The organism is Pseudomonas sp. Leaf434 (assembly GCF_001425545.1).
Classification (GTDB): Bacteria; Pseudomonadota; Gammaproteobacteria; order Pseudomonadales; family Pseudomonadaceae; genus Aquipseudomonas; species Aquipseudomonas siliginis.
In genome coordinates, this window is sequence record NZ_LMQZ01000011.1 from 57312 (window position 1) to 170042 (window position 112731).

General features: G+C 60.4%; 106 protein-coding genes (2 of these 106 running past the window's edge). 47 read left to right on the forward strand and 59 right to left on the reverse strand.

Annotated elements, in window-relative coordinates:
- Nucleotides 1-124, reverse strand: partial view of a 23S rRNA pseudouridine(1911/1915/1917) synthase RluD gene (gene rluD, locus ASG55_RS22370; protein ID WP_016773140.1) — the start only. It extends 839 nt beyond the left edge of the window; only the first 124 of its 963 coding nucleotides appear in the window; it begins with the start codon at nt 122-124; its stop codon lies beyond the left edge, outside the window.
- Between the two features lie 151 nt (nt 125-275).
- Here rluD and ASG55_RS22375 point away from each other — a divergent pair, with 151 nt between their 5' ends.
- From ASG55_RS22375 to ASG55_RS22390, 4 genes are all read left to right on the forward strand, one after another.
- Nucleotides 276-1292 carry an outer membrane protein assembly factor BamD gene (locus tag ASG55_RS22375; RefSeq protein WP_056790462.1) on the forward strand — a complete coding sequence of 339 codons (1017 nt, stop codon included), beginning with the start codon at nt 276-278 and terminating at the stop codon, nt 1290-1292.
- Between the two features lie 126 nt (nt 1293-1418).
- Complete coding sequence (locus ASG55_RS22380) at nt 1419-1652, forward strand: PP0621 family protein (RefSeq protein WP_056790465.1); 234 nt, start codon at nt 1419-1421, stop codon at nt 1650-1652.
- Nucleotides 1642-3231 carry a sensor histidine kinase gene (locus tag ASG55_RS22385; RefSeq protein WP_056790468.1) on the forward strand — a complete coding sequence of 530 codons (1590 nt, stop codon included), beginning with the start codon at nt 1642-1644 and terminating at the stop codon, nt 3229-3231. Before ASG55_RS22380 ends, ASG55_RS22385 begins: the two co-directional genes overlap by 11 nt.
- On the forward strand, nt 3228-4574 hold the full coding sequence (locus tag ASG55_RS22390) for a sigma-54-dependent transcriptional regulator (protein WP_056790472.1): 1347 nt from the start codon (nt 3228-3230) through the stop codon (nt 4572-4574). Before ASG55_RS22385 ends, ASG55_RS22390 begins: the two co-directional genes overlap by 4 nt.
- A 92-nt stretch (nt 4575-4666) precedes the next feature.
- Here the strand turns inward: ASG55_RS22390 and thiO are convergent, their stop codons facing one another.
- From thiO to ASG55_RS22425, 7 genes are read right to left on the reverse strand one after another with little or no spacing between them, the layout of a single operon-like run.
- Complete coding sequence (thiO, locus tag ASG55_RS22395) at nt 4667-5767, reverse strand: glycine oxidase ThiO (protein WP_056790475.1); 1101 nt, start codon at nt 5765-5767, stop codon at nt 4667-4669.
- A gap of 57 nt (nt 5768-5824) precedes the next feature.
- Nucleotides 5825-6226, reverse strand: coding sequence for a type IV pilin protein (locus ASG55_RS22400; RefSeq protein WP_041477804.1), 402 nt, complete (start codon nt 6224-6226; stop codon nt 5825-5827).
- Nucleotides 6227-6241: 15 nt separating this feature from the next.
- Nucleotides 6242-9331, reverse strand: coding sequence for a pilus assembly protein (locus ASG55_RS22405; protein ID WP_056790477.1), 3090 nt, complete (start codon nt 9329-9331; stop codon nt 6242-6244).
- Nucleotides 9318-9797, reverse strand: coding sequence for a pilus assembly PilX family protein (locus ASG55_RS22410; protein WP_056790481.1), 480 nt, complete (start codon nt 9795-9797; stop codon nt 9318-9320). Before ASG55_RS22410 ends, ASG55_RS22405 begins: the two co-directional genes overlap by 14 nt.
- A 10-nt stretch (nt 9798-9807) precedes the next feature.
- Nucleotides 9808-10521, reverse strand: coding sequence for a PilW family protein (locus tag ASG55_RS22415; RefSeq protein ID WP_056790483.1), 714 nt, complete (start codon nt 10519-10521; stop codon nt 9808-9810).
- Entirely contained in the window at nt 10518-10967 is a 450-nt protein-coding gene (gene pilV / locus ASG55_RS22420) for a type IV pilus modification protein PilV (RefSeq protein WP_056790487.1), read from the reverse strand. Before pilV ends, ASG55_RS22415 begins: the two co-directional genes overlap by 4 nt.
- Nucleotides 10964-11437, reverse strand: coding sequence for a GspH/FimT family pseudopilin (locus tag ASG55_RS22425; RefSeq protein ID WP_041477800.1), 474 nt, complete (start codon nt 11435-11437; stop codon nt 10964-10966). The genes pilV and ASG55_RS22425 overlap by 4 nt, the downstream gene beginning before the upstream one ends.
- Nucleotides 11438-11567: 130 nt before the next feature.
- Between ASG55_RS22425 and ASG55_RS22430 the strand changes: the two genes are divergently transcribed.
- Entirely contained in the window at nt 11568-12137 is a 570-nt protein-coding gene (locus ASG55_RS22430) for a GspH/FimT family pseudopilin (RefSeq protein ID WP_056790489.1), read from the forward strand.
- Here ASG55_RS22430 and ispH read toward each other — a convergent pair.
- The 6 genes from ispH to murJ all read right to left on the reverse strand — a co-directional run bounded on the left by ispH (nt 12094) and on the right by murJ (nt 19646).
- Nucleotides 12094-13038 (reverse strand): 4-hydroxy-3-methylbut-2-enyl diphosphate reductase, encoded by a 945-nt coding sequence (gene ispH / locus ASG55_RS22435; RefSeq protein ID WP_016773129.1) that lies wholly within the window; start codon nt 13036-13038, stop codon nt 12094-12096. The two genes, ASG55_RS22430 and ispH, sit on opposite strands and share 44 nt — an antisense overlap.
- A gap of 206 nt (nt 13039-13244) precedes the next feature.
- Nucleotides 13245-13697, reverse strand: a complete 453-nt coding sequence (gene fkpB, locus ASG55_RS22440) for an FKBP-type peptidyl-prolyl cis-trans isomerase (RefSeq protein ID WP_056790492.1) — start codon at nt 13695-13697, stop codon at nt 13245-13247.
- Nucleotides 13690-14202: a signal peptidase II gene (lspA, locus tag ASG55_RS22445; RefSeq protein ID WP_056790494.1), complete on the reverse strand. Its 513-nt coding sequence runs from the start codon at nt 14200-14202 to the stop codon at nt 13690-13692. Before lspA ends, fkpB begins: the two co-directional genes overlap by 8 nt.
- Entirely contained in the window at nt 14195-17026 is a 2832-nt protein-coding gene (gene ileS / locus ASG55_RS22450) for an isoleucine--tRNA ligase (protein ID WP_056790497.1), read from the reverse strand. The genes lspA and ileS overlap by 8 nt, the downstream gene beginning before the upstream one ends.
- Before the next feature lie 13 nt (nt 17027-17039).
- The gene (gene ribF, locus ASG55_RS22455) at nt 17040-17978 is read right to left on the reverse strand and encodes a bifunctional riboflavin kinase/FAD synthetase (RefSeq protein ID WP_016773125.1); all 939 of its coding nucleotides are present in this window, start codon (nt 17976-17978) and stop codon (nt 17040-17042) included.
- Nucleotides 17979-18107: 129 nt separating this feature from the next.
- Complete coding sequence (gene murJ / locus ASG55_RS22460) at nt 18108-19646, reverse strand: murein biosynthesis integral membrane protein MurJ (protein WP_016773124.1); 1539 nt, start codon at nt 19644-19646, stop codon at nt 18108-18110.
- Nucleotides 19647-19898: 252 nt separating this feature from the next.
- On the opposite strand from murJ, the gene rpsT reads away from it, so the two are divergent.
- On the forward strand, nt 19899-20171 hold the full coding sequence (gene rpsT, locus ASG55_RS22465) for a 30S ribosomal protein S20 (RefSeq protein WP_003228351.1): 273 nt from the start codon (nt 19899-19901) through the stop codon (nt 20169-20171).
- Nucleotides 20172-20356: 185 nt separating this feature from the next.
- Here the strand turns inward: rpsT and ASG55_RS22470 are convergent, their stop codons facing one another.
- The 5 genes from ASG55_RS22470 to rplU all read right to left on the reverse strand — a co-directional run bounded on the left by ASG55_RS22470 (nt 20357) and on the right by rplU (nt 24112).
- A complete protein-coding gene (locus ASG55_RS22470) occupies nt 20357-20824 on the reverse strand; it encodes a CreA family protein (RefSeq protein ID WP_041477794.1) in 468 nt (155 codons plus the stop codon).
- Between the two features lie 10 nt (nt 20825-20834).
- Complete coding sequence (gene proB / locus ASG55_RS22475) at nt 20835-21953, reverse strand: glutamate 5-kinase (protein ID WP_039761700.1); 1119 nt, start codon at nt 21951-21953, stop codon at nt 20835-20837.
- A gap of 137 nt (nt 21954-22090) precedes the next feature.
- Nucleotides 22091-23314, reverse strand: a complete 1224-nt coding sequence (cgtA, locus tag ASG55_RS22480) for an Obg family GTPase CgtA (RefSeq protein WP_016773122.1) — start codon at nt 23312-23314, stop codon at nt 22091-22093.
- A gap of 193 nt (nt 23315-23507) precedes the next feature.
- Nucleotides 23508-23765 carry a 50S ribosomal protein L27 gene (gene rpmA / locus ASG55_RS22485; protein ID WP_016773121.1) on the reverse strand — a complete coding sequence of 86 codons (258 nt, stop codon included), beginning with the start codon at nt 23763-23765 and terminating at the stop codon, nt 23508-23510.
- Nucleotides 23766-23800: 35 nt separating this feature from the next.
- Nucleotides 23801-24112, reverse strand: coding sequence for a 50S ribosomal protein L21 (gene rplU / locus ASG55_RS22490; RefSeq protein WP_007924746.1), 312 nt, complete (start codon nt 24110-24112; stop codon nt 23801-23803).
- 241 nt (nt 24113-24353) lie between these two features.
- On the opposite strand from rplU, the gene ASG55_RS22495 reads away from it, so the two are divergent.
- From ASG55_RS22495 to ASG55_RS22505, 3 genes are all read left to right on the forward strand, one after another.
- Nucleotides 24354-25322 (forward strand): polyprenyl synthetase family protein, encoded by a 969-nt coding sequence (locus ASG55_RS22495; RefSeq protein ID WP_016773120.1) that lies wholly within the window; start codon nt 24354-24356, stop codon nt 25320-25322.
- Nucleotides 25323-25503: 181 nt separating this feature from the next.
- Entirely contained in the window at nt 25504-25845 is a 342-nt protein-coding gene (locus tag ASG55_RS22500; protein ID WP_016773119.1) for a zinc ribbon domain-containing protein YjdM, read from the forward strand.
- Nucleotides 25846-26049: 204 nt separating this feature from the next.
- Nucleotides 26050-26307, forward strand: coding sequence for a PA4570 family protein (locus tag ASG55_RS22505; protein ID WP_016773118.1), 258 nt, complete (start codon nt 26050-26052; stop codon nt 26305-26307).
- A gap of 139 nt (nt 26308-26446) precedes the next feature.
- Here the strand turns inward: ASG55_RS22505 and ASG55_RS22510 are convergent, their stop codons facing one another.
- From ASG55_RS22510 to ASG55_RS22520, 3 genes are all read right to left on the reverse strand, one after another.
- Nucleotides 26447-27064, reverse strand: a complete 618-nt coding sequence (locus ASG55_RS22510) for an FKBP-type peptidyl-prolyl cis-trans isomerase (protein WP_039761705.1) — start codon at nt 27062-27064, stop codon at nt 26447-26449.
- A gap of 120 nt (nt 27065-27184) precedes the next feature.
- Nucleotides 27185-27490 (reverse strand): DUF6482 family protein, encoded by a 306-nt coding sequence (locus tag ASG55_RS22515; RefSeq protein ID WP_056790499.1) that lies wholly within the window; start codon nt 27488-27490, stop codon nt 27185-27187.
- 130 nt (nt 27491-27620) lie between these two features.
- Complete coding sequence (locus ASG55_RS22520) at nt 27621-28109, reverse strand: TIGR00645 family protein (protein WP_016773116.1); 489 nt, start codon at nt 28107-28109, stop codon at nt 27621-27623.
- Nucleotides 28110-28269: 160 nt separating this feature from the next.
- Here ASG55_RS22520 and ASG55_RS22525 point away from each other — a divergent pair, with 160 nt between their 5' ends.
- Nucleotides 28270-30099, forward strand: a complete 1830-nt coding sequence (locus ASG55_RS22525; RefSeq protein WP_056790501.1) for a hypothetical protein — start codon at nt 28270-28272, stop codon at nt 30097-30099.
- On the opposite strand, the gene ASG55_RS22530 is transcribed toward ASG55_RS22525, so the two are convergent.
- The gene (locus tag ASG55_RS22530) at nt 30096-30416 is read right to left on the reverse strand and encodes a PA4575 family protein (protein ID WP_016773114.1); all 321 of its coding nucleotides are present in this window, start codon (nt 30414-30416) and stop codon (nt 30096-30098) included. The genes ASG55_RS22525 and ASG55_RS22530 overlap by 4 nt on opposite strands.
- Before the next feature lie 324 nt (nt 30417-30740).
- Entirely contained in the window at nt 30741-33179 is a 2439-nt protein-coding gene (locus ASG55_RS22535; protein ID WP_056790505.1) for a Lon protease family protein, read from the reverse strand.
- A gap of 302 nt (nt 33180-33481) precedes the next feature.
- On the opposite strand from ASG55_RS22535, the gene ASG55_RS22540 reads away from it, so the two are divergent.
- From ASG55_RS22540 to ASG55_RS22555, 4 genes are all read left to right on the forward strand, one after another.
- Nucleotides 33482-33970 (forward strand): DUF3015 domain-containing protein, encoded by a 489-nt coding sequence (locus tag ASG55_RS22540; RefSeq protein ID WP_016773112.1) that lies wholly within the window; start codon nt 33482-33484, stop codon nt 33968-33970.
- A 96-nt stretch (nt 33971-34066) separates the two neighbouring features.
- Nucleotides 34067-35920 (forward strand): Lnb N-terminal periplasmic domain-containing protein, encoded by a 1854-nt coding sequence (locus ASG55_RS22545; protein ID WP_056790507.1) that lies wholly within the window; start codon nt 34067-34069, stop codon nt 35918-35920.
- A gap of 217 nt (nt 35921-36137) precedes the next feature.
- The gene (locus tag ASG55_RS22550) at nt 36138-36494 is read left to right on the forward strand and encodes a hypothetical protein (RefSeq protein ID WP_056790510.1); all 357 of its coding nucleotides are present in this window, start codon (nt 36138-36140) and stop codon (nt 36492-36494) included.
- Between the two features lie 70 nt (nt 36495-36564).
- Nucleotides 36565-37059 carry a GreA/GreB family elongation factor gene (locus ASG55_RS22555; RefSeq protein WP_056790514.1) on the forward strand — a complete coding sequence of 165 codons (495 nt, stop codon included), beginning with the start codon at nt 36565-36567 and terminating at the stop codon, nt 37057-37059.
- Here ASG55_RS22555 and gdhA read toward each other — a convergent pair.
- Together gdhA and ettA are read right to left on the reverse strand one after the other, a co-directional pair.
- Nucleotides 37056-38393 carry an NADP-specific glutamate dehydrogenase gene (gene gdhA / locus ASG55_RS22560; protein ID WP_056790516.1) on the reverse strand — a complete coding sequence of 446 codons (1338 nt, stop codon included), beginning with the start codon at nt 38391-38393 and terminating at the stop codon, nt 37056-37058. The genes ASG55_RS22555 and gdhA overlap by 4 nt on opposite strands.
- A gap of 352 nt (nt 38394-38745) precedes the next feature.
- The gene (gene ettA / locus ASG55_RS22565) at nt 38746-40410 is read right to left on the reverse strand and encodes an energy-dependent translational throttle protein EttA (protein ID WP_016773108.1); all 1665 of its coding nucleotides are present in this window, start codon (nt 40408-40410) and stop codon (nt 38746-38748) included.
- 287 nt (nt 40411-40697) lie between these two features.
- On the opposite strand from ettA, the gene morA reads away from it, so the two are divergent.
- The 5 genes from morA to ASG55_RS22590 all read left to right on the forward strand — a co-directional run bounded on the left by morA (nt 40698) and on the right by ASG55_RS22590 (nt 49135).
- On the forward strand, nt 40698-44546 hold the full coding sequence (gene morA / locus ASG55_RS22570) for a cyclic di-GMP receptor MorA (RefSeq protein WP_056790520.1): 3849 nt from the start codon (nt 40698-40700) through the stop codon (nt 44544-44546).
- A 208-nt stretch (nt 44547-44754) separates the two neighbouring features.
- Nucleotides 44755-46008 (forward strand): serine hydroxymethyltransferase, encoded by a 1254-nt coding sequence (gene glyA, locus ASG55_RS22575; RefSeq protein ID WP_016773106.1) that lies wholly within the window; start codon nt 44755-44757, stop codon nt 46006-46008.
- Between the two features lie 336 nt (nt 46009-46344).
- The gene (locus ASG55_RS22580) at nt 46345-47658 is read left to right on the forward strand and encodes a C4-dicarboxylate transporter DctA (protein WP_056790521.1); all 1314 of its coding nucleotides are present in this window, start codon (nt 46345-46347) and stop codon (nt 47656-47658) included.
- A gap of 49 nt (nt 47659-47707) precedes the next feature.
- On the forward strand, nt 47708-48412 hold the full coding sequence (locus tag ASG55_RS22585) for a FadR/GntR family transcriptional regulator (RefSeq protein ID WP_016773102.1): 705 nt from the start codon (nt 47708-47710) through the stop codon (nt 48410-48412).
- 18 nt (nt 48413-48430) lie between these two features.
- Nucleotides 48431-49135 carry a GntR family transcriptional regulator gene (locus tag ASG55_RS22590; protein WP_056790524.1) on the forward strand — a complete coding sequence of 235 codons (705 nt, stop codon included), beginning with the start codon at nt 48431-48433 and terminating at the stop codon, nt 49133-49135.
- A gap of 114 nt (nt 49136-49249) precedes the next feature.
- Here the strand turns inward: ASG55_RS22590 and yjiA are convergent, their stop codons facing one another.
- The 3 genes from yjiA to ASG55_RS22605 form a co-directional block, all read right to left on the reverse strand.
- Entirely contained in the window at nt 49250-50227 is a 978-nt protein-coding gene (gene yjiA / locus ASG55_RS22595) for a GTPase (RefSeq protein ID WP_056790527.1), read from the reverse strand.
- A 152-nt stretch (nt 50228-50379) separates the two neighbouring features.
- Nucleotides 50380-50577: a YbdD/YjiX family protein gene (locus ASG55_RS22600; protein WP_003228401.1), complete on the reverse strand. Its 198-nt coding sequence runs from the start codon at nt 50575-50577 to the stop codon at nt 50380-50382.
- Between the two features lie 15 nt (nt 50578-50592).
- Nucleotides 50593-52659 carry a carbon starvation CstA family protein gene (locus ASG55_RS22605; RefSeq protein ID WP_041477781.1) on the reverse strand — a complete coding sequence of 689 codons (2067 nt, stop codon included), beginning with the start codon at nt 52657-52659 and terminating at the stop codon, nt 50593-50595.
- A 159-nt stretch (nt 52660-52818) separates the two neighbouring features.
- Between ASG55_RS22605 and ASG55_RS22610 the strand changes: the two genes are divergently transcribed.
- A complete protein-coding gene (locus tag ASG55_RS22610; RefSeq protein ID WP_041477779.1) occupies nt 52819-53187 on the forward strand; it encodes a PilZ domain-containing protein in 369 nt (122 codons plus the stop codon).
- A gap of 99 nt (nt 53188-53286) precedes the next feature.
- Here ASG55_RS22610 and radA read toward each other — a convergent pair whose 3' ends face one another.
- Genes radA through ASG55_RS22625 form a run of 3 tightly spaced genes read right to left on the reverse strand, consistent with a single transcriptional unit; the run spans nt 53287 to nt 56849 of the window.
- Nucleotides 53287-54654: a DNA repair protein RadA gene (gene radA / locus ASG55_RS22615; protein WP_056790529.1), complete on the reverse strand. Its 1368-nt coding sequence runs from the start codon at nt 54652-54654 to the stop codon at nt 53287-53289.
- Nucleotides 54655-54701: 47 nt separating this feature from the next.
- Nucleotides 54702-55247, reverse strand: a complete 546-nt coding sequence (locus ASG55_RS22620) for an ankyrin repeat domain-containing protein (RefSeq protein ID WP_056790532.1) — start codon at nt 55245-55247, stop codon at nt 54702-54704.
- Between the two features lie 60 nt (nt 55248-55307).
- Nucleotides 55308-56849 (reverse strand): catalase, encoded by a 1542-nt coding sequence (locus ASG55_RS22625; RefSeq protein ID WP_056790535.1) that lies wholly within the window; start codon nt 56847-56849, stop codon nt 55308-55310.
- A 285-nt stretch (nt 56850-57134) separates the two neighbouring features.
- Here ASG55_RS22625 and mscL point away from each other — a divergent pair, with 285 nt between their 5' ends.
- Nucleotides 57135-57548, forward strand: a complete 414-nt coding sequence (gene mscL / locus ASG55_RS22630) for a large-conductance mechanosensitive channel protein MscL (RefSeq protein ID WP_024014404.1) — start codon at nt 57135-57137, stop codon at nt 57546-57548.
- Nucleotides 57549-57593: 45 nt separating this feature from the next.
- On the opposite strand, the gene ASG55_RS22635 is transcribed toward mscL, so the two are convergent.
- Nucleotides 57594-58370: a ferredoxin--NADP reductase gene (locus tag ASG55_RS22635; protein WP_056790537.1), complete on the reverse strand. Its 777-nt coding sequence runs from the start codon at nt 58368-58370 to the stop codon at nt 57594-57596.
- A 313-nt stretch (nt 58371-58683) separates the two neighbouring features.
- Here ASG55_RS22635 and ASG55_RS22640 point away from each other — a divergent pair, with 313 nt between their 5' ends.
- Together ASG55_RS22640 and ASG55_RS22645 are read left to right on the forward strand one after the other, a co-directional pair.
- Nucleotides 58684-59394 (forward strand): autoinducer binding domain-containing protein, encoded by a 711-nt coding sequence (locus tag ASG55_RS22640; RefSeq protein WP_056790540.1) that lies wholly within the window; start codon nt 58684-58686, stop codon nt 59392-59394.
- Nucleotides 59395-59568: 174 nt separating this feature from the next.
- The gene (locus tag ASG55_RS22645; protein ID WP_056790544.1) at nt 59569-60693 is read left to right on the forward strand and encodes a methyltransferase; all 1125 of its coding nucleotides are present in this window, start codon (nt 59569-59571) and stop codon (nt 60691-60693) included.
- Nucleotides 60694-60765: 72 nt separating this feature from the next.
- Here ASG55_RS22645 and ASG55_RS26575 read toward each other — a convergent pair whose 3' ends face one another.
- The 3 genes from ASG55_RS26575 to ASG55_RS22655 form a co-directional block, all read right to left on the reverse strand.
- Nucleotides 60766-60933, reverse strand: coding sequence for a DUF2474 domain-containing protein (locus tag ASG55_RS26575; protein ID WP_016773090.1), 168 nt, complete (start codon nt 60931-60933; stop codon nt 60766-60768).
- 85 nt (nt 60934-61018) lie between these two features.
- Nucleotides 61019-62026: a cytochrome d ubiquinol oxidase subunit II gene (cydB, locus tag ASG55_RS22650; protein ID WP_016773089.1), complete on the reverse strand. Its 1008-nt coding sequence runs from the start codon at nt 62024-62026 to the stop codon at nt 61019-61021.
- A 3-nt stretch (nt 62027-62029) separates the two neighbouring features.
- Nucleotides 62030-63475 carry a cytochrome ubiquinol oxidase subunit I gene (locus ASG55_RS22655; RefSeq protein WP_024014409.1) on the reverse strand — a complete coding sequence of 482 codons (1446 nt, stop codon included), beginning with the start codon at nt 63473-63475 and terminating at the stop codon, nt 62030-62032.
- Between the two features lie 469 nt (nt 63476-63944).
- Here ASG55_RS22655 and ASG55_RS22660 point away from each other — a divergent pair, with 469 nt between their 5' ends.
- Complete coding sequence (locus ASG55_RS22660; RefSeq protein ID WP_056790545.1) at nt 63945-65180, forward strand: MFS transporter; 1236 nt, start codon at nt 63945-63947, stop codon at nt 65178-65180.
- Nucleotides 65181-65185: 5 nt separating this feature from the next.
- On the opposite strand, the gene ASG55_RS22665 is transcribed toward ASG55_RS22660, so the two are convergent.
- Nucleotides 65186-65737 (reverse strand): DJ-1 family glyoxalase III, encoded by a 552-nt coding sequence (locus ASG55_RS22665; RefSeq protein WP_056790548.1) that lies wholly within the window; start codon nt 65735-65737, stop codon nt 65186-65188.
- 67 nt (nt 65738-65804) lie between these two features.
- Nucleotides 65805-66251 carry a DUF4879 domain-containing protein gene (locus ASG55_RS22670; protein ID WP_056790550.1) on the reverse strand — a complete coding sequence of 149 codons (447 nt, stop codon included), beginning with the start codon at nt 66249-66251 and terminating at the stop codon, nt 65805-65807.
- A gap of 220 nt (nt 66252-66471) precedes the next feature.
- Here ASG55_RS22670 and ASG55_RS22675 point away from each other — a divergent pair, with 220 nt between their 5' ends.
- From ASG55_RS22675 to ASG55_RS22690, 4 genes are all read left to right on the forward strand, one after another.
- Nucleotides 66472-67767, forward strand: a complete 1296-nt coding sequence (locus tag ASG55_RS22675; protein WP_016773083.1) for an NCS2 family permease — start codon at nt 66472-66474, stop codon at nt 67765-67767.
- On the forward strand, nt 67764-68843 hold the full coding sequence (trmA, locus tag ASG55_RS22680; protein ID WP_056790553.1) for a tRNA (uridine(54)-C5)-methyltransferase TrmA: 1080 nt from the start codon (nt 67764-67766) through the stop codon (nt 68841-68843). The genes ASG55_RS22675 and trmA overlap by 4 nt, the downstream gene beginning before the upstream one ends.
- Nucleotides 68844-69113: 270 nt before the next feature.
- The gene (aroQ, locus tag ASG55_RS22685; protein ID WP_056790556.1) at nt 69114-69554 is read left to right on the forward strand and encodes a type II 3-dehydroquinate dehydratase; all 441 of its coding nucleotides are present in this window, start codon (nt 69114-69116) and stop codon (nt 69552-69554) included.
- Nucleotides 69555-69559: 5 nt separating this feature from the next.
- A complete protein-coding gene (locus ASG55_RS22690) occupies nt 69560-70414 on the forward strand; it encodes a shikimate dehydrogenase (RefSeq protein ID WP_056790559.1) in 855 nt (284 codons plus the stop codon).
- 117 nt (nt 70415-70531) lie between these two features.
- Here ASG55_RS22690 and ASG55_RS22695 read toward each other — a convergent pair whose 3' ends face one another.
- On the reverse strand, nt 70532-71209 hold the full coding sequence (locus ASG55_RS22695; RefSeq protein WP_016773079.1) for a TetR/AcrR family transcriptional regulator: 678 nt from the start codon (nt 71207-71209) through the stop codon (nt 70532-70534).
- 102 nt (nt 71210-71311) lie between these two features.
- Entirely contained in the window at nt 71312-73213 is a 1902-nt protein-coding gene (quiC, locus tag ASG55_RS22700) for a 3-dehydroshikimate dehydratase QuiC (protein WP_056790562.1), read from the reverse strand.
- Nucleotides 73214-73574: 361 nt separating this feature from the next.
- Here quiC and ASG55_RS22705 point away from each other — a divergent pair, with 361 nt between their 5' ends.
- On the forward strand, nt 73575-74912 hold the full coding sequence (locus tag ASG55_RS22705) for an MFS transporter (RefSeq protein WP_056790566.1): 1338 nt from the start codon (nt 73575-73577) through the stop codon (nt 74910-74912).
- Between the two features lie 132 nt (nt 74913-75044).
- Here ASG55_RS22705 and ASG55_RS22710 read toward each other — a convergent pair whose 3' ends face one another.
- Nucleotides 75045-75923, reverse strand: a complete 879-nt coding sequence (locus tag ASG55_RS22710; protein ID WP_041477756.1) for a DMT family transporter — start codon at nt 75921-75923, stop codon at nt 75045-75047.
- 391 nt (nt 75924-76314) lie between these two features.
- On the opposite strand from ASG55_RS22710, the gene ypfJ reads away from it, so the two are divergent.
- Together ypfJ and ASG55_RS22720 are read left to right on the forward strand one after the other, a co-directional pair.
- Nucleotides 76315-77199 (forward strand): KPN_02809 family neutral zinc metallopeptidase, encoded by an 885-nt coding sequence (ypfJ, locus tag ASG55_RS22715; protein ID WP_056790569.1) that lies wholly within the window; start codon nt 76315-76317, stop codon nt 77197-77199.
- Complete coding sequence (locus ASG55_RS22720; protein WP_056790572.1) at nt 77200-78153, forward strand: alpha/beta hydrolase family protein; 954 nt, start codon at nt 77200-77202, stop codon at nt 78151-78153.
- A 133-nt stretch (nt 78154-78286) separates the two neighbouring features.
- On the opposite strand, the gene ASG55_RS22725 is transcribed toward ASG55_RS22720, so the two are convergent.
- From ASG55_RS22725 to ASG55_RS22735, 3 genes are all read right to left on the reverse strand, one after another.
- Nucleotides 78287-78880, reverse strand: a complete 594-nt coding sequence (locus tag ASG55_RS22725) for an HAD family hydrolase (protein WP_056790576.1) — start codon at nt 78878-78880, stop codon at nt 78287-78289.
- Complete coding sequence (gene tesB / locus ASG55_RS22730; protein WP_056790579.1) at nt 78877-79746, reverse strand: acyl-CoA thioesterase II; 870 nt, start codon at nt 79744-79746, stop codon at nt 78877-78879. Before tesB ends, ASG55_RS22725 begins: the two co-directional genes overlap by 4 nt.
- Before the next feature lie 111 nt (nt 79747-79857).
- Nucleotides 79858-80427: a GNAT family N-acetyltransferase gene (locus ASG55_RS22735; protein ID WP_024014420.1), complete on the reverse strand. Its 570-nt coding sequence runs from the start codon at nt 80425-80427 to the stop codon at nt 79858-79860.
- A gap of 82 nt (nt 80428-80509) precedes the next feature.
- On the opposite strand from ASG55_RS22735, the gene ASG55_RS22740 reads away from it, so the two are divergent.
- Both ASG55_RS22740 and ASG55_RS22745 read left to right on the forward strand, forming a co-directional pair.
- Nucleotides 80510-81430 (forward strand): histone deacetylase family protein, encoded by a 921-nt coding sequence (locus ASG55_RS22740; RefSeq protein WP_056790583.1) that lies wholly within the window; start codon nt 80510-80512, stop codon nt 81428-81430.
- A gap of 280 nt (nt 81431-81710) precedes the next feature.
- The gene (locus ASG55_RS22745) at nt 81711-82955 is read left to right on the forward strand and encodes a TIGR03862 family flavoprotein (protein WP_056790586.1); all 1245 of its coding nucleotides are present in this window, start codon (nt 81711-81713) and stop codon (nt 82953-82955) included.
- A gap of 150 nt (nt 82956-83105) precedes the next feature.
- Here the strand turns inward: ASG55_RS22745 and ASG55_RS22750 are convergent, their stop codons facing one another.
- The gene (locus ASG55_RS22750; RefSeq protein WP_041477749.1) at nt 83106-84446 is read right to left on the reverse strand and encodes a DEAD/DEAH box helicase; all 1341 of its coding nucleotides are present in this window, start codon (nt 84444-84446) and stop codon (nt 83106-83108) included.
- Between the two features lie 52 nt (nt 84447-84498).
- Nucleotides 84499-85434 (reverse strand): drug/metabolite exporter YedA, encoded by a 936-nt coding sequence (yedA, locus tag ASG55_RS22755; RefSeq protein WP_056790588.1) that lies wholly within the window; start codon nt 85432-85434, stop codon nt 84499-84501.
- 162 nt (nt 85435-85596) lie between these two features.
- Between yedA and ASG55_RS22760 the strand changes: the two genes are divergently transcribed.
- Nucleotides 85597-86049, forward strand: a complete 453-nt coding sequence (locus ASG55_RS22760; RefSeq protein ID WP_056790591.1) for an Lrp/AsnC family transcriptional regulator — start codon at nt 85597-85599, stop codon at nt 86047-86049.
- Between the two features lie 106 nt (nt 86050-86155).
- Here the strand turns inward: ASG55_RS22760 and ASG55_RS22765 are convergent, their stop codons facing one another.
- Nucleotides 86156-86668: a BRO-N domain-containing protein gene (locus ASG55_RS22765; protein WP_056790594.1), complete on the reverse strand. Its 513-nt coding sequence runs from the start codon at nt 86666-86668 to the stop codon at nt 86156-86158.
- A 445-nt stretch (nt 86669-87113) separates the two neighbouring features.
- Here ASG55_RS22765 and ASG55_RS22770 point away from each other — a divergent pair, with 445 nt between their 5' ends.
- Nucleotides 87114-88118, forward strand: coding sequence for a hypothetical protein (locus ASG55_RS22770; RefSeq protein ID WP_056790596.1), 1005 nt, complete (start codon nt 87114-87116; stop codon nt 88116-88118).
- A 116-nt stretch (nt 88119-88234) separates the two neighbouring features.
- Here ASG55_RS22770 and ASG55_RS22775 read toward each other — a convergent pair whose 3' ends face one another.
- From ASG55_RS22775 to ASG55_RS22785, 3 genes are all read right to left on the reverse strand, one after another.
- Nucleotides 88235-88840, reverse strand: a complete 606-nt coding sequence (locus ASG55_RS22775) for a 3'-5' exonuclease (protein WP_024014425.1) — start codon at nt 88838-88840, stop codon at nt 88235-88237.
- A gap of 35 nt (nt 88841-88875) precedes the next feature.
- Nucleotides 88876-89355 carry a LabA-like NYN domain-containing protein gene (locus ASG55_RS22780; RefSeq protein WP_056790604.1) on the reverse strand — a complete coding sequence of 160 codons (480 nt, stop codon included), beginning with the start codon at nt 89353-89355 and terminating at the stop codon, nt 88876-88878.
- Nucleotides 89356-89642: 287 nt separating this feature from the next.
- Complete coding sequence (locus ASG55_RS22785) at nt 89643-90404, reverse strand: DUF2076 domain-containing protein (RefSeq protein ID WP_056790607.1); 762 nt, start codon at nt 90402-90404, stop codon at nt 89643-89645.
- Nucleotides 90405-90581: 177 nt separating this feature from the next.
- On the opposite strand from ASG55_RS22785, the gene ASG55_RS22790 reads away from it, so the two are divergent.
- Together ASG55_RS22790 and ASG55_RS22795 are read left to right on the forward strand one after the other, a co-directional pair.
- Nucleotides 90582-91256: a YciC family protein gene (locus ASG55_RS22790; RefSeq protein WP_016773061.1), complete on the forward strand. Its 675-nt coding sequence runs from the start codon at nt 90582-90584 to the stop codon at nt 91254-91256.
- Between the two features lie 75 nt (nt 91257-91331).
- Nucleotides 91332-92411 carry an endonuclease/exonuclease/phosphatase family protein gene (locus tag ASG55_RS22795; protein ID WP_056790609.1) on the forward strand — a complete coding sequence of 360 codons (1080 nt, stop codon included), beginning with the start codon at nt 91332-91334 and terminating at the stop codon, nt 92409-92411.
- 11 nt (nt 92412-92422) lie between these two features.
- Here the strand turns inward: ASG55_RS22795 and ASG55_RS22800 are convergent, their stop codons facing one another.
- The 3 genes from ASG55_RS22800 to hrpB form a co-directional block, all read right to left on the reverse strand.
- The gene (locus ASG55_RS22800) at nt 92423-92848 is read right to left on the reverse strand and encodes a hypothetical protein (protein ID WP_052392144.1); all 426 of its coding nucleotides are present in this window, start codon (nt 92846-92848) and stop codon (nt 92423-92425) included.
- Between the two features lie 13 nt (nt 92849-92861).
- Nucleotides 92862-93434, reverse strand: coding sequence for a hypothetical protein (locus ASG55_RS22805; RefSeq protein WP_041477744.1), 573 nt, complete (start codon nt 93432-93434; stop codon nt 92862-92864).
- A 130-nt stretch (nt 93435-93564) separates the two neighbouring features.
- Nucleotides 93565-96084, reverse strand: coding sequence for an ATP-dependent helicase HrpB (gene hrpB, locus ASG55_RS22810; RefSeq protein ID WP_056790611.1), 2520 nt, complete (start codon nt 96082-96084; stop codon nt 93565-93567).
- Between the two features lie 110 nt (nt 96085-96194).
- On the opposite strand from hrpB, the gene ASG55_RS22815 reads away from it, so the two are divergent.
- A complete protein-coding gene (locus tag ASG55_RS22815; protein ID WP_042610556.1) occupies nt 96195-96614 on the forward strand; it encodes a hypothetical protein in 420 nt (139 codons plus the stop codon).
- Nucleotides 96615-96627: 13 nt separating this feature from the next.
- The gene (locus ASG55_RS22820) at nt 96628-97524 is read left to right on the forward strand and encodes a cation diffusion facilitator family transporter (protein ID WP_056790613.1); all 897 of its coding nucleotides are present in this window, start codon (nt 96628-96630) and stop codon (nt 97522-97524) included.
- On the opposite strand, the gene ASG55_RS22825 is transcribed toward ASG55_RS22820, so the two are convergent.
- Entirely contained in the window at nt 97518-98456 is a 939-nt protein-coding gene (locus ASG55_RS22825) for a DUF6515 family protein (protein ID WP_056790614.1), read from the reverse strand. The two genes, ASG55_RS22820 and ASG55_RS22825, sit on opposite strands and share 7 nt — an antisense overlap.
- Before the next feature lie 450 nt (nt 98457-98906).
- Here ASG55_RS22825 and ASG55_RS22830 point away from each other — a divergent pair, with 450 nt between their 5' ends.
- Both ASG55_RS22830 and ASG55_RS22835 read left to right on the forward strand, forming a co-directional pair.
- The gene (locus ASG55_RS22830) at nt 98907-99386 is read left to right on the forward strand and encodes an Lrp/AsnC family transcriptional regulator (RefSeq protein WP_007909658.1); all 480 of its coding nucleotides are present in this window, start codon (nt 98907-98909) and stop codon (nt 99384-99386) included.
- Between the two features lie 281 nt (nt 99387-99667).
- On the forward strand, nt 99668-99877 hold the full coding sequence (locus ASG55_RS22835; RefSeq protein WP_016773053.1) for a DUF2788 domain-containing protein: 210 nt from the start codon (nt 99668-99670) through the stop codon (nt 99875-99877).
- Here ASG55_RS22835 and ASG55_RS22840 read toward each other — a convergent pair.
- The 4 genes from ASG55_RS22840 to ASG55_RS22855 form a co-directional block, all read right to left on the reverse strand.
- Nucleotides 99872-100507 (reverse strand): pseudouridine synthase, encoded by a 636-nt coding sequence (locus tag ASG55_RS22840; protein ID WP_056790617.1) that lies wholly within the window; start codon nt 100505-100507, stop codon nt 99872-99874. The two genes, ASG55_RS22835 and ASG55_RS22840, sit on opposite strands and share 6 nt — an antisense overlap.
- A 72-nt stretch (nt 100508-100579) precedes the next feature.
- Nucleotides 100580-102079, reverse strand: coding sequence for an AMP nucleosidase (amn, locus tag ASG55_RS22845; RefSeq protein WP_162245423.1), 1500 nt, complete (start codon nt 102077-102079; stop codon nt 100580-100582).
- Between the two features lie 182 nt (nt 102080-102261).
- Nucleotides 102262-103917 (reverse strand): acyl-CoA dehydrogenase family protein, encoded by a 1656-nt coding sequence (locus ASG55_RS22850; protein WP_056790621.1) that lies wholly within the window; start codon nt 103915-103917, stop codon nt 102262-102264.
- 95 nt (nt 103918-104012) lie between these two features.
- Nucleotides 104013-106364 carry a hybrid sensor histidine kinase/response regulator gene (locus ASG55_RS22855; protein ID WP_056790624.1) on the reverse strand — a complete coding sequence of 784 codons (2352 nt, stop codon included), beginning with the start codon at nt 106362-106364 and terminating at the stop codon, nt 104013-104015.
- A 476-nt stretch (nt 106365-106840) separates the two neighbouring features.
- Here ASG55_RS22855 and ASG55_RS22860 point away from each other — a divergent pair, with 476 nt between their 5' ends.
- The 4 genes from ASG55_RS22860 (at nt 106841) to ASG55_RS22875 (ending at nt 110358) form a co-directional block, all read left to right on the forward strand.
- A complete protein-coding gene (locus ASG55_RS22860; protein WP_007909650.1) occupies nt 106841-107638 on the forward strand; it encodes a hydroxymethylpyrimidine/phosphomethylpyrimidine kinase in 798 nt (265 codons plus the stop codon).
- A gap of 18 nt (nt 107639-107656) precedes the next feature.
- Nucleotides 107657-108280, forward strand: coding sequence for a thiamine phosphate synthase (thiE, locus tag ASG55_RS22865; protein ID WP_056790629.1), 624 nt, complete (start codon nt 107657-107659; stop codon nt 108278-108280).
- A 15-nt stretch (nt 108281-108295) separates the two neighbouring features.
- The gene (gene hemL / locus ASG55_RS22870) at nt 108296-109579 is read left to right on the forward strand and encodes a glutamate-1-semialdehyde 2,1-aminomutase (RefSeq protein WP_056790631.1); all 1284 of its coding nucleotides are present in this window, start codon (nt 108296-108298) and stop codon (nt 109577-109579) included.
- Nucleotides 109580-109803: 224 nt separating this feature from the next.
- Nucleotides 109804-110358, forward strand: a complete 555-nt coding sequence (locus ASG55_RS22875; RefSeq protein WP_056790633.1) for a tetratricopeptide repeat protein — start codon at nt 109804-109806, stop codon at nt 110356-110358.
- A 124-nt stretch (nt 110359-110482) separates the two neighbouring features.
- On the opposite strand, the gene ASG55_RS22880 is transcribed toward ASG55_RS22875, so the two are convergent.
- Nucleotides 110483-110812: a DUF1820 family protein gene (locus ASG55_RS22880; RefSeq protein ID WP_016773045.1), complete on the reverse strand. Its 330-nt coding sequence runs from the start codon at nt 110810-110812 to the stop codon at nt 110483-110485.
- Between the two features lie 132 nt (nt 110813-110944).
- Here ASG55_RS22880 and miaB point away from each other — a divergent pair, with 132 nt between their 5' ends.
- Nucleotides 110945-112273 (forward strand): tRNA (N6-isopentenyl adenosine(37)-C2)-methylthiotransferase MiaB, encoded by a 1329-nt coding sequence (gene miaB, locus ASG55_RS22885; RefSeq protein WP_041477732.1) that lies wholly within the window; start codon nt 110945-110947, stop codon nt 112271-112273.
- Between the two features lie 284 nt (nt 112274-112557).
- Nucleotides 112558-112731: the start of a PhoH family protein gene (locus tag ASG55_RS22890; protein WP_016773043.1), read on the forward strand. The gene runs 819 nt beyond the window's last position; the window shows 174 of its 993 coding nt (coding positions 1-174); it begins with the start codon at nt 112558-112560; its stop codon lies off the right edge, out of view.

Genomic DNA, 112731 nt, shown 5'->3' on the forward strand with positions numbered 1-112731 from the left:
CTTTGATCCAGGCGGAAAGGCGCGAGCGTGAGTGCTCAGCGAAGAGTTGGGCGGCGACTTGATCGAGGCGTTGGCCGCCCAATTCGGACGGCACCTCTGCGCGAAGTTCAATTTTATCGGACATGCTCGGACTGGGCGTCGGCACAGCCTTTGGTTTCGGCTGCGCGCTTGTGGTTAAATACGGCGTCTTTTGCCCCGAGGCTTTTCAACGGGGCGTTCATCATAACAGGACGGCCCCGCCCAAGACAGCGGCCGTCATAGGGACGCAAGCCGCCATGCAAGTGAAACACCTGCTGCTGATCGCCATCCTCGCATTGACCGCTGCTTGCTCATCGAAGGAAGTCGTAGACGAAAACCTCAGCGAAGCCGAGCTGTATCAGCAGGCTCAGACTGACCTGGACAACAACAGCTACACCAGCGCCACAGCCAAGCTGAAGGCTCTGGAGTCGCGTTATCCGTTCGGTCGCTACGCCGATCAGGCTCAGCTGGAGTTGATCTACGCCAACTACAAGAACGCCGAGCCGGAAGCTGCAAAGTCTGCCGCCGAGCGTTTCATTCGTTTGCATCCGCAGCATCCGAACGTGGATTACGCGTACTACCTCAAGGGTCTGACTTCGTTCGACCAGGACGTCGGCCTGCTGGCGCGCTTCCTGCCGCTTGACATGACCAAGCGTGACCCGGGCGCCGCCCGCGACTCGTACAACGAGTTCGCGCAGCTGACCAGCCGCTACCCGAACAGCCGCTACGCGCCGGACGCCAAGCAGCGCATGATCTATCTGCGCAACCTGTTGGCCGCCTACGAAATCCACGTCGCTGACTACTACCTGACCCGTCAGGCTTATGTAGCCGCTGCCAACCGTGGCAAGTACGTCGTGGAGAACTTCCAGGAAACCCCATCGGTCGGCGACGGCCTGGCGGTGATGACTGAAGCCTACCAGCGTCTGCACCTCGACGATCTGGCGGCCACCAGCCTGGAAACCCTGAAGCTCAACTACCCGGACCACCCGAGCCTGGAGGATGGCCAGTTCGTGCCACGCGTAGCCGAAGCTGACAACCGTTCGTTCCTGAGCAAAGCGACTTTGGGCCTGATCGAATCGCGTCCACCGCTGCCGCCGGGCGAAACCCGCGCCAACCAGGACGTGCAGAAGCAGTTCCAGGACGCGAAAGATGCGATCCCGAACGAGCTCAAGCCTAAAGACGAGAACGGCGACGTGATCGAAGAGCCAGAACCGGAATCCAGCGACACCGACCGCTCGTGGTTCAGCTACATGACCTTCGGCGTGTTCGACTGATCACACCGGCTGTACGAAAAAGGGAGATCCGCGGATCTCCCTTTTTTATTGCCGCGCTTTAATAGGCTGTGCGCTGATCGGGTCCTTGGCTAAACTGCCGGATCATCAGTCGAAAAGCCGCTCATCATGCTTCGTTTATTGTTCTGGATTGCCCTGATCTTCGCCGCCATCTGGCTCTGGCGCAAATTCAAGGCCCCCGCCTCGTCCGCCCGATCGCCGCGCGAACAGGACGCGCCGCCGATGGTGCGTTGCGCCCACTGCGGCGTGCACCTGCCGCGCGACCGCGCGCTGGGCAACCAGCAACTGTGGTATTGCAGCCAGGCTCATCTCGAGCAAGGCCCGGGCGCCAGTGGTCGCTGAGGCCGTCAACGCCGACCAGAAACAGGCGCAGCGTCTGCTGCGCCTTTATCACCTCTACCGTTTAAGTGTCGGCATCACTCTGGTGTTGCTGATCTCCAGCAACATGGACAACCGCCTGCTGACGTCGGCCAACGACGATCTGCTGCGCGGTGGCAGCTGGCTGTACCTGATCATCAATATGCTGTTGGTGGTGTTCCTCGAAAACACCCGGCGCCCGGCGCAGTTGTTCACCCTGGCCTTCGTCGACGTGCTGCTGTTGTGCGGCCTGTTCTACGCGGCGGGCGGCGTGGCCAGTGCGCTGGGCAATCTGCTGGTGGTCTCGGTGGCAATCAGCAACACCCTGCTACGCCGACGCATCGGCCTGCTGATTGCCGCCATTGCGGCGATCGGCATTGTCGGCCTGAGCTTTCTGCTGGGGCTCAGCCGCCCCTTGAGCGCAAACGCCTACTTGCAAGCTGGCACCCTCGGTGCGCTGTGCTTTGCCGCCTCGCTGCTGGTGCAAGGGTTGATCCGCCGCCTCGAAGTCAGCGAGACCCTGGCCGAACAGCGCGCCAGCGAAGTGGTCAGCCTGGAGGCGCTGAACGCGTTGATCCTGCAACGCATGCGCACGGGGATTCTGGTGCTCGACGAGCAACGTCGGGTGCAACTGGCCAATCACAGTGCGCAGAGTCTGCTCGGCCATAGTCACCTGCAAGGTCATTTGATCGACGAATATTCGCCAGCACTCGTCGAGCGCCTGCAACTGTGGCGCAACAACCCGACCTTGCGCCCGCAGAGCCTGAAAATCCCCGGCAATGGCCTTGAGCTGCAACCCAGCTTCATCGCTCTCGAGCAGAGTCCGAACCAGCAGACACTGGTGTTTCTCGAAGACCTGGCGCAAATCACCCAACAAGCCCAGCAACTCAAGCTCGCTGCGCTCGGGCGTTTGACCGCCGGCATCTCCCATGAAATTCGCAATCCACTGGGCGCGATCAGTCATGCCGCGCAGCTGTTGGCCGAGTCCGAGGAACTCGATAGCGCAGATCGACGTCTGACGCAGATTATTCAAGACCACTCCCAGCGCATGAACCGAGTCATCGAAAACGTCCTGCAACTGTCCCGCCGCCAGCAAAGCGCGCCGCAACGGCTGGACCTCAAGCCGTGGCTGGAAGACTTCGTCGGCGAAACCCGCGAGCAGGCCAACGAACGCCAGCACATTCATCTGCGAATCAATTCCGGCGATTTCACCACGCTGATGGACCCCAACCAGCTGCGGCAGATTCTCGACAATCTGATCCGCAACGCCTGGCGTCACAGTGCCCAACTGCACGAGCAGGCCGAAGTATGGCTGGCACTGTTCGTCGACCCCGACAGCCAATTGGCAGTGCTCGAAGTGCAGGACAACGGCCCCGGCGTGTCGGCCGATGAACAGGCGCATCTGTTTGAGCCGTTCTTCACTACGAGCAGCCAGGGCACCGGTCTTGGCCTTTATCTGTCCCGTGAGCTGTGCGAAAGCAACCAGGCACGCCTAGACTTCAAATCACGCCAAGGCGGCGGCTGCTTTTGCATCACTTTTGCTCACGGACGGAAACAAAGTTGAATACAAGCCCACGGCAAAAAATTCTAATCGTCGACGACGAACCGGATATCCGCGAGCTCCTGGAAATCACCCTGGGACGGATGAAACTCGAGACCTTCAGCGCACGCAATCTGGGCGAGGCTCAGGCGCTGTTGCAGCGCGAGCACTTTGACCTGTGCCTGACCGACATGCGCCTGCCCGACGGCACCGGTCTGGAGCTGGTGCAACACATTCAGCAACGCGATCCACACCTGCCGGTGGCGATGATCACTGCGTACGGAAGCCTGGAAACGGCCATCAATGCGTTGAAGGCCGGGGCGTTCGATTTCCTCACCAAACCGGTGGAGCTGCCGCGATTGCGCGAACTGGTCAGCTCGGCGCTGCGCCTGCCGACAGCGGGCGGCTTGAGCACGGCAATCGAGCGACGCTTGCTGGGCGATTCGCCGCCGATGGCCAATCTGCGCAAGCAGATCGACAAGCTCGCACGCAGTCAGGCGCCGGTGTACATCAGTGGTGAATCCGGCAGCGGCAAAGAACTGGTCGCGCGTCTGATTCACGAACAAGGCCCGCGCGCCAGCCAGCCGTTTGTGCCGGTGAACTGCGGGGCAATTCCGTCGGAACTGATGGAAAGCGAATTTTTCGGCCACCGCAAAGGCAGCTTCACCGGTGCCGTCGAAGACAAGCCGGGGCTATTCCAGGCGGCCCATGGCGGCACTCTGTTTCTCGATGAAGTCGCCGATCTGCCACTGTCGATGCAAGTGAAACTGCTGCGGGCAATTCAGGAAAAAGCCGTGCGCAGCGTCGGCGGCCAGCAGGAAACGGTGGTCGACGTGCGTATCCTTTGCGCCACGCACAAAGACCTTGAAGCCGAAGTTTCAGCCGAGCGTTTCCGCCAGGATCTGTATTACCGGCTCAACGTCATCGAACTGCGCGTGCCGTCCCTGCGCGAACGCCGCGACGACATCGAGGCGCTTGCCATGCACGTGCTCAAGCGCCTGGCCAAAGACACCGGACAACCCGAAGCGCGCCTGCACCCCCAAGCGCTGGAGGCGCTGAAGAACTATCGCTTTCCCGGCAACGTGCGCGAACTGGAGAATGTTCTGGAACGCGCGCACACCTTGTGTGAAAACCGCACGATCGAAGCGCAGGATCTGCGTTTGAGCGAAGGCAATTGCTCGGCGGACGGGGCGACGGCTGATCTGACCCAGATCGACAATCTTGAGGATTATCTGGAGAGCGTCGAACGCAAACTGATTTTGCAGGCGCTGGAGGAAACCCGCTGGAACCGCACGGCGGCGGCGCAGCGGTTGAGTCTGTCGTTCAGGTCGATGCGTTATCGGCTGAAGAAATTGGGACTGGATTGAAGGCCCCTTCGCGAGCAGGCTCGCTCCCACATTTGGAATGAGTATTCCTGTGGGAGCGAGCCTGCTCGCGAAGGCGGTCTACCAGCCTCTGACTAAATCCGGCCCTCAGGCGCATACGGCGCCGGATCAATAATCGGCGCTCGCCCCAACATCACATCGGCAAACAACTGACACGATGCCGGCGCCAGCACCAGCCCGTTGCGGTAATGCCCGCAGTTCAGCCACAACCCCTCGAACCCCGGCACCCGGCCAATAAAGGGAACCCCTTCCGGCGACCCCGGCCGCAGCCCGGCCCAGTGCCCGACCACCTCGGCATCCGCCAACGCCGGCAGCAATTCGATCGCCGAGGCCTTGAGGCTTTGCAGCGCTACATCGGTCGGGGTCTTGTCGTAACCTTCGTGCTCCAGCGTGCTGCCGATCAGAATGTGACCGTCGCGACGCGGGATCGCATAACGTCCCTTGGCCAGCACCATGCTCGGCAGGAAATCAGCCGCGCACTTGTAGAGAATCATCTGGCCTTTGACCGGTTCGACCGGCAGCGTCAGGTTCAGCGTCTTGAGCAGATCGCCGCTCCACGCCCCCGCCGTCAGCACAAACTCGTCGCCGCTCATCACCCCAGTGGAGGTTTGCACGCCAACCACGCGCTCGTCCTCGCGGACGAAACCACAGACTTCGCATTGCTCGTGAATCGTCACGTTCGGCAGCGCCAGCAGCGCGGCTTTCAGCGATTTGACCAGCCGTGGATTGCGCACGTTGGCGACATCGGCCATGTAGATCGCTCGGCTGAAACCGCTGCCAAGCACCGGCACCGCGTCATGTGCCGCCGAGATATCCACAGCCCGCAGCGGCCGATTTTCCCGCGCGGCCCAGGCCATGGCTGCGGCTTCATCGTCCAGATCCAACCAATACAGACCAGTGGTGTGCACTTCAGGATCAACGCCAGTGTCAGCAAACAAGCGCTCGCCGAGCTGTGGATAAAAATCCTGCGACCAATGCGCCAGCGCGGTGACTGCCGGACTGTAGCGCCACGGGTATAACGGCGAGACGATGCCGCCGCCAGCCCAGGACGATTCCTGGCCGACATTCGAGCGATCCAGCAGCACCACGCTGCGCACTTCGGAGGCGAGATTGTAGGCAGTGAGCAGGCCAATCACCCCGCCGCCGACAATCACTACTTGCTGTTGCCTGGTCATGTTTGATCCAACCGTAAAAAAGACAGTGGGCGCAAAAGGCGCCCGAAAAAGAATGCGTCAGCGGCCCCAGCAATCCTTGGCGGTCACACCGGTAGTCGCGTTGTTCATGCTTCGCACGCCGGTGTTGGTCAGAGTGAAATCCCCGCATTTGTCGGTGGCCATGGCCGAGCCGGTTTTACGCACCGCGGTCAGCACAAAGGTCTGGTCGGTCAGCGTCGGGGTGATGGTGTAGAAATCATTGCCCGGGCTCAGCCCGGTGACGCCGGTGTAGACATTGTTGCGGGTGTAGAAGCGTTCGAGGGTCTGCGCCTGCTCCGAGAGCAGCGAGACCACTTCGGCGCGACGGCCCTTCTTCACGTATTCGTTGTAGCTGGGAATGCTGATGGTGAGGATGATCCCGATAATCGCGATGACGATCATGATCTCGATCAGGGTAAAACCTCGGCTGGATCTGCGCATGCCTCAAATTCTCGCTTACTGGATTTGTCGCCACATGATACGACGGCTGCCGCCGCCACCTTTTTCCACAATGACCGTGACCGCGCCGCTGGTGTCAGTCGTGCCCTTGCGCTCGCCGTTAGCCGAGATGAAGTTCAGGGTCGGAATGCCGCCGGTAAAAATCACGCCACTGGATATCGTATCGTTGCTGTCGACCAAACGGTCACCGGTGGTGTCGATCACGGCGTAGTTGAGCATCTTACCGTTGAACGCATCGAGTTCGACCAGTCGGCCCGTACCAAAACTCGAACAAGGGTCGGTGGTATCGACGCTGGCAGTGGTGAAAACAACTCGTCCCAACACAATACTGGCCTGATTGATCACGCGCTCGCCGGTCAGCACGTTGTTGTACACCAGCGGCAGATACCACCCTTTCTCTGCCGGATACGTCGTTTCATTCTGGCTGGTGGTCAGAAACTGCCCGGAACTGCCGGAGAACGAGCCGGTAATCGCCTGCGCTTGCAAACTGCTAACGGTGATTTGGCCGGCCCCACCCTCTGCATCCCAGATTGAATAGAACGCCTGCAGATCCTTGTTGGTCTTGTCGGCAGTCTCGTTGAACTTGCCGGTGCCAAAGAACACCTGCTTGCCGCCCTGCGGATTATCCGCCAGCAGCGGTTGCGCGGTGATCGGCTGCGTTGCCCCGCCCGGGGCGGTGAACAATGGCTTGCCGGCAAACGCCACGCCCCAGCTTTCTGCCCCGGGTGCGCTCAAGTCGAATTTCCACATACGCCCCTTCAGGTCACCAGCGTAGGCAGCCTGCACTACGTTCGAGGAATTGACCCTGAGTTTTACCGAAGACAGACCGTTAGTGGTTTCCGTGCTGTCGATGACGATTTTCCTGATCAGCGAACCATCCAGCGCATCCAGCACATACAACGCTGCAACCCCCGAATTGCTGCCGTAACCATTGGCGATGAATGTCGCCCAGCGACCATTGGCCAAGCGTGCGACTTCCGGACGGGCGTAGGCGTAACCCAGATCATTGAAAGCATTCGCCGTGTTGGCCGTAGCCGGCGCACTGACTTCCCACAGTGCCTTGATCACGTTGCCTGCCGAGGCATCGAACAGTTGCAGTCCGTAGAAGGTTTTACCACCGGCCCCCGTTCCGCCAATGGCCAGCGTTCTCCAGGTGGTGCCGGCCTGCGCATCGAACACGCCGACCTGACCGTCCACGAGAAACTTGTGGCTGACGCCGTTGACGTAATTGGTATCCGCAATCAGCCGCAACGAAGGCAGCACGCTGGAGGGCATATAGGCATAACGGCGGGTGCCGTTCGCCGAATTGATCACGTTGACGAAACCGTCGTTGGCGTTCACCACCAGACTGGTGTTCATGTTCGCAGCCTTGGTGGTCAGGTAGTTGGTGTAACTGCTGTCACCCGTCAGATCGGATGCGGTCTTGTCTGAAGGCGAGGCGAGCACCAGCGGCGAATTAATGATGTCGCCCAACAGCGCACTGCGAACTTTGAGCCCGGCCCTGTTGGTCCCTTTGCTCCACTCCACCAGATCATTACCGTTGATTCCGGCGGGCAACCCCTGATTCAGCGTAGTCTGCTGCGCCGGGGAAAAGTTGAGGAGTGCCAAGGCAATGGGCGTGTTGCTCAAGGTGTTCCATGACTGGAAAGTCGGCGCTGTGGCAGAGGGCACGATGGTGGTGTCGGTCGACCATTGCGCCGCCGAGGTATTTACCGTGCCGGTCGAGGTAAAGCCGAACGACCTGATCGTGCCGCGCCAATCCTTGGGATCGTAGGTTGTCTGGTAAAAACTGCTGCCACTGGTCAACGTACTGCTGCTGGCAACACCGGCACCACCGGAGCCGGCCTTGGAAGTGATATCGCTCAATGCCGACGATAACGCCGCATTAAGCCCGGAGCTGTCGGTCGCCTGGTAGTACCTGCCCTGCCCGTAACTGGCGGCGTCGGACAACATGTCGTTATCCGCCGCGAAACCCACGGTGTAGGTGTTCATGTTCTGCCGGGGAAAATCCACCGCGTTCCAGCTCTTGCCTGCTGCGTCAGTACCGGTCGAACGCATGTCGATATCGAAGGCGAATTTGGCGATGTCATCCAGATAGAGTGTGTCGCCCTCACCGTCACCGTTGAGGTTGTCGCCATCGTTATTCACGCCATCCCAGTTCGGTAGCCGGCTGCCTCCCAGCGGATCGTTGGTCGGGAAGGTACGGTCATAGGTTGGCAAGCCATCGGTAATCACCACGCCGTAGTTTTTCTGGCAGCGGTATTGAATCGGACTGGTATAGCTCGCTGGCGTGCCGTTGTAGTAAGGCGCCAACCCACGCATGTAGCGCGTGACTTCGTAATAGCTCTCGGCCAATGGCGTGTTGGCCACGGCGTTCAAGCCGTTGATCGATGAGATCAGCGCGTTGTAGTTGGTGTCTGCCTGGGCCTGGGTGACGCTGCCCGCGACGGGTGACAAATCGGTGATCGAGCGAGCGATGAAACCGCCGTTGCCCGGGTTGTTGCTGGTCGCCGGATTGAATGTCGACAGGCCCATGCGCAAAGTGCGGTTGCTGCTCACCAGTGCGGTGGAGACGTTGCGCGCCACGTTCATCCGGTAATCGTTGGGGATCGCCCCCGTGGTGAAGTCGCGGGTGCCGGTGCTGTTGGCGAGGCTGACTATGTAGGAAATGTAATCGGCGGAATACCGAGTGTTCTCGTTGCCTACGGGGTCGGGGAGCTTGAGGCACAACGGCGCCACACTGTTGTTGTAGAACGCATAGGCGCCTCCCGAGCACCCGGAAGTCGGCAGGCTCGATAGAAACACCGTGTCGCCGGTAATCTGCGGCGCATTGAGTGCAGAGCACAAGCCGAGGAAGGCATTGCACTGCCGGGCGGGAGTGCGGTTGACGTTCGGGTCGAATCCGGCGGCGTAGATGATGCTGTTCATACTCCCCGAGTCATCGATCAGCAGCATCACGTTGGGCGCCACCGCAGCCGCGCTCAGCAATGGCGAATCGGAAGGCGTGAAAGCCCAGGCCGGTGCCGCCAGGTAGAAACTCAGGAGCATGCCGATCAGCAACGACAGGCCGCGCTCAATACTTCGCATAGACACTCTCCACCACGCTACGCGAATTGCCGGCGATGCCGACCGCAGTCACTCGATACAACGTCGCCGAAGTGTTACTCGGTACGTTCACCGCAGTCAGGGTCGTGCCGATGTTCTGCACGCCATAAAAGCCATTACCGGCAGCGATCCAGGTCACCCCGGAGGTCGAATTGAAGCCGGCCGAGCTGACCGATGACGATTCGGCCGGCGGCAGACATTGGTTCGTGCCGCTACACACCGCCAACGAGTAACTGTCCAGCTGCACCGCACTTTCGCCGATACGCAACGCCGCTTCCGCAGCCTGAAACGATTGATTGCGCAGGCTTACGCTGCCGGCCATTTTCTCTTGCAGGTTGGCGCTCTGCATCGAGGACAAACCGATCAATGTGAGCAACAGCAGAAACACCAGGCTCACCAACAGGACCATGCCGCGCTGGGCCTGACGTTGTTGCAAGGAAATCCTCATCGCCGCCCCCTCATGGCAAGCGGTTGCGCAATGCCGCAACCACGTTGAAGGTTTGATTGCGCACCCGATTGTTCGGGTCGGTGAGGGTCAGGCTCAGGCGCACGCTGCGGATGCGCGCCGGATCGCCGGGGTTGCTGCTGTACGTTGAAGCTGCGACGTCGGTCGCGGAGCTGGCCAGACCGAATGTGACGTTGAAGGCGCTGACGTTGTTCACCAGCACTTGCTGCGCCGGATTGCCGCTGCCAGTGCCCATGAGGATCTGGTTATTGCTGAAGCTGTAGATCAGGCGCCGGATCGGGAACGCGATCTGCCCCGTGGTCGGGCTGCGCAATCCGCTGTAGGCGACCGCGCTGTTGCGACAATCGGAAATCACCGTCCAGGTCGGCGTTCCCCCGCCGCTGCCGACATCGGCGGTGACCATGGTCAGCTTGAGACTGGCGTTATCCCAGTTGATCGGGATGAGTTGCGCGGTGTTGAAATCCCCTGCAGAACTGGAGTCGACGATGGTGCCGAGGCAGCCGAACATGCCGACCATACGGATTTCCTGAATCATTTTGCTGAGAACGAAGCGCGCATCTTCCTGCATCGCTGCGGCGCTGTTCTGACTGACGTAAGTGTTTTTTGCGGCGATGAAAATCTGTACCACGCCGAGCACGACGATCAGCCCCAAAGCCAGGGCAATCAGCAGCTCAATCAGGCCGAAACCACGGCTGGCGTACTTCATGGTGTGGCCACCGGATCGACCGCCGCCCGGCTGCTCAGCACGAAACTGCGCTGTGCACTGGCAGCGTTCGCCGCGCGCGCATCGCTCCAGGTAATGGTGATGGTGTAGACCCGCTGATTGAGGGTGATGCTGCCCGTCGCGGTCGGGCCGCCGAAGTTGGCGATGTTGGTGGTGAAATCGTAGAGATCCTGATCCCGCGCATTACTGAGATTGCCCGAGGTCGGTGGCGTGACGGTGTAGTTGGCGCCGGAATTGGCGCGGATGCGATCCATCATGTCATAGGCGATGAAACTGGCCTGACTGGTCATCCGCGAACTGTCGGTGTACTTCAACGCATTGAGCTGCACCGCCGCTGCGCCCAACAGCCCGACGGTCAGAATCAGCAACGCGACCAGCACTTCGATCAGCGTCATGCCCTCCTGTGCGTTTGTGCTCCCTGCCCTCATCCGCAATTTCCACCCAGTTGAATGCGTCCGTTCAAACACACGTTCAGCGTCCTGCTTTGCGTGCCCAGCGTGTAACCGATGACCACCGCCGTCGACGGTGCCGCCAGACCGCCGAGGTTGTTGAAATCCAGTGCGGTCACTCCTGAGGGTAGCGTCAGAGTCGCGCCACTGCTCATTGCTGGAACAACCCGCAACACATTGGCCGGATTGCCAGTACTGTCGTAGACCGCCAGTTCACCGGTCCAGACACTGCCGCCAGCGGTCGGACGCAGACGCGTGGTCACGCCGCGATTGATTGCCTCGAGGCGAGCGAAATTGATTGCCCGCTGCAAGTCGCCGACTTCGGTATCCGCCTTGCTGCTCTGGATCGTACGGGTAAAGGCCGGCACCGCCAGCGTGATCAGTATCAGGAACACCGCAATGGCGACCAGCAACTCGACCAGCGTGAAACCTTTTGTACGAAGATCCATCGGTGCCCTCCGTTGCCGTCGGCTATACCTGCTTTTACACGCTAGAACATTCGCTCGGCACGCGCCGACTGATTTGCCCTGCGCGGCGCACGGATTGCGCTGCTCATACCATTCCACGGAGGGATTTTTCATGCCGCAACACGGTTTCAGCCTGATTGAACTGCTTATGGGACTGGCGATTGGCGCAATTGTTCTGCTGCTGGTCAGCCCGGCGTTCGCCGCGCTCAAGCAAGCGACTCAGCGCGACCACGCAGCGCAGTCGCTGCTCGAGGGCATCCGCCACGCTCGCACCCTGGCTATGACCCACAATCAAAGTGTGGTGATCCATGGCATTGACGGCGACTGGAGTCAGGGTTGGCGAATCATTCTGGATCTTAGCGGCAAAGGGCCGGAGGACAGCAGCAATCCGCTGCTGGTTGAACGCGCCAGTGAGGCGAAGGTGGCGATTGTCGGCAATTGGTGGGTGAGCCGCTACGTGCGGTTCAGTCATCTGGGACAGCCGCTGATGCCGGGACGGCGATTTCAGGCGGGGACAATACACATCTGCTCGCCGCGCGAACCGGTCAGCCAGCGGCAGATCGTGCTGGCGGCGACCGGTCGCGTGCGCCTGGGCAGTCAGGAGACCGAACAGGCGCTGTGCGACAAAGGCAGAAGCGTCAGATCGAACGGACGCGCAGCTCTTTCGGCATCGAGAACGTGATGTTCTCCTCACGGCCAGCCAGCTCGTCGGCACCGGTCGCGCCCCAGGCCTGCAATTGCTGGATCACGCCCCGGACCAGCACTTCCGGTGCGGACGCGCCAGCGGTAATGCCAATACGCTCGACGCCGTCGAACCAGCTCTGTTGCAGGTCCTCGGCACCGTCGATCAGGTAGGCCGGAGTCGCCATACGCTCAGCCAGTTCACGCAGACGGTTGGAGTTGGAACTGTTCGGGCTGCCGACCACCAGCACCACGTCGCACTCGTCGGCCAGTTGCTTGACGGCGTCCTGGCGGTTTTGTGTGGCGTAGCAGATGTCATCCTTGCGCGGACCACCGATGGCCGGGAAGCGCGTGCGCAGGGCATCGATAACGCGACTGGTGTCGTCCATCGACAAGGTTGTCTGGGTGACGAAGGCGAGTCTTTCCGGATCGCGTACCTGCAATGCGGCCACGTCCTTTTCGTCTTCGACGAGGTAGATCGCGCCGCCGTTGCTGGCATCGTACTGGCCCATGGTGCCTTCGACTTCCGGGTGACCGGCGTGGCCGATCAGGATGCACTCGCGACCGTCGCGGCTGTATTTGGCGACTTCGATGTGCACCTTGGTCACCAGCGGGCAGGTTGCATCGAAGACTTTCAGGCCACGACCTGCAGCTTCGTTGCGCACGGCTTGGGAAACACCGTGGGCGCTGAAGATGACGATCACGTCATCGGGTACCTGATCGAGCTCTTCGACGAAAATCGCGCCACGGCTGCGCAGGTCTTCGACGACGAACTTGTTGTGCACCACTTCATGACGCACATAGATCGGCGGCCCGAAGACTTCCAGGGCGCGGTTGACGATTTCGATCGCCCGGTCCACACCGGCGCAGAAGCCACGGGGGTTGGCGAGTTTGATTTGCATGCTGTGCCTCGTGTCTTGCGCGCGAAAACAATGGAAAACAGACTGTGGAGACCTGCTTGTTGTGGCGAGGGGAATCATCCCCGCTCGGCTGCGTAGCAGTCGCAGACCTTCAACGGACTTATCTCAGAATCCGTTGACTGGTCTGGGGGCGCTTCGCACCCCAGCGGGGATGAATCCCCTCGCCACAGAAGCTCACTCCTGCATTTTTAGATCGCTTTGACGGAAATGATTTCCACGTCAAAGGTCAGCGTCTTGCCCGCCAGCGGGTGGTTGAAGTCGACGGTCACTTGCGTGTCATCGAATTCCTTCACCACTCCTGGCAATTCAGTATTGGCCGCATCGTTGAAGATCACCAGCAGACCCGGCGACAACTCCATGTCGTTGAACTGCGAACGCGGGATGGTCTGCACGTTCTGCGGGTTTGGCTGTCCGAAAGCGTTTTCCGGCTCAACGGTCACTGTGCGCCTGTCGCCGGCCTTGAAGCCAAACAGTGCGGCTTCGAAACCCGGCAGCAGGTTGCCATCGCCGACCTTGAAGGTCGCCGGGGCCTTGTCGAAGGTACTGTCGACGGTGTCACCGTTTTCCAGGCGCAAGGCAAAGTGCAGGGTGACTTCGGTGTTCTGGCCGATGCGTTGCTCAGTCGATTGCGGTTCAGTCATGAGCAGCCTCTTCGGTTTTCTTCGATTTGAACATGTCCAGTGCCAGCATGATCGCGCCAACGGTGATCGCGCTGTCGGCAATGTTGAACGCCGGGAAATACCAGCGGTTCTGCCAGTGCACCAGAATGAAGTCGATCACATGGCCCAGGGCAATGCGGTCATACAGGTTGCCCAGCGCGCCACCCAGCACCAGTGCCAGGGCGACGGCCAGCCAGGTGTCGTTGCGACCCAAACGCTTGAGCCAGACCACCAGCACCGCACTGACGACAATGGCGATCAGCGCAAACAGCCAGCGCTGCCAGCCCGAGCTGTCGGCGAGGAAGCTGAAAGCAGCGCCAGTGTTGTAGGCCAGCGTCCAGCTGAACAGATCGGGAATGATCACGATCTGCTGGAACATTTCGAGCCTGGCTTCGAAGTAGAACTTGCTGGCCTGGTCAATGACCAGGACCAGCAGGCTCAACCACAGCCAGTTCAGCCGTCCGAAACGGCCAATGGCATCAGGCATAGTGACGAACCTCGCCAGCACCGCTGATGTTGTCGACGCAACGACCGCAGATTTCCGGATGCTCCGGGTTCACGCCGACGTCTTCGCGGCAATGCCAGCACCGCGCGCATTTCGGGAACGCCGATTTGACGATCTTCAGTTTCAGACCGCTGACTTCGGTGGCCACTGCATCGGCCGGAGCCTGAACGAATGGCGCGACGCTGGCAGTCGAGGTGATCAGGACAAAGCGCAGCTCGTTGCTCAGCTTGGCCAGATCGGCGCTCAGCGCCTCTTCGGCAAACAGCGTCACTTCGGCCTGCAGGTTGCCACCGACGGCTTTCGCCGCACGCTGGATTTCCATCTCTTTGTTGACCGCGACTTTCACTTCCATGATGCGATCCCAGTAGGCGCGACCCAGCTCGAAGCCTTCCGGCAGCTCGGTCAGGCCTTCGTACCAGGTGTTGAGCATGACCGACTCGTTACGCTCGCCCGGCAGGTATTGCCACAGCTCGTCGGCAGTGAAGGCGAGGATCGGCGCGATCCAGCGCACCAGCGCCTCGGAGATGTGGAACAGCGCGGTCTGGCACGAGCGACGGGCCTTGCTGTCGGCGCCGGTGGTGTACTGGCGGTCCTTGATGATGTCGAGGTAGAAACCGCCCAGCTCCTGCACGCAGAAGTTGTGGATCTTCGAGTACACGTTCCAGAAACGGTATTCGCCGTAGTGCTCTTGCAACTCGCGTTGCAGCAGCAGCGTGCGATCCACAGCCCAGCGATCCAGCGCCAGCATGTCTTCGGCCGGCAGCAGGTCGGTTGCCGGGTTGAAACCGGTCAGGTTGGAAAGCAGGAAGCGCGCGGTGTTACGGATACGACGATAAGCATCGGCGCTGCGGGTCAGGATCTGATCCGACACAGCGATTTCGCCAGAGTAGTCGGTCGACGCGACCCAAAGACGCATGATGTCGGCGCCCAGCGTATCGTTGATCTTCTTCGGCTCAATCACGTTTTTCAGCGACTTGGACATCTTGCGGCCGGACTCGTCGACGGTGAAGCCGTGCGTCAGCAGTTCGCGGTACGGCGCGTGGTTGTCGATGGCGCAACCGGTCAGCAACGAGGAGTGGAACCAGCCACGGTGCTGGTCGGAACCTTCCAGGTAGAGGTCGGCACGCGGGCCGCTCTCGTGGCCCATCGGGTGCGAACCGCGCAGAACGTGCCAGTGCGTGGTGCCGGAGTCGAACCAGACGTCGAGGGTGTCGCTGATCTTGTCGTATTGCGGCGCTTCATCGCCCAGCAGTTCGGCGGCGTCGAGTTTGAACCAGGCTTCGATGCCTTCGACTTCAACGCGTTTGGCGACTTCTTCCATCAGCTCGACGGTACGCGGGTGCAGCTCGCCGCTTTCCTTGTTGAGGAAGAACGGGATCGGCACGCCCCAGTTGCGCTGACGCGAGATGCACCAGTCCGGACGGTTGGCGATCATCGAATGCAGACGCGCCTGGCCCCAGGCCGGAACGAACTTGGTGTCTTCGATGGCTTTGAGCGAGCGCACGCGCAGGGTGTCGCCGCTGGTTGGCTCCTTATCCATGCCGATGAACCACTGCGCAGTAGCGCGGTAGATCAGCGGGGTCTTGTGGCGCCAGCAGTGCATGTAGCTGTGTTCGATGACGGTGGTGTGCATCAGCGCACCGACTTCGGTCAGTTTTTCGACGATAGCCGGGTTGGCCTTCCAGATGAACTGGCCACCGAAGAATTCCAGCGACGGCACGTACACGCCGTTGCTCTGTACCGGGTTGAGGATGTCGTCGTTGACCATGCCGTATTTCTTGCAGGTCACGAAGTCGTCCACGCCATAGGCCGGGGCGGAGTGAACCACGCCGGTGCCTGCACCCAGTTCGACGTAGTCAGCCAGGTACACCGGCGACAGACGATCGTAGAACGGGTGACGGAAGTTGATCAGCTCCAGCTCTTTACCGGTGGTGGTGGCGATGACCGAACCTTCCACGCCATAGCGCGCCAGGCAGGCTTCGACCAGCTCTTCAGCCAGCACCAGCAGCTTGTCGCCGATATCGACCAGGGCGTAGTTGAATTCAGGGTGCACGTTCAGCGCCTGGTTGGCCGGGATGGTCCACGGGGTGGTGGTCCAGATCACGATCGCAGCAGGTTTGCTCAGCGAGGCCAGACCGAACGCGGCAGCCAGTTTGGCTTCATCAGCGATCGGGAACGCAACGTCGATGGTCGAGGACTTCTTGTTCTCGTACTCGACTTCCGCTTCAGCCAGAGCCGAACCGCAATCGAAGCACCAGTTCACCGGCTTGAGGCCCTTGAAGACGAAACCGCCCTTGACGATTTCGGCGAGGGCGCGGATTTCACCGGCCTCGTTCTTGAAGTCCATGGTCTTGTACGGGTTGGCGAAATCGCCGAGCACGCCGAGACGGATGAACTCGGACTTCTGCCCTTCGATCTGCTCGGTGGCGTAGGCACGGCACAGCTCGCGGGTCTTATCCGCGCCGAGGTTCTTGCCGTGGGTCACTTCAACCTTGTGCTCGATCGGCAGGCCATGGCAATCCCAGCCCGGGACATACGGCGCGTCGAAACCCGACAGGGTTTTCGAGCGGATGATCATGTCCTTGAGAATCTTGTTCAGTGCGTGACCGATGTGGATCGTGCCGTTGGCGTACGGAGGGCCGTCGTGCAGGACGAACTTCGGACGATCCTTGCCAATCTCGCGCAACTTTCCGTACAGGCCAATACTGTCCCAGCGCTGCAGGATCTGCGGTTCGCGCTGTGGCAGGCCGGCCTTCATTGGGAAGGCGGTGTCCGGAAGGTTTAGCGTGGCTTTATAGTCGGTCATTTAAGGCTCTTCATTAGCGATGGGCGCTAGGTGCGGCTAGTGCACGGGCGGTGGCGACATCCGCATTGATCGCCGTTTTCAATGCCTCCAGAGAGGCGAAGCGCTGCTCTTCACGCAGCTTTTGGTGGAAAACCACCGTCAAACGCCGGTCATACAGATCGCCGGCAAAATCTAACAGATGGACCTCGAGGTGGGCTTTGCCATCCCCTTGCACCGTTGGGCGCACGCCGATATTGGCGACGCCGGGCCAGGTCTTGCCGTCGATATCGACATTCACCAGATACACCCCGGTGAACGGCACGCGACGACGCTTGAGTTGAATGTTGGCAGTGGGCGTGCCCAGTTGCCGGGCCAGTTTCTGCCCATGCAGCACGCGACCGGCGATGCGGTACGGACGGCCGAGCAAGCGTTCGGCCAAGGCAAAATCGGCCGCAGCCAAGGCGTTGCGCACCTGCGTGCTGCTGACGCGAATGCCGTCCAGCTCGACGGTTTGCGCCGCTTCGACGGTGAAACCGTGAACCTGCCCGGCCTGCATCAGAAAATCGAAATCGCCGAGGCGGTCGCAACCGAAACGGAAATCGTCACCGACCTCCAGATGCTGCACGCCAAGGCCATCGACCAGAATGGTATCGACGAACTCACTGGCGCTGAGCTTGCTCAGCCGCTGGTTGAAAGCGAGGCACAAGACCCGGTCGACGCCTTCAGCGGCCAGCAATTGCAGCTTGTCGCGCAACCGCGCCAGACGCGCCGGAGCGGTGTCGGGCGCAAAGAACTCCCGTGGCTGCGGCTCGAAAATCACCACGCAGCTGGGTACGCCCAACTCGAGCGCACGCTCACGCAGCCGGGCCAGGATAGCCTGGTGACCACGGTGAACACCGTCAAAGTTGCCAATAGTGGCGACGCAGCCCCGATGCTGGGGGCGCAAGTTGTGGAGGCCTCGAACCAGCTGCATAACGCGCTTCTTGCTCATAAAGTGGTCGATTATAACCACACCCGACGGCCGACGACAGGCAACACCGTAACGCAAAGTGAACGAGCCGACAAAACCGCCGGCCCATGCCTGCTCATAAAGGCTGAAACCTCAGCTCAAGGCCTTGCGATTGAAGTCGCGCAGACGGAAACCCAGCAGCAGCAACATACCGAAATACGCCACCACACCGGCCACCACCAGCGCACCCAGGCGCAAGAAGCGCTCAAGCATATGGCCCTCATCCCAGGCGGGCATGAAATGCATGCCGGCCAGCAACACCGCCGACATCACGGTCACCGCAACGACCAGCTTGAAGCCGAATTTGCCCCAGCCCGGTTGCGGTTGATACATCTTTTGCTTGCGCAGTTGATAGAACAGCAGCCCGGCGTTCAGGCAAGCACCGGCACTGATCGCCAAGGCAAGGCCGGCGTGGGCTAGTGGGCCGATCAACGCCAGGTTGAACAACTGCGTGCAGACCAGCGTGAAAATTGCGATTTTCACCGGGGTGCGAATGTTCTGTTGCGCATAAAAGCCCGGCGCCAGCACTTTGATCACGATAATCCCGAGCAGGCCGACCGAATAGGCAATCAGCGCGCGCTGGGTCATCTCGGCATCAAAGCCACTGAACTGACCGTACTGGAACAACGAAACAGTCAGCGGCTCGGCAAGAATCCCCAGTGCCAGCGCGCACGGCAACACCAGCACAAAGCACAGGCGCAGCCCCCAATCGAGGATCCGCGAGTATTCGTGGCGATCCTTGCTGGCGTAGGTCTTGGCCAGCGTTGGCAGAAGAATCGTGCCGAGCGCCACGCCCAATACGCCCGACGGCAATTCCATCAAGCGGTCGGCGTAATACATCCACGACACCGAACCTGCGACCAGAAACGAGGCGAAGATGGTGTTGATGATCAGCGAAATCTGACTGACCGACACGCCGAGAATCGCCGGCAGCATCTGCTTCATCACCCGCCACACGCCGCTGTCGCGCAGGTTCAGGCGTGGTAGCACGAGCATGCCGATCTTTTTCAGGTGCGGCAGCTGATACAGCAACTGCGCCAGACCACCTACCAGCACCGCCCAGCCAAGAGCCATGACCGGCGGATCGAAATACGGCGTGAGGAACAGCGAAAACACGATCATGCTGACGTTGAGCAGAGTCGGTACGAAGGCCGGCACCGAGAAGCGGTTCCAGGTATTCAGAATCGCGCCGGCCAGCGACGACAGCGAGATCAGCAATATATAAGGAAAGGTCACCCGCAACAGATCGGAGGTGAGCTGGAATTTTTCCGGGGTATCGGTAAAACCGGGCGCCGTGGCCCAGATCACCCAGGGGGCGGCGATCATGCCCAGTGCAGTCACAACCGCCAACACCAGCGTCAACAGGCCCGATACATAGGCAATGAAGGTGCGCGTCGCCTCTTCGCCCTGCTGGCTTTTATATTCGGCCAGGATCGGCACGAACGCCTGGGAGAAAGCCCCTTCGGCAAAGATGCGCCGCAGCAGGTTGGGCAGTTTGAAAGCAATAAAGAAGGCATCCGTGGCCATCCCGGCGCCGAATGTTCGCGCGATCAGCGTGTCACGAACAAAACCCAGAATCCGGGAAAGCATCGTGATAGAGCTGACGGCGGCCAACGATTTGAGCAGATTCATTGAGAGAGTTTGTGCCTGTCGATAAACAGCAGGCGAACAATGCGCCTACTTGTGCGATACTCCGCGCCGCAACAGCACAGAGCCAAAGCTCGCGAGTTTACAGGTCAAGCGCCGGAAATAAATATCCCGCCTCTTTATACCTACCACTTAGCGGAACGATTCAAGTGCCCTTGACAAGACAAGTCTTCATCGGCATGATTCGCGGCCTATTTTGTTTGCTATTTCCTAAAAAGTCTTTCGAGGAGCTCGACGGTGGCCAACTCACCTTCCGCCAAAAAACGTGCAAAACAGGCTGAGAAGCGTCGCAGCCACAACGCCAGCCTGCGTTCCATGGTTCGTACCTACATCAAGAATGTAGTTAAGGCCATCGACGCAAAAGACGCTGAAAAAGCTCAAGCTGCATACGTTCTGGCTGTGCCAGTTATCGACCGTATGGCCGATAAAGGCATCATCCACAAGAACAAGGCTGCTCGTCATAAGAGCCGTCTGAATGGCCACGTCAAAGCGCTGAAAGAAGCCGCTTAATCGACGTAGTCATTAAAAAACCGACCTCAGGGTCGGTTTTTTATTGCCTGTGATTTAACAAGCTACAGGCAAAAAAACTGTGGGAGCGAGCCCGCTTGCGAATGCGATCTGCCAGTTGATATTTCTATCGACCGACATGACCTCTTCGCGAGCAGGCTCGCCCCCACAGTTCGGATTGGTGGCGCTTATTGCTGGACCGGCACCCACGGCAGGATCGGGATCGCCGTCACGGCATTCTGCGGACTACCCTCGATCAAGCGATCGCTGTAGACCAGATACACCAGCGTGTTGCGCTTCTTGTCGAGGAAACGCACCACCTGCATGGTCTTGAACACCAGCGAGGTGCGCTCCTTGAACACCTCGTCGCCGTCCTTCAACTCACCCTTGAACTTGATCGGCCCGACCTGACGACAAGCGATCGAGGCTTCGGCACGATCCTCCGCCAGACCCAGACCACCCTTCACTCCGCCGGTCTTGGCGCGAGACAGGTAGCAGGTCACGCCCTCGACTTTCGGATCGTCGAAGGCCTCGACCACGATCCGGTCATTCGGCCCGACAAACTTGAACACCGTCGACACCTGACCGATTTCCTCGGCCGAGACCAGCAATGGCATGGCCATCAGCAGGCCCAACAATCCTTTCGCTACACGCATCGAATTTTCCTTAGACCAGAATCAGGTTGTCACGGTGAACCAGTTCCGGCTCCGCCATGTAACCGAGCAAACCGACAATCGCATCCGACGACTGACCGATGATTTTTTGCGCTTCCAGAGCGCTGTAATTGGCCAGACCCCGAGCGATCTCCCGACCGTCCGGCGCCACACAGACGACCATCTCACCGCGACGGAAACTGCCCTGAACCAGTTTCACCCCCACCGGCAGCAGACTTTTGTTGCCCTTGGACAACGCCGACACCGCCCCCTCATCCAGCACCAGAGTGCCACGGGTTTGCAGATGACCGGCCAGCCACTGCTTGCGCGCCGCGAGCATGCCACGCTCCGGCGATAGCAGCGTGCCAATGCGCTCGCCCGCCTTCAGGCGATCGAGCACACGCTCAAGCCGCCCGCCGACGATGATGGTGTGCGCACCGGAACGCGCTGCCAGGCGTGCCGCACGCAACTTGGTCTGCATGCCGCCGCGCCCCAGCGCACCACCGGTACCGCCTGCAACCGCATCGAGCGTCGGATCATCGGCGCGCGCTTCATAAATCAGCTGCGCATCGGGATTGTTGCGCGGATCAGCGTCGAACATGCCGTCGCGATCGGTAAGGATCACCAGCAGATCAGCCTCGACCAGATTGGCCACCAGCGCCGCCAGCGTGTCGTTGTCGCCAAAACGGATTTCATCGGTGACCACGGTGTCGTTTTCATTGATCACCGGAATGACCTTCAGCTCGACCAGTGCACGCAAGGTACTGCGGGCGTTGAGGTAGCGCTTGCGGTCGGACAGGTCGTCGTGGGTCAGGAGAATCTGTGCAGTGTGCCGGCCATGCTCGGCGAAGCTCGACTCCCACGCCTGCACCAACCCCATCTGACCGATTGCAGCGGCCGCCTGGAGCTCGTGCATGGCACTGGGTCGTGCGGTCCAGCCCAAGCGACTCATGCCGGCCGCTACCGCCCCGGAGGACACCAGCACCAGCTCGACGCCCGCCTCATGCAGCGCCACCATCTGCTCGACCCAGACACTCATTGCCGCGCGATCCAGCCCTTTGCCGTCAGCTGTCAGCAAAGCGCTGCCGATCTTCACGACCCAACGCTGCGCACCTGTCACCTTGCTCCGCATCATCTTCAACCTTAGCTTGAGGGCAGCGCGACCTGGCACTGCCCGTGACGTTAATCGTGGCGATTGCTGACCAACGATCGATTTCCGGATACTAAAACGCCGCTCGATTGAGCGGCGTTCAAGTTTATCGCAACGGATCAGTCACGCACGTAAATGATTTCCGGACCGTCTTCGTCATCCACATCTTCTTCGTCCCAGTCATCGTCGCCGATGTCATGGACCGACTTCACGCCACTGCGACGCAGGGCACGCTTGTCGTCCAGCGCCTGCAACTGCGCACGGGCTTCGTCTTCGATGCGCTGATCGAGATCGGCCAGCTCTTCCTTGTACGCAGGGTCTGCGGCGAGGCGATCGGCACGGTCTTCCATGTAACGCATGATGTCGTGGCACAGACGCTCGGTACCGATCTTGGCGATGGCCGAGATCACGTACACCGGACCAGTCCATTCCAGGCGATCGACGATTTCCTTGACGCGAGCATCGTGCTCTTCTTCAAGGATCTGATCGCACTTGTTCAGCACCAGCCAGCGATCACGCTCGGCCAGCGACGGGCTGAACTTGATCAGCTCGTTGACGATCACTTCAGCTGCGTCCGGAGCACTGGAATCATCCAGCGGCGCCATGTCGACGAGGTGCAGCAGCAGACGCGTACGCGCCAGGTGCTTGAGGAAGCGAATACCCAGGCCGGCACCATCGGAAGCGCCTTCGATCAAGCCCGGAATGTCGGCAATGACGAAGCTTTTCCAGCGATCGACGCTGACCACACCCAGGTTCGGCACCAGTGTGGTGAACGGGTAGTCGGCGACTTTCGGCTTGGCGGCCGAGACCGAACGGATAAAGGTACTTTTACCGGCGTTCGGCAAGCCCAGCAGACCGACGTCGGCCAGCACTTTCATTTCCAGTTTCAGGTCACGCTGCTCGCCCGGCTTGCCTGGCGTGGTCTGACGCGGTGCACGGTTGGTACTGGATTTGAAACGGGTGTTGCCCAGACCGTGCCAGCCGCCCTGTACTACCATCAGCTTCTGACCGGCCTTGGTCAGGTCGCCGATGACTTCCTGAGTGGCGGAGTCGATCACAGTGGTGCCGACCGGCACGCGCAGGATCAGGTCTTCGCCCTTCTTGCCGGTGCAGTCGGTGCTGCCACCGTTGGAGCCACGCTCGGCATCGAAGTGACGGGTGTAACGGTAGTCGACCAGGGTATTGAGGTTTTCGTCGGCCATCATGTAGATGGAACCGCCGTCACCGCCATCACCGCCGTTCGGGCCACCATTTTCAATGAATTTTTCCCGACGGAAACTCATGGCACCGTTGCCACCGTCACCGGCCTTTACGCGAATCGATACTTCATCAACAAACTTCATAACCAACGCCTCTCGCCGTACGGACGAGCCGAAAAACAATCAAGACATAAGACTCTTGCAAAAATGAGCGCAGCGACCCCAAGACACGACCTGCATCGCACGCCGACAGCCCATACAAACAGCTTTGCAAGAGACTCATCCCACAAACGAAAAAGCCCCGTCGCAAGACAGGGCTTCTCCAGCGATCTCGCGATTAAGCCGCGATTACGCTCACGTAACGACGACCGAAGGCGCCCTTTACTTCGAACTTGATCACGCCTTCGATTTTAGCGAAGAGAGTGTGATCCTTGCCCATGCCAACGCCGTAGCCAGCGTGGAATTGGGTGCCGCGCTGACGCACGATGATGTTGCCGGCCTTGATGACCTGGCCGCCATACATCTTCACGCCAAGGCGTTTGGCTTCTGAGTCGCGACCGTTACGGGTACTACCACCAGCTTTTTTGTGTGCCATGAGTTCAATTCTCCTAGTGAGGAATTAGGCTGTAATTAAGCCTGAATACCGGTGATTTTGATCTCGGTGAACCACTGGCGGTGGCCCATACGCTTCATGTGGTGCTTACGGCGACGGAACTTGATGATGCGGACTTTATCGTGACGACCTTGGGAGATCACTTCAGCCTTGACGGTTGCGCCAGCAACAACTGGTGCGCCGATGTTCACGTCGTCGCCATTGGCGACCAGCAGAACGCGATCAAAAGTCACGGATTCGCCAGTAGCGATTTCCAGTTTTTCGATCTTCAGGTATTCACCTTCAGCGACCTTGTATTGCTTACCGCCGGTAACGATTACTGCGTACATGGTATTTCTCCGATAATCCTGCTCACCCAGCTCTTTATAAGAAGAGGTATTGGCTGGCATGGCTGCATGGGGCTGGAACGGCCCAAGTGCAATTGCGTAAGGCAGGTGCTGCCCAGGAAGTTCAGGGTGCGCGATTGTACGCAAGCAATCTGCCTCGCGCAAGTGGCCGTCCATCGCGCCTTGACAGGTCTGGACGGGGGTCCTAGCATGCCGCGCAACCCTTCTGGAGCGACTCTCGCTGATGCAACCCCAAGCTTTCTACCGCGCGGTGGCGGACGATTTTAGCGCCGTCGACGGCATCATCAAGAAGCAGCTGACGTCTCGAGTGCCGCTGGTATCGAAAATCGGCGATTACATCACGTCGGCCGGCGGCAAACGCCTACGTCCTTTATTAGTGTTGCTGTGTGGCAAGGCCCTGGGTCGCGAAGGCGACGACATGCGCCTGCTGGCCGCCACCATCGAATTCCTGCACACCGCGACCCTGCTGCATGACGACGTCGTCGACATGTCCGGCATGCGCCGTGGCCGCTCGACCGCCAACGCCATGTGGGGCAACGCCCCGAGCGTGCTGGTCGGCGACTTCCTGTATTCGCGCTCGTTCGAAATGATGGTCGAACTGGGCTCGATGCCGGTGATGAAGATTCTCTCCCAGGCCACGCGCATCATCGCTGAAGGTGAAGTGTTGCAGCTGTCCAAGGTGCGTGACGCCAGCACCAGCGAAGAAACCTACATGGAAGTCATCCGCGGCAAAACCGCGATGCTCTTCGAAGCGTCGACCCACAGCGCCGCCGCCCTGGCTGGCGCGACCGCCGAGCAGAGCGAAGCCCTGCGCACGTTCGGCGATCACCTGGGTGTGGCGTTCCAGCTGGTTGATGACCTGCTCGACTACAAAGGCGACGCGGAAACTTTGGGCAAGAACGTCGGCGACGATCTGGCCGAAGGCAAGCCGACCCTGCCGCTGATCTACACCATGCGCGAAGGTACGGCCGAACAGGCGGCACTGGTGCGTCAGGCGATCCAGAAAGGCGGGATCGAAGACCTGGAAAGCATCCGCATCGCCGTCGAAGCGTCCGGCTCGCTGGAGTACACCGCGCAACTGGCCCGCGATTACGTGGCCCGCGCGATCAAGTGCCTCGAGGCGCTGCCGGCCAGCGAATACCGCGATGCGCTGGTGGAACTGAGCGAGTTCGCGGTAGCCCGCACGCACTGATTCATCCCCTGTGGGAGCGAGCCTGCTCGCGAAAGCAATCTGCCAATCGACTCAATGTTGACTGACACAGCGCTTTCGCGAGCAGGCTCGCTCCCACAGTTGTTTCTGCGCTATGCCCTCCTCCGCGTAAAACCCTATACAATGTGCGCCCTTTAGCCCTCCTGATACCCAAGGAACCTTAGTGAGCACGTTGCCACCCTGCCCGAAATGCAATTCCGAATACACCTACGAAGACGGCACCCAACTGGTCTGCCCCGAGTGCGCCCACGAGTGGTCTGCCAGCGGCGAAGCCGAAGTGGCGGCCGATGATGCCGTGAAGAAAGATTCGGTCGGCAACGTCCTGCAGGACGGCGACACCATCACCGTGATCAAGGACCTCAAGGTCAAAGGCACGTCGCTGGTGGTCAAGGTCGGCACCAAGGTCAAGAACATCCGCCTGTGCGATGGCGATCACGACATCGACTGCAAGATCGACGGCATCGGCCCGATGAAGCTCAAATCCGAGTTCGTCAGAAAAGTCTGAGCCTTGCGTCATCCATCCTGCGCCAGCCGTGGGATGGAGCTTTGCCCTCCCCGCTTCAGCTCAATGAAGCCGCGTATGGCGATCAGCCAGCCATTTTGATCTGACACAACCTTTACCCGGAAAAATCCACGATCCGCCAATAGGCACTTGCTATTTGATGAATAAGAATTATTCTCATTGAAACCTTTCAAGGAGATGAGACCCATGACTTATTTGATCGACGCCTGGCTGGATCGCCCACACCCGTACCTCAGAATCCTCCATCGGGAAACCGGCGAAGTCTGTGCGGTGCTTGAAGAAGAAGCTTTGCATGAGCTGCAGGATCAAGGTGATCTGGACGTCAGCAGCCTCAATTCCAGCGAGCCGCTGGTACTCAAGGAGCTGGTGCGCAATCTGTTCCTGTTCTGCTATGCCCGGGCGTTGCGCCCGACCAATGAGCTGCACAACAAGATCGAAATATGAGCAGCATTAAAAAAACCTGTGGGAGCGAGCTTGCTCGCGAAAGCGATAAATCAGCCAACGAATGAGTCGACTGAAAAACCGCCTTCGCGAGCGAGCTCGCTCCCACATTTTTTAGCCCGCCATCAAGGCAGGCTCGGTATTACAGAACGTCCAGCAGCTCGACGTCGAATACCAGAACGCTGTGCGGCGGGATGCTGCCCACGCCTTGTGCGCCGTAAGCCAGTTCGCTCGGCACGTACAGGCGCCATTTGCTGCCGGCATTCATCAGTTGCAGGGCTTCGGTCCAGCCAGCGATCACGCCGCCAACCGGGAATTCTGCAGGCTGGCCGCGCTCGTAGGAGCTGTCGAACACAGTGCCGTCGATCAGGGTGCCGTGGTAATGCGTACGTACCTGGTCTTCACGGGTCGGCTTGGCGCCTTCGCCCTGAGTCAGCACTTCGAATTGCAGGCCGGAGGCCAGAGTGGTGATGCCGTCACGCTTGGCGTTTTCGGCGAGGAAGGCCAGGCCTTCGCCAGCCGCGGCTTCAGCCTTGGCCGCTGCTTCGGCTTGCATGATCTCGCGGATCACCTTGAAGCTGGCGGACATTTCTTCCTGGCCAACACGGCTTGGCTTGCCGGCGAAAGCGTCGGTCAGACCGGCCAGGATCGCGTCCAGGCTGACACCCGGTGGCGGGTTGTCGCGCAGCTGGTCGCCGAGTTGACGGCCGATACCGTAGCTGACGCGGGTTTCGTCGGTGGACAGATTTACTTCGGACATGACACTGCTCCGCTGTGCGGACGGCCACAGGACTTGCCGTGCGTGCACAGCGCGTCCCGGCGCGCCCGGAACCAAAAGGGCGAGCAGACTAGCACAGATACCCCGGACTTGGGGCCGGGGCTACAGGGCCGAACGCCAGGCGAGCGGCACTTTCAGGCTTTCATCGAGGTCACCGACCAGGCCACACATTTCGTCGTGGACCGAGGTGTGCACAAGATTGAAGGGCAGTACCGGAAAGGCATGCAGCAGATCCCGCGCGTGCTCCACTGAGCGCAGCGTCAGCATATTGCCCTTGAGATCGCTCAACGGATACGCCGTCCCATGCATCCTCGCTTCCAACAGGTAAATGCCACCCTCCATCGAGATCAGGTTCAACTCATCGACCTTCCTGGCAACAGCAAACGCGTTCAACTCTTGCAGGTTCATGGAAGCACCTCACACATAGCGAATCGCACCGTTACAGGCATAGGCCGCTGCGCTTGAAAGCACAAGCCACAAACGAAACCGCCCGTCTGTTTCGCAACAGACGGGCGGTTTTTTTGCCTTGATCGGCTGATCAGTGCTTGGTGACCTTGTCCAGGTAACCCATGGCAAACGCGGACACCACAAAAGTCATGTGAATGATCACGTACCACATCAGATGCTCGGGATCGACGTTCTTGGCATCCATGAAGATGCGCAGCAGGTGGATCGAAGAAATCGCCACGATCGACGCCGCGACTTTCATCTTCAGCGACGACGAGTCCATGGTGCCCAGCCAGCTGAGCTTCTCTTTGCCTTCGTCGATGTCCAGTTGCGAGACGAAGTTCTCGTAACCGGAAATCATCACCATTACCAGCAGACCGCCCACCAGCGCCATGTCGATCAGCGACAGCAGCACCAGAATCAGGTCCGATTCAGCCATGGCGAAGACGTTGGGCAGGATATGGATGATTTCCTGGAAGAACTTCAATGCCAGCGCCAGCAGACCGAGGGACAGGCCGATGTAGATCGGCGCCAGCAGCCAGCGGGTGGCGTACATTGCATTTTCGATAAAGCGTTCCATTGACTCTCACACAAGGGGCTGGAAATGGCGGCGAGTATAACAGCCCGCTGTGACAGCCAGAAACCGCCGGAAAATCCGCCACCTGCGTGTGTGTGACAAAGTTTTTCTGCTAGTGTCCAAAGCATTGACAGCCCAATGACAGTGGACAGGACGCGTGGAAATGGATGTGCGATCAGCCTTGACGACTGCCGGTATCTGCCTCGCCTTGCTCATCGGCGGTTGCTCGCCCGGCGATGAAAAACAAGTCGCCAACCTTGACGAAAAGACCGCCACCTTCGAACAGTCACTGGACACGATCAGCGATCCCAAGCTCAAGGACGCCATCACCGAACTCGGCGGTTCGCTGCTGTTGCTCGAACGCGCCCGACTCAAGCTCGACGACATCACCCCGCATACCGAATACGGTGCCGACGCCCTCGCCGTGCTCAAGCACTACCCTACCCCGCAGGCGCTGGTCGATACGTTCATCAACGGCCTGTTCGTGCTGCACAAGGACGCCAGTTCGGATTACCTGACCGATCTGCAACCGGTACTCCCGTTCAACCTGAACATTCCCGGCGGTTTTCTGTTCCCGCACGGCATCGAATGGCATTCGGTCACGTTGAGCAACAAACGGGTGATCGCCTGGCAGCCGGAATGGTCGGAAACCGATCCGGGCATTCAGCTCAGCCCGTCCAGCTCCAACGTGACCAACCCCGATGACCTGACGGTGACCTATCCGTTCATCGATGGCCTCAACGTCGACAAAAAAAGCCTGCCACAACCGGTCAGCCTGCAAGGCCAGGTCGAGGTCATTGCGCCCCGTCGCTTGTACAGCTTCGACCTGACGCACAAAGACGTCGGCCAGACCCGCAGCAACGACAATCTCAGCGTCAAACTGCTCAAGCTGGAAAAAAACTACGCCGAGGTCGAAGTCAGCAACAGCCTGCCGCTCGCGGCAGAAGTCGCCGAAACCCGGATCAATCCGCTGATCGTCCAGGCCCGCGACGCCAGTGGCCAATACCTGGTGCGCGCCGGTTCGATCAACGAAAGCCCGGAGCAGGTCGAGTTTTACCAGAAGCAACTGACGCAGTTACAGAAGCAGAAGAGCTGGAGCGACACCCTGGAAAAACAGCTCAGCGACGAACAGCAAGCCTTCGAGAAAGAACACCCGCGCCGCTACAACAAGGTGTATTTCCACGGCCCGATCGACACACTGGAAGTCAGTGTGCTCGACTTCTCCTCGGCAACAGTGACGCGCAAATCCCTGGACCTGCCGGTGCGCACCTTCAATCCGCACACCACGGCCAAAGCCGTGCAGCCGCTGGACCTGCCAGTTGTGGTGTATGACGATCTCGCCGCCAACTGGCTCAAAGGCGCGGACCTGACCGAGGAACAATTGAAGGCCGGCGTGCGCATTCATCAATCGGTGGAAGAGCCGAGCGCGGCGCGTATCGAGTTTTCCCACCGCCGCACCTTCAATGACGAATTGCTTGGCGACCAACTCAATCCCGGCGTCAGCCCGGTGACTTTCTTCACGGAAAAGCGCGGCGGCAAACTCGACGAGCCGATCGAACTGCCGCCCGAGGCGTATCAGGTCGATCCGCTGCAAGCGACGATTACATATGATCTGAACCTGTTTCCGGAAACCCCGGCGATTGCCGTGGGCTCGATGCCGTTATTTCTGGCCACGGTGGCCAAGCAATCCTACGACGCGCAGTCATTGCCCAAAGGCCTGGCGATCAAGGACAACACGCTGGTGGTCGACCTGAAAACCTTCCCGGCCAACGAATGGCGTTTCTTCGTCAAGGACGACAGTGGCCACTACCTCAAGCAGATTCTTTCGGTCAGCCACGACGCCAGTGCAGAAGGCCCGGCGCTACTCGGCGTGCACTATTTTTACGGTCGCCCGACTCGCGTGGAAACCTATCAGCGCACCGACCTCGCCACCGTGCAATACGGTTTTGAGGTCAAGCTCGACAAGGCGCAGGTCGACCAGTCAGCACCTTAACCGTTGAGGCTGCGCCCACGGCCGCCGTTGATCTGCCGCAACTGGGCTTGCAGATGCAGGCTCCAGATCTGCGGATCATCGGCCAGTTCGTAACCATGCAAGGTCAGGCTTTCAACGATGGTGTCGAGAATCGACTCGGCCGCCACCGGGCCATGGAACGGGCCTTGGGCTTTGATCGCGGAAGGTTGTTCGCCGGCCATGCCGGCCGCGAAGAGCAGCGTCCACATGCCGTTGTCGCCGGCCAGCGGCTTGACGGCGCATTCGATCCGGGTCACCAGACCCAGGCATTGACGGGTGAGACAGAGGTTGCGCGACATGGCGGCGACCCTCGGTAAAGCCGGTATTCAGCCCCCATGGGAGGACTGGCTCGATCCAGTGATACTGTCGATATCCTTGACCTGAGAATAGAAGAAAAGTGTCCTGCGCAAGCCAAATGGAACCAGAAGGCGCCGAATGGTCATTGTGTGAATATTGGCGCCAGACTCGTGACACATTCCCCGAAGATCCCCGCAGAAATCAATCTGGAAAAGCATTGTGGGAGCGAGCCTGCTCGCGAAGACGATGGATCAGCCAACTCATTCGTCGATTGATACAGCGCTTTCGCGAGCAGGCTCGCTCCCACAGGGTCTGGCGTGAACTGATCAGGCCGGTTTGGCTTCGGCGAGAGCCTCCTGCGCCAGCTCCTTCTCGGCCTCTTTCAAGTCCTCTTCGCTGATCATCTCGGCGATATCGCGCAGGCGCTCGACCACTCGGGCATTGATGCTGCCTTCGGGGAATTCGCCATCGGCGTTCGGCTCTCCGGCCGGCTCGCCCACCAGCAGGCTCAGCGCCTCATCGGCCTGACGCACCGCATACACGTGGAACTGGCCGGCGCGCACGGCGGCGAGGACTTTCTCATCGAGCATCAGCGTGGCGACGTTGGCCTGGGGAATGATCGCGCCCTGCTCACCGGTCAGACCGCGTGCTTCGCAGAGGCGGAAGAAGCCTTCGATCTTCTCGTTGACCCCGCCGACCGCCTGCACTTCGCCAAACTGGTTGATCGAACCGGTGATGGCAAAACATTGCTTGAGCGGGGTTTTCGACAGTGCCGAAATCAGCGTGCACGCCTCGCCCAGCGATGCACTGTCGCCGTCGACGTAACCGTACGACTGCTCGAGCGCAATGCTTGCCGAAATCGCCAGCGGGAATTCCTGGGCGTAACGGCTGCCCAGATAACCGGTGAGGATCATCACGCCTTTGGAGTGAATCGGCTGGCCGAGGTTGACCTCACGTTCGATGTCGACGATACCGCTGCCGCCCGGATAGACCGTGGCGGAAATCCGCGCCGGCACGCCGAACGCCGAATCACCGACCTCCAGCACCGTCAGCCCGTTGCACTTGCCGACTGCTGCACCGTCAGTGTCGATGAGGATGATTCCGGCGAGCATGTCGTCGAGAATCCGCGCCGAGACCCGCCCGGTGCGGGTGGCCTTGGCTTTAAGGGCGCGTTCGATATGGCCGGCGTCGGTCATTTCATCGCCGGCCAGATGGCGAATGAAATCCGCCTCGCTGACCAGTTGGAACAGATCGCCAATGCGCGCCGACAAGCGCCCCTGATGCTCGGCCAGCCGTGCGCTGTAGGTCGCCAATCGTGCCACCGCATCGGCGGTCAACGGCGCCATGCCTTCTTCCGAAGTACGCGTCTTCAGGAGCTGGGCGAACTGCTCGAGGCTTTCGTCGACCATCGGGATGTCTTCGTCGAAGTCGACCAGAACGCGAAACATCTCCTGGAAGTCCGGATCGAGATCCTGCAGCGTGTAATACAGCTGCCGCGCACCAATGATGATGACTTTGACCTGCAGCGGGATGTGCTGCGGATTCAGGGTCATGGTGGCGAAGCGGCCCATCTCGCCCAGCGGCGACTCCATTTTCAGTTTGCGCGATTGCAGGGCGCGTTTGAGCGCATCCCACACGAACGGCTCGCTGAGCATTTTTTCCGCTTCAAGAATCAGGAAACCGCCGTTGGCGCGGTGCAGCGCCCCCGGACGCAACTGCCGGTAAGTGGTGTAGAGCGCACCCTGATCGGTGGTGTACTCGATGCGGCCGAACAGGTTTTCGTAGGTCGGATGTGGCTCGAATACCACCGGTGCACCGCCGCTGGCCGGATGCCCGACCACCAGGCTTGGTGCGTATTGTTCTTCCAGCAACTTGCGCGCGACGGCGTCGGTCTTGCTGTCGTCGACCAGTTGTTCGACCACGGTTTTCAGCAGGTAGACCTGCATCGCTTGCAGGTAACCGCAGACACCGGCGTTCTCCGCGTACTTCTCCGACAGCGGCGCCAGCAACGGCTGCAAGGCCAGGGTGATGGTTTCTTCATTGAGGTGGCGCAGTTGATTGTTCGACTCGCGCTTCCACTGCGGCAGGCTGGCGAGTTCTTCGTTCAGGCGCTCTTCGAGGCCGGAAATGTCATCGTGAAACCGCTCGCGCTCGGCCTCCGGCAACTGCGCGAATTCGGCTTCGTCCAGGGCCTTGCCGTCGAGCATCGGCGTGAAGGCGATATTGCTGCTGTCGCGGTACAGGGCGACGTCTTTTTCCAGGGCCAGCCGCTCGATAATGTCCAGCGCCTTGTCGTAGCGCTGGTTGAAGGCGCGGTCGATGGCGCTTTTTTTCTGCTGGTAGGACGGGTGTTCGAAAACCGCCGGAAAAGTCGCCAGCAGGTTGTCGATCAGGCCGTTGATGTCAGCGATGAACGAGGCCGCCGTGCCCGATGGCAGCTCCAGTGCACGCGGTTCGCGCGGCTCATCGAAGTTGTTGACGTAGACCCAGTCCGCCGGGGTCTGCAGGCGCTTGCCTTCGGCTTTCAGGTAGCGTTTGACGAACGAAAAACGGCCAGTGCCGGGCTCGCCCATGACGAATACGTTGTAACCGGGGCGTGGCATCGCCACACCGAACTGCAAGGCTTCGACCGCGCGTTCCTGGCCGAGCACACCGCGAAAGGGCTCCAGATCATTGGTGCTAGTGAAGCTGAACTGTTCAGCGGAAAACGGACGAGTCAGCGCTTCGGGCGCAAGACGCAGGCTGGCAGCAACAGGATCAGGCATCGGGCTTCCTTAACAATCAGGCGGGGCAGGTAGCGGCATTCTGGCGCTGCCCGTGCCCCACTGGCAAGGCGCGCCACATGACAAAGCATAGACAAGCGCGCGGCCGGCCGACGCATCCCGATAAATCAGAGGTTTATTCCAAATATTTTGCAAAAAATCACGGAACCGCTGGAACGTGCCTAAACTCCAAACTGCGCGGCTGGAACTAATACCGGCCCACTGACACTTTCGGTTCTGTCCTCGGGCAGAGCGCGAAGGGCCAGAACCCTGTCCATTGGTATGCACATAAAGAGAACAAAGCTATGAAACGGATTCTTCTCGGTACTCTCTTCACCGCTGTATCCATCAACGCAATGGCGCAAGCCCCGGGCGGCCCGGATTGCGGTTGGGGCAACATGCTGTTCGAAGGTCAGCGTGGCACCCCGGCGCACTTCCTTGCTTCCACCACCAACGGCACTTCCGGTAACGCCACGTTCGGTATGACTTCCGGCACCAACGGTTGCTCGACCAACGCATCGCTGACCTACGGCGGCAAATCCTGGTTCGCCATGAATGGCATGATGAACGAGCTGTCCGAAGACATGGCCAAAGGCAATGGCGAAGCGCTGACCACTTATGCCGTGGTCCTGGGCGTAGCACCGGAAGATCGCGCGCACTTCGCGCAAGTGACCCACGAGCACTTCCAGCAGATCTTCAGCAAGGCTGACGTGACCGCTGAAGACGTGCATACCAACACCCTGGCGGTACTGAAATCGGACCCACGTCTGGCCAAGTACGCAACTCAGGCTTAAGCTCGACCCCGCCCGCTTCCTTCGGGAAGCGGGTTTTGTTTTTTTGGCCCGCCCCTCTTTGGGTCTTTTATTTCTTTCCTGTTCAAGTTGCCGACTATGCTCAAACGCCTTGCCTGGCTGGCGCTCTGTGTCTGCGCCCCGCTGTCCGCCGCGCCTCACATCGATCCTCAACGTTTGCAGCAACTGGCCAACGACCGCTTCTGGATTTCCCTCGGTCATTACGAAACCGCCAAACTCGGCGGCTGGCGCAGCTATGTCAGCGACAAGAAGTTCTTTCTCGCGCCCGACGGCAACGAGCATCCGGACCGCGAACTGGCCGCCACCGTTCAGGCGCTGTACGCCCCGGCCAGTCTCGGCGAACAACACGCACAATGCGTCTACCCGGCGCGTACACGCTGGCTGAAAGCGCAGCTCAATCTCGCCGACCTGCCAGCGCCCGAATGCGCCGAATACAAGCAATGGTTCAAGGACGTCTCGCCGCACAGCGCGGTGATGATCTTCCCGGCGGCGTATCTCAACAGCCCTTCGTCGATGTTCGGCCACACCCTGCTGCGCATCGATCAGGCGGATGTGCAGGCCGACAAGACTTCACTGCTCAGCTACGCGATCAACTTCGGTGCCTACATCGAAGGCTCGGACAACAGCATTCTGTATGCCTGGAAAGGCTTGATGGGCGGCTACCCGGGGCTGTTTGCGCTGGTGCCGTATCAGGAAAAACTCTCGGAATACCGCAGCCTGGAAAACCGCGACCTGTGGGAATACCGCCTCAACCTGACTCAGGAAGAAACCGCACGCATGGTCGAACATGTGTGGGAGCTCAAGCAGATCCAGTTCGACTACTTCTTCTTCGACGAAAACTGCTCGTATCGTTTGCTGGAACTGCTGCAAGTGGCGCGACCGAGCCTGCGCCTGACCGAACAATTCCCGCTGACCGCGATCCCGACCGACACTGTCAAAGCGGTGAAAGAGGCCGGGCTGGTCGAACACATCGAATATCGCCCGTCCCGCGAACGTGAACTGCTCAGCCGCGCCGAACCGTTGAGCGATGAAGAACAGCAATGGGTGCTCAAGGTCAGCGCCGATCAAAAAGTCCTGCAAGAGCCGACGTTCAAGGCGCTGCCGCGCGCGCGCCAGGCGTTGATCGTCGACGCCGCCTATCGTCTGGAGCGCTACCGCGCCAACGGCCAGGAGCGCGACCCGCAACGAGCGCAGCGCAGTTTTGAACTGCTGCGGGCGATCAACAAGAACCCGGCGCCGGAGTTGGAAATTCCGCAACCCGGTCTGCCCGAAGATGGCCACGAGTCCCGCACCTGGCAGGCCGGCCTAGGTACGCGAGGCGATCGCGCCTTTGGCGAATATGGCCTACGCATGGCTTATCACGACCTCAATGACAACGCCGAAAGCTTTCCTCTCGGCGCGCAGATCGAGATCCTGCAACTGAAGCTGCGCCAATACGAAAGCAATGACTGGCAGTTGCAGCAACTGGACCTGGCCACCATTCGTTCGCTGACACCGCGCAACGAGCTGCTGCAACCGCTGTCGTGGCAAGTCACCGGTGGCCTTGAGCGCGTGCCGGGCAAGCATGATGACGAGACGCTGGTCAGCCATGTCAACGGTGGCGGCGGCGGCACGTGGCAGTTGGGCGAAGACGTGCTCGGCTTCGCGCTGGGCACGGTACGCGTGGAACACAACAATGACTTCGCCGAGTTTGTTTCCCCGGCTGGTGGCTTCAATACCGGCGTGCTATGGAAAAACCCGCTGGGCAATCTGAGCCTGGAGGCCAAGGGCGACTACTTCTTCAACGGCGAAGTGCGCCGTAGCCTGAGCCTGAATCAGCAGTGGGAGCTGTCGCGCAACCTCGGTTTGCGCCTGAGCGCTCAGCGTGAATTCAGCCAGCTCGCCAGCCCCGAGACGGAAGTCATGCTGGAAGTGAAGTGGTATCACTACTGATCCCGCGCCTGTGAATCTCCCTGTGGGAGCGAGCCTGCTCGCGAAAACGGTGGGCCTGTCAATAGTAGTGTTGCCTGACACGGCGCCTTCGCGAGCAGGCTCGCTCCCACAGGGGCCTTGTGGTGTGCAATGGATTTTTCACAGGCCTTCGACAGCCGCCTCATGAATCGCCTTCTAGACTTCCCGTATCAGCCGAAAACCGGCGCGGGAGAGTGCGATGTGGCGGTACGTGGGATTGTTGGGCGTTGTATTGGCGCTGGGCGGTTGCCAGACCACCCATGAAGACTTGATCGCTAAGGGTTATCCACCGGCCTTCGCCGACGGTTTCGATGACGGTTGCGTCAGCGGCCGGCAAGCGGCGGGCTCGATCAGCGGTGAGTTTCGCAAGAATGTGCCGCGCTATCTCAAGGACCAGCAATACGCCGACGGCTGGGTCGACGGCTTCCGCCAATGTCAGGCGATGCTGGAAAACAGGGATCGCGAGCAATATCGCAACGAACATTGGGATGAGCGCGAACGTGCCTGGCAGCAGCAGAAGGACCAGGACGTCGGGCGGGCTTATCGCTCGCAATAGGTCGCTTGCAGACATCCGTTGAAACCAAATGCCGGCAACCATGGCCCAAATCCTTTAACAGGAGGACTTCATGAGTCGCGCATTCGTCAACGAAGACAACGCCGCCGCGCAGGCCGATCAGCCGGTCGAACGTCAGGTCAGCACGCAGCCCAACTACGTCACCCCGCAAGGTCTGGCGCAGTTGCAGGCGAAGGTCACCGAGCTGCAAAGCCTGCACGCCGAGCAAACGGCCAAGGGCGAGCAGGCCGACAAGCAACGTCTGGCCGATCTGCAACGGGATCTGCGCTATTTCACTCAACGCCTGAGCAGCGCCCAAGTCGCAGTCGCTGCGACCTCCACCGACAAGGTCCAAATCGGTAGCTGGGTGACTTTTGCCGATGAACACGACACTGAACACCGCGTGCAACTGGTCGGCGAGGATCAGGCCGACGCCAGTCAGGGCCTGATCAACTGGGACTCACCGCTGGGCCGGGCTTTGCTTGGCGCCCGGCTCAACGATGAAGTGCTATGGCAGCGGCCTGCCGGCGACCAACTGATCGAAGTGATCCGCATCGAACCGGCTTAAACCACGCCTTGCGCCAACATCGCATCGGCGACTTTGACGAAGCCGGCAATGTTCGCGCCTTTGACGTAATTGATCTGACCGTTGTCTTCGCCGTAATGCACGCAGGCGTGGTGGATCGATTGCATGATCGCGTGCAGCTTGCTGTCCACCTCGCCCGCCGTCCACAGCAGGCGCATGGCGTTCTGCGACATTTCCAGACCGCTGACGGCAACACCGCCCGCATTCGACGCCTTGCCCGGTGCGAACAGAATACCGGCCTCGATAAAGATATCCACAGCCTCCAGCGTGGTCGGCATGTTCGCGCCTTCAGCCACACAGACGCAGCCATTGCGCAGCAGCGTGCGCGCGGCCTCGGCATCAAGTTCGTTCTGTGTCGCGCAGGGCAGCGCGATATCGCACGGCAGCGACCACGGATGTTGGCCGGCGCGGAATTCCAGACCATGGGCGTTCGCCAGTTCGCTGATGCGCCCGCGTTTGATGTTCTTCAGCTCCAGCAGCGCCAGCCACTGTGCTTCGCTCAAGCCTGCCTCGCAGTACAGCGTGCCTTCGGAGTCGGACAGGGAAATCACTTTGCCGCCCAGGTCCATCACTTTGCGCGCCGCGTACTGCGCGACGTTGCCGGAACCGGAAATCGCCACGCGCTTGCCTTCCACGCTCTGCCCGCGGCGTTTGAGCATTTCTTCGGCGAAGTACACGCAGCCGAAACCGGTGGCTTCCGGGCGAATCAGGCTGCCGCCGTAGGTCATGCCCTTGCCGGTGAGGACGCTGGTGAACTGGTTGCTCAGGCGCTTGTACTGGCCAAAGAGGAAACCGATCTCCCGCGCACCGACACCGATATCACCGGCCGGCACGTCAACGTCGGCGCCGATGTGGCGATACAGCTCGCTCATGAACGCCTGGCAGAAACGCATGACTTCAGCATCGCTCTTGCCCTTCGGATCGAAGTCCGAACCGCCCTTGCCACCGCCCATGGGCAGGGAGGTCAGCGAGTTCTTGAAGGTCTGCTCGAAGGCGAGAAATTTCAGCACGCCGAGGTTCACCGACGGATGGAAGCGCAGGCCGCCCTTGTACGGGCCGATGGCGCTGTTCATCTGGATACGGAAGCCGCGATTGACCTGGACCTTGCCCTGATCGTCGACCCACGACACCCGGAACACCAGCGCACGCTCCGGCTCGCAGATGCGCTCGAGAATGCCCGAAGTCAGGTAATGCGGATTGGCTTCAAGAAACGGCCACAGACTGCGCAGGACTTCTTCGACAGCCTGGTGGAATTCGGGTTGATCCGGGTCGCGTTTTTTCAGGCGCGCAAGGAAGGATTCGACGGATTCGATCATGGGCAAAGTCTCGGCAAATTTATTGTCGTTGGAGGAGATTGGGCCGGACTGTAACAAACGAATTGCGCACAGGAACAGAGCAAAATGTCGCAGTTATGAAATTAAATGGTGCACAGGATATAAATCCGAGGGGTATTTGATCCGTTTTTGCACCTGAGTGGGGAGCACAGATCCAAGACTTGCACCAACAGTTACACCGTATTCGCGAGCAGGCTCGCTCCCACATTTGGAATGCGTTACCCCTGTGGGAGCGAGCCTGCTCGCGAAAGCCGCAACTCGGTTTATCAGGAAAAACCCAGGGCAAAAAAAACGGAGCCCGAAGGCTCCGCTTTTTCATGCAACCAACCCGATTTCAGGCCAGTTTCTTGTGACGTACCCGGTGAGGCTGGGCCGCTGCTTCGCCGAGGCGTTTTTTGCGGTCGGCTTCGTACTCGGTGTAGTTGCCTTCGAAGAACACCGCTTGCGAGTCGTCTTCGTACGCCAGGATGTGCGTGGCGACACGGTCAAGGAACCACCGATCGTGGGAGATCACAATGGCGGCGCCCGGGAAGTCCAGCAGGGCTTCTTCCAGCGAACGCAGGGTTTCCACGTCGAGGTCGTTGGACGGTTCGTCGAGCAGCAGGACGTTGCCGCCCTCCTTCAGGGTCAGCGCCAGGTGCAGACGACCGCGCTCACCGCCGGACAGATCCTTGACGAACTTTTGCTGATCGCCGCCCTTGAAGTTGAAGCGGCCGACGTAAGTGCGCGACGGGATCTCGTAGTTGCCGATGCGGATCTGGTCGGAACCGTCGGAAATCTGCTGGAACACGGTCTTGCTGCCGTCGAGGTCTTCGCGGCTCTGGTCGACGCAGGCCAGTTGCACGGTTTCGCCGATTTCGATGCTGCCCGAATCCGGGGTTTCCTTGCCCATCAGCATGCGGAACAGCGTCGACTTACCGGCACCGTTACCACCGATCACGCCGACAATGGCGCCTTTCGGCATGGAGAACGACAGGTTGTCGATCAGCACGCGATCGCCGTAGCCCTTGGTGACGTTCTTGAACTCGATGACCTTGTCGCCCAGGCGTGGACCGGCCGGGATGTAGATCTCGTTGGTCTCGCTGCGCTTCTGGAATTCCTGCGATTGCATTTCTTCGAAGCGTTGCAGGCGTGCCTTGGATTTCGACTGGCGGGCCTTGGCGCCTTTGCGCACCCACTCCAGTTCTTCTTTCATGGCTTTTTCGTGAGCCGACTGCTGCTTGGATTCCTGAGCCAGACGATCGGACTTGGCTTCGAGCCAGCCCGAATAGTTGCCCTCGTAAGGAATGCCCGCGCCGCGGTCGAGTTCCAGAATCCAGCCGGCGACGTTGTCGAGGAAGTAACGGTCGTGCGTGATCGCGACCACGGTGCCCGGGAAGTCGTGGAGGAAATGCTCCAGCCACGCCACCGAATCAGCGTCCAAGTGGTTGGTCGGTTCGTCGAGCAGCAGCATGTCCGGTGCGGACAGCAGCAGACGGCACAGGGCGACACGACGCTTTTCACCACCGGACAGGTGTTCGACTTTCGCGTCCCAGGCCGGCAGACGCAGTGCATCGGCAGCAACTTCCAGCTGGCGCTCGAGGTTGTGGCCGTCGCTGGCCTGCAGAATCGCTTCGAGCTTGGCCTGTTCAGCAGCAAGCTTGTCGAAGTCGGCATCCGGGTCGGCGTAGGCCGCGTAGACCTCGTCCAGACGCGCTTGCGCATCCTTGATCACGCTGACCGCTTCCTCGACCACTTCACGTACGGTCTTGGCTGGGTCGAGCTGCGGCTCTTGCGGCAGGTAACCGATGTTCAGGTCCGGCATCGGGCGGGCTTCGCCTTCGAACTCGGTGTCGACGCCGGCCATGATTTTCAGCAGCGTGGATTTACCCGAACCGTTGAGCCCGAGCACGCCGATCTTGGCGCCGGGGAAGAAGGACAGCGAAATGTTCTTGAGAATTTCCCGCTTCGGCGGAACAACTTTGCCCAGCCGATGCATGGTGAAGACGTATTGAGCCATGGAGAACCTTGGGTCAGTGACAGATGAATGATTGGAGCGCAGGCGATGCCTGGCCAGACCGGTGCGCGTCGTTCACTTGAGGATCATCAATGCGTGCGCGCGGAAAAAGTCTGATTCTAGGAGCTGGAACGCCCCCGCGTAACCGGCAAAGCTACCTTAATGACCGATGGCAGTCCAGCCGAGAGGGGGCTGGCACTTCGCCACGAGTCAAGGCATGCTAGCCGCCCTTCGGGCGTCCGGCTTATAGTGCACGTCGCGCCAGTCCAGCCAAATCGCAGGATCACAGCTTGACCAATGTCACTCCGCCAGCCTCTGTGAGCAGCACCCCACCGGCGCCCGGCTCGCCCCTGCGCGGGACATTAAAGGGTGCGCTGGCCACCCTCGTGCTGTTATTGCTCGCGTTGCTGTTCTGGCAACTGCTCGATCAATTGCGTGAAACCCAGAAGAATCAGCGCCAGTACACCATCGACTACACCGCCGACCTCGCCGCCCAGGTCAGCCTGAACATGGCGCTGAATGCGCAAATCGCCCTCAATCTGCTACCGATCGTCGAACAACCGCAAACCGCCGACGAACAGCAGATGCTCCTGCGCAAGTTGCAGCGTTCGCTGCCCGATCTGCGCAGCATGGCCCTGCTCTCGCCCTCCGGCCGCATCATCAGCGACAGCGCCACCGACAGTTCCGACGCCGATTACCTGACCGAACTGGTGCGCCGCAGCCGCGCCCAGGCGCATTACTTCAGCAATGCCGATGACGGCTCGGTGGTGCACCTGCTGTTGCATCAGGCCAGCGGCAGCAGTCGCGGTTACTGGGCCTTGCGCCTGACGCCAACCTTCTTCGACTCGCTGACCAAACAGGACGCCACCGCCCTGCGCCCGTTGTGGCTGGTGGAAAACCGCCTCAATCACCAGATCATCAGCCGCGAAGCAGGGCTGCCCTCGGTCAAGGCTGGCGGGCTGACGCCTGACGATGTCGCCAACACCGTACTGACCGTGCCGCTGAGCAGCAGCGACTGGCAACTGCGCGGGCTGTTCGACCGCCAGCGCGTACTGGAAGAATTGCTGCCGGCGTTCATCGGCAAATGCCTGCTCGGCCTGGCGTTCTCGATGTTGCCGGTGATTGCACTGCTAAACATGCGTCGGCGCCAGCGCCAGGTGCATGAAGGCCGGCGGCGTTACCAGGATATTTTCGAAGGCACCGGCGTGGCCTTGTGCGTGCTTGACCTGTCCGGCCTCAAGCAGATGTTCGACAAGGCGCAGATCCAGACCAGCGACCAGCTCAAGGCCTGGCTCGACCAACCGCAGCAGCGCCAGCAGTTGCTCGCGGAAATGCGCGTCACCGAGGTCAATCAGGTCGCCCTGCAACTGCTCGATGTGCATTCCTGCGACGATGCCTGGCAACTGCTGATCGATGGCCAGCGCCATCCGCAGTGCGCGATCGGTCAGCAGATCCTCGACGCCGTCCTGCAGCAGCAGAAACAGCTGGAACTGGAAATCAAACTGCCCAACAGCAATGGTCGCGACCAGCACCTGTGGATGGTCCTGCGCCTGCCGAGCGAGCAGCACGACTATAAAGCGGTGATCCTCAGCATCAACGACATCACCAGCCGCAAGCTGATCGAGCTGTCGTTGCTGGAGCGCGAAGGCTTCTGGTCGGACGTGGTGCGCACCGTGCCGGATCATCTGTATGTGCAGGACGTGATCAGCCAGCGGATGATTTTCAGCAACCACCACCTCGGCCAGACCCTGGGGTACAACCGCACTGAACTGCATCAGATGGGCGAATACTTCTGGGAAATCCTTCTGCATCCGGAAGACGCCGACTATTACCATCGCTCGCGGCAGTTGCAGCGTCACGCCGGTTACAGCCAGTTGTTGCAATGCCAATTGCGCTTCCGCCATCGCGACGGCAAGTGGCGGCGCTTCGACATCCGTGAACAGGCGCTGGCGCGGGACAAGCATGATCAGGTCACGCGGATCATCGGCGTCGCCAAGGACATCACCGAACAGATTGAGGCGAGCGAATCGCTGCGTGACAGCGAGCAGCGCTACCGCATGCTCGCCGAAAGCATCAGCGACGTGATTTTCTCCACCGACAGCAAGCTCTCGTTGAACTACGTCAGCCCGTCGGTGCAGGCCGTGCTCGGCTACAACGCCGAATGGATCTTCCAGAACGGCTGGCAATCGATCATCGCCAATCCCGGGCAACTGAACGGCATTCATGTGCTGATGGACCGCGTCAGCAAGGCGCTGGACAAGCCCGAGCAACTGGCATTGCTGCGCAGTCAGGTGCAAACGCAACTGTTCCTCTTCGATTGCCTGCGTGCCGATGGCCGCAAGATTCCGATCGAACTGCGCCTGGTGCTGGTGTGGGACGAACACGGCGCGTTCGAAGGCGTGCTCGGCGTGGGCCGCGATATCAGCCAGCAGCGCCGTGCCGAAAAAGACCTGCGCATGGCCGCTACGGTATTCGAGCACTCGACTTCGGCAATCCTGATCACCGACCCGGCCGGCTACATCGTCCAGGCCAACGAAGCGTTCAGTCGGGTCAGCGGCTACAGCGTCGGCGAAGTGCTCGACCAGTTGCCGAACATGCTCACCGTCGACGAGCAGCAGGATGCGCACCTGCGCTACGTGCTCAAGCAGTTGCACGAGCACAGCACCTGGGAAGGCGAAGTGTGGATGAAGCGCCGTAACGGCGAGCATTACCCGGCGTGGGTCGGCATTACTGCCGTGCTAGACGACGAGGGCGATCTGGCCAGTTACGTGTGTTTCTTCAGCGACATCAGTGAGCGCAAGGCCAGCGAGCAGCGCATCCACCGCCTCGCCTATTACGACGCCCTCACCCACCTGCCGAACCGCACGCTGTTCCAGGACCGTCTGCACACCGCACTGCAAGCGGCCGAACGGCAGAAGTCGTGGGTGGTGCTGATGTTCCTCGACCTCGACCGTTTCAAACCGATCAACGACTCCTTGGGCCACGCCGCCGGCGACCGCATGCTCAAGGACATGGCCACGCGCCTGCTGGCCTGCGTCGATGACGATGACACCGTGGCGCGCATGGGCGGCGACGAATTCACCTTGCTGCTGCAGCATCGCTCCAACCGCGAACTGGCGCTGAACCGGGCAATTCATGTCGCTGAGCAGATTCTCGCCAGCCTGGTGCGGCCGTTCGTGCTCGAGGGCCGCGAGTTCTTCGTCACCGCCAGTATCGGCATTGCCCTGAGTCCGCAGGACGGCAACGAACTCAGCCAGTTGATGAAGAACGCCGACACGGCGATGTACCACGCCAAGGAACGCGGCAAGAACAACTTCCAGTTCTATCAGGCCGACATGAACGCCAGTGCGCTGGAGCGTCTGGAACTGGAAAGCGATCTGCGCCATGCGCTGGAGCAGAACGAATTCGTCCTGTATTACCAGCCGCAGTTCAGTGGCGACGGCAAGCGCCTGACCGGCGCCGAAGCGCTGCTGCGCTGGCGCCATCCGCGACGCGGGCTGGTGCCGCCGGGTGATTTCATTCCGGTGCTGGAAGAGCTCGGCCTGGTGGTGGACGTTGGCGACTGGGTTATCAGCGAGGCCTGTCGACAGCTGAAAACCTGGCACCAGCAACGGGTGCGGGTGCCGAAGGTGTCGGTGAACATTTCCGCACGGCAGTTCTCCGACGGCCAGTTGGGCACCCGAATCGCGACGATCCTGCGCGAAACCGGCCTGCCACCGGCGTGTCTGGAGCTGGAACTGACCGAAAGTATCCTGATGCGCGAAGTCAGCGAGGCGATGCAGATTCTTGCCGGGCTGAAGAACCTCGGCCTGAGCATCGCAGTCGATGACTTCGGCACCGGTTATTCATCGCTCAACTACCTCAAGCAATTCCCGATCGACGTGCTGAAGATCGACCGTACTTTCGTCGACGGCCTGCCGTCCGGCGAACAGGACGCGCAGATCGCCCGGGCGATCATCGCCATGGCCCACAGCCTGAACCTGGCGGTGATCGCCGAGGGCGTGGAAACCCACGAGCAACTGGACTTCCTGCGTGAGCATGGTTGCGATGAGGTGCAGGGCTATCTGTTCGGCCGGCCGATGCCGGCGGGACGGTTTGAAGCGCAGTTCTGTAACGACGCATTGTTCATGTTCGACTGAACATCTGCGGTGCTGCCATCGCTGGCAAGCCAGCTCCCACAGGGAACGATCAATGTGGGAGCGAGCCTGCTCGCGAAGGGGCCGGCAAAAGCACCGCACATCTGTCATGAACGCCACTTGTCTGCGACATGACGTCGTTTCATATGTCATCCAAAAGCGGTTGGGTTAGAATGCCCCCCTTTTCTGCCCCCGATCCTTGAGGACCGCCATGTTCAGCCGTGATTTGACTATTGCCAAGTACGACGCCGACCTTTTTGCCGCCATGGAGCAAGAAGCTCAGCGTCAGGAAGAACACATTGAGCTGATCGCTTCGGAAAACTACACCAGCCCAGCGGTGATGGAAGCTCAAGGCTCGGTCCTGACCAACAAGTACGCCGAAGGCTATCCGGGCAAGCGTTACTACGGTGGTTGCGAATACGTTGACGTGGTTGAACAACTGGCCATCGACCGTGCCAAGGAACTGTTCGGTGCTGATTACGCCAACGTTCAGCCGCACGCTGGTTCCCAAGCCAACGCCGCTGTTTACCTGGCTCTGCTGCAAGGTGGCGACACCATTCTGGGCATGAGCCTGGCCCATGGCGGTCACCTGACCCACGGCGCCAGCGTTTCCTCCTCGGGCAAGCTGTACAACGCCGTTCAATACGGTATCGATGCCAACGGCCTGATCGACTACGACGAAGTCGAGCGTCTGGCGGTCGAGCACAAGCCGAAAATGATCGTTGCCGGTTTCTCTGCCTACTCGCAGATCCTCGACTTCCCGCGCTTCCGCGAAATCGCTGACAAGGTCGGCGCCTACCTGTTCGTCGACATGGCTCACGTCGCCGGTCTGGTTGCTGCGGGTGTGTACCCGAACCCGGTGCCGTTCGCCGACGTCGTGACCACCACTACCCACAAGACCCTGCGCGGTCCACGTGGCGGTCTGATCCTGGCCCGTGCCAACGCCGAAATCGAGAAGAAGCTCAACTCCGCAGTATTCCCGGGCGCCCAGGGTGGCCCGCTGGAGCACGTGATCGCGGCCAAGGCGATCTGCTTCAAGGAAGCGCTGCAGCCTGAGTTCAAGGCTTACCAGCAACAAGTGGTGAAGAACGCCAAGGCCATGGCCGAAGTGTTCATCGCGCGCGGTTTCGACGTGGTATCGGGCGGTACTGAAAACCACCTGTTCCTGCTGTCGCTGATCAAGCAGGACATCTCCGGCAAAGACGCTGACGCCGCTCTGGGCAAAGCGTTCATCACCGTGAACAAGAACTCCGTGCCGAACGATCCACGCTCGCCGTTCGTGACTTCCGGCCTGCGCTTCGGTACTCCGGCTGTGACCACTCGCGGTTTCAAAGAGGCTGAGTGCAAAGAGCTGGCCGGCTGGATCTGCGACATCCTGGCTGACCTGAACAACGAAGCGGTGATCGATGCCGTTCGCGAGAAAGTCAAAGCCATCTGCAAGAAACTGCCGGTGTACGGCGCTTAATCGCGACGTTAAACCAGCAGCATGAAAAACCGGCCAAGTGATTGGCCGGTTTTTTTTCGCCTGCAATTCACCTGTAGGAGCTGCCGAAGGCTGCGATCTTTTGATCTGGATTTTAAAAACAAGATCAAAAGATCGCAGCCTTCGGCAGCTCCTATACGCGTTTGGGGCCACTGGTCAGACCGGTCATGCCAATTTCATGTTTCCCCCTTGTAATCAGGAAAAACCCGAGCCTAGACTGCGCCTGCACTGGACATACCGGTAAGACCAAAATAATTAAGTCCTGCATCCGATGCGCAACGCGTGCGGCAGCCAGGACACCGACCCAGGATTCCTCCCATGCTCAGATGGTGCTCGCGTTCAATCTTCCTCCAAGTGGTTCTCGGACTGATGCTCGGCATCGTCTGCGGGCTGACCCTTCCTGAATACTCCGCTCAGCTCAAACCGCTCGGCGATGGCTTCATCAAACTGATCAAGATGCTGATTGGCCTGATCGTGTTCTGCGTGGTGGTCAGCGGCATCAGCGGCGCGGGCGATCTGAAGAAGGTCGGGCGCATTGGCCTCAAATCGGTGATCTACTTTGAGGTGCTGACCACCATCGCTCTGGTGATCGGCCTGGTGTTCGCCTTCAGCACCGGCATTGGCAGCGGCGCGAACATTCATCTGGAGCAACTCTCCAGCGCCGACATGGGCGACCTCGCCGAGCGTGGCCAGCACATGCACACCACCACACAATTCCTGATGGACCTGATCCCGACCTCGGTGATCGGTGCCTTCGCTGACAACAATATTCTGCAGGTGCTGCTGTTCTCGGTGCTGTTCGGCAGTGCGCTGAATCTGGTTGGCGAAGCCGCTTCGGGAATCTCGCGACTGATCAACGAACTCAGCCACGTGATCTTCCGCATCATGGGCATGATCGTGCGTCTGGCGCCGATCGGCGTATTCGGCGCCATCGCCTTCACCACCAGCAAATACGGTCTCGACTCGCTGCAGCACCTGGGCAGTCTGGTCGGTCTGTTCTACCTGACCTGCGTCGCCTTCGTCGCGCTGATCCTCGGTCTGGTGATGCGCGTCTCCGGCCTGCGCATGTGGCCGCTGCTCAAGTACCTGCGGGAAGAACTGCTGATCGTCATGGGCACTGCCTCTTCCGACGCCGTGCTGCCGCAGATCATGCGCAAGCTCGAACACCTCGGTATCGGCAGCTCGACGGTCGGTCTGGTGATCCCGACCGGGTACTCGTTCAACCTCGACGGTTTCTCGATTTACCTGACCCTGGCCATCGTGTTCATCGCCAATGCCACCGGCACACCGCTGGCGATGACCGATTTGCTGACGATTCTGCTGGTTTCGCTGATCACCTCCAAAGGCGCCCACGGCATTCCCGGTTCGGCGCTGGTGATTCTCGCGGCAACGCTGACGGCGATTCCGGCGATTCCCGTGGTCGGCCTGGTGCTGGTGTTGGCCGTGGACTGGTTCATGGGCATCGGCCGCGCGCTGACCAATCTGATCGGCAACTGCGTCGCCACCGTGGCCATCGCCCGCTGGGAAAAGGACATCGATGTACAGCGAGCGAACAAGGTGCTCAACGGCGAACAGGGCTATAACTTTCAACCGCGAAAAACCGTCGCTCCGGCGGCGGCCAAAGAATTCTGAATGAGTGCCGTGCCTGCCAATGCGCAGGCACGGCGCAGGGAGCCAATACGTGATTACAACTTCAACCGTCGTCAATTCAGTGGTGGAGAAACTCCGCGCCGCGTTGGCCCGAGGCCAGTGGCGCTCCGGCGACATGCTGCCGGGCCAGCGTGAACTGGCCGAACAGCTGGGCATCAGCCGGCCGAGCCTGCGCGAAGCGGTGATCGTGCTGGAAACACTCGGCCTGGTGCGCTCGATGCCGGGCAAAGGCGTGGTCGTCCTCGATGCGCAACTCAGCGACAGCCAGAGCCACGACAGCGCAGTCGCCGGGGCGAGCCTGGAAGATGTGCTGCAACTGCGCTACACCCTCGAGCCGTTCATTGTCGGGCTGGTTGCGCAATCGATCAGCAGCAAGGAGGTCGGCCAGTTGCGCCTGACCCTGATGGACATGCGCGAAGCCCTCGAGGCCGGTGACAGTGAAGCCGGGGTCAGCGCCTACATCGCCTTTCACGAAGAACTGTTCACGCTGACCTCGAACCCGATTTTCCAGAGCGTGGTGCAGCAGACCAGCAATGCCCTCAAGCAAAGCGCCGAAGTGTTGCGCAATTCACCGGAACATCTGGCCGAACGCCTGGAAGAAAACGAAGCCGTAGTCCGCGCGATCCGCAGCAAGAACAGCGCTCAGGCCAGCGCCGAAATGCGTCGGCACATTCTGCGCGAAGGCCAGCGCATGGGCGTTGAGCTGAATATTCCGGACGACAACCTGCCCACCTGATTTGCCAGGAGAACGGCCATGAACAGTTTTGCTTCAGCCTCGCATGCCGATTCGACCGCCCTGCCCGTCTCTCGCCTGCGCATGCCGGTTGAGGAGTTGTATCCGCGACTGTTCGACGCGATTCTCGAGCAGCGTATCGGTGAAGACAGCCGGTTCACCGAGGAGAGTCTGCAAGCGATGTTCGGCGCCGGCCGCGCCGATGTACGACGGGTGCTGACGCAGTTGTCCCATGAGCAGATCGTGGTATTGCGCGCCAATCATCGACCACGAGTGGCTGCGCCTGATCGGGAGCTGATCCGGCAGACTTTGCATGCGCGACGGTTGGCTGAGAACACGTTGGTGGGGTTGGCGTGTCAGCGTCCGCAGCCAGACGATTTGAAATGCTTGCGCACGTTGATAGAGCGCGAGAAGCGCGCCGTCGAGCAGGATCGGCGCGGGGCGGCGATTCGGTTATCGGGGGAGTTTCATTTGCAGTTGGCACGGATGGCGGGGAATGTGCCGTTGGCGCATTTTCTGCGCAGTCTGGTGCCGTTGACCTCGTTGGCGATTGCGCGGAGTCAGGGTTCGACGCGAAGCTGTTGCGCATGGCAGGAGCATTTGGCGTTGGTTGAAATTGTGGAGCGAGGTGATGCTGCCAAGGCAGAGGGGCTGATGAATCGGCATCTGGATCATCTTGAGCAGACACTGCTGGGTTCAGATCTTGAGCATTGTGCTGTCGGTTAGACCGCCTTCGCGAGCAGGCTCGCTCCCACAGTGGATTGCATTCCTTCTGACAGAATGCGTTCTACTGTGGGAGCGAGCCTGCTCGCGAAGAGGCCCGTTGAGCTATTGAAATTATCAGGCTTGTTGCGCTGCAACCCTGGCAAACCCCGCCCGAATCTTCTCTTCCGGCAAGTCATCGGCGATAAACACGATCACACTCTCGCGCGTCTCGCCCTCGGCCCATTCGGTGTCCCAGTCGAAACCATAGAGTTTCAGCACACCCTGAAATACCAAGCGCCGATCTTCGCCCACAATATTCAGCACGCCTTTGTAGCGCAGCAATTGCTTGCCGTGCTCTTCCAGCAACTCGTTCATGAATTCGCTGAGCTGATCGATATCCAGCGCCTGATCGGTGCGCAGCACCAGGCTGGAGATGCGATCGATCGACGGCGCCTTGCTCACCGGACGCAAGCTCAAACCGCCGCCCAGGTCAGCATTGAGGTTGAAACCACGCACATCCAGCAGTTCAGCCAGATCGATGTTGCCATGCTCGACCACGCGGATCGGCGCGCGGCGGTTGATTCGCGTAAGGCGCTCGCTCAGCGCGGTGAACGTCGCCTCATCGACCAGATCGGTCTTGCTTACCAGCAGACGATCGGCGAAACCGATCTGCGCCTGGGCGATGGTCTGGGTCAGGTGCACGTCGGCGTGAGCGGCGTCGACCAGGGTGATGATGCCGTCGAGCAGGTAACGCTCGCGCAGCTCTTCGTCGATGAAGAACGTCTGCGCCACCGGTGCCGGATCGGCGAGACCAGTGCACTCGATCACCAGACGATCGAAGGCGATCTCGCCGCTGTCCAGGCGCTCGAGCAGCAAGTACAGCGCCTTGGTCAGATCGGTGTGAATGGTGCAGCAGACGCAGCCGTTGGCCAGGGTCATGACCTGCACCGGCTCGTCACCCAGCAACTGAGTGTCGATGCCGGCGTCGCTGAATTCGTTTTCGATCACGGCGATTTTCAGGCCGTGCTCGGCTTTCAATAAATGACGCAGCAAAGTGGTCTTGCCGGCGCCGAGGAAACCGCTGAGGACCGTTACCGGAATGGGAGAAGACAAAACCCGATCTCCTGAAAAGAACACAAAAACAAATGTGGGAGCGAGCCTGCTCGCGAAAGCGGTGTGTCAGTCAAATCCTTCATCAACTGACACTCCGTATTCGCGAGCAGGCTCGCTCCCACAGGGGATTACCTCAACCGAAGGCTGTCAGCTCAACAGCACTTCGGCCCACCCTTGCCACCGTAACGGGCTTCCTGACGCTCGCGAAAGAACATCTCGTAGCTCATCACCGGTTTGTCCGGGTGTTTGGTTTGCATATGCTCGACGTAGGTGTCGTAGTCGGGCATGCCGACCATCAGGCGCGCGGCCTGACCGAGGTATTTACCGAGGCGACTCAGGTCATTGAACATGCTGCAATCCTCTGGTTACGCATCCGGCAGGGCCTGGAATGGCGATTCTTTATCCGTACGCTCTTTCTTGCCCCAGGCGGCGATGCCGACCTTGAGCGCATAGAACAGGATGCTGAACACCACGAACAGGAACAGCGCGGTGAGTGTGGCGTTGGTGTAGGCGTTGAAGATCACGTGCTGCATCTGCTCGACGCTCTTCGCCGGTGCCAGCACCTGACCGTTGGCCAGCGCATCGCTGTACTTCTTGGCCAGGGACAGGAAGCCGATCGCCGGGTTGGCGTCGAACAGCTTGATGAAACCAGCAGTGGTAGTGCAGATCAACAGCCAGGTGGCCGGCAACAGGGTGACCCAGATGTAGCGCTGGCGCTTCATCTTGATCAGGACCACGGTGCCGAGCATCAGCGCGATACCGGCGAGCATCTGGTTGGAGATACCGAACAGTGGCCACAGAGTGTTGATGCCGCCCAGTGGATCGATCACGCCCTGATACAGCAACCAGCCCCACATCGCCACACAACCGGCGGTGGCGATCAGGTTGGCGGTCCAGGATTCGGTGCGTTTCAGCGCCGGTACGAAGGAGCCGAGCAGATCCTGCAGCATAAAGCGTCCGGCACGGGTACCGGCGTCCACAGCAGTGAGGATGAACAGCGCTTCGAACAGGATCGCGAAGTGGTACCAGAACGCCATGGTGTTTTCACCCGGCAGGACACTGTGCAGGATCTGCGCGATACCGACCGCCAGGGTCGGCGCACCACCGGCGCGGGCCAGAATGGTGGTTTCGCCGATATCATGGGCAACCGCTTGCAGCGCCTCCGGCGTAATCGCGAAGCCCCAGCTGGTGACCATTTGCGCTACTGACGCGGCATCACTGCCGACCACAGCGGCCGGGCTGTTCATGGCGAAGTACACGCCTGGCTCGATCACCGAAGCGGCAACCATGGCCATGATCGCCACGAACGATTCCATCAGCATGCCGCCGTAACCGATGTAGCGGGCGTTGGTTTCGTTATCCAGCAGCTTCGGCGTGGTGCCCGACGAGATCAGCGCGTGGAAACCCGATACCGCGCCGCAAGCGATGGTGATGAACAGGAACGGGAACAGACCGCCCTTCCACACCGGGCCGGTGCCGTCGACGAACTGGGTCAGCGCCGGCATTTTCAGCTCGGGCATGGTCACCAGAATACCGATCGCCAGGGCGACGATGGTGCCGATCTTGAGGAAGGTCGACAGATAGTCACGCGGTGCCAGAATCAGCCAGACCGGCAGCGACGCGGCGACAAAACCGTAACCGACCAGCATCCAGGTAATCTGCACACCGGTGAAAGTGAAGGCTTTGGCCCATACCGGATCGGCAGCAATCTGCCCGCCCAGCCAGATCGAGCCGAGCAGCAGCAACACACCGACCACGGAGATCTCGCCGATGCGGCCCGGGCGGATGTAGCGCATGTAGATGCCCATGAACATCGCGATCGGGATAGTCGCCATCACGGTGAAGATGCCCCACGGGCTCTCGGCGAGGGCCTTGACCACGATCAGCGCCAGCACCGCGAGGATGATGATCATGATCAGGAAGCAGCCGAACAGTGCGATGGTCCCGGGAATCCGGCCCATCTCTTCACGCACCATGTCGCCCAGGGAACGGCCGTTGCGTCGGGTCGACATGAACAGGACCATGAAGTCCTGCACCGCGCCCGCCAGCACCACACCGGCAATCAGCCAGAGTGTGCCGGGCAGATACCCCATCTGCGCCGCCAGCACCGGACCGACCAGCGGCCCCGCGCCAGCGATGGCCGCGAAGTGGTGACCGAAAAGAATGTGTTTGTTGGTCGGCACGTAGTCCAGACCATCGTTGTTGAGCACGGCGGGGGTGGCCCGACGCGGATCCAGTTGCATCACGTTGTTGGCGATGAACAGACTGTAGTAACGGTACGCAACCAGATAAATGGCCACGGCAGCGACCACAATCCACAAGGCGTTGATCGCCTCGCCGCGGCGCAATGCCACTACGCCCAGGGCGCACGCTCCTACGATTGCCAGCACGAGCCAGGGTAAGTGGCGCAGCAGGCTATTATTATTTTTCATTTTATTATTCCAGCCAGGGTGGACAAGAAAGACAGCCACCCCGAGTTTAGCGCTTACGGCGCCAAAGGCCATACCCCGACATAGGTCTAGACGCTTGAGCGATTGGCTGGCGCCCGCATTCGCGGTCTATAGTCAGCGAACCTTCATGAGGATTGCGCCATGAGCGAGCACCCCGCCAATCGACGTCGTTTCAAACGTATTGCGTTCGATGCCCGAACCGAGCTGAAACAGGGCGAGTACATCTGGCCGGTCAAGTTGATCGACCTGTCGCTCAAGGGCCTGCTGATCGAGCGACCGGAGCCGTGGCTTGGGGATAAAGAGCAGGACTTCCTAGTCGACATTCATCTGAGCGAAGACGTCGATATCGAAATGGACGTGCATCTGGCCCACGAGGAAAACGGCCACTTGGGGTTCATCTGCCGGCACATCAGCCTGGAATCGATCCAGCGCCTGCGCCGCTTGATCGAACTGAATCTGGCGGATGAGGCCGAGCTGGAGCGCGAACTGGGTGCGCTGATCGAAATCTGACTTGCCCCCTGTAGGAGCTGCCGAAGGCTGCGATATTTTGATTTTGTTTCAAGATCAAAAGATCGCAGCCTTCGGCAGCTCCTACACAGGGGATTGTGGTTACTCGAAGAGTGCGTCGAGGGCCTGTTCGAGACGCTTCACGGCGATGATCTGCAAGCCGGGAGGCGATTCCTTCGGAGCATTACCCTTCGGCACGATGGCGCGTTTGAAGCCGTGCTTGGCCGCTTCTTTCAGCCGCTCCTGCCCGCTCGGCACCGGGCGCACTTCGCCAGACAGGCCGACTTCGCCGAACACCAGCAGATCATGCGGTAACGGCCGATTGCGCAAACTCGACATCACCGCCGCCATCAACGCCAGATCCGACGCTGTCTCCAGCACCTTCACGCCACCGACCACGTTGAGGAACACGTCCTGATCGTGGGTCGGAATCCCGCCGTGGCGGTGCAGCACCGCAAGCAACATCGCCAGACGGTTCTGATCCAGCCCCAGCGTCACCCGACGCGGGTTGGCCAGATGGCTGTCATCGACCAGTGCCTGCACTTCCACCAGCATCGGTCGGGTGCCTTCCCACGTCGCCATGACCACACTGCCCGGGACTTCTTCCTGGGCGCGGGTGAGAAAAATCGCCGATGGGTTGGAGACTTCTTTCAGGCCCTTGTCGGTCATGCCGAACACGCCCAATTCGTTGACCGCCCCGAAACGGTTCTTCACCGCGCGCAGCAGACGTAGACGACCATCGGATTCACCTTCGAAATACAGCACGGTATCGACCATGTGTTCCAGAACACGCGGACCGGCCAAGGCGCCCTCTTTGGTGACGTGGCCGACGAGGAAGATCGCCGTGCCGCTCTGTTTGGCGTAACGCACCAGCAGCGCCGCACTTTCACGCACCTGCGACACGCCGCCCGGCGCCGATTGCAGCTGTTCGGTGAAGATGGTCTGGATCGAGTCGATCACCATGACCTTGGGCTTTTCCTGGCGAGCGGTGGCGATGATGGTTTCGATGCAGGTTTCGGTCATCACCCGCAGTTGATCCTGCGGCAGGCCGAGACGGCGGGCGCGCATCGCCACTTGCTGCTGGGATTCCTCACCAGTGACGTACAGCGCCGGCATGCTTTTGGCCAGATTGCACAGGGTTTGCAACAGAATGGTCGATTTGCCGATCCCCGGATCACCGCCGATCAGCACAACCGAGCCATCGACCAGACCACCGCCGAGCACGCGGTCGAGCTCACCGGAGGCGGTGGAAAAACGTGGAATCTCTTCGATGCTGACTTCGGCGAGCGTCTTGATCTGCGCCTGCTGGCCAGCCCAACCGGTGCGCCCGGTAGGTGCCGTGGCGCCGCCGCTTTCGATCATGGTTTCGGTCAGTGTGTTCCAGGCACCGCACTCGCCGCACTGCCCGGCCCACTTGGGAAAGGTTGCGCCGCACTCGGTGCAGCCGTACATGCGCTTGGCCTTGGCCATCAGAACCCCCGGAACAAAAGACGCGATGATAACGCAGCCACCGCCGATCAGCGCGGCGCAGCAGTACGGATTTCGCCGCTGGCCAGACGTGCGGCGCTGTTGCCCAGCGGATCCTCGGCATTGAGGTCGGCGCCTCTGGCTTTCAACGCATCAAGCAATTCCAGACGCTTGAACAGCCCGGCGTACATCGCCGCTGTCTGTCCGGCGCCATTACGCTGGTCGGGGCTGCAATCGCTGGCCATCAGTCGCCGGGCGATCTGTAATTCGCCTTTGAATATCGCGCCCATCAGCGCCGTGTTGCCCCGCTGGTCCTGGGCACAGGCATCTGCGCCAGCGGCGAGCAGGCGCTCAACCGCTGGCGCCTGACCGTGATAGGCCGCCAGGATCAGCGCGGTGTAACCCTTGCTGTCGCGGGTATCGAGGGAATAGCCAGACTCGATAAAGGTCTTGAGCATCGGCACATCACCCCGGCGGGCGGCGTCGAAGTAGTAATCCTGCAACTGCGCCTTGACCGCCTCGGGACTTTGCTCGACCGGTGCCGCCCACGCGGTGAAAGACAGCGATGCAGTCAACCAAAAAAGAAAAATACGCATCAGGCTCTCTCCTTCAACGCACGCGAGGCGAGACTGGCCCTCGCGTGCGCCGCATCGCTATCAGTCGGTCAGTTTCGCCGCCAGTGCTTTCACGCGGCTGAGGTCGCCCTTGGCCACTTCAGTCACACCGCTGCCGTACTCAGGGTCGGCCTTGTACAGGAAGGACAGGATGATGTGCTTGCTCTCGTCATCGGTGGTGGCCAGCGAGCCGCCGAAGCTGTCGATCAGGTCGCGGCGTTCCTGCTTGCTGTACGAGCGATACAGATCACCGGCCTGCTTGAAGTTCTGCTCACGCTGGATCTTCGCCTGCTGGGTGCTGCCCGCCAGCGCCGACTGGCTGTAACGCGCCGCTGGCGTTTCTTCACGCGGTTGCAGGCGGCTTGGCTGGTAGTTGACGCCGGACTGGCTGGCGCCGAAATTCATCGCACCATCCTGATTGCCATTGTTCACTGCGGTTTTCGGTGCGTTGATCGGCAATTGCAAAGCGTTGGCGCCGAGGCGATACATCTGCGTATCGGCATAAGAGAACACTCGCCCCTGCAACAAACGATCTTCCGAAGGTTCGATACCCGGAACTACGTTGGCTGGAGCCATGGCAACTTGTTCGGTTTCCTGGAAGACATTGGCCGGATTACGGTTCAGGACCATTTGTCCAACTTTGCGCTCGGCAATACCCGGCCAGATCTTGGTTGCATCCAGTGGATCGAAATCAAACTTGGACAAATCCTGTGGCTTGAGAACCTGCACGTACAAGTCCCACTTCGGAAAGTTACCCTTGTTGATATTACTCACCAAGTCGTTGGTCATATGACTGTAATCCTGACCCTGAACTTCGCTGACTTGTTTTGGCGTGAGATTCTTGATGCCTTGAAGACTCTTCCAGTGAAACTTCACATAGTGAACTTCATTCCTGGCATTGATCAGCTTATAGGCATGAACACCATTGCCATCCATCTCCCGATAACTGGCCGGAGTGCCGTAGTTGGAATACAACTCGGTCAGCGTGCGGGTGGCTTCCGGTACATGGGAGAAGAAATCGAACCGGCGCGAATCGTCATCGAGGTTGGTGCGCGGATCGGGCTTGAAGGCGTGCACCATGTCCGGGAATTTGATCGCATCGCGGATGAAGAAGGTCGGGAAATTGTTGCCGACCAGATCCCAATTGCCGTCAGCAGTGTAGAACTTGGTGGCGAAACCGCGCGGGTCACGCAGGGTTTCCGGGGAATGGTTGCCATGCACCACCGCCGAGAAACGCACGAATACCGGCGTGCTCTGGCCTGCGGCGAACACCTTGGCCTTGCTCAGGTCGCTGAGGTCATCGGTCACGGTGAAGGTGCCGTGAGCGCCGGTGCCGCGTGCGTGTACGACGCGCTCGGGGATGCGTTCACGATCGAAGCGCTGCAGCTTCTGGATCAGTTGCACATCCTGCAGCAGCACCGGGCCGTTGGCGCCGGCAGTTTGCGAGTTCTGATTGTCACCGACTGCCGAGCCGTTATCGCGGGTCAGCGGAGCGGCGTTGACCGAAAAGGTCAGCAGCCCGGCAGTCAGTACGCCGAAGGTGCGGCGGAAGGGAAAAGCCCCCAGTCCAGGAGTGGATGTCATATCAGGTTCCTCTGGTTTTATTGGGCGCATCCAGGTGCGCCACACCAAGGCTAGAGGCCTGTGCCGCAGAACATAAATAGAAAGAACGTAACACCATGATTGAAGAAATTGGCTTTCCCGTCAGCGGGTTAGCGCGTATTCCGCGCGCGATTGCTGGCAATTTGCAAACTAATCGTCAATCGATGTGTCGATAAAAACGGGCATTGTAAGAAGGTGTTTCGCGCAGGAGGCGTTTCGCTGATTTACACTGCCAACACCAAACTCATCTGTAACAAGGAAATAACTATGGGCGTGCTTAGCGAGTTCAAGGCCTTCGCGGTCAAAGGCAATGTGGTCGACATGGCCGTCGGTATCATCATCGGCGCGGCGTTTGGCAAAATCGTTTCGTCGTTTGTCGGCGACGTGATCATGCCGCCGATTGGCCTGTTGATCGGTGGGGTGGACTTCAGTGATCTGGCTGTCACGCTCAAAGCAGCCCAGGGCGATGCGCCCGCAGTGGTGCTGGCTTACGGCAAATTCCTGCAGACGGTGCTGGATTTCGTGATTGTCGCTTTCGCGATTTTCATGGGTGTCAAAGCCATCAACCGCCTCAAGCGCGAAGAAGCTGTAGCACCGACCGCGCCGCCGATCCCGAGCAAGGAAGAGCAACTGCTGGGCGAAATTCGCGACCTGCTCAAGGCGCAGAACGAGCGGCCCTGAGGCATTCGGTAGTCATCAAAACGGCACCCGCGGGTGCCGTTTCCGTTACCAGTAATTTTCCACCGCAACCTGCCCCGGCTTGCGCGTCAGGCTCAGGCGCATGTCGCGCTGCTTGAGCAAGGCGCGAGTGTCGTCGATCATCTGCGGGTTGCCGCACAACATCACACGCGAATGCTCTGGCGAGAGCTCAACGCCCGCCGCACGTTCCAGCTCGCCGTTTTCAATCAGCGTAGTAATCCGGCCCCGCAGCGCGCCTGGATGCGCTTCGCGGGTCACAGTGGGGATGAATTGCAGCTTGTGGGCGTATTCGCTCAGATAGTCCCGTTGCGCCAACCCGGCGATCAACTCCTGATAAGCCAGCTCCCGCGCCTCCCGCACGCTGTAAACCAGAATGATTCGCTCGAATTTCTCCCAGACCTCGAAGTCCTGCAGGATCGAAAGAAACGGTGCCACCCCGGTGCCGGTGGACAGTAACCACAGGTCTCGGCCATCGACAAAGCGATCCAGCGTCAGGTAGCCAAACGCCTGGCGTTCTACCATCAAGCTGTCGCCGACCTGGAGCCGGCTCAGCTCACTGGTGAATTCGCCGCCCGGCACGACGATGGAAAAGAACTCGAGAAACTCGTCGAACGGCGACGACACCATCGAATAGGCGCGCCAGACCGTGCTCCCATCGGCCTTGCTCACGCCCAGCCGGGCGAACTGGCCGGCACGGAAGCGAAAGCCGGGGTCGCGGCTGGTGCGCAGCGTGAACAGGTTCGGCGTCAACGGTTGCACATCGAGCAAGGTCTGGGTGGTGTACTTCTCGGTACTGGCAGTCATGAGGCGCTCCTTGAAACGATTGCCTACAGTGTCCCGCAAAACCGCGCTGCCAAACACCTGCCAACGGTAATGATATTGACAGAATCAGCGCTGCACATTCGATGTGATGTCAATGTTAGATCTAGAGTAATAACTTTAAGATGGCAGTTAAAATATAACAGCGCGTATTGCTAAGAACACTTTATAAAAAACATCAAAGTTTCAATCTCGAAAAAATGTAAGGCGTTTCGCAGGAAAGATCCTACACTTCGATTCGTGCCGGATCTTTTGGATCCATTCCGCACCCCGATATCAAGATACAGAGGCAAAGTTCATGGAAACGTGGAAGGAATCACAATTGAAACAACTGACATTTGCCAAAGGCATTGAAGCGGCGTACCCGATACTGCTGAGATTTGCCGAGAATCTGGGCTTTAACTACTGTGCAATAGCAGTGACGTCCCCTCATCGTGATGTCCACCTGAATGCCTTGCAGATCAATAACTACCCTAAAGAATGGAACATTCAGTACAACAAAGAGAACTTTCGCAATATTGATCCGGTAATAGCGCATTGCAATCACTCAATATTACCCATCGTCTGGGAAGAAAGAGTCTTCAACGATGCACCCGAGTTGTGGCAGGCGTTGAAACAGAATGGGCTGCAGCATGGCTGGTCGCAGGCCTTTCATGACGAAACCAGCGGTTTGTGCAGCATCATCAGTCTGGCTCGAAGCCACTGCCCGATCAGCCCGCTCGAACTGTATGAGCATTACGGTTATCTGTTTTTTGCCAACCGACACTTCAGTGACCTGTATGCCCGCACCGTTCCCACACCGGCCAAACCCAGCAAACCGAGGCTATCGTCCCGGGAACTGGAGATCATGAAATTGTCCGCCATGGGCAAGACCGCTCACGATATTTCGAGAATCCTCAGCCTGAGCGAACGCACCGTTAACTATCATGTGCAAAACGTCATCGAAAAATTCAACGTCTGCAACAAGATTTCCGCAGTGATTGCCGCCGCTCGTGCCGGGATTATCTGACTGACGAGCAATATCGCACGGTAATCCTGCGAGTATTTACGCGCAAAAAAACGTACCATTCAGGCCTTTCCGAGTGATGACGCAACCTGCTTGCATCGCAGTCCACTCGGTCGGATCCCGTCGCACCATCTGCCGGCAACGGGATATCTGCCGAATATCCTGAGTCCCCGCCCCATGCCCTTGCTCGAAACGCCTTTCGCCCAGCTCGACCTGATCCGCCAGCCTGAACAGCAGAATGAACCGCTGCAAGCCTTCGATGCGGCGGACGAATACCTGCTCAATCATCTCGCCAGCGAACAACCTCAGAGCAGCACCCGCGTGCTGGTGCTCAATGACAGCTTTGGCGCCTTGGCGATCAGCCTGCTGGGCAAGGTCGAGGTGAGCAGCAGCGGCGACTCGTTCCTCGGTTTCGTCGGGCTGGAAAAGAATCTGCTGCGCAATGGCCAGGCGTTCGACGCGATTCGTCCGGTTCCGGCCAGTGAGCCCTTGGTCGGGCCGTTTGACCGGGTGCTGATCCGCGTTCCCAAGACGCTGGCGCTATTGGAAGAGCAGTTGATCCGCCTGCAAGGGCAACTCGCTCCGGGCGCGCAAGTGATCGCCGCCGCCATGGTCAAGCATCTGCCGCGCGGCGCCGGCGATCTGCTCGAGCGCTACATTGGCCCGGTGCAGGCGTCGCTGGCCGTGAAGAAAGCCCGACTGCTGATCGCCACGCCTGAAACCAAAGCGCCCGCCACATCGCCCTACCCGACTCGCTATCGTCTCGACGAACCAGCGATCGAATTGCTCAACCACGCCAACGTGTTCTGCCGCGAAGGCCTCGACATCGGCACTCGCGCGTTTCTGCCGCATCTGCCGAAGAACCTTGGCCACGCGCGGGTCGCCGATCTCGGTTGCGGCAACGGTGTTCTGGCAATCGCCAGCGCCTTGCAGAACCCGGATGCGCATTACACGCTGGTCGACGAATCGTTCATGGCGGTGCAATCGGCTGCCGAGAACTGGCGCGCGGCATTGGGCGCTCGTGAAGTCACCGTGCGCGCTGGCGACGGTCTGGCCGGGCAGGCGCCGCAGTCGCTGGACGTGGTGCTGTGCAACCCACCGTTCCATCAGCAACAGGTGGTCGGCGATTTCCTCGCCTGGCGCATGTTCCAGCAGGCGCGCGAGGCACTGGTGGTCGGCGGTGCGCTGTACATCGTCGGCAATCGGCATCTGGGCTATCACAGCAAACTGGCGCGCCTGTTCCGCGGTGTCGAGCAAGTGGCGGCCACGCCGAAATTCGTCATCCTCAAAGCGCGCAAATAAATCTGCGGCATAAAAAAACCCTCCGTGAGGAGGGTCGCAAGTCCATACCCGAAGGCGCCGGGACGGGATATTTCAGTGGGTGGTCAAACCCGCGGCATTCATGAACATGCGCATCAGGCTGGCGGCGATGAACAACACGCCGACACTGCCAACCCAGATCAGGGCCAACCAGCCGAGCCGCTGCCACAGCGGCTTTTTTTCGGCTTCTTCAATGTCGTGCAGGGAATGTTTGCCGGTCATTGCATCGATCTCCGTTAAGCCAAGGCGTCACTGCGGACGCCTTCGCGAGCAGGCTCGCTCCCACAGGGCAAGCCCAGCAATTGGATTAGTGATAACCATCTTCGTGGGTGACCTTGCCGCGGAACACGTAGTAGCTCCAGAAGGTATAACCCAGGATGAACGGAATGATGAACAGCGTGCCGACCAGCATGAAGCCCTGACTTTGCGGCGGCGCGGCGGCGTCCCAGATCGAGATCGACGGCGGCACGATGTTCGGCCACAGGCTGATGCCCAAGCCACTGTAGCCGAGGAAGATCAGCACCAGGGTCAGCAGGAACGGCGTGTAGTTGGCGTTACGTGCCACCGCGCGGATCAGGCCGTACAAGGTGACCAGCACCAGAATCGGCACCGGCATGAACCAGAACAGATTCGGCATGCTGAACCAGCGTGAGGCGATTTCCGGATGCGACAGGGGTGTCCACAGGCTGACGATACCGATCACTGCCAGCAGGACGAACGCCAACGGCCGCGCCAGGTCATGCATCTGCTCCTGCAATTTGCCTTCGGTTTTCATGATCAGCCAGGTGCAACCGAGCAAGGCATAAGCCACTACCAGCGCCGCGCCGCAAAACAGCGTGAACGGTGTCAGCCAGTCCAGTGAACCTCCAGCGAACTGGCGATTGACCACCGGCAGACCATCGATGAACGCTCCCAGCGCCACGCCCTGAAAGAACGTCGCCGCGATCGAACCACCGATGAATGCCTTGTCCCACAGGTGACGTTTTTCATCCTTGGCCTTGAAGCGGAACTCGAAGGCCACACCGCGAAAGATCAGGCCCATGAGCATGAAGATCAGCGGCAGGTACAGCGCCGACAACACCACCGAATAGGCCAGCGGGAAGGCGCCGAACAACGCCGCGCCACCCAGCACCAGCCAGGTTTCGTTGCCGTCCCACACAGGGGCGACGGTGTTCATCATCACGTCGCGATCGGTCTTGCCGGGCACGAACGGGAAGAGAATGCCGATGCCCAGGTCGAAGCCGTCCATGACCACGTACATCATGATGCCGAAGATGATGATCACGGCCCAGATCAGCGGAAGATCGATACCCATGAGTCAAATCTCCTTGGTCAAGCGAGTGTTGTCTTCGTGCTCGCCCTCGGCCGGATCGTCGGCTGCGGACAACGGACGCGCCGGGGTGCGTTTCTTGCCTGGACCACCGTCCGGCGTTTCACTGCCTTCGCTGATCTTCGGCCCTTTGCGCACCAGGCGCATCATGTAGCCGAGCCCCGCGCCGAACAGCGCGAAATACACCACTACGAACATGATCAGGGTGATGCTCATCTGCATGAAGCTGTGGTTGGACGAAGCATCTGCGGTGCGCATCAGGCCATAGACCACCCACGGTTGACGGCCGATTTCCGTGGTGAACCAGCCGGCAAGAATTGCGATCAGGCCGGACGGCCCCATCCACAACGCCAGATGCAGGAACGGCCGCGAGGTATACAGCGAATCGCGTTTGCGCAGCCACAGACTCCACAAACCGGTGAAGATCATCAGGAAACCGAGACCGACCATGATCCGGAAGGACCAGAACACGATGGTCGAATTCGGCCGGTCTTCCGGTGGAAATTCCTTCAGCGCCGGTACTTGTTTATCCAGCGAGTGGGTCAGAATCAGGCTGCCGAGGTATGGAATCTCTACGGCGAACTTGGTGCGTTCCTCTTTCATGTCCGGCCAGCCGAACAGGATCAGCGGCGTCGCTTCGTCGCCATGGTTTTCCCAGTGGCCTTCGATCGCAGCGATTTTTGCCGGCTGATGCTTGAGCGTATTGAGGCCGTGGAAGTCGCCGATCACCGCTTGAATCGGCGCGACGATCAATGCCATCCACATGGCCATCGACAGCATGGTGCGGATCGCCGGGTTGTCCCTGCCGCGCAGCAGGTGCCAGGCCGCCGACGAGCCGACGAAGAACGCCGTGGCGACGAACGCCGCCGTGGCCATGTGCATCAGCCGGTAAGGGAATGACGGGTTGAAGATGATTGCCAGCCAGTCGGTGGGGATGACCTGACCGTTGACGATTTCAAAGCCTTGCGGGGTCTGCATCCAGCTGTTGGAGGCGAGAATCCAGAAGGTCGAAATCAGCGTGCCGATCGCTACCATCACCGTCGAGAAGAAGTGCAGGCCGCGCCCGACCTTGTTCCAGCCGAACAGCATCACGCCAAGGAAACCGGCCTCAAGGAAGAACGCCGTAAGCACTTCATAGGTCAGCAACGGCCCGGTGACGGCACCGGCGAAGTCGGAAAAACGACTCCAGTTGGTGCCGAACTGATAAGCCATGACCAGCCCGGAAACCACGCCCATGCCGAAGTTGACGGCAAAAATCTTCGACCAGAAATGGTAGAGATCGCGGTAGGTGTCGTTGCGGGTCTTCAGCCACAAGCCTTCGAGCACCGCCAGATAACTCGCCAGGCCAATCGTGATGGCCGGGAACAGAATGTGGAACGAGATGGTGAACGCGAACTGAATTCGGGCGAGATCCAGAGCCTCTAAACCGAACATATGGCTTCCTCTGTCAGGTAATACGGGTAGCTGGCCCGGAGGCCTGCACCACTGCCCCCACGGATATGGAGTGCGGCGAATTCGGATTCGTTCTTTTTTTGCAACCATCGCAACGCAGGGAGTCTGGCCAAATGGCCGCCAGATCAGTTCCGGTCGGGGTCTTGATCTGGATCAAGCAACGTTGAAAGAGTAGTCCCATTTTTACCAATGAACTGCGTGGTGGTTTGCCGCGTGACAAGTTGCCTCACTCCCCCGTGGCGAGGGGATTTATCCCCGTTCGGCTGCGCAGCAGTCGTCGCTTCCAGCTTTTGGGGCCGCTGCGCGACCCAACGGGGATAAATCCCCTCACCACAGGGTTGATTGTCAGCATGAACGATCGATGTCTGGCTAACTGAATTGTTTCTCGTAGCAACTTCCTGTTACAGACTGGTGATAATCTCGCCGTTCACTCGCCCAAGACTGCCTTCAGATGCCCATTCAAGAGCCCCTGCTGTTACGTCACCATCGTCCGTTCATGGCTTTTTGGCTGGCGCGGATTTTCACCGCCAGCGGTTTCCAGATGCTCACCGTGGCGATCGGCTGGAATCTGTATCAACTGACCGGCAACGTGCTGGATCTGGGCCTGGTCGGGCTGGTCGAATTCGCCCCGCGCGTGCTGTTCATGCTGCACACCGGACACGTTGCCGATCGCTATGATCGGCGCAAGGTCGCCGCACTCTGCCAGTCATTGCAGGCATTGATTGCCTTGGCGCTGGCCATCGGCAGCGCCACCGATCACGTCACCCGCGAGATGATTTTCATCCTCGCCTTTCTGCTCGGCGCCGCCCGTTCGTTCGAGATGCCGACGACTCAGGCCTTGCTGCCCAGCATCGTCCCCAGTGCGCTTTTCCCCCGTGCGGTTGCCGCCGCGCAATCGGCGCAGCAGTCGGCCACTATCGTCGCTCCGGCTCTTGGCGGTTTGCTCTATGCGTTCGGCAGCGTCTGGGTCTACGGCCCGACCGTGCTGCTGTACGTGATCGCCTGCACGCTGATGCTCAACCTGCCGGCACGCCAGACGCCATTGAATAAAGGCAAAGCCACGCTGGACTCGCTGCTGGCGGGAATTCGCTTCATCCGCAGCCGCCCGGACATCCTCGGTGCGATCTCGCTGGACCTGTTCGCCGTGTTGCTCGGCGGCGCCACGGCGTTGCTGCCGGTGTTCGCCAAGGACATTCTGCTGACCGGCCCGTGGGGCCTTGGCCTGTTGCGCTCGGCGCCGGCGGTGGGTGCGTTGCTGATGTCACTGTTCCTGGCGCGATTTGCCGTGGAGCGCAATGTTGGCCGGGTGATGTTCACCGCCGTCGGCATCTTCGGCGTCGCCACTATCGCGTTTGGTTTGTCGACCTCGTTCTGGTTCTCCCTGGCGGTGCTGGTGGTGCTCGGCGCAGCGGACATGATCAGCATGGTCATCCGTGCCTCATTCGTACAACTGGAAACCCCCGACGAAATGCGCGGCCGGGTCAGTGCGGTCAACGGCCTGTTCATCGGCGCATCCAACCAGTTGGGCGAATTCGAATCCGGCCTCACCGCCCACTGGTTCGGCACCGTGCCGGCCGTGGTCATGGGCGGGATCGGCACGCTGGTGGTGACGGGGACGTGGATCAAACTGTTTCCGACGTTGGCGAATCGGGATCGGATGCATGTACCGGTGGAAGAGAAGGCCTGAATCCGTCAGGCCATCAACTCCCCCGCCACCCTCGCCCGCAACGCCTTGCCACCAAGTTGCTCGACCAAGGTCAAGGCAAACTCCAGCGCCGGTCCCGAGCCTTGGGCGGTGATGCAGTTGCCGTCGACTACCACCGCTTGATCAACAAACGTACAGCCTGATAGTTGATGGCTGGCGCCGGGCAGGCAGGTCATGCGTCGCTGGCGCAGCACGCCTGATGCTTGCAGGGCGACAGCCGGAGCTTCGCCGATGGCGGCGAACAGGCGGCCGGCGCTGGCTTGGTCCTTGAGCAATTGCTGCAAGGGTTGATGCGCCGCCAGATGCCGGGAACCGACGGCACCGCCCGGCAGGACAATGAGGTCAAAAGTCTGTGCCAGTACATCGACGAGCATGCCGTCGGCAGTCAGCCGGGTGCCGCGCGCGCAGGTCAGCATGCGTCGGCCTTCGATGCTGGCGGCGACCACTTCGATGCCGGCGCGGCGCAGCACGTCGATCAGGGTCACGCTTTGCAAATCGTCGATGCCCTCGGCGAGGGCAATCAGGGCTCTGGAAGTCATGGGCGCTTTCCGCTGGATAGTCAGTCAAGCGTAGTCAGCTTTGTCCCAGCCTGTGCGCAGACAGCCGTTACTTGATGTAAAGCTGAGTCGAAAGCGTGTTGCGCGGGGCGTTGATCGAGGTGTTGCTGAAGTTGAAGGTGCCTTGCTGTTTGCCGGCCAGATCGAAGGTATAAAGAGAACCGACGGTTTTGCTGCCAGGGGTGCATTCAGTGAGATTGCCATTATCGAAGGCGCACACCGGACCTCGGGTGCCGTTGACCTCGAAGCCATCCAAAGTCACGTGCGGCTGGTTCTGGCCATAGCCGACTTCCAGCACATAGACCTTGATATTCGGCCCGCTGTGATCGCACTGGGTTTGCGGCTGGTTATCGGCGATATCTTCCAGACCGCAGGATGGCGATTGCACTTTGATCACCTTCACCTCGGTCAACGGCGGCGCCGATGCCGCGAACGCCGGAGCTGTCAGCAGCAGTGCTGCAATCCATCCGAAAATCCTGATCCAACCGTTGCGCATGCCTGCCCACTCCAAAAAATCAGCGCGCAGTATGGCGCAGTTGTTGGCTGCGCAAAACTTCGCCGACGATCGACACCAACATCCGCCAAATTCCTCACGCGGCTGGTATGATGCGCGGCTTTTTCCGGCCCACGACAATTTTCCAGGCGCTTGCGACGGTCTGTGCTTTGCTGTTGAGGTCGATACATTCACGGCGCCACGCGCGCCACGGGGAGCAGACATGCTGGAAAGGCTGTTTCAACTCAAGGCACACAACACCAACGTGCGCACCGAAATTCTTGCGGGCGTCACGACTTTCCTGGCCATGGCTTACATTCTGTTCGTCAACCCGAGCATCCTCGGCGAGACCGGCATGGACAAAGGCGCGATCTTTGTCGCCACCTGTCTGGCGGCTGCAATCGGCTCGACCGTGATGGGCCTGATCGCCAACTACCCGATCGCCCTCGCTCCGGGCATGGGCCTGAACGCCTTCTTTACCTACACCGTGGTGCTGCACATGGGCCACACCTGGCAGGTGGCGCTGGGTGCGGTGTTCATTTCCGCCGTGCTGTTCTTTCTGCTGTCGATCTTCCGCATCCGTGAATGGATCATCAACGCCATTCCGCTGCCACTGCGCTCGGCGATTGCCGCCGGTATCGGCCTGTTCCTGGCACTGATCGCCCTGCACAATGCCGGCATCGTGGTCAGCAACCCGGCGACCATGGTCGGCCTCGGCGATCTGACCAAACCGGCGCCGATTCTGGCCACCGTCGGCTTTGCCGTGATCGTCGCCCTCGAAGCGCTGAAAGTGCGTGGCGCGGTGCTGATCGGCATTCTCGCCGTAACCATCGCCTCGATCGTACTGAACGTCACCGAGTTCGGCGGCATCATGTCAATGCCGCCGTCGCTGGCGCCAACCTTCCTGCAACTGGACATCAAAGGCGCACTGGACATCGGTCTGGTCAGCGTGATTTTCGCCTTCCTGTTCGTCGACCTGTTCGACAACTCCGGGACCCTGATCGGCGTCGCCAAGCGCGCCGGCCTGATGGGCAAGGACGGCCACATGCCGAAAATGGGCCGCGCGCTGATCGCCGACAGTACTGCGGCCATGGCCGGCTCGCTGCTGGGTACTTCGACCACGACCAGTTACATCGAATCCGCTGCCGGCGTCAGTGCCGGTGGCCGCACGGGCCTGACCGCCATCGTCGTGGCAATCCTGTTCCTGCTGGCGCTGTTCTTCTCGCCCCTGGCGGCCAGCGTTCCGGCGTTCGCCACTGCGCCAGCGCTGCTGTTCGTCGCCGTGCTGATGACTTCCGGCCTGGCGGAAATAGACTGGGACGACATCACCGTGGCTGCGCCGGTTGTGGTTACCGCGCTGGCCATGCCGTTCACCTATTCGATCGCCAACGGTATCGCCTTCGGCTTCATCGCCTGGACCGCCATCAAGCTGCTGTCCGGCCGTGCCCGTGAGCTGAACCCGGCACTGGTGATTCTGTCGATTCTGTTTGTGATCAAGTTGGGTTGGTTCAACGCATGAGTTTCGATTCCCAAGCCTACGCCGAACAACTCGAAGCCAAGGTCACGCGTTTGCGTGATCTGCTGGCACCGTTCGATGCACCTGCGCCGACGGTGTTTGATTCGCCTCTGCAGAACTTTCGCCTGCGCGCCGAATTCCGCCTCTGGCGCGAGGGCGGCGAACGCCACTACGCGATGTTCTCTCAGGACGACAAACGCACGCCGATCCTTATCGAAGAATTCCCGATTGCCAGCCTGCGCATCAACCAGTTGATGCCGCAGTTGAAGGCCGCGTGGCAAGCCAGTTCGGCGCTGAGCCACAAGCTGTTCCAGGTCGAATTCCTGACCACGCTGGCCGGCGACGCGATGATCACCCTGTGCTATCACCGCCCGCTGGACGAGCACTGGCATGCGGCAGCAACGAAGCTGTCGGCCGATCTCGGCGTGAGCATCATCGGCCGCTCCAAGGGCAAGCGCGAAGTGCTCGGTCAGGACTATGTCGTCGAGAAACTCGAAGTCGCCGGCCGCACCTTCAGCTATCGCCAGCCCGAAGGCGCGTTCACCCAGCCCAACGGCACGGTGAACCAGAAGATGCTCAATTGGGCATACGAAGCCTTGGGCGATCGCAGCGACGATCTGCTCGAGTTGTACTGCGGCAACGGCAACTTCACCCTGCCGCTGGCGACTCGCGTGCGCAAAGTGCTCGCTACCGAAATCAGCAAGACTTCGGTCAACGCGGCCCTGAGCAATCTCAGCGAAAACTCTGTGGATAACGTCACGCTGGTGCGTTTGTCCGCCGAGGAGCTGACCGAAGCGCTCAACGAAGTGCGCCCGTTCCGCCGCCTGCACGGCATCGATCTGAAGAGCTACGAATTCGGCAGCGTCTTCGTCGACCCGCCACGCGCCGGCATGGACCCGGACACCTGCGAGCTGACACGACGCTTCGACAATATCCTCTACATCTCCTGCAACCCTGACACCCTCGCGGCCAACATCGCCCAGCTGCATGACACCCACCGCATTACCAAGTGCGCATTGTTCGACCAGTTCCCGTGGACCCATCACATGGAATCCGGTGTGCTGCTGACCCGACGCTAATCGCGGGTAGTTGGTACGAGAAAGCCGTCGTGATTGACGGCTTTTTTGTGGGTGCTCTAAAAGATCGCAGCCTTCGGCAGCTCCTACATGTGGAACGCGGTTATCTGTAGGAGCTGCCGAAGGCTGCGATCTTTTGATCTGTGCGATCACCGAACATAAAACGCCCAGGTCATTTCTGTTCAATTGACCGATGTAACCATCTAGTACATTTTATCTCCACAGGCCGGAACCTCTCGGCCCATGCCAAAAACAATAAGTGGAGTTGCCCCCATGTCCCCTATCGTTCTGGTGCTTAACGGCCCGAACCTGAACCTGCTCGGCACCCGCGAGCCGGCGACTTATGGTCATGAAACCCTGGCCGATATTTCTGCACTGTGTGGTCGCGCGGCTGACGAGTTCGGCCTGACCGTGGAATTTCGCCAGACCAATCATGAAGGCGAGCTGCTCGACTGGATTCACGCCGCGCGTGGTCGTTGTGCCGGGATCGTGATCAATCCGGCGGCGTGGACGCATACGTCCGTGGCGATTCGCGATGCACTGGTCGCCAGTGAATTGCCGGTGATCGAGGTGCATCTGTCCAACGTCCACGCCCGTGAGCCGTTTCGTCATCATTCGTTTGTTTCCGGCATCGCCACGGCGGTGATGTGCGGGTTCGGCAGCCATGGCTACCGCCTGGCGCTGGAGCATTTCGGTCAGCGGTTGCAGAGGTAAGAACCATGTCGCGTTCCAAGGTGATACTCGCCGGGCTGATCGGCGCCGGGATTCAGGCTTCACGTACACCGGCACTGCATGAGCACGAAGGCGATGCGCAGGGCCTGCGTTATCTGTACCAGCTCATCGACCTCGATCAATTGCACCTCGACAGCACGGCCCTGCACGACCTGCTGCAAGCGGCGGAGCGGATGAATTACACCGGACTGAACATCACTTTCCCGTGCAAACAGGCGGTCATCCCGCTGCTCGACGAATTGTCCCCGGAAGCACGCGGTATCGGCGCGGTCAACACCGTGGTGCTGAAGGACGGCAAGCGTGTCGGCCACAACACCGATTGCCTCGGTTTCGCCGAGGGTTTTCGCCGAGGTCTGCCGGACGCTGCCCTAGAACGTGTAGTCCAGATGGGCGCCGGTGGGGCTGGAGCGGCGGTGGCCCACGCGCTGCTCAGCGAAGGCGTACGGCAATTGACGATTTTTGATGTCGACCGCGAGCGTGCCGAGAGCCTGGCGAACAATCTGAATCAACATTTTGGCGCCGGTCGCGCGCAGGCGGGACGGGATTTGCCCGGGGCGCTGGCGCAGGCCGATGGCCTGGTCAACACCACGCCGATGGGCATGGCCAAGCTGCCGGGTTCACCGGTGCCGGCCGGCTTGCTACGCAAGGCAATGTGGGTCGCGGAAATTGTGTATTTCCCGCTGGAAACCGAGCTGCTGCGCGATGCCCGCGCCTTGGGTTGCCGCACCCTGGATGGCGGCAACATGGCGGTGTTTCAGGCGGTGAAGGCGTTTGAACTGTTCAGCGGCGTGGTGCCGGATGCGCAGCGCATGCTCGAGCATTTTCAGAGCATGAATGGCTGAACAACAGGGTAACTCTGTGGGAGCGAGCCTGCTCGCGAAGGCGTCGATTCAGTCAACGAACAGGGCGACTGACACATCGCTTTCGCGAGCGGGCTCGCTCTCACAGGGGGGATCGAGTCAGGCCTTCAGGTAGCGCAACACCGATTCGCAGATCATCTCGCGGTGGCGCTGCTTGATGGTTTCGTCCGGCAGGTCGATCTGGAAGATTTCTCCCAGCGTGTGGCGGTTCGACACGCGATAGAAGCAGAACGAACTGATCAGCAGGTGCACGTCCAGCGCATCGATGCCACGCCGGAACAAACCTTCGTCCGCGCCTCGTTGCAGAATCCCGCCCAAGGTGTCGAGGATCGTGTTGTTCAGCGCCTTGATCGCATCGGAACGCTTTACGTACTCGGCGTTGTGGATGTTTTCGATGCTGACGATGCGCACGAAATCGACGTTGTGGTCATGGTGATCGAAGGTGAATTCCACCAACCGACGGATCGCCAGCTCGGGCGGCAGCTCGTCCAGGTGCAGGCGGTTTTCCGTGCTGCGAATATCGCCGTAAAGCTTCTCCAGCACCTCGACGTACAACTGCTCCTTGCTGCCGAAGTAGTAATAGATCATGCGCTTGGAGGTGTGGATGCGCTCGGCGATCGCGTCGACGCGGGCGCCGGACAAGCCCTGCTGGACGAACTCGACGATCGCCTCCTGGAGAATGTTTTCGCGGGTCTTTTCCGGGTTGTTCTTGCGACTCTTGCGCGGCACTGCGTCGGACTCGACAGCAGCGGCGGAAAGTTCTGAATTCATGGTCATCGCGGGCTCACGGCCATCACTGCACAAGCTGGCGATTATGGGCCGCGCGGGACAGTGAAGGAAGCCGCGCAGCCGGTGTTTAATCCCGCGTTTACGAATTCCCTACAACTTCGCCTGACGCACCGCACCGCTGCGGGATTTGGCCATCGCCGCCAGCCGCACCGCAACGTTGGCCGCGCCGTAGCCGGCATAGCCATTCTTGCGCTGGATGATCTCGAAGAAGAAACGCCCCTCGAACGGCTCGGTGTAGACGTGAAACAACTCGCCGCCCTGGGCGTCACGGTCGTAGAGCACGTTGTAATAGGCCAGCTCGCTGAGAAACTCATCGTCGAAATCGAAACGCGCCGCGAGGTCGTCGTAGTAATTCAGCGGGATGTCCAGCAGCGGCACACCGGCCTCTTTGGCGCGACTGACCTGGGCGAAGATGTCGTCACAATCGAAGGCGATGTGATGCACGCCGGAGCCGCGATAACTCGACAGCGCATGCGAAATGGCAGTGTTGCGGTTCTCGGAAATGTTCAGCGGCAGCCGGATCGAGCTGTCGCGGCTACGCAGTGCGCGGCTCTTCACCAGACCGTACGGATCGGGCAGCACCACTTCGTCGTCGGCTTCGAAATCCAGCAGGCTTTTGTAAAACAGCACCCAACTGTCGAGGCTGTCCGCCGGCAGTGCCATGGCCATGTGATCGATACGCTTGAGGCCGCCGCCGGTCTGCGCGTCCGGCAACAGATTGAAATCGGTGCCGTACACGTCGGCGTCCTCATCGACCAGATAAATCAGGCTGCCGTCCGGTGCGCGCACCGCCGCCAGCTCCAGTTCATTCGGCCCGACCAGGCCGCGATAGGGCTGCCCCTTGTAAGCGACCGCGCGGGCCAGCGCACTGGCGCTGTCCTTGACCCGCACCGCCGTGGCGCACAGCGACGGGCCGTGGGCTTCGAAAAAGCTGTGGGCGAAGGAATACGGCTCGGAGTTGAGGATCAGGTTGATATCGCCCTGACGCAGCAGGCTGACACTCTTGGAGCGATGCTGCCCGGCCTTGGCGAAACCGAGGCGTTGCAGCCAGTGACTGAGCTTCGCGCCCAGCGCTTCGTCGACGGCAAATTCGAGAAATTCCACGCCGTTGTATTCGCTGGCCGGCGGCGTTTCGAAAAGAATCTCACGGTTGGCCACCGGCGCCGCTTCCTGCTCAAGACGCTGACGGGTCTTCTCTTCCAGATACAGCAGCGAACGCAAACCATCGGCGGCGTTGGCTCGCGGGGGCGCGGCGCGAAAGCCGTCGTTAAAGATTTCCAGCGACAGCGGCCCGGTATAACCACTCTTGATGATCGGCGCGAGGAAACCCGGCAGATCGAATTCGCCCTGCCCCGGGAAACAGCGGAAATGCCGACTCCACTCCAGCACATCCATGGCCAGGATCGGCGCGTCGGCCATTTGCACGAAGAAGATCTTGTCGCCGGGAATGTCGGCGATCGCGCTGGGATCGCCCTTCAGCGACAGGGTATGGAAGCTGTCGAGCAGCACGCCGAGGTTGGAGTGATCAGCCTGACGGACGATGTCCCAGACCTGTTGATAAGTATTGACGTGACGGCCCCACGCCAGCGCTTCGTAACCGATGCGCAAGCCACGGGCGCCGGCGCGTTCGGCCAACAGGCGCAAATCATCGACGAGGATTTGTTGATCGCCGACACTGTCCGGCGAGGCGTTGCTGCAGACCAGCACCAGGTCGGTGCCAAGTTCCTGCATCAGATCGAACTTGCGCTCGGCACGCTCAAGGTTGCGCGCCAGGCGATCGCGGCGGCAACCTTCGAAGTCACGGAACGGCTGAAACAGGGTGATGGCGATCCCCAGATCGGCGCACATCTGTTTAATTTCCCGGGGACTGCCGTCGTAGTACAGGAGGTCGTTTTCGAAAATCTCCACGCCGTCGAACCCGGCGGCGGCAATGGCTTCGAGTTTTTCCGGCAGGGTGCCGCTCAAGGAAACGGTGGCAATGGAACGCTGCATGTTTCAACTCCCGGACTGCGCCGCTTTATCTTTACTGTAGGAGCTGCCGAAGGCTGCGATCGTTTGATCTTGATTACCAAAACAGCAAAATCAAAAGATCGCAGCCTTCGGCAGCTCCTACCGGGGAATGGGTTTTTATAGTGAGGGAAATTATTGGCTGCATCCCTGCGCGCAGCAATTTAAAGTGTACTACCCGGTTAGTTTTGCGTGCGATTATCGAACACTAAGGCGATTTGGCGAATTGACGATTTTTTGTTCACTGCCCAACATCGGTTGCACATCGAGTCCGGCCACTAACCACCGGGCAAGGTGTTCGACAGAAAAGAACACCAAATAACAAATCCAAAAACGGGTGGAACACATGATTCCTTCACAGACTTCCCGCATGGCTCCGGCCATGAGCACTGCCACGGGTGGCATAGGCGACAAGATCCGCGGCGCCATGGCTGTCGGCAAGACCCGTTGGGGCATGCTGGCGCTGGTGTTTTTCGCCACCACCCTCAACTACATCGACCGCGCCGCCCTCGGCGTCATGCAGCCGATCCTCGCCAAGGAAATGAGCTGGACGGCGATGGACTACGCCAACATCAACTTCTGGTTTCAGGTCGGCTACGCGATCGGGTTTGTCCTGCAGGGACGCCTGATCGACCGGGTCGGCGTCAAGCGCGTGTTCTTCTGCGCCGTACTGCTCTGGAGCCTGGCCACTGGCGCCCATGGCCTGGCGACCTCGGCAGTCGGCTTCATGGTCTGCCGCTTCATCCTCGGCCTGACGGAAGCGGCCAACTACCCGGCCTGTGTGAAAACCACGCGCCTGTGGTTCCCGGCCGGTGAACGCGCTGTCGCTACCGGCATCTTCAACGCCGGCACCAACGTCGGCGCGATGTTCACGCCGATGCTGCTGCCACTGGTCCTGCATGTGTGGGGCTGGCAAGCGGCGTTCCTGTGCATGGCGGCACTCGGCGGCATCTGGCTGCTGTTCTGGGGCTTGAAGTATTTCAATCCGGAAGACCATCCGACGGTGAAACAGTCGGAGCTCGATTACATCCAGCAGCAAGTCGAACCGGAACAGGCCCGCGTGCCGTTCAGCAAGATCCTGCGCATGCGCGGCACTTGGGCCTTCGCCCTCGCCTACTCGCTGACCGCGCCGGTGTTCTGGTTCTATCTGTACTGGCTGCCGCCGTTTCTCAATCAGCAATACAACCTCGGCATCAACGTGACGCAGATGGGTATTCCGCTGATCATCATCTACGTCACGGCTGACTTCGGCAGTGTCGGCGGCGGGATTCTGTCCTCGTTCCTGATCGGTCGCGGGATGAACTCGATCAAGGCGCGGCTGCTGTCGATGTTGCTGTTTGCCTGCTGCATCATCGGCGTGGTCATGGCCGCCGGCTCGGCGAATCTGTGGGTGGCGGTGGCGGCGATCTCGCTGGCGATCGGCGCGCATCAGGCCTGGACTGCGAACATCTGGAGCCTGGTGATGGACTACACGCCCAAGCACATGATGAGCACGGTGTTCGGCTTCGGCGGCATGTGCGCGGCGATCGGCGGGATGTTCATGACCCAGATCGTCGGCCACATCCTCACCGTTACCAACAACAACTACACGGTGCTGTTCACGCTGATCCCTGCAATGTACTTCCTCGCACTGACGTGGATGTACTTCATGGCACCGCGCAAGATTCCGACCATTACCGAATAACCTGCCTGCATACATCCCATTGTGGGAGCGAGCCTGCTCGCGAAGGCGTCAAGTCAGCCACTGAACAGGGTGACTGACACACCGCTTTCGCGAGCAGGCTCGCTCCCACAAGTTGTACCGGGATTCCGCTCTTCAGCGCCGGCTCTGCTGCCACGCCGCCGCCAATCCGCTGCAACAGATCACCGCAATACCGATCACCGTCAACCCGCTCGGTGTGTGATTGAACAGCAGCCAGCCCAACAACCCGGCAAAGACGATCTGGCAATAGCCGAACGGCGCCAGCAAGGCTGGTGCTGCGTGACGGAAGGCCTGAGTCAGGAACAGATGCGCCGTCATCCCGCAACTGCCCAGCGCCAGCATCAGCGCGGCATGAGGCAACGTCGGCACCTGCCAGAAGAACGGCACCAGCGCGCTCATCACCAGGGTATTGCACAGCCCGGCGAAGAAGTTGCTGGTGGTCGGGCTGTCCACTTCGGCAAGTTTGCGCGTCAGCAGCTGGTAGAAGCAGAAGAACAGCGCCGAGCAGAACGGCAGCAGGATTGCCGGGGTGAACAGTTCGCCGCCCGGGTGGACGATGATCAGCACGCCGATGAAGCCGCAGATCACCGCGATCCACTGTCCGCGCGTCACCCGTTCCTTGAGCAGCGGCACCGATAACGCCGTCACCAATACCGGTGCGAGAAAGTTGACCGCGGTGGCTTCCGCCAGCGGGATGTACAGCAGCGCCGTGGTGAAAAACAGGCTGGTGCCGAGCAGACACAGGGCACGGGCGAGCTGCCATAACGGTTTCTTGGTGCGCAGCACGCGCAAACCGGACTGCGGCAGGAAAATCCCCGCCATCAACAAGGTGTGCACCACATAGCGCGCCCACACCACCATCACGATCGGATAAAAACCGGAGAGGTATTTCGACAAGGCGTCGTGGCTGGAAAACAGGAACGTCGCCACGACAATCAGCAGAATCCCCTTGAAGGGCTGGTTGACACCGGAGAGCGGGGTGCTGACGGTCATTGGCAATCTCTGAAAAAAAATCCGGGCGAGCGTGCGCGCTGGCGGCAATCGTTGTGGCAATCATAGTCGGCTGAGCTTTCAGCAACCGCACAGGTTGCACTCTTCTTCGCCGGGAAACCGCCGCCAGGCAAAACCTTGAGGCAAGATTCCCGCCACTTCGGCGTCCGGCCAGTGTGCAACATCACAGACTGCCGTCGAAACAGCGGGTTCATGAATTCAACGGAAGAAATTCCACTCGGGATTGAATTCACGGCCCGCTCGACCGTCAATACCAGGCCCGCACCATGTGGGCGCGTGTGCATGGACGGACGACCGGACTGGCGCCACACTCACACAGCGGCAACACTCATCACCAGCAGATTCATCACCGGCAATAAAAGAGGATTCCCACATGCTATGGAAAAAAGGCCGACGCAGTGACAACGTCGTCGACGCCCGGGGTGATGATGCCGGCGGTGGCGGCGGCATGCGCTTCGGTGGCGGCAAGGGCCTGAGCCTGACGGCCATCGTGCTGATCGTCGGCATCGGCTGGCTCACCGGCCAGGACCCGCTGCAGATCCTCGGCCAGTTGACCGGCCAGATGGAACAACCGGCGCCCACCTCGCAAACCCGTCAGGCACCGCCGGCCAATGATGAACAGGCTGAATTCGTCCGCTCGATCCTCGGCGACACCGAAGACACCTGGGGTCCGATCTTCCAGCAGGCCGGACGCCAATACAAAGACCCGACACTGGTGCTGTTCAGCAATCGAGTGAACTCCGCGTGCGGCATGGCCACTTCTGCCACCGGCCCGTTCTATTGCCCGGCAGACCAGAAGGTCTATCTGGACATGGCGTTCTTTCAGGAAATGTCGCAGCGCTTCAAAGCCGCCGGCGATTTCGCTCAGGCTTACGTGATTGCGCACGAAGTCGGCCACCATGTGCAGACGCTGCTGGGCGTCTCAGCGAAGATGCAGACGGCGCGTCAGCAAGGCCGGCAAATGGAAGGCGACGGCGGCTTGCTGGTTCGTCAGGAATTGCAGGCCGACTGTCTCGCCGGCGTCTGGGCATACAACGCGCAAAAACGCCTGAACTGGCTGGAGCCCGGCGACATCGAAGAAGCCTTGAACGCCGCCAACGCCATCGGCGATGATCGCTTGCAGCAACAGGGCCAGGGCCGTGTGGTCCCGGACTCGTTTACCCACGGTACGTCAGCGCAAAGGGTGCGCTGGTTCAAAACCGGATTCGCGCAAGGCCAGGTAAGCCAGTGCGACACCTTCGCGGCGAAAACCCTGTAAATGCATAAATGGCTTGTGGCGTTACTGTTCATCGCCGGCACCGCGCAAGCGGCCGGCGTCGACGCGATCAGCCCCGGTCGCCTGCAACTCAAGGCCGGGGAAATGGCAGTGGGCATCGGCCCGGCACCTGAGAAGATCGAGCGGGTGCTGGTCGTCATTCACGGTCGCCTGCGCAACGCCGAGACCTACCGCAAAAGCGCGGAAAGCGCCGCCGAACTCGCCGGGCAGACCGCGCACACGCTGGTGATCGCTCCGCAGTTTCTCAATGAAAGCGACGTCACCCTGTATTCCTTGCCGCCGACGGTGCTGCGCTGGCAGGGCAACGAGTGGATGGGCGGCGGCTTGTCCAGCGGGCCAAATCCGCTGAGCTCCTACGCGGCGCTGGATGAAATCGTCGCGCGGGTCAGCGATCGCAAACAGTTTCCGGACGTGAAGCAGATCGTGATCTTCGGCCACTCCGGTGGGGGTCAGGTGGTGCAGCGTTACGCCCTGCTGGCCAAGGATCAGCCAGCGCTCAAGGCCAACGGCATTCGCTTGCGCTATGTAGTGGCCAATCCTTCTTCTTATGCGTACTTCAACGAGCAGCGGCCAGTGGCGTTCGACCACGCACAATGCCCGGGCTTCAATCGCTGGAAGTACGGCCTGTCGGACATGCCGGTGTATGCCGGCGGGCAAACGCCGTTGCAGGTCGAGAGCGCTTACGTCAAACGCGAGGTGATTTATCTGCTCGGGCAGCAGGACGTCGACCCGGAACATCCGGCGCTGGACAAGAGCTGCGCGGCCGAGGCGCAAGGGGCTTACCGCTTGATGCGCGGGAAGCTGTATTTCGGCTATTTGCTGCGCCGCCATCCTGAGGGGGTCAATCAGCGGCTGGTGGAGGTGCCTGGGGTCGGGCATGACGGGGATGGCATGCTGACGTCGGCGGAGGGGCAGAAGGCTTTGTTTGATCAGTGAGTTTTCTAATGAATCCACCGGCCCCTTCGCGAGCAGGCTCGCTCCCACATTTGGAATAAATGCCACACTCGGAATGCATTCCCCTGTGGGAGCGAGCCTGCTCGCGAAGGCGTCCGATCAGACAACAACGATCTCAGGCCTGCAGCATCCGCCGCAACTCGACACAATCCTTCGCATGCCAATCGGTCAACTCCGGCCACGGGTTATCCGGCAGGTTCACCAACACCGTCCGCGCCCCCGCTGCTCGACCGCAATCCAGATCAAAGCGGTAATCGCCGACCATCACCATGTCACTGGCCGGCACTTGCCAGGCCTCGGCCAGTTTCAGCAAACCGCCCGGATGCGGCTTCGGCGGTGCTTCGTCGCGACCCAGCACATCCTCGACCGCGAAGCAGTCGGCCAGGCCGATCGCCTCCAGCGTCACGTGCGCCAGCTCCCGCGCATTGCGCGTGAGAATGCCGAGGCGATAACCGCGCGCATGCAGGTCGCGCACCAGCTCCACCGCGCCGGTGGCCGGGGTCGAGCCCAGCGCCAGATCGCGTTCATGCTCGAGCAACCAGGCATGCTTGGCCGCTGCTTCATCCGCTGGCAATGCAGCGAGGTGGGTGAGGATGTCATCCTCCGGCGGAATCGCCAGTGCCACCCGAATCGCCGCGAAATCATGCACGGCGACAGTCAGCGTGCCGTCCATGTCGAACACCCAATGACGAACCTCGGTCAGGCTCATGCCCAGTCCTTGCGATGGCGGATCAGACCTTCCTGAGTCACCGAAGCGACCAGTTGCCCGGCACGGTTGAACACGCTGCCACGGGAAAAACCACGGGAGTTGCCGGCCCACGGGCTGTCCATCGCGTAGAGCAACCAGTCATCGGCGCGCAGATCATTGTGGAACCACAGCGCGTGATCAAGGCTGGCGACCTGCATGTCCTTCTGCCAGACCGACTTGCCGTGGGGCAGCATCGAAGTGGTCAGCAGGCCGAAGTCCGAGGCATACGCCAGCAGGTATTTGTGCAGCGCCGGGATGTCGGCCAAGGCGCCGTCGGCGCGGAACCACACATATTTGATCGGATCGGCCGGTTGCGGGTTGTACGGATCCTTTTCGGTGACCGGGCGTACTTCGATCGGTTTCGGACACAGCAGTTTTTCACGCATGTGCTCCGGAATCAGGTGCGCACGCTGCTGGATCAGTTCCAGCTCCGAGGGCAGGTTTTCCGGGCCGACCACCACGGGCATCTGGCCCTGATGCTCGAAACCTTGTTCGTCGTACTGAAACGAAGCGCTGCACGTGAAGATCGGGTGGCCCTTCTGGATCGCCGTCACGCGGCGAGTGCTGAAGCTGCCGCCATCACGCACGCGATCAACCGAATAGACCACCGGCAACTTGGCATCGCCCGGGCGCAGGAAATAACCGTGCAGCGAGTGCACATGACGCGCCTCTTCCACCGTCTGACTGGCCGCCGACAGCGACTGGCCGAGCACCTGACCGCCGAACAACTGGCGGAACCCCAGATCCTGGCTGCGGCCACGGAACAGGTTTTCTTCGATCGGTTCCAGGGTCAGCAGATCGACCAGATCTTCCAGCACTTGGCTCATTCAGACTCTCCTCACACAAAGCAATGGCCGCGCAGTCTTGGCTGCGGCGGACGATTCAGGTTCTGGCACGGGCCAAATACGATGGCGGCCATTGTAAACGTCCGTGTCGGCTTATTCATGCAAGGTTTGCAGCCATTGTTCGCGGCTGATGCGATACAGAACATGGCGGCGCAACGGGTGATCGAGCGCAAGCTTGGGGTGATCGAAATCATCCTGCGGATCGTGATGCATGCCGATCGCCTGCATGACCTTCTCCGACTGCGCGTTCTGCCCGGCGGTAAACGAGACGATTTCCTCCAGTTTCAACTGGTCGAAACCGGCGCGCAGTGCGGTCCACGCCGCTTCGCTGGCGTAACCCAGGCCCCAGTGTTCCTTGGCCAGACGCCAGCCGATCTCCACCGCCGGGGTGAACGGCGCATCGAAGCCGACCACGCCCAACCCGGTAAAACCGATGAACTCGCCCGTGTCCTTGCGCTCCAGCGCCCACAGGCCAAAGCCGTGCTCGGCAAAATGTCCGCGCACGCGGCCGATCAATGCGGCACTTTCGAGCCGGGTCAACGGTGCCGGAAAGTAGCGCATCACCTGCGGATCGGCGCACATCGCGGCGAATGCCGGCAAATCCTCGTCCTGCCATTGACGCATCAATAACCGCGCGCTTTGCAGCTCCAGTATCGGCTCCATCGTCCCCTCCATTTCCATGCCGTTGAGTCTACATCGCTGGTAGGATCGTTCATTCTTTCCCAGGTTCTGCGCGAAACAAGCCATGCCTTTGCCGTTGATCTATCACGAAGACTACAGCCCCGAGTTTCCTGCGGAGCACCGCTTCCCCATGGACAAGTTTCGTCTGTTGCGCGATCACCTGGTCGACAGCGGCCTGACCCGCGACGCCGACCTGCTGCGCCCGCAGATCTGCCCCAACGACATCCTCGCCCTCGCCCATGACCGCAGCTATATCGAACGCTACATGAGCGGCGAGTTGTCCCGCGAAGACCAACGGCGCCTCGGCCTGCCGTGGAACGAAGCGCTGGCGCGACGCACCGTGCGTGCAGTGGGCGGTTCGATCCTCGCGGCAGAGCAAGCCCTTGAGCATGGTCTGGCCTGTCATCTGGCCGGCGGCACCCATCACGCTCACTACGATTACCCTGCCGGCTTCTGCATCTTCAATGACCTGGCGATCATCAGCCAGTACCTGTTGCAGAGCGGCCGGGTCAATCGCGTACTGATCTTCGATTGCGACGTGCATCAGGGCGACGGCACCGCGCGGATTCTCCACGACACGCCGGAGGCGATTACCGTTTCCCTGCACTGCGAGAAGAATTTTCCCGCACGCAAGGCAGAAAGTGACTGGGACATTCCGCTGCCCAAAGGTATGGGCGATGCCGACTATCTGCAGGTGGTCGATGACACGCTCAATTACCTGTTGCCGCTGTATCAACCGGATCTGGTGCTCTACGACGCTGGCGTTGATGTGCACAAGGACGATGCCCTCGGTTATCTGCAACTGACCGACGAGGGCGTAGCCGAGCGTGATGAACGGGTGATGCGCCACTGCCTGGGCCGCGACATCCCGGTGGTCGGGGTGATCGGCGGCGGCTACAGCAAGGATCGCCACGCCCTCGCCCGCCGCCACGGCATCCTCCATCACAGCGCGCAACGGGTCTGGGATTCACACGGCTGTCATTGAAACGTGCTGCGTTACCCACAATCGCTGTGGAACTGGCTGTGGATAACCTGAGTGAAAGGGACTGCAGGCCATGCTGGGCAAGGCGCCCAGCGCACTGTTTGTTTTTTAACCAGCCTCGAAATACACCGCAGCCCCGGTGGGAGCGAGCCTGCTCGCGAAAGCTTTAGCACCCGCAACTTCTAATTGACTGACAGACCGCGTTCGCGAGCAGGCTCGCTCCTACAGGGGTTCAGCGCTGTTAGAATGCGCGCCTTGTCCCGCCACACCGCAGCGCACGCCCATGACCCAGAACTCCGCCCCCGCAAACACCCACGTCGCTATCATCGGCGGTGGCCCCGCCGGCCTGATGGCCGCCGAAGTGCTGAGCCAGGCCGGAATCCGCGTCGACGTGTACGACGGCATGCCCTCGGTCGGGCGCAAGTTCCTGCTGGCCGGAGTCGGCGGCATGAACATCACCCACTCCGAAGCCTACCCGGCATTCCTCTCCCGCTACGCTGAACGCGCACCGCAGATCGCCCCGCTGCTGCGCGCATTCGATGCCGATGCCTTGTGCCAGTGGATTCACGATCTGGGCATCGAAACCTTCATCGGCAGCTCCGGCCGCGTGTTCCCCACCGACATGAAAGCCGCGCCACTGTTGCGCGCCTGGCTCAAGCGCCTGCGCGACAGCGGCGTAGTTATCCACACCCGCCATCGCTGGCTCGGCTGGGACGCAAGCGGTGCACTGCGCATCGCCAGCCCGCAAGGCGAAATCAGCGTAAACCCCGACGCCACCCTGCTCGCCCTCGGCGGCGGCAGTTGGGCGCGCCTGGGCTCGGATGGCGCGTGGATGTTGCCGCTGGAGCAGCGCGGCGTGGATCTGGCACCGTTGCAGCCAAGCAATTGCGGCTTCGAGGTGCAGGCCTGGAGCGAGCTGATGGTGAGCAAATTCGCCGGCGCGCCGCTGAAAAACATTGCCATCGGTTTGAACGACGACATCCCGCGCTTGGGCGAATGCGTGATCACCGCGACCGGCATTGAAGGCAGCCTGATCTATGCGCTGTCGGCGCCGATTCGTGAGGAAATCAATCGCTATGGCGCAGCGGTTATCCACATCGACCTGCTGCCGGGCCGGCCTGTGGATAAATTACAGGCGGCGCTGAGCAAACCACGCGGCTCGCGCTCAATGGCCAAGCATCTGCACAGTCAGGTGGGGATTGATGGGGTTAAAGCAGCGTTGTTGCGCGAGCTGACCGATGCCGAAACATTCGCCGATCCGGCGCTGTTGGCCCGAGCGATCAAAGCGTTGCCGCTGACTCTGGTGAAAACCCGTCCGCTGGATGAAGCGATCAGCAGTGCCGGTGGCGTAAGGTTCGAAGCGATGGATGAGCGCTTGATGCTCAAGGCGCTGCCGGGGGTGTTTTGTGCGGGCGAGATGCTCGACTGGGAAGCGCCGACCGGAGGCTATTTGCTGACCGGGTGTTTTGCCAGTGGGCGGGCGGCTGGGCTGGGAATCGTGCAGTGGCTTAAGCACAAACCCCTGTAGGAGCTGACGAGTGAAACGAGGCTGCGATCTTTTGATCTTCAAAAATCAACATCAAAAGATCGCAGCGTTCCGCAGCTCCTACAGGGAAACGCATTCCCAATGTGGGAGCGAGCCTGCTCGCGAAGACGTCCTTACAAACGCTTCATCAAATCACGGCTTGCGCTTGCGCGGTCCGGTATTGAACACCGGCACTTTGCGCACCGGCTTGATCGATGGCTCCGGTGCCGAGGTCTCGCCGCTGTCGACCCACTTGCCCAGATTGCGTTTACCACCGCCACCGCCCGACGCTTTCGGCTTCTTCGGCTTCTTCGGCTTCTTGATCACCTGACCGCTGGCATCGGTGTCCGGCACGCGGTGCTCGGGCTCGAAATCCGGTTCGTTCTGGCGCTTCAGGTTCTGCCGCGTCAGCATTTCGATGGCCGAGAGCATGTTCACTTCATCGGCACACACCAGCGAGATCGCCTCACCAGTGGCACCCGCGCGGCCAGTCCGGCCGATGCGGTGAATGTAATCCTCGGCCACGATCGGCAGATCGAAGTTGACCACCAGCGGCAGGTCTTCGATGTCCAGACCACGGGCGGCAACGTCGGTCGCCACCAGAATCTGCACTTCGCTGAGCTTGAACCGGTCCAGCGCGCGCTGGCGCGTAGCCTGCGGTTTGTCGCCATGGATGCCGTCAGCATTCACACCGAGGCCCTGAAGTTTTTCCACCAGCGCATCGACGCCGTTGCGGGTCTTGGCGAACACCAGCACCTGCTTCCACTTGTTCTTGCGCATCAGGTGCACGAACAGTTCGGCCTTGCGCTTCTTGTCTACGGTGACGATCCACTGCTTGACCGTGTTGGCAGCGACGTTGCGCGGGCTGACTTCGACGCTCAAAGGATCATTGAGCATCTGCCCGGCAAGCAGGCGGATGTCATCGGAGAAGGTCGCGGAAAACAGCAGGGTCTGGCGTTTTTTCGGCAGCATGCGGTAAATGTTCGCCAGTTCTTCGGAGAAGCCCAGGTCGAGCATACGATCGGCTTCATCCAGCACCAGCGTTTGCAGTTGATCGAGTTTCAGCGCGTTCTGGCGGAACAGGTCGATCAAACGGCCGGGTGTGGCGACCAGCACATCGACGCCGCCGCGCAGCTTCATCATCTGCGGGTTGATGCTGACACCGCCATACACCGCGTAAGTACGCAGCGGCAGGTTTTCCGCGTACTGGCGCACGGCTTCGTGGACCTGCTCGGCCAGCTCGCGGGTCGGCACCAGAATCAGCGCACGCGCCGAATTGGCGGTGACTTTCGGCCCTTCCATGGTCAGCAACTGCAACAGCGGCAAAGCGAAACCGGCAGTTTTACCGGTGCCGGTCTGGGCCGCTGCCATCAGGTCGCGACCGGCCAGCACCGCCGGAATGGCTTGCGCCTGCACCGGCGTCGGGGTCTGGTAGCCGAGCGTCTCGAGGGAGCGCAGCAAGGGTTCGATCAGGCCAAGGGAGGCGAAAGTCATGGGAGTACCGTAGGAAAAAATGACGCGGGGATGCAATGCCGCGCAGTTTACCCTAATTCGTACGCGCTTCCGTCGGAACGGCTTTCGCCTCTTCGACCGGAAGCTGCGGCGGTCGACGCCACTGCGGCAGGCTGATCAGCAGCACAGCGCTGATGATCACCAGCATCGCCAGCGCTTCTTCGATGCCGATGGTCTCGCCGACAAACACCACACCGAGCAACACCGCCACCGCCGGGTTGACGTAGGCATAACTGGTCGCCGCCGCTGGGCGCACGTGTTTGAGCAGATACATGTAGGAATTGAAGGCGATGATCGAGCCAAAGAAGATCAGATAGGCCAGCGCCAGCCACCCTTCGAGCGGCGGCATGGCTTGCAGGTGCTCGCCACTCAGCGCACTGCCGATCAGCAAGACCACGCCGCCGACGAGCATTTCCACCGCACTGGCCATCGCCCCTGCTGGCAGCGGCAGATGCTTGCTCCATACCGAACCGAACGCCCAGCTCGCCGCCGCGAAGATCAGCAACATCGCGCCGAGCGGGCTCGATTGCAGGTTGGACCCCATGTTGAGCATGGCGATGCCAATAATCCCCAACGCCACACCGGCCCACTCCAGCCGCGTATTGCGCGCGCCCCAGAAGTAGCCGAACAACAAGGTGAACAGTGGCACCGTCGCCACCGCCAGCGCAGCAACACCTGAAGCCACCCCGGTGTGCTCTGCCACGCTGACCGCGCCATTACCAAAACTGAGCAGCAGAATGCCGACCAGCCCCGCCGCTTTCCACTGCGCCCAGGTCGGCGCCGCAGCCCCGCGCCAGCGCAGCCAGGCATACATCAAGCTGCCGGCAATGACAAAGCGCACCCCGGCCAGCAACAGCGGCGGCCAGTATTCGACGCCAATGCGAATCACCAGATAGGTCGATCCCCAAATCACGTACAACGCAAAAAACGCAGCGATCAACGGCAGGGAAAAACGGCGCAAGGCAGGCATGGGCAGCTCGACAGTCAGGCTCGGTGGATGGATTATTCTAGAAAGGCGCACGAGCAAAAATAAGTTACAAAACCTGTTTTTAGCGCCGGTACACTTTGGAAAACACGGAGATCGCCGAGTTAAGCCGCGATTTCGAAAGTCTGGCCATTTCAGGAGTTCGCCTTGGACAAATACGACCGCATGCTGCTCGGCGCACTTCTGGAAAACGGCCGCGCGTCTTACGCTGATCTGGCGCGCAAGATTAACCTCTCAGCCCCCGCCGTCGCCGAACGCGTGGCCAAACTAGAAGCGGCCGGAGTGATCACCGGTTATCAAGCAAAAATCGATATGGCGAAAATCGGCCTGCCGATCCAGTGCGTGATCGAACTGCGCCTGAACCAGCACGGCAACCAGAAGGCCTACGATGAACTGATCAAAATCCCGCAGATCACCGAATGCCATCGGGTCACCGGCGACCCGTGCGTGATCATGCAAGCGGCGGTGGCCTCGATGCCGAAGCTGGAAGAGTTGATCGATCGGGTGGCGCAGTTCGGGTTCAGCAAGACGTCGATTGTGCTTTCAAGCGCAGTCGAAAAGCGTGTGCCGTTGGGACACATCGAAGGCAACGGTAAATAATCAGGCACACCGAAAAGATTAATGTGGGAGCGAGCCTGCTCGCGAAGGCGGTGCATCAATCAATACAAAGCTGACTGACACACCGCCATAGCGACCAGCCGAATATTCAACCGTAACTGAGGCCCTCCTCGGTCAGCAAATACGGCATATCCCGCATACGGATCCAAGGCTCATTGCGCCAATGCAGGAGCCTCACCGTTTCTCCGGCACACGCGAGTAAACGCAAATGCGGGTCTGCAACCGACTTGGCGTCCTGCCGAAGCAAGGGCACGACCTGATGCGTAAGCCATTGGCGAAGGTGTCGGTTCTCAGGGGAGTAGTGGTAGATCAGCATCGAATAGACGCCGGACTCACTCAGCATCAAAGCGTTGTCAACACCTTCATGCCCAGACAGATGCATCATCTGCCTCTGATCCTCATCCAGCTTGAGCACTTGCCGTGCATTGATTTCCAGCCCCATGAGACGACCGATGTCTCGGGCACAGAACCAAGCCTCCGCATGCTGCAGAGTGGCCCGCAGTTGAATGTGATGACGGATGAATAATTGGGGCTGTATGAGCGGCTCACGAGAGAATGCTGAATCGAAATTTTCTGAGTGCGTGGGGACAACCTTGACCATGACAAATCTCCTTAAAACATCGGAGCTGCCCGCATCACTTGCAGATGATGGGTGGCAGCTGTGCGCGGGTCTGCAAGACCGAGTAGGAGACCTCGGCAGACCAGAAGGTCTCCCGCACACAGCTACCATAAATCGATAGTCGCCAATTGAAGCGACGCGATTATAGGTTTGCCAGTGGTCTCCTAACAAACTATCGGCGGGCTTGCAGTCCCGATCGCTGAATTTGCAGCGACGCACAGAGGTTAACGGCAGGGTTATCTAGGCTCAAGACGGATTCCCCCTAAACTTCAGTAGGATGCTTCGCCGAGCCATACACGTAATTAAACAAACTGATTACGGGAGACTTTTGTTCGATGGACGCCACCCAGCGCAGCAGCTAATGTCCTGAACATGCCGAGAATTGACCGTTCTCAAATAAACCGATGGACATGAAAGGAGTTCAAAAATGACTTGGAAGGGAACCCTACGCTCAATGCAGGCATCAGCGAGAAGAGCAGAGCGCAACTCAAAACGGCGACAAAGGGAATTGGAGGTGCGTCAGAAAGAATTCGAAAAAATGGAGGTCCTTGAGCAGGCCGCCTACGAAGTTGAGGTCTACGAAAATCACATAGATTTGTTGCTGTCTGTGCATAAAGACTGCGGCGAAAGGATCGACTGGAGTGAGTTCGCAAATCAACCTCCACCGATAAAACCAGCCGCACTAAATGCTCATGAAAACCAAGCGAGGGCGAAACAGGCCAGCTATAAACCTGGCTTCATTACGCGCACTTTGAAACTTGAGGCCAGACAGCGTAAAAAACTGGAATACGCTATTCAAGCAGCGGTTGCCAAAGACACGCAGCAGTTGGCTCAAGAAATAGCGGAGTGGGAAAACGAGTATCAGGATTGGAAAATAGATCACGAACTCGCGCTAGGAATTCTCGCGGGCAATGGCCAATCGAAAATTGATGCAGTTCTGCGCGTGAACCCGTTCACGGATATTTCCCACTTGGGCACGTCAATTAATTTCTCGGTCGCAGATAACGGCATTCTCGAATGCACACTCTCGGTACACGGGACCAAAGTGATCCCTCAAGACATCAAGTCGCTACTACAGAGTGGAAAACTGTCGGTGAAAAAAATGCCGATCAGTAAATTTAATGAGCTGTTACAGGACTACGTATCCAGCTGCGTTCTGCGTGTGGGTCAAGAACTGCTAAATATTCTTCCCGAACACCTCGTCATCGTTACGGCCGTTGACTTACTCCTCAACTCCGCGACCGGCCACTTAGAGGATCAGCCCATCCTCAGCGTCGCTATTTCTCGCGAGACACTGTCCAAGCTCAACATGCAAAGCATCGATCCATCAGACTCGATGAAGAACTTTGTACACGCTATGAACTTCAAGAAAACGACAGGCTTCATGCCGGTAAGCAAGATCAATAGCCAGCAATTCAACAGTCTGGCTTAAAGCCGAACCCGCAGCCTTCGGCAGCTCCTAGAGGACATTTGATGTTCCAAAGTACACATCGTCTTATCCCATAATGGTTAAGGTGGTGTGTACAACACTCTGCAGTGGGCTAGGGATCAGCGATAACGCTGCAAATGCTCGCCAACTTTCGCTGCGGGGACTTTCTGCAATTTGCACAGCAGGTCGTGATTCAACTCGCGCACCCCGTGCTTGCCGCGCAACTCTTGCGCCAAATGCGCCATCAGATTGGCCGCCATCTCGGCGTCGGCCATGGCCCGGTGAGCCTGGCCCGTATGCGGCAACTGCGCGAACGTGGTGAGCGTGCCGAGCTTGTGATTCGGCGCCGCCGGCATCAGGCGCCGCGCCAGCAAAAGCGAACAGGCGAAGTTCTGCAAGCGTGTGCGTTTGATCCGCCCCAGTTCGAAATCCCAGAACTTCTGGTCGAACGAGGCGTTGTGCGCCAGCAACGGCGTGCAGCCGACGAATTCGTTGACCTCTTCCATCACCCGCTCGGCCGGCGGCGCGGTGCGCAGCATGGCGTTGCTGATGCCGGTCAGTTGCTCGATGAACGCGGGGACGCGCACGCCGGCGTTCATCAGGCTCTGGTAACGCTCGACGATGCGGCCGTTTTCCAGCATGACCACGGCGATTTCCGTGGCGCGGCAGCTGCTGTTCGGCGACAGGCCGGTGGTTTCAAAGTCGATGACTGCAATGCGTTCCAAACCGGGGTGTACTCCGTTCAAATCTATTGTTCAGCTCAGCTCTTGAGCAACAGTGCGCCTTCGATCGGCACGTAGCGGCTGGCGGCGCGGATCAGCGAGTTGGCGGTCAGGCCAGGGACGCCGTAGGCCACCGCTTGCACACCGTGCTTGTTGATGATGCGCTCGAGCAGCATGTCGAAATCGCCGTCACCGGAAGCCAGCACCACTTCGTCGACGTGGTCGGCGGCATCCATGATGTCCAGGGTAATGCCGACATCCCAGTCACCCTTGGCCGAGCCGTCGCTGCGCTGGATGTAGGGCTTGAGCTTCACGGTGAAGCCGAGGTTGCGCAGGATCTGCTGAAACTGCTGCTGCTTGCTGTCGCCACGGTCGATCGCGTAGGCGTAGGCCTCGACGATCTGCCCGTTCTTGCTGATGTCCGCCCACAATGCGGCGTAGTTGAAGTGGCAACCATAGGCCTGACGCACGGTGTAGTAGAGGTTCTGCACATCGGCGAACACTGCGATTTTTTTCACCGGAGTTCCTGTGGGCGCGCAAGCGCACGAAGCGGGGTCAGGCGATCAGGCCTGAAAAAGGCGCTCAGTATGCCAGCCAAGAGAAAGATTCAGCGAATAATCACCGGCTGGCGCCGAGGTGTCCCTGACAAACGGTGTTGTGGCGAGGGGATTTAGCGAAACGTCGCACCGCCCCGCTGGGCTGCGGAGCAGTCCTCGCTTCAATCAGGAAAAGCGGGGCTGCTGCGCAGCCCAACGGGGATAAATCCCCTCGCCACATGGGTCGATGTCAGCCTTGAAAGGCTATGTCAGACGAAAGAGTCGTCGTCATCGAAGAATGACGAATTGTCGCTGCTGTAATCGGCGTCGCTGAAACCGCCCTGGTCATTGCCCGAGAAGCCGTTGTCCACCACGCGCTGATCATCGCCCCAGCCGTTGTTGCTCTGGTCGGCGACCTGCGCCGGTTCTTCCTTGATGACCTCGACGATTTCTTCCGGTTGCTGATTGTGGTGGAACAGGCTGCTGATGCCCTGCGCCAGCATCACACCGCCGGCCACGCCAGCGGCGGTTTTCAGCGCGCCGCCGAGGAAGCTGTTGCCCGCCGCCGGGGCTGCCTGCTGCGCATAGTTGGGCGGCGCGGCGCCGAAGCTCTGTTGTGGCGCCGGTGCCTGGTAGCTCTGCTGCTGTGCCGGTTCACGCCAGCCGCCGGAGGACGACGGCGCTGCGCTCTGGCTCGGCGCCGGACGTGAATTGCCGCCACCAAAAATGCTCGACAGGAAGCCACCGCTACCGCTCGCTGCCGGTGCGCCACTCTGGGCCTTGGCCGATTGCAGCTCGGCCTGCAGGCGCTGGACTTGCTGGGTCAGTTGCTTGTTCTGCTCATCGAGGCTTTTCAGCGCGGCCTCTTGCACCAGAATCGCCTGGGTCATGAAATAACCTGCCGCCGGTTGGCGCGTCAGGTGTTCCTTGATCCGCGCCTCGGCCTGGGCGTCGCGCGGGGCTGCCTCCGTCTCGGCCTGTTGCAGCCGGGAAAACAGTCCATCGATCAGGGTTTGCTCTTCGCTGTTCATGGCGACCTCGTAGATTGCCGGTAATAACGTGCCCGCACCCACTCTGGGCGCGGTGCTCTCCTGTAATGGAGACAGTGACAAAACGTTTCAATGACCTTTACCGAATGTTTACGTTTGTGTCGCCCCGCGTTGCATCGGTTAAAGTGAGCCACTGTTTTCGACCTGCGATACCGACTGATGAATGCCCTCGAAGTACTGCGCGACTCTTTGTATTTTTTCAAACGCCATCTGGGCAGCATCGTGCAGTTGTGCCTGCCGCTGGTGATTGTCGAAGCTTTCTTGCAGCAGGCGGTCGATCACGCCACCGGGCCGGACACCTTCGCCGGAGTCAGCATCATCGTCGGCCTGCTGGTGTATCCGCTGTACACCGCCGCGCTGATCCTGTTTCTCGATGCGCGCAGCCGTGGCGAGTCGCCGCGCAACCGCGACCTGCTGGCGATGGCCGCAACCCTGTGGCCACGCTTCGCCGTGCTGACCGCGCTCAATACCTTGCTGATTCTGCTGGGCCTGTCGCTGTACTTCCTCCCGGGCCTGATGCTGATGGTCATGCTCGCCTTCGCTGAATACCTGTTGGTGCTGCGCGGGCTCGGGCCGTTGCAGGCGATGAAGGAAAGCCTGCGCCTGACGCGCGGGCACTTCTGGCGCATCCTGCTGTGCATTCTCTGCGTGATGACTCCGTTGTGGTTGCTCAAGGGCGCGACGCTGGCGGTGTACCCCGAACCGCAGAATCCGCTGATTGCCGGGCTGATCGACAGCGCTCACAGCTTTCTGCAACTGTTCACCAGTGTGGTGCTGTTCCGCCTGTTCATGCTGATCAGCGAATTGCCTGACAAACGTAACGGAGCGGTCTGACCGCGCCGTGCTTGGGCTTCGCGGCTGCCGTCAGGTATGCTCGGGGCCACTTCCTGTAACGCTATAAGCCGAGCCATGACCCGTCTGCTGCGCTACACCCTGCTTCTCGTCATCCTTGCCGTCGTCCTGTTCGGCGTACTGCTGTTCAGCCTGACCTGGCGCCCCGATGCCCGCGAAACCCTGCCGGTCCGTTGCAGCACCACGGCGCCGACGCTGGTGCCCGGGCAAGCACTGAAAGTCATGACCTGGAACGTGCAGTTCCTCGCCGGCAAGCGCTACGTATTCTGGAATGACCTGGCTCAGGGCGACGACGAAGCGCCGACCGCCGAAGACATGGCCTTCAGCCTCGACGAAGTGGCGCGGGTGATCCGCGACGAACAACCCGATGTGGTGCTGTTGCAGGAGCTCGACGACGGCGCCAAGGCCAGCGATTACCAGAACCAGCTCAAACTGTTGCAGGAACGTGTCGCCGATCTGTACCCGTGCAGCACCAGCGCCTTCGACTGGAAAGCCGATTTCGTCCCCGAGCCCCATATCTACGGCAGCGTCGGCCGCCAGTTGGCGACGTTGAGTCGCTATCGCATCGAACACGCCGAACGCCTGCAACTGCCCGTGGCCCCGAGCAACTTCATCAGCCGCCAGTTCCAGCCCAAAGATGCTTTGCTGGCAGTCAAACTGCCGCTCAGCGATGGCGGACAACTGACCGTATTCAACACACACTTGCAGCGGGCCAGCCAGGCAGACGGCAACGTGCAGGCGCAAGTCGCTGCCGTGGCCAAAGTGCTCGACAAGTATGAAAGCCAGGGCCTGCCCTGGCTGATCGGTGGCGATTTCAATCTGCTGCCGCTGGGCCAGTACCGACGCCTGCCCGCCGAGCGACGCACGCCCTACTCTGCCGACAGCGAACTGCATCTGCTGTGGGACAAGTACCCGATAATCCCGACCAACAACGAGGCCGGCGGCATCGACCGGGCCAAATGGCTGACCCATTACCCCAACGACCCCGGGCTCAACGGCCCGGATCGCACGGTCGATTATCTGTTCTACAGCCCGAAGCTCAAACGCCTGCAAGCACAGGTGCGGCAGGACGATACCTTGCGCATCTCCGACCACTTGCCGGTGATTGCGCGGTTCCTCCTGCCCGCTGCGCCCTGAGCGCTCTGCCCTTAGAAGCCGGGCGGAATGTAACCGGGGACAAACCGGACGCCCAGGCACTTGCCATGCAGGATTCGCCCGTCCTCGATCAGGAACTGTGCAATCTTCTTCTGTTGATCGATCTTCGCCTGCAATTTGCAATCGGAACTGTGCCCAACTTGCTGATAATGCTCGGTGTAGACCATGCCGTTGCCGGTATGGGTCATCGAAGTGCCAGCCGCTTCGGTGGTGGTCCAGCTCGCGGACTTGTACCAGGTCAGCACGGCCAAGGGTTCGCCATTTGGGCCGATTTCTTTTTTCATCGAATCAGGCGTGCCGAACAGGTCCAGTGCTTCCTGGAGATCGCGGCCTTCCCAGCGGCTCTGCGCGATAGTGCCACAACCGCTCAAGAGCAATCCTGCCACCAGGGTTGCCAGCCACAAACGTGTGTAAGTCATTGGATGCCCCGGCTTATTTCTTCAGTTCGAGCAGGCTGTCGATGTTGTCCATCATCTGGCTCTTTTGCTGAATCGGCGCGAGCTTGAAGAACATCTGCTGCAGCATCTCGATCATCTGCAGGTATTCCATCTTGCCCACGGCGGCCATGTCGTTTTTCGCGCGACTGCCCGGCGCACAGGCAAACTTAAGCGCCTGCTGGACCCAGAACTCCTTTGGGGTCTGCCATTGATTGGCAACTTTCAGATGACGCATGGTGTAGGCAAGACGCTCGATGGACTGGCCATTGATAAAACGCACCTTGCCCGTAGAGCATTGGGCTTCGAGGTTGTAGACGTCGATCATCGGTTTGCCCGGCTCTTCATACACCAGAGTCACCGCGACCATGGTTGCGCCTTTGGTTTTCTGCGAAGGCACGACCGAGGTGGCATCGGCGACGTACATGATGTTTTTCTGGGGCACGCCGTTGCCGTAGATAATCCACCAGTCGCCAATCGGGTTGGACTCTTCGGCCATTGCCGGATCAGAGGCGGCCAGCAGCGCAGCCGACAAGAAGATCAACTTCTTGAACTTGAAGAAAGAGCTCATGGGCAGTTCCGTTCCTTGGGCGCAAGTTGTCAGGCAACAAGGCTTGTTATTGTTCAGGCGGCGATTTTGCGAGCCTGAACAACCAAGGGCAATTAGCACGGATGGGCTAATGGCACGCAGCCATTGCGGGTCAGGTGCCCCGTGGTTTCGCCCGCGCCGTGGCTTCGGCGACCAAGGGATCGTCCGGCCAATAGTGCTTCGGATAACGCCCCTTCAGATCCTTCTTCACCTCGGCATAGGTGCTGCGCCAGAAGTTGGCCAGGTCCTGCGTGACCTGCACCGGTCGCCGCGCTGGCGACAGCAGATGCAGCTTGACCACTTGCCGGCCGCCGGCAATCCGTGGCGTATCGGCCAGACCAAACAGCTCCTGCAAGCGCACCGCGAGAATCGGTGGATGGTCGCTGTAATCCAGGCGAATCGATGAACCCGACGGCACGCTCAAATGATGCGGCGCCAGTTCGTCGAGCTTCTGCGGCAGCGGCCACGGCAGCAGATTGCGCACGATGCTCGACAGGTCGAGGTTGGCGAAATGGCTCAGCCGCGAGACCTTGCCCAGATACGGCATCAGCCAGTCTTCCAGGGTATTGAGCAGCGCTGCATCGCTGACATCCGGCCATTGGCTGTCGTCCTGAGTGCGCAGATCGAGCTGGCGCAACAGCGCCACCCGCGCCTGCCACTGGCGCAGTTCTGGCGTCCATGGCAGCAGCTCCAGACCCTTGCGCCGCACCAGATTGACCAGTGCCTGACTGCGCGCGTTTTCATCCAGACCGGTCAACGGTTCGCGGCTGAGAATCAGCTCGCCGACCTTGCGCTGGCGCTCGGCACGCAGCACGCCTTCGCGTTCATCCCAATCGAGTTGGTCGACGCTGCGCACTTGCTCGGTGAGCACCGAATCGAACAGCGCCGGATCGAAATCCGCCGCCAGATAGATACGTTCTTCGCGCTGGCCCTGACGGCTGCCGAGGTCGGCGATGACAATCCACTCATGCTTCATCAAGCTGTCGGCCTCAGCGAACAGCGCGGCGCGACCGTTGGCCAACCGGTATTCGGCACCCCCGGCACGCCGTTGCTGGGCGACGCGATCCGGGTAGGCCAGCGCCAATAGCGCGCCGAGCCAGCGTGGATGCTCGGCATCGCTGACCGGCTCGCTCGGCTTGCCGCGCAAGTAGCCGCGATATTGCCGAGCCAATTGCCGGGCACGTTGCACCCCGCCCTGCGCCCCACGGCCGGCACGTCCTTCGCCGGAAAGCAGAATCAATCGGCTGTGCAGATCCGCGCCAGCGCCGCGCAGGATATCGCGCTCGCCGAGCAGCGCCGCCACATCGCAGGCCATCGCCGCCAGCCCCAGCGCCTGACCGCGCAACAGCAAATGCGCAATGCGCGGATGCGCCGGCAGTTCAGCCATGGCCTGGCCGTGGGCCGTCAGCGTGTCACCGTGCAAGGCGCCGAGCCGTTGCAGCAGATCCTGCGCTTGCGCATACGCGGCGGCCGGGGGCACATCCAGCCAAACCAGTTCGCCCGGGGTCACGCCCCAGCGCCCCAGCTGCAAAGCGAGGCTGGCCAGATCCGCCGAGAGAATTTCCGCGCTGCCATAGGCCGCCAGTTGTTCGTGCTGATCCTGTGACCACAGGCGATAACACACGCCCGGCTCCAATCGCCCGGCGCGGCCGGCACGCTGGGTGGCGCTGGCCTTGGAGATGCGTTGAGTGTCGAGGCGGGTCATGCCGCTGCCCGGGTCGAAACGCGGCACCCGCGCCAGCCCGGCATCGATGACCACGCGCACGCCGTTGATGGTCAGGCTGGTCTCGGCGATGTTGGTTGCCAGCACCACTTTGCGCTGACCGGGCGGCGCCGGATCGATTGCCGCGCGTTGCGCATTGAGGTCGAGTTCACCGTGCAACGGGCACAGCAAGATGTCTTTGCGCTCGCCAATGGTGTCGGCCAATTGCTGATGCACGCGACGGATCTCCGCTTGCCCCGGCAGGAACACCAACAGGCTGCCGGTCTCGTCGTGCAGCGCTTCGAGCACGGTTTGGGTAACGCGTTGATCGATGTATTCCCCTGGTTGGAACGGCCGGCCCCAGCGCATCGTCACCGGGTACATGCGGCCTTCGCTGCGCAGGATCGGCGCGTCATCGAGCAACCCCGCCAGGCGCTCGCCTTCGAGGGTCGCCGACATCAGCAGAATCTTCAGCGGCTGTTCAGCGCGAAACAGCTCGCGACCGTTCAGACTGAGGGCCAGCGCCAGATCGGCGTCGAGACTGCGTTCATGAAATTCGTCGAAGATCAGTAAGCCCACACCCTCCAGCGCCGGGTCGTCCTGCAAGCGCCGGGTAAGGATGCCTTCGGTGACCACTTCGATACGGGTTTTCGGGCCGACTTTGCTGTCGAGGCGGATGCGATAGCCGACGGTTTCACCGACCTGCTCGCCGAGCTCGCTGGCCAAACGTTCCGCCGCTGCGCGCGCGGCCAGACGCCGTGGTTCGAGCATGACGATGGTCTGCCCGGCCAGCCAGGCTTCGTTGAGCAAGGCCAAGGGCACGCGGGTGGTCTTACCGGCGCCGGGCGGTGCTTCGAGCACGGCTTCGTGGCGTGACGCGAGGGCTTCACGCAGGGCGGGTAAAACATCATCGATCGGCAAAGAAATCATGCTGGCTCCCAAACAGAGCGGCGAGTATAACGACGAACTGTCTGACGTTCGTCAGGGTCTTAACTTCACAAGACGAAGCTTCGTTATTTGATGACTCAGGAGACATTTCCATGCGCTTACCCTCTCGCCTGATCGGCGGTGTTCTGGTTGCCACCCTGCTCACGCAACTGTCGGCGTGCGGTTCGATTTTCTACCCGGACCGCCGTGGCCAGATCGACGGCAAGATCGACCCGGCGATCGCCGTGCTCGATGCCGTCGGCCTGCTGTTCTACATCATTCCCGGGCTGATCGCGTTTGCCGTCGACTTCGCCACCGGGGCGATCTATTTCGAACCGGGCCACACCGCGCAGATCGATCCGGCCAAGCTCAAGCAAGCCATCGGCCCGGACGGTCAGGTCGACAATCACAAGTTGCAGGCGATTCTCGAGAGCGAACTGGGTAAAGACTTTCCTCTCGACGACCCGCGCCTGATCCAGCACAAGGGCAGCACTCAGCAACTGGCGATGTTCGGCCTGCAACCCGCCGCTTGAATAAGGACGTTCAATGACCTCCAGCCCCGAACACGCCCGCCTGCTGCGGCTGGCGACCCGTGCCTCGGTGGCGGTCGCGTGCACGCTGATCGTCGCCAAAGCGATTGCCTGGTGGCTCAGCGGATCGGTGAGCATGCTCGCCGGCCTCACCGACTCGGCGCTGGATGGCGTCACTTCAATGCTCAATCTGCTGGCGGTGCATTACGCCTTGCGTCCGGCGGATGACGATCACCGTTATGGCCACGGCAAAGCCGAATCGCTGGCGGGCATGGCGCAGGCGTTGTTCATCGGTGGCAGCGCGGTGTTGATCGCGTTTCAGGCCTACGAGCGCTTGCAGAAACCAGAGCCGCTTGGCGCGCCGTGGCTGAGCATCGGTGTGATCGTGTTTTCCCTGCTGCTGACGGCGGCGCTGCTGATGTTGCAGCACCGGGTGATCAAGCAGACCGGCTCCAACGCCGTGCGTGCCGACTCCCTGCATTACCGTTCGGACCTGCTGCTCAACGGCAGCATCCTGATCGCGCTGGTGTTGGCGGGAATGGGTTTTGCGCAACTGGACGCGTGGTTCGGGCTGGGGATCGCCGTGTACATTTTCTGGAGCGCGATTCAGATCGCCCGGGAAAGTTTTTCGGTGTTGATGGACGAGGAGTTGCCGACCGATGTCAGCCAGCACATGCTCGAACTGGCGTGCAGCGTGCCGGGGGTGCTCGGTGCGCATGACTTGCGCACGCGGATCTCGGGCAACCACTGGTTCGTGCAATTGCACCTGGAATTGCCGGGCGAACTGACCCTGTCAGTCGCCCATGGCATCAGCGATCAAGCGGCGGCGGCGATTCACAAGGAATATCCGAAGGCCGAGGTGCTGGTGCACGCCGACCCACAGGAAGTGGTGCTCGCCGCCCGCACTCAGTAATTGACTTGGTAACCGCGACTGCTCAGGCAGTTGCCCTGCGCCTGGCGATAGGCCTGAACCACTTCGGGTGCCGGTTGGTAGGTCGCGGTGCGCGGGTCGAAACCGCTTTGCTGCACCGCGTACTGCGAGCACTGGTAACCGTCCTGCTGCACCTGCTGCGGTGACTGGCCGTTGGCCGGGTAGGCTTCGACGTCATAGCCTTGAGATTGCGGTTGCGGCGGTTGCTGCAGCGGCGGCTCGACCACCACGTAATCCTGCGTCGCCTCTTGATAGGCGTAATACGAGCCGGCGGCGAGGAACAGCAGCGAGCCGCCGATCCACACTTCACGGGCGTAATCCGGCAAATACTGGATGCGGATCCCGCGCGGTGGCTGCACGACGATGTAGCGTGGGCCTTGCGGGCGATACCAATAGCCGCCGGAATAGAAGTAATCCTGACCGCGATACGGCACGCGGTAATCCCGATCCGGGAAACGATCGATCACATGGCCCGGACGATACTGCGGGCCAGGCCCCCAGCCATTGCCATGACCATTGGGCCGTCCCGGCCAGCGGTTGTCATCGGGACGCGGCCGCGTCTGCCACTGTTGATTGTGGTAACCGTTCTGCGGGCGCTCGTCGCGGTAGTAACCCTGACGCGGTTCCTGGGTCTGGTGCACGGCGTCGGGACGCGGCTGGATCGGCATGTTACTACCGGGCTGGCGAGGCGGTTGCGGACGCTCATCGGCACGGTTGCGGTTCTGCCATTGACCGTCATTGTTATGCGGCTGGCCGTTGTGCTCGAACTGACGGCTGTTGTCGCCACGGATGATCCCGTCGTTCTGCGGCCCGTTGCCCGGCCCACGAATCTGCGGCTCATCGGCCAGCGCTTGCGCACTGACACCCACACACAGCAAACCAACACCGGCCAGACGCCAGATGCGCGAATTCATGCTTTTCCTCACTGTGGGAGCCTGTCGTTGGCAGGGCTTGTTGCTGAGACTCGAAACAGCCCCATCGGGTTCTGCAACAGGTTATCAGTCGCGCGACTTATTTATTGAGGCGCCAACATGAAATCGCAGGCAAGAAAAAAGGGAGACCCGTCGGCCTCCCTTCTGGAGAACTTCGTCCTGGCTCGACGCTTTTGACGTCGGCTCACCTCACGCCGTCTTCTGGACAGTGTGCAGCTCGGGGGCCGGCACATCCCCGGTGGGGGTGGCGGCCGCGGCGGGCCTGATTGGGCGGGCCGCGTGGACTGTGTTACCGAGCAGTGATTCTGGTGTTAAGAATAAGCCTGAGGCTGCGACAGAGGATTGCGAAAATTGCTCAATTAAACACCGCTTGCGCAATTTTTAACCCTGGATAGATAATCTGCCGCAATAGTTACGACCAAGGACAGATTGATGAGCAAACTTGACCGGTATGACCTGAGTATTTTGGCGGAATTGCAGCGCGACGCCCGTATCTCCAACCAGGAACTGGCCGAACGCATCGGTCTGTCGCCCTCGCCTTGCTCGCGCCGGGTCAAGCAGCTGGAAGACGATGGCTATATTTCGCGCCAGGTTGCGCTGCTCGATCGCAAGATGCTCGGCTTGAGCCTGACCGCGTATGTGCTGATCGGCATGGATCGGCACACCCCCGAGCGCTTCGAGAATTTCGAGGCGGCGATCCGCACATTGCCGCAAGTGCTGGAGTGCAGCCTGGTGACCGGAGTGGATGCCGACTACCAGTTAAAAGTGGTGGTGCCGGATATGGATCACTATCAAAAGTTGCTGTTGGGGCATCTGACGCGGATCGAGGGGGTCACCAGCGTGCGGTCGAGTTTTGTGCTGAACCAGGTTTTGAACAGTACTGAATTGCCGCTGACTCATTTGCGTAGCTAAGCAAAAGCCCCTCACCCCAGCCCTCTCCCGGAGGGAGAGGGAGCCGACCGCAGGGTCAGGCGTTATACATCGACCTGAAAGCCCGAGTCGATTACGGATTCGCAACAGCTGGAACAGGTCGACATAGCTCATCAGCATCCCCCGATCGGTCCCCTCTCCCTCCGGGAGAGGGTTAGGGTGAGGGCAACAATTGCGGATCAGACCCAGATCAATGCCACCCCACCGACCATGGCGTATACTCGCCGCCGCCCTTTCAGCCCTGTCCGCGCCGGAGATCGCCAATGGATCCAGCACTGTTCGAAGAGTGGATGATGACCGGTCTGGTCAGCATCCTGATCATTTTCATGGGTTTCATCGTCTGGGATCTGGCGAAGAAGTCCAAGGCCGGGCGGTTCGGCTCGTTCATTCTGTTTTTCGTGCTGGGCCTGGGCGTGGCCGCGTTCATCATCAAGAGTGTGGTGATCGGCCTGATCGAGTCCGGCGCCTTATAAGCGCGCCGGCACTTCCCGCCACTGGCCCTGATCCAGCCCTTCAAGGGTCCAGTCGCCAATCCTGACTCGCACCAGACGCAACGTCGGCAGCCCGACCGCCGCCGTCATGCGCCGCACCTGACGATTGCGCCCTTCGCGAATCACCAGTTCCAGCCATGAAGTCGGTATGGTCGCGCGAAAGCGTACCGGCGGATTGCGCGGCCACAACTGCGGCTCAGCCAGTTGCCGCGCTTGGGCGGGCAGAGTCATGCCGTCATTCAGCTCGACGCCATCACGCAGGCGCTGCAACTGCTCAGCCGTCGGCTCGCCCTCCACCTGCACCCAATAGGTCTTCGCCAGTTTGTGTTTCGGATCGGCGATGCGCGCCTGCAACTGGCCGTCGTTGGTCAGCAGCAACAAACCTTCGCTGTCGCGATCCAGACGTCCGGCCGGGTAAATCCCTGGCACATCGATGTAATCCTTGAGTGTCGCCCGCCCTTCACCGTCGCTGAACTGCGTCAGCACATCGAAGGGTTTGTTGAACAGGATCAGTTTCGGCTCGGCCGGTGGTGCCTTGGCAACACGGCGCGGGGCAGAAGACTGAGGCTTCACGCCGGGGCGGCGGGAAGGGGGACGCGGGGGACGGGACATAAGAGACAGAACATTTAGCGATCAGGGCTGACAATGCTAGTGCCCCGACCGCCAAATGACCACGACTAACCGTTAACGGAACGGCGGCTCGTCGAAGCTGCGCAGTTTGCGCGAGTGCAGCGAGTTGAGCTCGGTGCGCAGCAGATCCACTGCTTCGATGCCGATTTTCAAATGCTGGCTGACCGCACGCTCGTAGAAGGCGTTGGCCGAGCCCGGCAGTTTGATTTCGCTGTGCAGCGGTTTGTCCGAAACACAGAGCAACGTGCCGTACGGCACCCGCAGGCGATAACCCTGCGCTGCGATCGTGCCGCTTTCCATGTCCACCGCCACTGCGCGGGACAGGTTGATCAGCGGCCGTTCCTGCGCCCAGCGCAGTTCCCAGTTGCGGTCGTCGTAGGTCAGGACCGTGCCGGTGCGCAGGCGTTTCTTCAGGTCGTCGCCTTTCTCGCCGGTGACATTCGCCGCTGCCTGTTGAAGCGCAAGCTGCACTTCGGCCAGTGCCGGGATCGGAATATTCGGCGGCACCACACGATCAAGAATGCCGTCGCGACGCATGTAGGCGTGGGCCAGCACGTAATCGCCGATGGTCTGCGACTGACGCAGGCCACCGCAGTGGCCAATCATCAGCCAGCAATGCGGGCGCAGCACGGCCAGGTGATCGGTGATGTTCTTGGCGTTGGAAGGGCCGACACCGATGTTCACCAGCGTGACGCCGTGGCCGTCGTTGGCGATCAGGTGATAGGCCGGCATCTGGTAACGGTGCCAGACCACACCGGCGGCAATCGCCGAGGCTTCGCCGTGGTCCATGCTCTTCTCGATGATCACGTTGCCCGGCAGGACCATACGCACGAAGCGCGGATCGCGGCGCAACTGCTCCAGACCATGAACGATGAACTGATCGACGTAGCGATGGTAGTTGGTCAGCAGAATCCACGGCTGCACATGGCGCCAGTCGCTGCCGGTGTAATGCACCAGGCGGCGCAGCGAGAAGTCCACGCGCGCCGCATCGAACAGTGCCAGCGGCAGCGGATCGGTGTTTTCCCAGTCGTAGAGGCCGTCGGCAATGCCATCGGTGGCGGCGGACAGATCCGTGCTCGGGAACACCCGCGCCAGCACCGCCGCAGTGACGCCGGAACCGGCCAGTTCATCGCCCTGCTCGACCACGTACGGATACGGAATGTTCTGCTGGCTGACGCCGACTTCGACGGTCACGGTGAAGTCGTGCATCAACGGCGTCAGTTGTTCAAGCAGGTATTTGCGAAACGCCGCCGGGTGGGTGACGGTGACGCTGTAAGTACCGGGCAACTGCACCTTGGCGTAAGCGCGGGTGGTCTGCGGCACTTCGCCCTGGCAGTGGTAGGTCAGTCGCAGTTCGGGATAACGAAACAGGGCACGCTGTTCGGCGTCGGGTTCGACGCGGTCCTTGAGGTAACGCTTGAGGGCAGAATTCAGCGCAGTGGTGGCCTGCTCATGCAGCTCGGCCAGACGATCCACGGCTTGTTCGGCGGTTTGAACGACAATAAACGCTTCGGTCACGATCAGCTTCCTGTGTTCTGACTTGCAGAGCTTCATCTTGCCTGCATCGTGGACGCACGGGAACAGTGGCGTTGTGGCGACACTTAAATCTGCAGACCAATGATGTCCTCTGTGGGAGCGAGCCTGCTCGCGAATGCGGTGGATCATCCAATAAAGATGTCGACTGACACACCGCTTTCGCGAGCAGGCTCGCTCCCACAGGGGGGATATGACGTGGGTCAGAAAAGCTGAGGGGTCGAGCGTGCGACGATGGCTTCGACGTCCAGCCCACGCGGCAACCCGCCGTAGACGCGACCGCCACCGCCACCGCTCAGGCGGCTGGCAATGAAAGCATCACTGACCGCCGAATTCCCCGCCTCCAACAGAAGCTTGGCCTGCAACCCAAGCGCAATGTCTTCAGTCAGTTGCCGCGCTCGATACTGAATTTCACTGGTGTCCTTGAATTGCGCCTGCAACTGCTGAATATGCGCAGCCAGACGCTTGTCGCCATGGCCGTCGCCCAGTTCGCTGAACAGCACATCGAGCACGCCCGGTTCTTTTGACAATGCGCGCAGCACGTCGAGACATTGCACATTCCCCGACCCTTCCCACGTCGAATTCACCGGCGCTTCGCGGTACAGGCGCGGCAGGATGCTGTCCTCGACGTATCCAGCGCCGCCCATGCATTCGGCGGCTTCGTTGATCATTCCTGGCGCACGTTTGCAGATCCAGTATTTGCCCACCGCCGTCACCAGCCGCGCGAATTGCGCTTCGTGGCGATCATCCAGATGATCGAGCGCCTTGCCCATGCGCAGACTCAGGGCCAGCGCCGCTTCGCTCTCCAGCGCCAGATCGGCCAGCACGTTTTGCATCAGCGGCTGCTCGCTGAGCAATTTGCCGCCGACCTTGCGGTGCGCGCAGTGATGACTGGCCTGGGTCAGCGCCTGGCGCATCAGCGAGCTGGAGCCGACCATGCAATCGAAACGGGTCATGGCGACCATCTCGATAATGGTTGGCACGCCGCGCCCTTCTTCGCCGATCATCCATGCCAGTGCGCCACGAAACTCCACTTCGCTGGAGGCGTTGGACTGGTTGCCGAGTTTGTTTTTCAGACGCTGGATGTAGAACTGATTGCGCGTGTCGTCCGGGCGATGGCGCGGCAGCAGGAAGCAACTCAAGCCCTTGTCGGTTTGCGCCAATGTCAGGAAGGCGTCGCACATCGGCGCCGAGCAGAACCACTTGTGCCCGACCAGTTCATAGGCCTGACCCGGGCCGCTGGCGCCGACCGGATAGGCTTTGGTGGTGTTGGCGCGAACGTCGGTGCCGCCCTGCTTCTCGGTCATCGCCATACCGATGGTCACGCCAGCCTTGTGCGCCATGCCGACGTTGCGCGGATCGTATTTGGTAGCGAGGACTTTCGGCAGCCACTGTTCGGCCAGCTCCGGCTGCAAGCGCAGGGCCGGCACGCTGGCGAAGGTCATAGTCAGCGGGCAACCACTGCCGGCCTCGGCCTGGCTGTGCAGGTAGGTCATCGACGCGCGGGCGACATGTGCGCCGTCCTGTGGGTGTGCCCAAGGCAGCGAGGTCAGGCCATGTTCGATCGCGGTGCGCATCAGCTCGTGGTAGGCCGGGTGAAACTCGACCAGATCGATGCGATGGCCGTAGCGATCATGGCTGGCAAACACCGGTTTGTTCTGGTTGGCGAGAAACCCCGCTTCCATCAAAGGCCCACCCGCGAGTGCGCCATAGGCATCGATGCGCGACTCGGCCCAACCGGCGCCAAAACGCCGCGACCACTCCTGCAGCGGCAGGTCGATGCGGTACAGGTTGGTGCCGTCCAGCGACGGCGGCTGATTGGTGACTTCGTGGGTTTCGGCGAACTGATGCAGGTTCATGACGGCGCTCCGTGTTCAGCAATGGCACCAGTTAAGCACTGGTGCTTTTTTGAACAAAGTGTCATAGACGCCGTTTTTGCGGCGCTTTTACCCCATCAGCAACTGAGCACGCGGCGCTGTAATGCAGCCTGCAGATCCTCGAATTTGACCGGTTTGTGCAGATAGTCGATAGGCGCGCCCGGGGCGCATTGCTCGCGATCCGCACCCAGCGCCAGCATGAATACCGGCAAGTGCGCACAGCCCGGCAATGCATGGATCTGGCAGCACAGCGATGCGCCTTCGTGGCGGGGCAACTGGCAATCGATCAGCACCGCATCGAAACTTTCCCGTTGCAGGCAGTCCAGCGCGGCGGCGCCGTTGTCAGCGCTGCGCACGCGGAAACCGAGCTTGAGCAACATGCCACGCATGACCAGTTGATTGACGCTGTTGTCGTCCACCAGCAGCACCGTGCAGTCCTGCGGCGCACGAATGCAATCGCGGGTCGGCTGATCCGCAGGCGCTTCGATCACCGGCAGTTCGAATTCGACATCGAGCTGGAAGCGGCTGCCGCGTCCCGGCTCGGAACGATGGGTGAGTTTGCCGCCGAGCAATTCGACCAGTTGCCGACAGATCGCCAGACCCACCCCCAGGCCGCCGTATTCGCGAGTCATCGAGCCGTCGAGCTGGAAGAAACGCTGATACAGGGTCGCCTCGCCCAGATCAGTGAAACCGATACCGGTGTCGATCACCGCGAACGATAGCGCCATGCGCTCATCCGCCGACGGCCGCCCGGTAACGCGCAACGCCAGCCCGCCGACGCGGGTGAACTTGATCGCATTGTCCAGCAGGCATTCCAGGCACTGCGCCAGTTTCGCGATGTCGCCGAGCAAGCGATCCGGCAGGGTCGGCAGCACCTCGACCTTGAAGTCCAGCGACTTGCTCGCTGCATTACCTTCGAACTGCACGCGCAACGCCTCGACCACTGCGCGCAGGCTGAAACTGCCCGGCGTCGCCTTGAGTTTGCCGGCCTGCAATTCAGTGAGCGTGAGGATGCCATTGACCATGCGCATCATGTCGCGAGCAGAACCGGCGGCGGTTTGTTGATATTGCTCAAGCTCGGGATCGAGGTCGACGGTCTGCATCAGCTCCAGCGAACCGATCACGCCGTTCATCGGCGTACGCAGTTCGTGGGTCAACGTCGCGAGGAATTCATCCTTGAGCTTGTTGCTGTGGGCCAGTTGCTGGTTGAGCACTTCGAGTTTCTGCCCGGCGTCGAACAAGGTCTGCGCCTGTTGTTCGCGCATCGCGTTGATGCGGTCGGCCAGCGCCAGCGACAGCAGCGCCACCTCGATGGCCGAGCCGATCTGGCTGGCGTACATGGTCAGGAACACGTTGGGCAGCAGGCCCAGCACCATCAGCGTATTGACGATGCCGCCGAGCAGGAATGCCGACCAGGCGATGATGAAGTAACGCGCCACCCGCAGGCCGCGCCACCAGGCAAGAATCCCGGCGGCAAAGATCACCACGGTGAAGGTCAGCGCCAGTGTGGTCGCCAGGCGCAGGGCCAGGGCGTAACTGGTCATCAGCGACAGGCCGATCACCAGTGCACTGAAGGCAATCAGGCCGATCAGCAAGCGGTCCAGCCAGGGGCTGTGGGTCTTGGTCTGCAGGAAACTGCGGGCGAACTGGCTGCCGAACAGACCGGCGCAACCGATGAAGAACGGCGTCGCGGCGTTGGCCCACCATGGGTTGTCCGGCCAGAAATACTCGACCGCTGCGCCGTTCACCGACAGTTGATAAAGGCCGAACGAGCCGATGTAAAAGATGTAATAGAGGTAACTGGTGTCGCGCACGCTCAGGTAGATGAACAGGTTGTAGACCAGCATCCCCAGCAGCACGCCATAAATGATGCCGAGCACATACAGGCGCACCGGTTGGTCTTCGAGGTATGCGCTGCTCGACCACAAGGTCACCGGCGCCTGGATCGAGCCTTCGCTGGCCAGTCGCAGGTACAGCGTCTGCTGTTGATCCGGTTTGAAGGGAAGGTCGAACAGGTAGTTGTTCTGGCGGATCTCGCGACTGGCGAAGGGCAAGGCATCGCCGGTCTGGCGCACCAGTCGGTATTCGCCGTTGGCGCCAGGCAAGTACAGGTCGAGGTGATCAAGCGGCGGATACGCCAGTTCCAGCAGCCAGGTGCGCTGGGCGGCCGGGTTGCTCGGGCGGTAATGCAGGTCGATCTTCAGCCAGAACGCCGAACGCGAGTAACCGGCGTTGAGCGTGGCTTTGTCGTGGGCTTTGAACTGGCCGGCGGCGTCTTGCGCGCGGACGTCGGCAATCGTCGCCTGACCGCTCGGGTCTTCGAACACTTGCAGCGATCGGCCCAGTGGCAGGCTCTGGGTGAATTCGTCGAATTCGACAGCGCTCGCCATGAGGGGCAAGCAGAACAGCAACATCAGCAAATAGCGCATTGAAGCCCCAGCGTGGCTCGTCCGGTTGTGTCAGGAAGCCCCCCATTCCCTTTGAGTAGACGTAAAACCGGTATTACCTGTGATTGTTTGGATCCAGCCTAGCATAGCCGTTGATGGCCATTGAGCACCATGGAAATTTTTCCTACAACGGCTCTAGAACGGGCGTTCCAGGGCAAAGCACCGAGATAGAGCTGTTGGGTTGGTCAACTCGCGACGACAGCCTCCTTGATAGATGACCAATTGTGGCGAGGGGATTTATCCCCGTTCGGCTGCGAAGCAGTCGCAAGTCCATCCAGCGATGGTGTGTCAGAAAGAACCGGATTGCAGGGTTTGGGGCCGCTTCGCAGCCCAACGGGGATAAATCCCCTCGCCACAAATGTGCTCCAAATAAAGACTGCGGGGTTGTCCGACAATCTGCTCGCAAACACCGTGAGTACTGAACCCCAAAATCAGCTTTGGTGGTAAGCTCGCGCACCATGAATATCTACAGCTCCCGCCCCGTTGTCCTCTGTCTCTCCGGCCACGACCCCAGTGGTGGCGCCGGCTTGCAGGCAGATATCGAAGCCTTGCTCGCGCAGGGTTGCCATGCGGCTCCGGCCGTCACCGCCCTGACCGTGCAAGACACCGTCAACGTCACTGACTTCCGCGTCCTCGACCGTGAGTGGGTACTGGCCCAGGCCAACGCCGTGCTCAACGACTCCGAAGTCGCCGCAGTGAAACTGGGCATGCTCGGTTCGCTGGAGATGGTCGACACGGTCGTCGAACTGCTCTCGGCGCACCCGCATCTGCCGGTGGTCTGCGACCCGGTGCTGCGTGCCGGCGGCGGCGGACGCCTGGGCAAGGACGAGGTCGGCTATGCGATGCGCGAGCGTCTGCTGCCGCTGTCGATCATTGCTACCCCCAATCTTCCTGAAGCGCGCATCCTCGCCGAACTGCCCGAAGGCACGGCCGACGAGTGCGCAGAAAAACTCCTGCCATTCGTCAAAAACCTGCTGATCACCGGCGGCCATGGCGACGAAACTGAAATCCACAACCGCGTGTACAGCCGCGACGGCCTGCGCGAAACCTTTATCTGCCAGCGCCTGCCGGGCAGCTATCACGGCTCCGGTTGTACGCTGGCCAGCGCCCTCGCCGGTCGCCTGGCTCAGGGCGAACACCTGGCCAGTGCCGTGCGCAGTGCGCTGGATTACACCTGGCGCACTTTGCGCGATGCCGAACAACTGGGCAAAGGCCAGTTCGTGCCGCGTCGCCTGCCGCTGGATTTCTGCTCGTAACGTCGTGAGGTCTGCCCGATGAAACTACGTGGCCTGTATGCCATTACCGACAGCCAGTTGCTGGCCGGCAAGTTTCTGTCTTACGTGGAGGCGGCGCTCGACGGCGGCGTCACCCTGCTGCAATACCGCGACAAGAGCAGCGACGAGGCCCGCCGTCTGCGCGAGGCCGAAACGCTGCGCAACTTGTGCGAGCGCTATAAAACGCAGTTGATCATCAACGACGACGCCGAGTTGGCCGCGCGCCTCAACGTTGGCGTGCACTTGGGCCAGACCGACGGCCCGCTGTCGCCGACCCGCGCCCTGCTCGGTTCGAAAGCGATCATCGGTTCGACCTGCCACGGGCAAATCGCTCTGGCCGAACAGGCTGCCAAAGAAGGTGCGAGTTATGTCGCCTTCGGCCGCTTCTTCAATTCCACCACCAAACCCGGTGCGCCGAGTTGCAGCCTCGACTTGCTCGACGAAGCCAAACGCACGCTGCACTTGCCGATCTGCGCGATCGGCGGGATCACCCTCGATAACGCCGCGCCCCTGGTCGAGCACGGTGTCGATCTGCTCGCCGTGATCCACGGTTTGTTCGGCGCCGAGAGCAGCGCCGAAGTGACCCGCCGCGCCCGCGCCTTCAACGAACTTCTGAAAATCTGATTTGAGAGCCCGATCATGTCTCGTTCCGAAACCCTGTTTGCCAATGCTCAGAAACACATCCCTGGCGGCGTTAACTCGCCGGTGCGCGCGTTCAAGAGCGTTGGCGGCACCCCGCTGTTCTTCAAACACGCCGAAGGCGCTTACGTCACCGACGAAGATGACAAGCGCTATGTCGATTACGTGGGTTCATGGGGGCCGATGATCCTCGGCCACAGCCATCCGGACGTGCTCGACGCGGTGCGCAATCAGCTGCAACACGGCCTGTCCTACGGCGCACCGACGTCGATGGAAACCGAGATGGCCGATCTGGTCTGCTCGCTGGTGCCGTCGATGGAGATGGTGCGCATGGTCAGCTCCGGCACCGAAGCGACCATGAGCGCGATTCGTCTGGCCCGTGGTTTCACCGGGCGCGACAGCATCATCAAGTTCGAAGGCTGCTACCACGGCCACTCCGACAGCCTGCTGGTCAAGGCCGGTTCCGGCGCTCTGACCCAGGGCGTACCGAGCTCGGCCGGCGTGCCGGCAGCGTTCGCCAAACACACCCTGACCCTGCCGTTCAACGACATCGACGCGGTTGAAGCGATGCTCGCCGAAGTGGGCGAGGACGTGGCGTGCATCATCGTCGAACCGGTCGCCGGCAACATGAACTGCGTACCGCCAGCGCCGGGCTTCCTCGAAGGCCTGCGTTCGCTGTGTGACAAGCACGGCGTGGTGTTGATTTTCGACGAAGTGATGACCGGTTTCCGCGTCGCCCTCGGCGGTGCCCAGGCGCACTACGGCGTGACGCCGGACCTGACCACGTTCGGCAAGATCATCGGCGGCGGTATGCCGGTGGGCTGCTTCGGTGGCAAACGCGAGATCATGCAGCGCATCGCCCCGCTCGGTCCGGTGTATCAGGCAGGTACGTTGTCGGGTAATCCGCTGGCGATGGCTGCCGGCCTGACGACCTTGCGTCTGATCAGCCGCCCGGGTTTCCACGCCGAATTGACCGACTACACCGCGCGCATGCTCGACGGTCTGCAGCAGCGTGCCGATGCTGCGGGCATCCCGTTCGTGACCACTCAGGCCGGCGGCATGTTCGGTCTGTACTTCAGCGGCGCCGACGACATCGTCACCTTCGACGACGTGATGGCCAGCGACGCAGCAATGTTCGGTCGCTTCTTCCACCTGATGCTGGAAGGTGGCGTGTACCTGGCGCCGAGCGCTTTCGAAGCCGGTTTCACCTCGATCGCCCATGGCGAAGCCGAGTTGCAACTGACACTGGACGCCGCCGAGCGCGCCTTCGCCGCATTGAAATAATCGCCGTACCGCTGACGTTGGCTATGGCCAGCGTCAGCTTTCGCCTACATCCGCTCGGTTTTTCCGGCGTGCCTGCGAAAATCCTGCCCGAATCGGGCGATATATTCCCCACGCAGCAGAAAAACGAGTAAAGACTTTGTAAGGTTGGCCCTGCTTATTTCATAATGCGCGCTTATTGGATCCCTCGACGGGTCCGCGTGCCCTTCAGAGGTAAGTCGATTCCCATGAACCGCACCGGCCGCACCCTTGCATTGGGCTGCCTGTTGCTCCTTCAGCCCCTGCTCGCGCATGCACAAGCAGGCGGCAACTCGTTGTTGATCCCGGCGATGGGTCGTTGCACCCTCAATACTCAGCCGCAAGATGTCACGCAGGCACTGGCCGCCTGCCAGAAAGCGGCGGACGAAGGGGATGCACAAGCGCAATACGAGTTGGGTGAGTTCTACTACGACGGCAAGAACGCGCCGCGCGACCTCAATCAAGCCCTGAGCTATTTCGAAAAGGCCTCGTTGCAAGGCCACGCCCAGGCGCAATACAAGCTCGGCAGCATGTTCTTCCACGGTGAAGGTGTGCAGGCCAACAATATCCAGGCCTACATCGTGCTGAAGATGGCAGCGGTCAACGGTGCCGAAGAGGCGCTGGACGCGGCCGACGAAGTCTCGGAAAAGATGTCCCGCGAAGATCTCGAAACCGCCACTCAGGTGCTCGGGCAGATTTTCCGCAAGTACCTGATGGAACTGCAGAACGCCGATGGGCGTACGCCGTTTTCACCTCTTCCCTGATTTTTGCGCCAACCATTCTGGCCTCTTCGCGAGCAGGCTCGCTCCCACAGAGGATCTTCTGAACACTGGAGATCTACTGTGGGAGCGAGCCTGCTCGCGAATGGGGGCTACGCGGTCTTGAAGCTTACTTTTCAGGCATCGGCATCGGAAACGGCATGACATTGCCGACCGCGCCACGGGCTTCGCTGATTTTCGGTGTACCCAGACGTTCGACTTCATCGATGCGCACGATCGAATGCATCGGCACAAAGCTGCGCACCACGCCTTCGAATTGCGCCTTGAGCTTTTCTTCGCTCGGATCGACGACCATTTGCGTACGCTCGCCAAAGACGAATTCTTCAACTTCCAGGAAACCCCACAGATCACTTTGATAGATCTGCTTGGCGTACATTTCGAACACCTGGCCCTGGTTGAGGAAAATCACCTTGTAGATTGGAGCTTCGCGTTTGGTCATGGCGGGCGGATAACATCGGGGTAAAAATGAGGGCGCGAACTATAGCATAGCCACCGGACGCACAGCGGTAGGAACCTGACGGCTTGTTCCCTATAATGCGCGGTTCTTTGAATCACGTGACGACCCGAATCCATGGCCAAGAAGCTTTACATCGAAACCCACGGTTGCCAGATGAACGAGTACGACAGCTCGCGCATGGTCGATCTGCTGGGCGAACATCAGGCCCTGGAAGTCACCGCTCGCGCGGAAGACGCCGACGTGATTCTGCTCAACACCTGCTCGATCCGCGAACGCGCGCAAGACCGCGTGTATTCGCAGCTCGGCCGCTGGCGCGAACTGAAGCTGGCCAACCCCGACATGGTCATCGCCGTCGGCGGTTGCGTGGCCAGTCAGGAAGGCGCAGCGATCCGTGATCGCGCTCCGTACGTCGACGTGGTGTTCGGCCCGCAGACCCTGCACCGCCTGCCGGAAATGATCGACGCCGCGCGCAGCAGCAAGCTGCCGCAGGTCGACGTGTCGTTCCCGGAAATCGAAAAATTCGACCACCTGCCCGAGCCGCGCATCGACGGTCCGAGCGCTTATGTGTCAGTGATGGAAGGTTGCAGCAAGTACTGCACATTCTGCGTGGTGCCGTACACCCGTGGCGAAGAGGTCAGCCGACCGTTCGACGACGTGATCGCGGAAATCATTCACCTTGCCGAACACGGCGTGCGTGAGGTGACGTTGCTCGGGCAGAACGTCAACGGCTATCGCGGCCAGACCCACGACGGTCGCCTGGCCGACCTGGCCGAACTGATCCGCGTGGTCGCCGCTGTCGATGGCATCGACCGCATCCGCTACACCACGTCGCACCCGCTGGAGTTCTCCGACAGCCTGATCCAGGCCCACGCCGAAGTGCCGGAACTGGTCAAGCACCTGCACTTGCCAGTGCAGTCGGGCTCGGACCGGATTCTCGCAGCAATGAAGCGCAACCACACGGCGCTGGAGTACAAATCCAAACTGCGCAAACTGCGCGCTGCCGTGCCGGGGATCTGCATCAGTTCGGACTTCATCGTCGGCTTCCCCGGTGAAACCGAGAAAGACTTCGAACAGACCATGAAGCTGATTGCCGATGTCGGCTTCGATTTCTCCTACTCGTTCGTCTACAGCCAGCGCCCGGGCACACCCGCTGCCGATCTGGCCGACGACACCCCGGAAGAATTGAAGAAAGAACGTCTGAACGCGCTGCAACATCGTTTGAATCAACAGGGCTTCGAAATCAGCCGACAAATGGTCGGCTCGATCCAGCGCATTCTGGTGACCGATTATTCGAAGAAAGACCCAGGCGAGCTGCAGGGCCGCACCGAGAATAACCGTATCGTCAACTTCCGCTGCGACAATCCCACCCTGATCGGCCAGTTCGCCGATGTGCACATCGACGCCGCGCAACCGCACTCGCTGCGTGGTTCGCTGGTTCAATAACACCATCGCATTGTGGATGGGGCTTCTGTGGTGAGGGGATTTATCCCCGATGGTTGGCGCAGCCGACCCAAAACCTGCACTCCGGGTGATCTGATACACCTCTGATAATGGTTTCAGGGCCGCTTCGCGCCCCATCGGGGATAAATCCCCTCACCACCAAATGACCCCGCCAGCCACAGAGAATGGGTTCGAAAGCAGCGTCGATATTTAAGAGCTTTCGCACCCAGGCCACTGGCGTTATCCTTGATTTCATCCTAATTGCCCCAGGGCGGCTAAATACGACCTTGAACGCACCCATCGAACCACATCGTTTTCTCCTCGAGCCTTTTGAGGCTCGCCGCTTCGCCAATCTGTGCGGGCAATTCGACGAGCATTTGCGCTTGATCGAACAGCGCCTGGCCATCGAGATCCGCAATCGCGGAAACCAGTTCGAGTTGATTGGCGATCCAAAACTCACC

Excerpts from the sequence above, each read along its gene's own strand:
- ASG55_RS22795 (WP_056790609.1), top strand. The coding sequence starts at position 91,332 with ATGACCCGTCTGCTGCGCTACACCCTGCTTCTCGTCATCCTTGCCGTC.
- ASG55_RS22600 (WP_003228401.1), bottom strand. The coding sequence starts at position 50,577 with ATGTTCAATGACCTGAGTCGCCTCGGTAAATACCTCGGTCAGGCCGCG.
- ASG55_RS22770 (WP_056790596.1), top strand. The coding sequence starts at position 87,114 with ATGACTTGGAAGGGAACCCTACGCTCAATGCAGGCATCAGCGAGAAGA.
- ASG55_RS22430 (WP_056790489.1), top strand. The coding sequence starts at position 11,568 with ATGCCGCAACACGGTTTCAGCCTGATTGAACTGCTTATGGGACTGGCG.
- ASG55_RS22805 (WP_041477744.1), bottom strand. The coding sequence starts at position 93,434 with ATGAGCTCTTTCTTCAAGTTCAAGAAGTTGATCTTCTTGTCGGCTGCG.
- ASG55_RS22670 (WP_056790550.1), bottom strand. The coding sequence starts at position 66,251 with ATGCGCAACGGTTGGATCAGGATTTTCGGATGGATTGCAGCACTGCTG.
- thiO (WP_056790475.1), bottom strand. The coding sequence starts at position 5,767 with ATGACCAGGCAACAGCAAGTAGTGATTGTCGGCGGCGGGGTGATTGGC.
- tesB (WP_056790579.1), bottom strand. The coding sequence starts at position 79,746 with ATGAGCCAAGTGCTGGAAGATCTGGTCGATCTGCTGACCCTGGAACCG.
- ASG55_RS22790 (WP_016773061.1), top strand. The coding sequence starts at position 90,582 with ATGAATGCCCTCGAAGTACTGCGCGACTCTTTGTATTTTTTCAAACGC.
- ASG55_RS22400 (WP_041477804.1), bottom strand. The coding sequence starts at position 6,226 with ATGCGCAGATCCAGCCGAGGTTTTACCCTGATCGAGATCATGATCGTC.
- ASG55_RS22765 (WP_056790594.1), bottom strand. The coding sequence starts at position 86,668 with ATGGTCAAGGTTGTCCCCACGCACTCAGAAAATTTCGATTCAGCATTC.
- ASG55_RS22425 (WP_041477800.1), bottom strand. The coding sequence starts at position 11,437 with ATGGATCTTCGTACAAAAGGTTTCACGCTGGTCGAGTTGCTGGTCGCC.
- ASG55_RS22835 (WP_016773053.1), top strand. The coding sequence starts at position 99,668 with ATGGATCCAGCACTGTTCGAAGAGTGGATGATGACCGGTCTGGTCAGC.
- ispH (WP_016773129.1), bottom strand. The coding sequence starts at position 13,038 with ATGCAAATCAAACTCGCCAACCCCCGTGGCTTCTGCGCCGGTGTGGAC.
- ASG55_RS22710 (WP_041477756.1), bottom strand. The coding sequence starts at position 75,923 with ATGACCGTCAGCACCCCGCTCTCCGGTGTCAACCAGCCCTTCAAGGGG.
- ASG55_RS22665 (WP_056790548.1), bottom strand. The coding sequence starts at position 65,737 with ATGACTTCCAGAGCCCTGATTGCCCTCGCCGAGGGCATCGACGATTTG.
- fkpB (WP_056790492.1), bottom strand. The coding sequence starts at position 13,697 with ATGACTGAACCGCAATCGACTGAGCAACGCATCGGCCAGAACACCGAA.
- ASG55_RS22750 (WP_041477749.1), bottom strand. The coding sequence starts at position 84,446 with ATGACTTTCGCCTCCCTTGGCCTGATCGAACCCTTGCTGCGCTCCCTC.
- amn (WP_162245423.1), bottom strand. The coding sequence starts at position 102,079 with ATGAAGCTCTGCAAGTCAGAACACAGGAAGCTGATCGTGACCGAAGCG.
- ASG55_RS22605 (WP_041477781.1), bottom strand. The coding sequence starts at position 52,659 with ATGAAAAATAATAATAGCCTGCTGCGCCACTTACCCTGGCTCGTGCTG.
- ASG55_RS22405 (WP_056790477.1), bottom strand. The coding sequence starts at position 9,331 with ATGCGAAGTATTGAGCGCGGCCTGTCGTTGCTGATCGGCATGCTCCTG.
- ASG55_RS22530 (WP_016773114.1), bottom strand. The coding sequence starts at position 30,416 with ATGTCGCGCAACCTCTGTCTCACCCGTCAATGCCTGGGTCTGGTGACC.
- ASG55_RS22725 (WP_056790576.1), bottom strand. The coding sequence starts at position 78,880 with ATGAGCCTGACCGAGGTTCGTCATTGGGTGTTCGACATGGACGGCACG.
- ASG55_RS22525 (WP_056790501.1), top strand. The coding sequence starts at position 28,270 with ATGGATGTGCGATCAGCCTTGACGACTGCCGGTATCTGCCTCGCCTTG.
- ASG55_RS22880 (WP_016773045.1), bottom strand. The coding sequence starts at position 110,812 with ATGACCAAACGCGAAGCTCCAATCTACAAGGTGATTTTCCTCAACCAG.
- mscL (WP_024014404.1), top strand. The coding sequence starts at position 57,135 with ATGGGCGTGCTTAGCGAGTTCAAGGCCTTCGCGGTCAAAGGCAATGTG.
- murJ (WP_016773124.1), bottom strand. The coding sequence starts at position 19,646 with ATGAATCTGCTCAAATCGTTGGCCGCCGTCAGCTCTATCACGATGCTT.
- quiC (WP_056790562.1), bottom strand. The coding sequence starts at position 73,213 with ATGCAGCGTTCCATTGCCACCGTTTCCTTGAGCGGCACCCTGCCGGAA.
- ASG55_RS22520 (WP_016773116.1), bottom strand. The coding sequence starts at position 28,109 with ATGGAACGCTTTATCGAAAATGCAATGTACGCCACCCGCTGGCTGCTG.
- ASG55_RS22380 (WP_056790465.1), top strand. The coding sequence starts at position 1,419 with ATGCTTCGTTTATTGTTCTGGATTGCCCTGATCTTCGCCGCCATCTGG.
- radA (WP_056790529.1), bottom strand. The coding sequence starts at position 54,654 with ATGGCCAAGGCCAAGCGCATGTACGGCTGCACCGAGTGCGGCGCAACC.
- ASG55_RS22785 (WP_056790607.1), bottom strand. The coding sequence starts at position 90,404 with ATGAACAGCGAAGAGCAAACCCTGATCGATGGACTGTTTTCCCGGCTG.
- ASG55_RS22505 (WP_016773118.1), top strand. The coding sequence starts at position 26,050 with ATGACTTATTTGATCGACGCCTGGCTGGATCGCCCACACCCGTACCTC.
- ASG55_RS22555 (WP_056790514.1), top strand. The coding sequence starts at position 36,565 with ATGAGTCGCGCATTCGTCAACGAAGACAACGCCGCCGCGCAGGCCGAT.
- aroQ (WP_056790556.1), top strand. The coding sequence starts at position 69,114 with ATGTCCCCTATCGTTCTGGTGCTTAACGGCCCGAACCTGAACCTGCTC.
- ASG55_RS22855 (WP_056790624.1), bottom strand. The coding sequence starts at position 106,364 with ATGCGCTATTTGCTGATGTTGCTGTTCTGCTTGCCCCTCATGGCGAGC.
- ASG55_RS22720 (WP_056790572.1), top strand. The coding sequence starts at position 77,200 with ATGCATAAATGGCTTGTGGCGTTACTGTTCATCGCCGGCACCGCGCAA.
- ASG55_RS22705 (WP_056790566.1), top strand. The coding sequence starts at position 73,575 with ATGATTCCTTCACAGACTTCCCGCATGGCTCCGGCCATGAGCACTGCC.
- hemL (WP_056790631.1), top strand. The coding sequence starts at position 108,296 with ATGTCTCGTTCCGAAACCCTGTTTGCCAATGCTCAGAAACACATCCCT.
- ASG55_RS22860 (WP_007909650.1), top strand. The coding sequence starts at position 106,841 with ATGAATATCTACAGCTCCCGCCCCGTTGTCCTCTGTCTCTCCGGCCAC.
- pilV (WP_056790487.1), bottom strand. The coding sequence starts at position 10,967 with ATGAGGGCAGGGAGCACAAACGCACAGGAGGGCATGACGCTGATCGAA.
- proB (WP_039761700.1), bottom strand. The coding sequence starts at position 21,953 with ATGCGGAGCAAGGTGACAGGTGCGCAGCGTTGGGTCGTGAAGATCGGC.
- ASG55_RS22635 (WP_056790537.1), bottom strand. The coding sequence starts at position 58,370 with ATGACTGCCAGTACCGAGAAGTACACCACCCAGACCTTGCTCGATGTG.
- ASG55_RS22545 (WP_056790507.1), top strand. The coding sequence starts at position 34,067 with ATGCTCAAACGCCTTGCCTGGCTGGCGCTCTGTGTCTGCGCCCCGCTG.
- ASG55_RS22620 (WP_056790532.1), bottom strand. The coding sequence starts at position 55,247 with ATGCGTATTTTTCTTTTTTGGTTGACTGCATCGCTGTCTTTCACCGCG.
- ASG55_RS22655 (WP_024014409.1), bottom strand. The coding sequence starts at position 63,475 with ATGTTCGGTTTAGAGGCTCTGGATCTCGCCCGAATTCAGTTCGCGTTC.
- ASG55_RS22625 (WP_056790535.1), bottom strand. The coding sequence starts at position 56,849 with ATGACATCCACTCCTGGACTGGGGGCTTTTCCCTTCCGCCGCACCTTC.
- rpmA (WP_016773121.1), bottom strand. The coding sequence starts at position 23,765 with ATGGCACACAAAAAAGCTGGTGGTAGTACCCGTAACGGTCGCGACTCA.
- ASG55_RS26575 (WP_016773090.1), bottom strand. The coding sequence starts at position 60,933 with ATGACCGGCAAACATTCCCTGCACGACATTGAAGAAGCCGAAAAAAAG.
- ASG55_RS22875 (WP_056790633.1), top strand. The coding sequence starts at position 109,804 with ATGAACCGCACCGGCCGCACCCTTGCATTGGGCTGCCTGTTGCTCCTT.
- ASG55_RS22590 (WP_056790524.1), top strand. The coding sequence starts at position 48,431 with ATGAACAGTTTTGCTTCAGCCTCGCATGCCGATTCGACCGCCCTGCCC.
- ASG55_RS22515 (WP_056790499.1), bottom strand. The coding sequence starts at position 27,490 with ATGAACCTGCAAGAGTTGAACGCGTTTGCTGTTGCCAGGAAGGTCGAT.
- trmA (WP_056790553.1), top strand. The coding sequence starts at position 67,764 with ATGAGTTTCGATTCCCAAGCCTACGCCGAACAACTCGAAGCCAAGGTC.
- ASG55_RS22535 (WP_056790505.1), bottom strand. The coding sequence starts at position 33,179 with ATGCCTGATCCTGTTGCTGCCAGCCTGCGTCTTGCGCCCGAAGCGCTG.
- ileS (WP_056790497.1), bottom strand. The coding sequence starts at position 17,026 with ATGACCGACTATAAAGCCACGCTAAACCTTCCGGACACCGCCTTCCCA.
- ASG55_RS22410 (WP_056790481.1), bottom strand. The coding sequence starts at position 9,797 with ATGAGGATTTCCTTGCAACAACGTCAGGCCCAGCGCGGCATGGTCCTG.
- ASG55_RS22740 (WP_056790583.1), top strand. The coding sequence starts at position 80,510 with ATGCCTTTGCCGTTGATCTATCACGAAGACTACAGCCCCGAGTTTCCT.
- ASG55_RS22830 (WP_007909658.1), top strand. The coding sequence starts at position 98,907 with ATGAGCAAACTTGACCGGTATGACCTGAGTATTTTGGCGGAATTGCAG.
- ASG55_RS22850 (WP_056790621.1), bottom strand. The coding sequence starts at position 103,917 with ATGAACCTGCATCAGTTCGCCGAAACCCACGAAGTCACCAATCAGCCG.
- ASG55_RS22645 (WP_056790544.1), top strand. The coding sequence starts at position 59,569 with ATGCCCTTGCTCGAAACGCCTTTCGCCCAGCTCGACCTGATCCGCCAG.
- ASG55_RS22580 (WP_056790521.1), top strand. The coding sequence starts at position 46,345 with ATGCTCAGATGGTGCTCGCGTTCAATCTTCCTCCAAGTGGTTCTCGGA.
- ASG55_RS22610 (WP_041477779.1), top strand. The coding sequence starts at position 52,819 with ATGAGCGAGCACCCCGCCAATCGACGTCGTTTCAAACGTATTGCGTTC.
- ribF (WP_016773125.1), bottom strand. The coding sequence starts at position 17,978 with ATGCAGCTGGTTCGAGGCCTCCACAACTTGCGCCCCCAGCATCGGGGC.
- cgtA (WP_016773122.1), bottom strand. The coding sequence starts at position 23,314 with ATGAAGTTTGTTGATGAAGTATCGATTCGCGTAAAGGCCGGTGACGGT.
- gdhA (WP_056790516.1), bottom strand. The coding sequence starts at position 38,393 with ATGATCGAATCCGTCGAATCCTTCCTTGCGCGCCTGAAAAAACGCGAC.
- ASG55_RS22800 (WP_052392144.1), bottom strand. The coding sequence starts at position 92,848 with ATGACTTACACACGTTTGTGGCTGGCAACCCTGGTGGCAGGATTGCTC.
- hrpB (WP_056790611.1), bottom strand. The coding sequence starts at position 96,084 with ATGATTTCTTTGCCGATCGATGATGTTTTACCCGCCCTGCGTGAAGCC.
- yedA (WP_056790588.1), bottom strand. The coding sequence starts at position 85,434 with ATGCCTGCCTTGCGCCGTTTTTCCCTGCCGTTGATCGCTGCGTTTTTT.
- cydB (WP_016773089.1), bottom strand. The coding sequence starts at position 62,026 with ATGGGTATCGATCTTCCGCTGATCTGGGCCGTGATCATCATCTTCGGC.
- ASG55_RS22375 (WP_056790462.1), top strand. The coding sequence starts at position 276 with ATGCAAGTGAAACACCTGCTGCTGATCGCCATCCTCGCATTGACCGCT.
- lspA (WP_056790494.1), bottom strand. The coding sequence starts at position 14,202 with ATGCCTGATGCCATTGGCCGTTTCGGACGGCTGAACTGGCTGTGGTTG.
- ASG55_RS22510 (WP_039761705.1), bottom strand. The coding sequence starts at position 27,064 with ATGTCCGAAGTAAATCTGTCCACCGACGAAACCCGCGTCAGCTACGGT.
- ASG55_RS22675 (WP_016773083.1), top strand. The coding sequence starts at position 66,472 with ATGCTGGAAAGGCTGTTTCAACTCAAGGCACACAACACCAACGTGCGC.
- ASG55_RS22735 (WP_024014420.1), bottom strand. The coding sequence starts at position 80,427 with ATGGAGCCGATACTGGAGCTGCAAAGCGCGCGGTTATTGATGCGTCAA.
- ASG55_RS22540 (WP_016773112.1), top strand. The coding sequence starts at position 33,482 with ATGAAACGGATTCTTCTCGGTACTCTCTTCACCGCTGTATCCATCAAC.
- ettA (WP_016773108.1), bottom strand. The coding sequence starts at position 40,410 with ATGGCTCAATACGTCTTCACCATGCATCGGCTGGGCAAAGTTGTTCCG.
- ASG55_RS22815 (WP_042610556.1), top strand. The coding sequence starts at position 96,195 with ATGCGCTTACCCTCTCGCCTGATCGGCGGTGTTCTGGTTGCCACCCTG.
- ASG55_RS22640 (WP_056790540.1), top strand. The coding sequence starts at position 58,684 with ATGGAAACGTGGAAGGAATCACAATTGAAACAACTGACATTTGCCAAA.
- miaB (WP_041477732.1), top strand. The coding sequence starts at position 110,945 with ATGGCCAAGAAGCTTTACATCGAAACCCACGGTTGCCAGATGAACGAG.
- ASG55_RS22745 (WP_056790586.1), top strand. The coding sequence starts at position 81,711 with ATGACCCAGAACTCCGCCCCCGCAAACACCCACGTCGCTATCATCGGC.
- ASG55_RS22415 (WP_056790483.1), bottom strand. The coding sequence starts at position 10,521 with ATGAAGTACGCCAGCCGTGGTTTCGGCCTGATTGAGCTGCTGATTGCC.
- ASG55_RS22840 (WP_056790617.1), bottom strand. The coding sequence starts at position 100,507 with ATGTCCCGTCCCCCGCGTCCCCCTTCCCGCCGCCCCGGCGTGAAGCCT.
- rplU (WP_007924746.1), bottom strand. The coding sequence starts at position 24,112 with ATGTACGCAGTAATCGTTACCGGCGGTAAGCAATACAAGGTCGCTGAA.
- thiE (WP_056790629.1), top strand. The coding sequence starts at position 107,657 with ATGAAACTACGTGGCCTGTATGCCATTACCGACAGCCAGTTGCTGGCC.
- ASG55_RS22660 (WP_056790545.1), top strand. The coding sequence starts at position 63,945 with ATGCCCATTCAAGAGCCCCTGCTGTTACGTCACCATCGTCCGTTCATG.
- ypfJ (WP_056790569.1), top strand. The coding sequence starts at position 76,315 with ATGCTATGGAAAAAAGGCCGACGCAGTGACAACGTCGTCGACGCCCGG.
- ASG55_RS22470 (WP_041477794.1), bottom strand. The coding sequence starts at position 20,824 with ATGCGTGTAGCGAAAGGATTGTTGGGCCTGCTGATGGCCATGCCATTG.
- ASG55_RS22550 (WP_056790510.1), top strand. The coding sequence starts at position 36,138 with ATGTGGCGGTACGTGGGATTGTTGGGCGTTGTATTGGCGCTGGGCGGT.
- ASG55_RS22820 (WP_056790613.1), top strand. The coding sequence starts at position 96,628 with ATGACCTCCAGCCCCGAACACGCCCGCCTGCTGCGGCTGGCGACCCGT.
- glyA (WP_016773106.1), top strand. The coding sequence starts at position 44,755 with ATGTTCAGCCGTGATTTGACTATTGCCAAGTACGACGCCGACCTTTTT.
- ASG55_RS22495 (WP_016773120.1), top strand. The coding sequence starts at position 24,354 with ATGCAACCCCAAGCTTTCTACCGCGCGGTGGCGGACGATTTTAGCGCC.
- ASG55_RS22825 (WP_056790614.1), bottom strand. The coding sequence starts at position 98,456 with ATGAATTCGCGCATCTGGCGTCTGGCCGGTGTTGGTTTGCTGTGTGTG.
- ASG55_RS22690 (WP_056790559.1), top strand. The coding sequence starts at position 69,560 with ATGTCGCGTTCCAAGGTGATACTCGCCGGGCTGATCGGCGCCGGGATT.
- ASG55_RS22695 (WP_016773079.1), bottom strand. The coding sequence starts at position 71,209 with ATGACCATGAATTCAGAACTTTCCGCCGCTGCTGTCGAGTCCGACGCA.